General features: G+C 49.7%; 89 protein-coding genes, 3 pseudogenes and 3 riboswitches (1 of these 95 running past the window's edge). Of the genes and pseudogenes, 62 read left to right on the top strand and 30 right to left on the bottom strand.

The genetic code is table 11. The features are described 5' to 3' along the window. Both nikD and nikE read left to right on the top strand, forming a co-directional pair. Positions 1-598: the 3' portion of a nickel import ATP-binding protein NikD gene (nikD, locus tag WH37_RS16655; RefSeq protein ID WP_046231734.1), read on the top strand. The gene continues 236 nt to the left of window position 1, outside the view; the window shows 598 of its 834 coding nt (coding positions 237-834); the start codon falls outside the window, past its left edge; it ends in the stop codon at positions 596-598. Between the two features lie 3 nt (positions 599-601). After that, the gene (gene nikE / locus WH37_RS16650) at positions 602-1,414 is read left to right on the top strand and encodes a nickel import ATP-binding protein NikE (RefSeq protein ID WP_046231733.1); all 813 of its coding nucleotides are present in this window, start codon (positions 602-604) and stop codon (positions 1,412-1,414) included. 142 nt (positions 1,415-1,556) lie between these two features. Here nikE and WH37_RS16645 read toward each other — a convergent pair whose 3' ends face one another. After that, on the bottom strand, positions 1,557-2,213 hold the full coding sequence (locus WH37_RS16645; RefSeq protein WP_052737027.1) for a phosphatase PAP2 family protein: 657 nt from the start codon (positions 2,211-2,213) through the stop codon (positions 1,557-1,559). Positions 2,214-2,655: 442 nt separating this feature from the next. Here WH37_RS16645 and WH37_RS35600 point away from each other — a divergent pair, with 442 nt between their 5' ends. Further along, on the top strand, positions 2,656-2,829 hold the full coding sequence (locus tag WH37_RS35600; RefSeq protein WP_156182325.1) for a hypothetical protein: 174 nt from the start codon (positions 2,656-2,658) through the stop codon (positions 2,827-2,829). Positions 2,830-3,064: 235 nt separating this feature from the next. Then, positions 3,065-3,382, top strand: coding sequence for a hypothetical protein (locus WH37_RS16640; RefSeq protein WP_052737026.1), 318 nt, complete (start codon positions 3,065-3,067; stop codon positions 3,380-3,382). Positions 3,383-3,590: 208 nt separating this feature from the next. Here the strand turns inward: WH37_RS16640 and WH37_RS16635 are convergent, their stop codons facing one another. Continuing rightward, positions 3,591-4,268, bottom strand: a complete 678-nt coding sequence (locus WH37_RS16635; RefSeq protein ID WP_046231732.1) for a cyclase family protein — start codon at positions 4,266-4,268, stop codon at positions 3,591-3,593. Between the two features lie 320 nt (positions 4,269-4,588). On the opposite strand from WH37_RS16635, the gene WH37_RS16630 reads away from it, so the two are divergent. The 4 genes from WH37_RS16630 (at position 4,589) to WH37_RS16615 (ending at position 8,237) form a co-directional block, all read left to right on the top strand. Further along, entirely contained in the window at positions 4,589-4,789 is a 201-nt protein-coding gene (locus WH37_RS16630) for a cold-shock protein (protein ID WP_046231731.1), read from the top strand. A gap of 228 nt (positions 4,790-5,017) precedes the next feature. After that, the gene (locus WH37_RS16625) at positions 5,018-6,184 is read left to right on the top strand and encodes a Gfo/Idh/MocA family protein (RefSeq protein ID WP_046231730.1); all 1,167 of its coding nucleotides are present in this window, start codon (positions 5,018-5,020) and stop codon (positions 6,182-6,184) included. Positions 6,185-6,368: 184 nt separating this feature from the next. After that, positions 6,369-7,202, top strand: coding sequence for a methyl-accepting chemotaxis protein (locus tag WH37_RS16620; protein WP_046231729.1), 834 nt, complete (start codon positions 6,369-6,371; stop codon positions 7,200-7,202). Between the two features lie 81 nt (positions 7,203-7,283). Further along, positions 7,284-8,237 carry an aromatic acid exporter family protein gene (locus tag WH37_RS16615; protein WP_052737025.1) on the top strand — a complete coding sequence of 318 codons (954 nt, stop codon included), beginning with the start codon at positions 7,284-7,286 and terminating at the stop codon, positions 8,235-8,237. Between the two features lie 103 nt (positions 8,238-8,340). On the opposite strand, the gene WH37_RS16610 is transcribed toward WH37_RS16615, so the two are convergent. Continuing rightward, positions 8,341-8,943, bottom strand: a complete 603-nt coding sequence (locus tag WH37_RS16610) for a hypothetical protein (RefSeq protein ID WP_046231728.1) — start codon at positions 8,941-8,943, stop codon at positions 8,341-8,343. A 314-nt stretch (positions 8,944-9,257) separates the two neighbouring features. Next, positions 9,258-10,184 carry a hypothetical protein gene (locus tag WH37_RS16605; protein WP_052737024.1) on the bottom strand — a complete coding sequence of 309 codons (927 nt, stop codon included), beginning with the start codon at positions 10,182-10,184 and terminating at the stop codon, positions 9,258-9,260. A gap of 273 nt (positions 10,185-10,457) precedes the next feature. Between WH37_RS16605 and WH37_RS16600 the strand changes: the two genes are divergently transcribed. The 11 genes from WH37_RS16600 to WH37_RS16550 all read left to right on the top strand — a co-directional run bounded on the left by WH37_RS16600 (position 10,458) and on the right by WH37_RS16550 (position 31,387). Beyond that, positions 10,458-12,224, top strand: a complete 1,767-nt coding sequence (locus tag WH37_RS16600) for a vWA domain-containing protein (RefSeq protein ID WP_143088511.1) — start codon at positions 10,458-10,460, stop codon at positions 12,222-12,224. Positions 12,225-12,883: 659 nt separating this feature from the next. After that, positions 12,884-16,273: a tubulin-like doman-containing protein gene (locus tag WH37_RS16595; protein WP_046231726.1), complete on the top strand. Its 3,390-nt coding sequence runs from the start codon at positions 12,884-12,886 to the stop codon at positions 16,271-16,273. Between the two features lie 4 nt (positions 16,274-16,277). After that, positions 16,278-18,770 carry a hypothetical protein gene (locus WH37_RS16590; protein WP_046231725.1) on the top strand — a complete coding sequence of 831 codons (2,493 nt, stop codon included), beginning with the start codon at positions 16,278-16,280 and terminating at the stop codon, positions 18,768-18,770. Positions 18,771-18,817: 47 nt separating this feature from the next. Further along, positions 18,818-20,104 carry a vWA domain-containing protein gene (locus WH37_RS16585; RefSeq protein WP_046231724.1) on the top strand — a complete coding sequence of 429 codons (1,287 nt, stop codon included), beginning with the start codon at positions 18,818-18,820 and terminating at the stop codon, positions 20,102-20,104. A gap of 25 nt (positions 20,105-20,129) precedes the next feature. Continuing rightward, positions 20,130-20,771 carry a hypothetical protein gene (locus WH37_RS16580; protein WP_046231723.1) on the top strand — a complete coding sequence of 214 codons (642 nt, stop codon included), beginning with the start codon at positions 20,130-20,132 and terminating at the stop codon, positions 20,769-20,771. A gap of 22 nt (positions 20,772-20,793) precedes the next feature. Beyond that, positions 20,794-22,053 (top strand): TRAFAC clade GTPase domain-containing protein, encoded by a 1,260-nt coding sequence (locus tag WH37_RS16575; protein ID WP_046231722.1) that lies wholly within the window; start codon positions 20,794-20,796, stop codon positions 22,051-22,053. Next, positions 22,053-25,250 (top strand): GAP1-N2 domain-containing protein, encoded by a 3,198-nt coding sequence (locus WH37_RS16570; RefSeq protein ID WP_052737023.1) that lies wholly within the window; start codon positions 22,053-22,055, stop codon positions 25,248-25,250. The genes WH37_RS16575 and WH37_RS16570 overlap by 1 nt, the downstream gene beginning before the upstream one ends. A gap of 247 nt (positions 25,251-25,497) precedes the next feature. Then, entirely contained in the window at positions 25,498-27,255 is a 1,758-nt protein-coding gene (locus WH37_RS16565; protein WP_052737022.1) for a CHASE2 domain-containing protein, read from the top strand. Next, entirely contained in the window at positions 27,252-28,910 is a 1,659-nt protein-coding gene (locus WH37_RS16560) for a FecR family protein (protein ID WP_046231721.1), read from the top strand. The genes WH37_RS16565 and WH37_RS16560 overlap by 4 nt, the downstream gene beginning before the upstream one ends. Before the next feature lie 47 nt (positions 28,911-28,957). Then, entirely contained in the window at positions 28,958-30,499 is a 1,542-nt protein-coding gene (locus WH37_RS33690) for an NHL domain-containing protein (protein WP_052737021.1), read from the top strand. 108 nt (positions 30,500-30,607) lie between these two features. After that, the gene (locus WH37_RS16550; RefSeq protein ID WP_046231860.1) at positions 30,608-31,387 is read left to right on the top strand and encodes a squalene/phytoene synthase family protein; all 780 of its coding nucleotides are present in this window, start codon (positions 30,608-30,610) and stop codon (positions 31,385-31,387) included. Positions 31,388-31,477: 90 nt separating this feature from the next. Here the strand turns inward: WH37_RS16550 and WH37_RS16545 are convergent, their stop codons facing one another. Both WH37_RS16545 and WH37_RS16540 read right to left on the bottom strand, forming a co-directional pair. Further along, on the bottom strand, positions 31,478-32,644 hold the full coding sequence (locus WH37_RS16545; protein WP_046231720.1) for an MFS transporter: 1,167 nt from the start codon (positions 32,642-32,644) through the stop codon (positions 31,478-31,480). 197 nt (positions 32,645-32,841) lie between these two features. After that, positions 32,842-33,228, bottom strand: a complete 387-nt coding sequence (locus WH37_RS16540; protein ID WP_046231719.1) for a MerR family transcriptional regulator — start codon at positions 33,226-33,228, stop codon at positions 32,842-32,844. A gap of 252 nt (positions 33,229-33,480) precedes the next feature. Between WH37_RS16540 and WH37_RS16535 the strand changes: the two genes are divergently transcribed. Beyond that, complete coding sequence (locus WH37_RS16535) at positions 33,481-34,542, top strand: NAD(P)-dependent alcohol dehydrogenase (protein ID WP_046231718.1); 1,062 nt, start codon at positions 33,481-33,483, stop codon at positions 34,540-34,542. A 156-nt stretch (positions 34,543-34,698) separates the two neighbouring features. Here the strand turns inward: WH37_RS16535 and WH37_RS16530 are convergent, their stop codons facing one another. Further along, positions 34,699-35,112, bottom strand: a complete 414-nt coding sequence (locus tag WH37_RS16530) for an Lrp/AsnC family transcriptional regulator (protein ID WP_046231717.1) — start codon at positions 35,110-35,112, stop codon at positions 34,699-34,701. A 118-nt stretch (positions 35,113-35,230) separates the two neighbouring features. Between WH37_RS16530 and WH37_RS16525 the strand changes: the two genes are divergently transcribed. Further along, on the top strand, positions 35,231-35,989 hold the full coding sequence (locus WH37_RS16525; protein ID WP_046231716.1) for an MBL fold metallo-hydrolase: 759 nt from the start codon (positions 35,231-35,233) through the stop codon (positions 35,987-35,989). A 76-nt stretch (positions 35,990-36,065) separates the two neighbouring features. On the opposite strand, the gene WH37_RS16520 is transcribed toward WH37_RS16525, so the two are convergent. After that, complete coding sequence (locus WH37_RS16520; protein WP_414811849.1) at positions 36,066-36,422, bottom strand: DUF1304 domain-containing protein; 357 nt, start codon at positions 36,420-36,422, stop codon at positions 36,066-36,068. 196 nt (positions 36,423-36,618) lie between these two features. Between WH37_RS16520 and WH37_RS16515 the strand changes: the two genes are divergently transcribed. The 7 genes from WH37_RS16515 to WH37_RS16485 all read left to right on the top strand — a co-directional run bounded on the left by WH37_RS16515 (position 36,619) and on the right by WH37_RS16485 (position 46,791). Next, entirely contained in the window at positions 36,619-39,138 is a 2,520-nt protein-coding gene (locus tag WH37_RS16515) for a GH39 family glycosyl hydrolase (protein WP_046231715.1), read from the top strand. A gap of 303 nt (positions 39,139-39,441) precedes the next feature. Further along, on the top strand, positions 39,442-41,718 hold the full coding sequence (locus WH37_RS16510; protein WP_046231714.1) for a glycoside hydrolase family 3 C-terminal domain-containing protein: 2,277 nt from the start codon (positions 39,442-39,444) through the stop codon (positions 41,716-41,718). Positions 41,719-41,756: 38 nt separating this feature from the next. Further along, on the top strand, positions 41,757-43,127 hold the full coding sequence (locus tag WH37_RS16505) for an MFS transporter (protein WP_046231713.1): 1,371 nt from the start codon (positions 41,757-41,759) through the stop codon (positions 43,125-43,127). Between the two features lie 46 nt (positions 43,128-43,173). Next, positions 43,174-43,434 (top strand): HPr family phosphocarrier protein, encoded by a 261-nt coding sequence (locus tag WH37_RS16500; RefSeq protein ID WP_046231712.1) that lies wholly within the window; start codon positions 43,174-43,176, stop codon positions 43,432-43,434. Positions 43,435-43,736: 302 nt separating this feature from the next. Then, a complete protein-coding gene (locus WH37_RS16495; protein WP_046231711.1) occupies positions 43,737-44,558 on the top strand; it encodes an AraC family transcriptional regulator in 822 nt (273 codons plus the stop codon). A gap of 208 nt (positions 44,559-44,766) precedes the next feature. Beyond that, the gene (locus WH37_RS16490) at positions 44,767-45,756 is read left to right on the top strand and encodes an aldo/keto reductase (RefSeq protein ID WP_046231710.1); all 990 of its coding nucleotides are present in this window, start codon (positions 44,767-44,769) and stop codon (positions 45,754-45,756) included. A 51-nt stretch (positions 45,757-45,807) separates the two neighbouring features. Next, the gene (locus tag WH37_RS16485; protein WP_052737020.1) at positions 45,808-46,791 is read left to right on the top strand and encodes a hypothetical protein; all 984 of its coding nucleotides are present in this window, start codon (positions 45,808-45,810) and stop codon (positions 46,789-46,791) included. Positions 46,792-46,916: 125 nt separating this feature from the next. On the opposite strand, the gene WH37_RS16480 is transcribed toward WH37_RS16485, so the two are convergent. Then, positions 46,917-47,744, bottom strand: a complete 828-nt coding sequence (locus WH37_RS16480; protein WP_046231708.1) for a hypothetical protein — start codon at positions 47,742-47,744, stop codon at positions 46,917-46,919. A 285-nt stretch (positions 47,745-48,029) separates the two neighbouring features. Here WH37_RS16480 and WH37_RS37080 point away from each other — a divergent pair, with 285 nt between their 5' ends. Then, a complete protein-coding gene (locus WH37_RS37080) occupies positions 48,030-48,161 on the top strand; it encodes a hypothetical protein (protein WP_269431319.1) in 132 nt (43 codons plus the stop codon). Between the two features lie 54 nt (positions 48,162-48,215). On the opposite strand, the gene WH37_RS16475 is transcribed toward WH37_RS37080, so the two are convergent. From WH37_RS16475 to WH37_RS36470, 3 genes are all read right to left on the bottom strand, one after another. Further along, positions 48,216-49,058 (bottom strand): 1,4-dihydroxy-6-naphtoate synthase, encoded by an 843-nt coding sequence (locus WH37_RS16475; RefSeq protein ID WP_046231707.1) that lies wholly within the window; start codon positions 49,056-49,058, stop codon positions 48,216-48,218. Then, positions 49,055-49,705: a futalosine hydrolase gene (locus WH37_RS16470; protein WP_046231706.1), complete on the bottom strand. Its 651-nt coding sequence runs from the start codon at positions 49,703-49,705 to the stop codon at positions 49,055-49,057. Before WH37_RS16470 ends, WH37_RS16475 begins: the two co-directional genes overlap by 4 nt. 197 nt (positions 49,706-49,902) lie before the next feature. Next, positions 49,903-50,118: a hypothetical protein gene (locus tag WH37_RS36470; protein ID WP_046231705.1), complete on the bottom strand. Its 216-nt coding sequence runs from the start codon at positions 50,116-50,118 to the stop codon at positions 49,903-49,905. Positions 50,119-50,410: 292 nt separating this feature from the next. On the opposite strand from WH37_RS36470, the gene WH37_RS16460 reads away from it, so the two are divergent. From WH37_RS16460 to WH37_RS37655, 4 genes and pseudogenes are all read left to right on the top strand, one after another. Beyond that, positions 50,411-51,493 (top strand): lactonase family protein, encoded by a 1,083-nt coding sequence (locus tag WH37_RS16460; protein ID WP_046231704.1) that lies wholly within the window; start codon positions 50,411-50,413, stop codon positions 51,491-51,493. 66 nt (positions 51,494-51,559) lie between these two features. Further along, positions 51,560-52,534 carry an aminoglycoside phosphotransferase family protein gene (locus WH37_RS16455; RefSeq protein ID WP_046231703.1) on the top strand — a complete coding sequence of 325 codons (975 nt, stop codon included), beginning with the start codon at positions 51,560-51,562 and terminating at the stop codon, positions 52,532-52,534. Between the two features lie 63 nt (positions 52,535-52,597). Next, entirely contained in the window at positions 52,598-53,254 is a 657-nt protein-coding gene (locus tag WH37_RS16450; protein ID WP_046231702.1) for an SGNH/GDSL hydrolase family protein, read from the top strand. A gap of 377 nt (positions 53,255-53,631) precedes the next feature. Further along, positions 53,632-54,659 (top strand): annotated as a pseudogene (locus WH37_RS37655) (IS1634 family transposase); the annotation flags it as partial. Positions 54,660-54,749: 90 nt separating this feature from the next. Here WH37_RS37655 and WH37_RS16440 read toward each other — a convergent pair. The 6 genes from WH37_RS16440 to WH37_RS37430 all read right to left on the bottom strand — a co-directional run bounded on the left by WH37_RS16440 (position 54,750) and on the right by WH37_RS37430 (position 64,215). After that, on the bottom strand, positions 54,750-56,189 hold the full coding sequence (locus WH37_RS16440; protein ID WP_052737017.1) for a S8 family serine peptidase: 1,440 nt from the start codon (positions 56,187-56,189) through the stop codon (positions 54,750-54,752). Position 56,190: 1 nt separating this feature from the next. Beyond that, positions 56,191-57,417, bottom strand: a complete 1,227-nt coding sequence (locus tag WH37_RS16435) for an erythromycin esterase family protein (RefSeq protein ID WP_046231701.1) — start codon at positions 57,415-57,417, stop codon at positions 56,191-56,193. Positions 57,418-57,639: 222 nt separating this feature from the next. Then, positions 57,640-59,517: an ABC transporter ATP-binding protein gene (locus WH37_RS16430; protein ID WP_052737016.1), complete on the bottom strand. Its 1,878-nt coding sequence runs from the start codon at positions 59,515-59,517 to the stop codon at positions 57,640-57,642. Then, positions 59,490-60,812 (bottom strand): lanthionine synthetase C family protein, encoded by a 1,323-nt coding sequence (locus tag WH37_RS16425; RefSeq protein ID WP_046231700.1) that lies wholly within the window; start codon positions 60,810-60,812, stop codon positions 59,490-59,492. Before WH37_RS16425 ends, WH37_RS16430 begins: the two co-directional genes overlap by 28 nt. After that, positions 60,799-63,954, bottom strand: a complete 3,156-nt coding sequence (locus WH37_RS16420; RefSeq protein ID WP_046231699.1) for a lantibiotic dehydratase — start codon at positions 63,952-63,954, stop codon at positions 60,799-60,801. The genes WH37_RS16425 and WH37_RS16420 overlap by 14 nt, the downstream gene beginning before the upstream one ends. Before the next feature lie 93 nt (positions 63,955-64,047). Beyond that, positions 64,048-64,215: an FDLD family class I lanthipeptide gene (locus WH37_RS37430; protein WP_197091377.1), complete on the bottom strand. Its 168-nt coding sequence runs from the start codon at positions 64,213-64,215 to the stop codon at positions 64,048-64,050. A 663-nt stretch (positions 64,216-64,878) separates the two neighbouring features. Between WH37_RS37430 and WH37_RS34770 the strand changes: the two are divergent. From WH37_RS34770 to WH37_RS16395, 7 genes and pseudogenes are all read left to right on the top strand, one after another. After that, positions 64,879-65,048, top strand: a pseudogene (locus WH37_RS34770) (carbohydrate ABC transporter permease); the annotation flags it as partial. Between the two features lie 223 nt (positions 65,049-65,271). Beyond that, positions 65,272-65,645 (top strand): annotated as a pseudogene (locus WH37_RS37650) (IS1634 family transposase); the annotation flags it as partial. Between the two features lie 394 nt (positions 65,646-66,039). Then, the gene (locus WH37_RS16415; RefSeq protein ID WP_046231856.1) at positions 66,040-66,756 is read left to right on the top strand and encodes an ABC transporter ATP-binding protein; all 717 of its coding nucleotides are present in this window, start codon (positions 66,040-66,042) and stop codon (positions 66,754-66,756) included. Next, complete coding sequence (locus tag WH37_RS16410; protein WP_046231698.1) at positions 66,753-68,114, top strand: ABC transporter permease; 1,362 nt, start codon at positions 66,753-66,755, stop codon at positions 68,112-68,114. Before WH37_RS16415 ends, WH37_RS16410 begins: the two co-directional genes overlap by 4 nt. 63 nt (positions 68,115-68,177) lie before the next feature. Then, a complete protein-coding gene (locus WH37_RS16405; RefSeq protein WP_046231697.1) occupies positions 68,178-69,260 on the top strand; it encodes an efflux RND transporter periplasmic adaptor subunit in 1,083 nt (360 codons plus the stop codon). Positions 69,261-69,566: 306 nt separating this feature from the next. Then, complete coding sequence (locus tag WH37_RS16400; RefSeq protein WP_082110854.1) at positions 69,567-70,688, top strand: cation diffusion facilitator family transporter; 1,122 nt, start codon at positions 69,567-69,569, stop codon at positions 70,686-70,688. Positions 70,689-70,900: 212 nt separating this feature from the next. After that, positions 70,901-71,416 carry a C40 family peptidase gene (locus WH37_RS16395; RefSeq protein WP_082110853.1) on the top strand — a complete coding sequence of 172 codons (516 nt, stop codon included), beginning with the start codon at positions 70,901-70,903 and terminating at the stop codon, positions 71,414-71,416. A 70-nt stretch (positions 71,417-71,486) separates the two neighbouring features. Here WH37_RS16395 and WH37_RS16390 read toward each other — a convergent pair whose 3' ends face one another. The 4 genes from WH37_RS16390 to gcvT form a co-directional block, all read right to left on the bottom strand. Next, the gene (locus WH37_RS16390; RefSeq protein WP_046231696.1) at positions 71,487-72,713 is read right to left on the bottom strand and encodes an MFS transporter; all 1,227 of its coding nucleotides are present in this window, start codon (positions 72,711-72,713) and stop codon (positions 71,487-71,489) included. A 99-nt stretch (positions 72,714-72,812) separates the two neighbouring features. Next, the gene (gcvPB, locus tag WH37_RS16385; protein WP_046231695.1) at positions 72,813-74,270 is read right to left on the bottom strand and encodes an aminomethyl-transferring glycine dehydrogenase subunit GcvPB; all 1,458 of its coding nucleotides are present in this window, start codon (positions 74,268-74,270) and stop codon (positions 72,813-72,815) included. Then, positions 74,267-75,619, bottom strand: coding sequence for an aminomethyl-transferring glycine dehydrogenase subunit GcvPA (gene gcvPA / locus WH37_RS16380; RefSeq protein ID WP_046231694.1), 1,353 nt, complete (start codon positions 75,617-75,619; stop codon positions 74,267-74,269). The genes gcvPB and gcvPA overlap by 4 nt, the downstream gene beginning before the upstream one ends. 66 nt (positions 75,620-75,685) lie before the next feature. Further along, positions 75,686-76,807: a glycine cleavage system aminomethyltransferase GcvT gene (gcvT, locus tag WH37_RS16375; protein WP_046231853.1), complete on the bottom strand. Its 1,122-nt coding sequence runs from the start codon at positions 76,805-76,807 to the stop codon at positions 75,686-75,688. A gap of 132 nt (positions 76,808-76,939) precedes the next feature. After that, a riboswitch (glycine riboswitch) is annotated at positions 76,940-77,052 on the bottom strand. Between the two features lie 3 nt (positions 77,053-77,055). Further along, a riboswitch (glycine riboswitch) is annotated at positions 77,056-77,150 on the bottom strand. Positions 77,151-77,322: 172 nt separating this feature from the next. Then, positions 77,323-77,446, top strand: a riboswitch (glycine riboswitch). Between the two features lie 184 nt (positions 77,447-77,630). On the opposite strand from gcvT, the gene gcvH reads away from it, so the two are divergent. Next, entirely contained in the window at positions 77,631-78,020 is a 390-nt protein-coding gene (gcvH, locus tag WH37_RS16370) for a glycine cleavage system protein GcvH (RefSeq protein WP_046231693.1), read from the top strand. Between the two features lie 98 nt (positions 78,021-78,118). Here the strand turns inward: gcvH and WH37_RS16365 are convergent, their stop codons facing one another. Next, positions 78,119-79,717, bottom strand: a complete 1,599-nt coding sequence (locus WH37_RS16365; RefSeq protein WP_046231692.1) for a sensor domain-containing diguanylate cyclase — start codon at positions 79,715-79,717, stop codon at positions 78,119-78,121. A gap of 183 nt (positions 79,718-79,900) precedes the next feature. On the opposite strand from WH37_RS16365, the gene WH37_RS16360 reads away from it, so the two are divergent. The 5 genes from WH37_RS16360 to WH37_RS16340 all read left to right on the top strand — a co-directional run bounded on the left by WH37_RS16360 (position 79,901) and on the right by WH37_RS16340 (position 87,083). Next, positions 79,901-81,673: a sensor histidine kinase gene (locus WH37_RS16360; protein ID WP_046231852.1), complete on the top strand. Its 1,773-nt coding sequence runs from the start codon at positions 79,901-79,903 to the stop codon at positions 81,671-81,673. After that, positions 81,666-83,306: a response regulator gene (locus WH37_RS16355; RefSeq protein WP_046231691.1), complete on the top strand. Its 1,641-nt coding sequence runs from the start codon at positions 81,666-81,668 to the stop codon at positions 83,304-83,306. The genes WH37_RS16360 and WH37_RS16355 overlap by 8 nt, the downstream gene beginning before the upstream one ends. A 125-nt stretch (positions 83,307-83,431) precedes the next feature. After that, positions 83,432-85,114, top strand: coding sequence for a type 2 periplasmic-binding domain-containing protein (locus WH37_RS16350; RefSeq protein ID WP_046231690.1), 1,683 nt, complete (start codon positions 83,432-83,434; stop codon positions 85,112-85,114). Positions 85,115-85,292: 178 nt separating this feature from the next. Next, positions 85,293-86,186 carry an ABC transporter permease gene (locus WH37_RS16345; protein ID WP_046231689.1) on the top strand — a complete coding sequence of 298 codons (894 nt, stop codon included), beginning with the start codon at positions 85,293-85,295 and terminating at the stop codon, positions 86,184-86,186. Between the two features lie 18 nt (positions 86,187-86,204). After that, positions 86,205-87,083 (top strand): carbohydrate ABC transporter permease, encoded by an 879-nt coding sequence (locus WH37_RS16340; RefSeq protein ID WP_046231688.1) that lies wholly within the window; start codon positions 86,205-86,207, stop codon positions 87,081-87,083. A gap of 269 nt (positions 87,084-87,352) precedes the next feature. Here the strand turns inward: WH37_RS16340 and map are convergent, their stop codons facing one another. Then, entirely contained in the window at positions 87,353-88,099 is a 747-nt protein-coding gene (gene map, locus WH37_RS16335) for a type I methionyl aminopeptidase (RefSeq protein ID WP_046231687.1), read from the bottom strand. Between the two features lie 26 nt (positions 88,100-88,125). Then, positions 88,126-88,869, bottom strand: coding sequence for a TetR/AcrR family transcriptional regulator (locus WH37_RS16330; protein WP_046231686.1), 744 nt, complete (start codon positions 88,867-88,869; stop codon positions 88,126-88,128). A gap of 345 nt (positions 88,870-89,214) precedes the next feature. Between WH37_RS16330 and WH37_RS33675 the strand changes: the two genes are divergently transcribed. Together WH37_RS33675 and WH37_RS35595 are read left to right on the top strand one after the other, a co-directional pair. Further along, a complete protein-coding gene (locus WH37_RS33675; RefSeq protein ID WP_052737015.1) occupies positions 89,215-93,603 on the top strand; it encodes a glycosyl hydrolase 53 family protein in 4,389 nt (1,462 codons plus the stop codon). A 70-nt stretch (positions 93,604-93,673) separates the two neighbouring features. Then, on the top strand, positions 93,674-93,808 hold the full coding sequence (locus tag WH37_RS35595) for an AraC family transcriptional regulator (RefSeq protein ID WP_143088513.1): 135 nt from the start codon (positions 93,674-93,676) through the stop codon (positions 93,806-93,808). Between the two features lie 183 nt (positions 93,809-93,991). Here WH37_RS35595 and ytxJ read toward each other — a convergent pair whose 3' ends face one another. Together ytxJ and WH37_RS16315 are read right to left on the bottom strand one after the other, a co-directional pair. Then, positions 93,992-94,333 (bottom strand): bacillithiol system redox-active protein YtxJ, encoded by a 342-nt coding sequence (gene ytxJ / locus WH37_RS16320; protein ID WP_046231685.1) that lies wholly within the window; start codon positions 94,331-94,333, stop codon positions 93,992-93,994. 236 nt (positions 94,334-94,569) lie between these two features. Then, positions 94,570-95,256 (bottom strand): GntR family transcriptional regulator, encoded by a 687-nt coding sequence (locus tag WH37_RS16315; RefSeq protein WP_046231684.1) that lies wholly within the window; start codon positions 95,254-95,256, stop codon positions 94,570-94,572. A 150-nt stretch (positions 95,257-95,406) separates the two neighbouring features. Here WH37_RS16315 and dapA point away from each other — a divergent pair, with 150 nt between their 5' ends. The 3 genes from dapA to WH37_RS16300 all read left to right on the top strand — a co-directional run bounded on the left by dapA (position 95,407) and on the right by WH37_RS16300 (position 98,023). Then, positions 95,407-96,297: a 4-hydroxy-tetrahydrodipicolinate synthase gene (gene dapA, locus WH37_RS16310; protein WP_046231683.1), complete on the top strand. Its 891-nt coding sequence runs from the start codon at positions 95,407-95,409 to the stop codon at positions 96,295-96,297. Positions 96,298-96,416: 119 nt separating this feature from the next. Beyond that, positions 96,417-97,502: a sialidase family protein gene (locus WH37_RS16305; protein ID WP_046231682.1), complete on the top strand. Its 1,086-nt coding sequence runs from the start codon at positions 96,417-96,419 to the stop codon at positions 97,500-97,502. Between the two features lie 35 nt (positions 97,503-97,537). Then, the gene (locus tag WH37_RS16300; RefSeq protein ID WP_046231681.1) at positions 97,538-98,023 is read left to right on the top strand and encodes a NanQ anomerase/TabA/YiaL family protein; all 486 of its coding nucleotides are present in this window, start codon (positions 97,538-97,540) and stop codon (positions 98,021-98,023) included. 100 nt (positions 98,024-98,123) lie between these two features. Here the strand turns inward: WH37_RS16300 and WH37_RS16295 are convergent, their stop codons facing one another. Continuing rightward, positions 98,124-99,611, bottom strand: coding sequence for an MDR family MFS transporter (locus WH37_RS16295; RefSeq protein ID WP_046231680.1), 1,488 nt, complete (start codon positions 99,609-99,611; stop codon positions 98,124-98,126). Between the two features lie 205 nt (positions 99,612-99,816). Between WH37_RS16295 and WH37_RS16290 the strand changes: the two genes are divergently transcribed. Then, positions 99,817-100,728, top strand: coding sequence for a TetR/AcrR family transcriptional regulator (locus tag WH37_RS16290; protein WP_046231679.1), 912 nt, complete (start codon positions 99,817-99,819; stop codon positions 100,726-100,728). Between the two features lie 280 nt (positions 100,729-101,008). Here the strand turns inward: WH37_RS16290 and WH37_RS16285 are convergent, their stop codons facing one another. Continuing rightward, a complete protein-coding gene (locus WH37_RS16285) occupies positions 101,009-102,211 on the bottom strand; it encodes a sialidase family protein (protein WP_046231678.1) in 1,203 nt (400 codons plus the stop codon). Positions 102,212-102,644: 433 nt separating this feature from the next. Between WH37_RS16285 and WH37_RS16280 the strand changes: the two genes are divergently transcribed. From WH37_RS16280 to WH37_RS16260, 5 genes are all read left to right on the top strand, one after another. Continuing rightward, complete coding sequence (locus WH37_RS16280) at positions 102,645-104,225, top strand: extracellular solute-binding protein (RefSeq protein ID WP_046231677.1); 1,581 nt, start codon at positions 102,645-102,647, stop codon at positions 104,223-104,225. A 120-nt stretch (positions 104,226-104,345) separates the two neighbouring features. Beyond that, entirely contained in the window at positions 104,346-105,293 is a 948-nt protein-coding gene (locus WH37_RS16275) for an ABC transporter permease (RefSeq protein ID WP_052737014.1), read from the top strand. 11 nt (positions 105,294-105,304) lie between these two features. Continuing rightward, positions 105,305-106,177: a carbohydrate ABC transporter permease gene (locus WH37_RS16270; RefSeq protein ID WP_046231676.1), complete on the top strand. Its 873-nt coding sequence runs from the start codon at positions 105,305-105,307 to the stop codon at positions 106,175-106,177. Between the two features lie 21 nt (positions 106,178-106,198). Next, positions 106,199-107,545, top strand: coding sequence for a four-carbon acid sugar kinase family protein (locus tag WH37_RS16265; RefSeq protein WP_046231675.1), 1,347 nt, complete (start codon positions 106,199-106,201; stop codon positions 107,543-107,545). Positions 107,546-107,584: 39 nt separating this feature from the next. Beyond that, positions 107,585-109,381 carry a sigma-54-dependent transcriptional regulator gene (locus tag WH37_RS16260; protein ID WP_046231674.1) on the top strand — a complete coding sequence of 599 codons (1,797 nt, stop codon included), beginning with the start codon at positions 107,585-107,587 and terminating at the stop codon, positions 109,379-109,381. Positions 109,382-109,595: 214 nt separating this feature from the next. Here WH37_RS16260 and WH37_RS16255 read toward each other — a convergent pair whose 3' ends face one another. Further along, entirely contained in the window at positions 109,596-110,426 is an 831-nt protein-coding gene (locus WH37_RS16255; protein WP_046231673.1) for a sugar phosphate isomerase/epimerase family protein, read from the bottom strand. A 396-nt stretch (positions 110,427-110,822) separates the two neighbouring features. On the opposite strand from WH37_RS16255, the gene WH37_RS33670 reads away from it, so the two are divergent. The 5 genes from WH37_RS33670 (at position 110,823) to WH37_RS16230 (ending at position 115,238) form a co-directional block, all read left to right on the top strand. Next, entirely contained in the window at positions 110,823-111,878 is a 1,056-nt protein-coding gene (locus WH37_RS33670; protein WP_052737013.1) for a copper amine oxidase N-terminal domain-containing protein, read from the top strand. A 227-nt stretch (positions 111,879-112,105) separates the two neighbouring features. Continuing rightward, positions 112,106-112,630, top strand: coding sequence for a VanZ family protein (locus tag WH37_RS16245; protein WP_046231672.1), 525 nt, complete (start codon positions 112,106-112,108; stop codon positions 112,628-112,630). Positions 112,631-112,815: 185 nt separating this feature from the next. Beyond that, positions 112,816-114,258: a nicotinate phosphoribosyltransferase gene (locus WH37_RS16240; RefSeq protein ID WP_074904804.1), complete on the top strand. Its 1,443-nt coding sequence runs from the start codon at positions 112,816-112,818 to the stop codon at positions 114,256-114,258. Positions 114,259-114,343: 85 nt separating this feature from the next. After that, positions 114,344-114,832 carry a translation initiation factor IF-3 gene (gene infC / locus WH37_RS16235; RefSeq protein WP_046231671.1) on the top strand — a complete coding sequence of 163 codons (489 nt, stop codon included), beginning with the start codon at positions 114,344-114,346 and terminating at the stop codon, positions 114,830-114,832. Between the two features lie 103 nt (positions 114,833-114,935). Continuing rightward, positions 114,936-115,238: a hypothetical protein gene (locus tag WH37_RS16230; protein ID WP_046231670.1), complete on the top strand. Its 303-nt coding sequence runs from the start codon at positions 114,936-114,938 to the stop codon at positions 115,236-115,238. The last annotated feature ends 105 nt before the right edge of the window (positions 115,239-115,343 follow it).

Below are 115,343 nucleotides of genomic sequence, written 5' to 3'. Positions count from 1 at the left end.
GCTGAATGGTCTCAAGGCGGAAGACATGCGGCAAATACGCGGCAAAGAAATTTCTTTTATTATGCAAAATCCAATGAATGCTTTTACACCGGTGTATACGATCGGCGTTCCTTTCATTGAAACGATTCGTACGCATACCGCCCTTACGAAAAAACAAGCTGCAGAGCTGGCAGTCACCGCGATGGAGGCGATGAATTTGCCTGATCCCGCCAAGCTGCTGAAATTATACCCCTTCCAGCTCAGCGGCGGCATGCTTCAAAGGGTCATGATTGCGATATGCATGTGTCTGCGTCCCGCGGTCGTTATTGCCGATGAACCGACGACGGCGCTGGATGTCGTGAACCAATTGCAGGTGCTCAGAGAGCTGGACCGCCTTCGTGTGGAGCATGGCACGTCGATATTATTGATCTCCCATGATTTAGGCGTCATTTCGGAATTGGCAGACGAGGTTGCTGTGATGCAGCATGGGCGAATCGTAGAAAAAGCAGATGTGTTTCAATTGTTTGATCACCCGCAGCATCCGTATACGAAAAAGCTGTTGAACGTAAGACCGAAACTGCCTGACCATCTGAGCGGGTATTTTGAAAATAGGGGGTAACGTATGCTGCTGCAGGTAAAGGAAGTCACCCATACCTATGGTGAAACGAGGCTGCAATGGCGTTCTTCCAAGCGTGCCCCCGTGCTCTCGGGCGTTTCTCTTGCTCTGGAGGAAGGAGAATGCCTCGGTCTGCTCGGGACGAGCGGTGCGGGAAAAAGCACATTAGGAAAAGTTATTCTCGGATTGGAGAAGCCGCAAGCGGGGCAGATTGTTTTTCAGGGACATGACCTTTATCAGTCGGATAGAGCTACCCGCAGATCACTGCGTCGGGATTTGCAAGTGGTGTTTCAGGACTGTTATTCATCGGTCAATCCGCGTGCGACGGCGGAGCAGATTATTGGAGAGCCATTGGAGAACTATGAGCGTCTGTCCGTACAGGAGCAAAAACGAACGATCGGCGGGCTGCTCGAACGGGTTGGCCTGAAGCCGGACGATATGCTGAAATACCCGAATCAATTTAGCGGAGGCCAGCTGCAGCGCATTAATATCGCTAGAGCGATTGCCTTGAAGCCAAAGCTGATTGTGCTGGATGAATCGGTGAGCAGCCTCGATATGGTGAATCAAACGCATATTTTGAGTTTGCTAAGCGAGTTGAGGGCAGATTTTGGGCTTTCGTACGTGTTTATTACGCATGATATTAAAGCGGCCTACTCCATATCGGATAAGCTTGCAGTGATGGAGCATGGGCAAGTAGTTGAGATGTGCGACGATAAAGATCAAGTTTTTGCATCCACTCATCAGGCAGTGAAAAAACTGCTTGCCGCGATGCTCCCTGAGCATCCTCGGTATCGTTCACGATCCTTGGGTAGTATTTAATAGACATAATCGTAAGAAAAGAAGACTCCAGCACCACGTTTACAGTGGTTTTGGAGTCTTCTTTGTTTACTTTTGTAAGGACGGGTTCTACTCGGCGCGAATTTGGTGCGTGATTCGCAGCGGCAGTGAGCTCGCTGCTCGGTCACATCGCCTTGCTGCTGACGTATTGCTTCTTGCGCACATAGAGGCGGTTAGCCGCCATGCGAACGAGCTGATACGTGACCTCAGCGACGAGAATGCCGCCAACGACATCGAGCAGGGAATGCTGCTTAATGAATACAGTAGAGGCAATGATAAGCCACATGAGGACGCTCCAGGCGATTCGGGAAACGTTGCTAAGCTTCAGGTCGCGGTTGATCGTAATGAACAGCAAATAACTGGTGAGGCAGTGCACGCTTGGAAAACAATTAAGCGGAGCGTCATTGCTATAAATAAACTGTACCAGCGTCAGCGCCAAATTGCTCGGTTCAATGTCCGGGCGCGGCACATACGTGGCGAACATTAGAAAAATCACATTGCAGCCCATAACGGCAATATTGTAGGTAGCTAGAACGCGCCAATAAAGCTTGCGATCAACAATCGCAAAGTAGATAAACGCCAAGTACATGACAGGCATCCAGCTCACATAAGGGAAGACGAACCAGGAGAGGAAAGGTATTTTCAAGTCAATCCAATAATAGTTGTAATGGACGGTTTCAATGGCACCTGCATTTCTCCCAATCCATAAGTAAATCAATCCTTGTATATAAATGGTTGAAACACCCAATACATGCCACCATCGTAAAAAAAACGACTTCATCACTGCCTCCTTAAGCAACGCACTTACAATTTTTTAAAATATAAGCATTTATAAGTATCACACTTATAATGGGCTCATATTTCACCCTCGAAACGTTAGCTTTGCCGCCGAGGACGGCGCCAGCCGTTTACGCTAGTTATTTCTATGCCTTAACTATAGACAATTCAGCGTCTTATTTCAAATTGTATGCGATTTCCCTGATTTCTCCTGAAACACAATGACGCTTTCGTGGGCAGGCGATACAAGCTATTTGAGCCGAGTTGGTACGTTATCGGGGGAATATGGCAGGATGTTTCTGGATACCTCCCATGAGCTTGTGAGATAGTGGCTAAGCACAAATTATCGGGCCTGAGGCGGTCTGACCGGATTTTATACATTCGGCAAAGTCCGCTATACTTAAAGAAACCCAATCGCACGGGAGAACAAAATGGAGGTTACTCACTTGACTTACAAGAAGATGTTGGGACGCCGAAACGAAATTCTGAAACGACACTTGAACTCATTCATTCTTAAAAATAACCGGGAAGGCTTGAGCGGCCAAGAGCACAACTTTTACCAGAGCATGCTCAAGGAGCTGTACCAAGGCGAATCACAGCTGAATTCGATGAAAAGCTAGGCTCAGTGAAAACAAACGCGTATGCATCAAAAGATATGCAGGCAAGTGGAATATGGTTCCTATAGGCTGCTGGGAAATGCCCAGCAGTCTTTTTCTTGTCGTATTTTTAGACATTAACGCCCCTCTCCCTGCTTAAGGGTTTATGATCGTTATATGTATTTGTAAAATTAGAGAAAACGAACCATTTGCCTATCAGGGGCCAATATAGAGTGAATACCCGCTAGGAGGCGCCCCTATGAAGGATCAAGACATTCATTCGTGGCTGACGCGGATGATCCAGGTTGATTCGGAAGCATTTCGCTATGTGTATGAAGCAACAAGTGATCATGTATTCCGAACGCTGCATTTATTTTTGAATAACCAGGAGGATGCAGACGATGTGATAAATGAGGTGTACATGCAACTGTTTAAAAGCTTGCCAAGCTCAAACAATGCAGCCGTTCCGTCCTTGGCTGAATGGCCTATTAATGAAGCAGGCGAACAATTGGCGGCGCAAGCAATGGCGAAAGCCAATCCATCTGGTTCAGTCCAACGGATGAAAATCGCAGCTTGATTTTTGTAGATACGCAGCAGGATTCATCGGTGATTTATACGATCAGCAGTTTTGCAGCGGATGTGACGAAGGAGCAGTTTGTCGCTATTGGAGAGCAGTTGGATAAATGATCAGAGGATGAAACATTAACGGGAGAGAAATCCATAGCCGAGTACGAGCAGGTTAACAGGCGCTCGGCTATGGGTTTCTTTTTTTGCGTGCTAAATACTCAATAGCGTTTTTCCGCGAAAACCGTAGCGAAGCTGCTGTCGACTCCTTCAATATACAAAGGCACCGCGTAGACGACGCTCACATTGGACAAATTATGATTTAAGTTCATATCCTCGATCAGCAGGATGAACCGTCCATCCACCCGGTCTTTTCCAAGCATGGTTTGGTGGAAAGCGATGCCTTCATCCATATGCAGCGGTGAGGTAGAAGAAATGAAATCCATGCCTACGGCTCGCAAGGAATCAAATACCATTAAGTAATTAGCAGCAGAAGCTGAAAAACCCGGATTATGATTGCCGTAGCGAACAGGGTCGGAAGTGCGGATTTTCCCGAACCCTGTGCGTATGATCAGCAAGTCTGTGCCAGCGATCTGATGTGCAAAGGGCTCAAGATCTGCTTTAGTAATCAACTCGTCATCGGTTTTTGGAATATCTAAGACAGTCACATGATGAAACACAAAATAGTCTATGGGAAGTTCGCTTAGCTTTTTGCCTTGCGGATTAAAATGCCATGGGCCGTCGATGTGAGTGCCGTTATGATTAATGGTTTTTATAATAAATTGATTAAACAGATCGCCTTTTTGGATGCTGAACTGCTGCACGATCTCAGGCGGGGGATTATCTTTATAAACAGGAGTATTCACACTTAGCGGATAGGACAAGAGCAGTCGCTTCATTTTACTACTCTCCTTTTTATTTATTTTGTAGGTCTGCATATAACGCTCTCTCCACTATCTTATGATGCAGCGGCATATTCATGTTCAAAAAAGCTTGAATAACCGAATAAACCCGCTGTTTCCGCGCTTTATTTTAATCGCTTACATTTGCGCTGGTGTTTTCTAAACAGTTGTGGTATGATAAGGATAATAAAAATTAGACCTGAACTCACATATGATAGAAGGTTATGGTTTTTGAGGTTATAGCCTGCTACCATATGTGATTTTTTTATTTTTAACGAAATAAAGGGGTCATGTTTTATAAAGAAGGAGGTGCTCTTATGCAAACAGGAACAGTTAAATGGTTTAACGCTGAAAAAGGCTTTGGTTTCATCGAAGTTGAAGGCGGAAACGATGTATTCGTACATTTCAGTGCAATCACTGGCGACGGATTCAAAACTTTGGACGAAGGTCAACAAGTTGAATTCAACGTGGTTCAAGGTAACCGTGGACCGCAAGCCGAGAACGTTGTAAAGCTGTAGGCTTTAAAACGGACTAATTGCCCGAAAGGGATTAAAGACAGCTGTTTGGGATTTTTCCCGGCAGCTGTTTTTTTATGTTTTGGAAAGAATCGGTACAGACGCCCGGTTGTATGCGCGTTGACGAAAGGGTGGTCGAGCGCTACACTGAAAGGGAATCATGATTAGGATGACGAAAGCGCTTACCAGAAATAAAGCTTTTTCCATTAGACTAACGGGTTGGTGAAGAAAGTGGAGAAAATAAAAGTAGGCGTAATTGGAGCCGGTTTTATTGGCCCTGCGCATATTGAGGCCTGCCGAAGGCTTGGCTTTGTAGAAGTGGTAGCGGTTTCCGGCTCGGACCAGAGCAGAACGGAGAAAAAGGCACGGGAGCTGGGTGTGCCGCTCGCGTATGGCGATTATCGGGACATGCTGAAAAATCCCGACATTCAGGCGATTCATAATTGTACGCCGAACCATTTGCATTATCAAATTACGAAGGCAGCCATTGAAGCGGGCAAGCATGTGCTGTCGGAAAAGCCGCTTGCGATTTCAAGCGAGGAATCGGCGGAGCTGCTGCGGCTTGCGAAGGAGAAAGGTGTCGTCCACGGCATTAATTTCAATTATCGCCAGTTTCCGATCATTCAGCAGCTTGCATCCATGGTAAGGGACGGCGATTTAGGCAAAGTCAATTTGGTTCACGGCAGCTATTTGCAGGACTGGCTGCTGTACGAAACCGATTATAACTGGCGGATGTCGTCGGATATTGGCGGCAGATCTAGAGCGATAGCGGATATAGGCTCGCATTGGTGCGATTTGATTAAATATGTAACGGGCAAAAAGATTGACGCGGTGTTCGCCGATTTCTCGACCGTGCATCCGGTACGGAAGAAGTCGAAGCAGGCTTCCGAAACGTATCAGAAGCATGGGGATAATGTAGAATATGAAGATATAGCGATTGATACAGAAGACTATGCTACCGTCTTGCTCCGTTTTACCGATGGTACGAAAGGGGCTTTCTCCGTATCGCAAGTGAGCGCGGGACGCAAAAACCGGCTCAGCTTTGAGCTGAATGGCTCGGAGAAATCGACCTTCTGGAATCAGGAGGAGCCGGAAAAGCTGTGGATTGGCTACCGGGACAAGGCAAATGAGGTGCTGATGGCTGATCCGGCACTTTTTGCAATAGATGCCCGTTCCTCGATTCATCACCCGGGAGGCCATAATGAAGGCTGGCCGGATGCCATCAAGAACATGATGCAGCATTTCTATGCGTATATTCGCGACGGCAAGCAGCTAAGCGGAGAAGAGCCGCCTTTCGCAACATTTTTGGATGGGCATATTTCGATGAGCACGACCGATGCTATTTTGCAAAGCCATGCGACGGAGAAGTGGGTTAAGGTTGAGGTTTTGGAAGTATAGTGGAAATAGAGACATGGGCTTCTTCATAGGAAGCGCTATGTCTTTTTTTTTACCTTCCCCCTTTTTGAATCAGAAGCCTTTAACAAATGAGTACACAGAATTATTATGAATTAACACTCCATAAAATTAACCTTGCTGTCGATATTATAGTATAACGCTTTTGATAAAGGGGAAATGGGAAAATATGACTACCGTTCAAGCTCTGATTGAAGCTATGCCATTCATCCGACAAATGATTCGTGAAAATGTTTCACTATCCATCATTGATGAGAAAACCTTTGTGTATTTTGATGCAGAGGACCCATTCAAGCTCGGTTATAAATCTGGGGACCCTTTGCTGGAGGTTAATCAGAACTATAAGGATTTGAACAATGGCAACGAGAAGACGGTAGCCCATATTCCGAAGGAAATAGCGGGTGTACCGCTGGATTGCTTATTTTTACCTATAAAAAATGAACAGGGCGAAATGCAAGCTTGCCTGTGCGTCACCTACAAAATGGATAATCAAGAGCTGCTTGGACAGCTCATGGACAAGACGGAGCATTTTAATGGGAAATTACTCGATGGTGTTCAACATCTGGCCGCCCATTCGGAGCAGTTGAACTCGACATCCGAGGAAATTTTAATTAATACGAAGGAAGCAGTCGAAAAGTCACGCGATGTCAATAAAGTTGCAGGCTTTATCCGCGAAATCTCAGAGCAAACCAACCTGCTTGGACTCAATGCAGCAATTGAAGCAGCACGTGTAGGCGAAGCGGGAGCAGGGTTTGGCGTGGTGGCGTCGGAAATTCGCAAGCTGTCCGTGGATACGAAAGGCGCGACAACGCAAATTGAGCAGTCGCTCAAGCTGGTACAGGAGTCGATCAAGCTGATGGAAACGGAAATTGCCGAAATAACTTCATCTTCCCAGGAGCAAGCGAAGCTGGTCAGCAATCTTATGGAGGTTATTGAGCAGATAAGCGAAACGGGGCTGGAAATGCACGCCTTCATCAAAAAAGTGATATCGTATCAGCATTAAATCGATAGCAGAGGGCGATTTTACTACATTTGCGGATGTATGCTATGATTCGAGCATGCACTACAACTGGAATGAAATCGGGTGAAAGTCATTAAAATTGGTTTTCGGACGATTAAGACGGCGGTTGGTGTCAGCCTGTCGATCTTAATCGCCCATTATTTGCAATTGGAAAATTTTACAGCTGCGGGTATTTTGACGCTGCTGTGCATTCAGCGCTCCCGCCGCCAGTCGAATCAAGCGGCGGTCAGCCGCTTCCTTGCCTGCATGGCGGGCATGCTTTTCTCCATGCTCATGTTTCAATTGCTCGGCTACCACGCGTACGCCTTCTTGGTCGTTCTGGTGCTGTTCATTCCGTTTTGCGTGAAGCTGCGCATTCATGAAGGCATAGCCAGCAGTGCGGTTATTATGATGCATGTATTTGTCCATGGCAAGGTGGAGGTTTCTTTTCTGCTCAATGAGCTGTTCGTCGTCGTGATCGGCCTTGGCGTCGCGCTTCTTGTAAACAGCTACATGCCGAGTATCGATAAGGAAATGACCCGCTACAAGCAGGAGACGGAGCGTTATATAGCAGCCATTCTCAAGGAATATGCCTTGTATTTGAAGAAGGGGTATACGCTGTGGGATGGCAATGAGCTGCTGCAGCTGGAAGCGGTGCTGCGGAAGGCGAGCCAGATCGCCCAGCTTGATGCGGAAAACTACCGGTCGTTGAAGAAAGGGCCGAGCTACCGTCAATATTTTGAGCAGAAGCGCAAGCAATATGATTTGCTGGAGCGACTGCTGCCGCTTGTTTCACAAATTACGGCACAGCTGGAGCAAGGCGAGCGAATCGGCGAATGTATGGAGCAGCTCAGCGCCTACGTTGGCGAGGCGGAGTCTTCGCGAGAAGACCGTTACGATTATTTTTATGAAATGCTGCGCGGCGTGCGCGAATATCATAAGCTGCTGCCTTTGCCGCAGACGAGGGATGAATTTGAAAACCGCGCCAGCCTGTTTGCGGTGGCCAATGAGCTGGAGCGTTTCGTCAATACGCTGTAGTTCCTGAGCCAAACCACACAAAAATGAAAGCCAAGCTATTCTCTTCCTGCACAATGGGAGAGGGGGGCTTGGCTTTTTTATGGTTTGGGGACAAGTCTCGCTTTCAGAAGAAAGAGAAGGGCAGGCGGAAGAGCGTTTTTTTCTTATGCGGCTTGCGCTCCATGCAGGCTGCGGCAGGCTGCACGGCAACAAGCGACGACAGCTGCTTATTTCGCTCCTGCATGCTCGACAGGGAGGCCGCCAATTGATTGAGCGTCTGACGAATTTCCTCCAGCTCCTCGCGGTGATGAAGCAGCTGTACGCCTATGACCTCATCAGCTTTGCGCGACAGCGTTCCTTCTATGCGCTCCAGGCGCTCTGCCAGCTCTTCCTGCGGGTTTTTGAAATCCCAAGCGGATTCGATTTTGCTCTTAGCTTCATCTAGGTTGAAAGTGGGGAAGTGAGCGGCAGCACCGGCAGCAGCTTGCTGTAGTCCAGTGGGATCAACCGTTTGCGCTAGCTCAGGCAATGTCATCTCATGCAATAGCTCTCCTGCCTCAAGCTTGGTCTTTATGCTTTGCAGCTTCTCTAAAGCGGGCTCATCAAAAATATAATGACCGAACATATCCTTGCTAAAGGAGGCAGGGAATAGGGCAACCCAGCGTCTGATCGTCGTTTCGCTCACAGCTAGCTGTCTGGCAGCATCTTTCGTTTTTAACAGATTCATTAGCGAGCACCTCGTTTCATTCGTCTTTGCTGTAAAGTATTCGTTGTGGATAAGGTACTCCCTGCTAGGGTGACAAAGGTAGTGTCGAATCGCTAAAACTAGTGTGAAACTGCCGAAAAATGCCCCTGTCGCGCGAGCAAGCGCGCTTTCTCCCGTAATTGGGCAAGTCCTAAACAATCAGGGCGTCCAAACGTACGAGGAGGGCTGTTTTTCGACAGCAAAAGCTGGGTTTACGCTATTCTTTTTACCTAAAAATAGGTAGTATAGAGAAAAGGAAGTTTTTCCAGCTTTAGGCCAGCTGCCATGTGGCCGTTCTATTGAAACTGAGTGTCCCATTTGTACTTTTCATTATAGATTTCGGAAACCTCTGCGCCAAGCGCTCCCCAGTTATGCTGCGGGTTATTGCGAATGACATTATAGAGCCTCAGGAAGCGGTCCTTCGGCAGCTTGCGCGCATAGCGCATAACCAGATGCGGGTATAAAATGACGTAGCGCTTCAAGCGGACGGCTGCTCCGGCAATGCCTATGAGAATGTGCTCCCCGTCCTTCATGCGCAAAATTTGCGCTTCATGAATAAGGGCGTAGCGGAACGCCTTCTCCTTCAGCAAACCCCGTTTCAGCTTGGATAGCTCGCCCATGTATTGGACGAGATCCGGATTGAAATGGTCGAGCAGCAGCGGCTCCAGCATCAGATCCATATCTTTGCGCAGCACGAACGATTGCAGCAGCAAAATTTGCTCCACCTTAATCTGGTCGGTGCGGACGAGCGTGCCAATCTCGCGCAGCATTTCATAGGCTTGCTGCTTCTCATCGTTGTGGAACACCTCGATCGCGGCTTCGCGGTCGAGCCGCAGCCCGTCAACCAGCTTGAACGATTCTCGCTGCAGCAGCTTCCCTAACTGGTAGCTTTGCCGTTCCGTGCGGGTGTTTCGGCGCAGCATCCATAGGAGGATGAGAGACGTTACGCCGCCAGCGGCGCAAAGACTTGTCTGCAAAGTCGACTCCGAAAAGAATATTCCAGCGGCGACAAGGGCAAGGATGAGAATAGTTTCCTTAACGATGCCTCTCCGTTGCAGCGATAGCGCCTTTTTCTCCAGTTTAATGAGGGAAGATTTTCCGCAGGAGGGGCATATTTTCTCGCCAAGTATGGTGAAGCGGCCGCAGCTGTGGCAAATTTTAAGCTTTTCATAAGCTTGTCGTGTTTTAATGTAGGGATTCAGCTGCACGGGTATCTTTTTCATCAGGAGTTCCCCCGATCGCTGTTCTTAAAGATGGCAAAGGCAAGCTGATCGAGCTGCTCGGGCGTGGGTGCTTTTTTACGCTGATTGTAGTAGTGAATACCCCGGAGCAAGACGAAAAGAAACAATATTCCTAGACATACGTATGTAACCATAAGCGCGAGTCCTCTCTTATGCTTGAAGTGATTTAAGCCATTCTATCAGGTATACTGACAGTATATCATTATTGAGACAACAAGGACCAATATGCTTAATTTGTGGAGAAGGAGCCAAAAGATGATTCAAATATATCGTTACCTCACCATGTTATTACTTATTACGCTGCTTCCAATCGCTGGATTTGCTCCTGCACATGCAGCCGCGCAAAGCTCGCAAATCGACGCCGTTCTGGTACTGGATGTCAGCCAGTCGATGAGCACGAGCGATCCGGGAGGCATCGGCAACGAGGCGATGAAGATGTTCATCGACATGCTGTCCGAGACGGGCGATCAGGTGGGCATCGTATCTTATACCGATCAAATTCAGCGGGAGAAGGCGCTGCTCGAAATTAGCTCGGCTGCCGATAAAACGAACCTCAAGCAATTCATTGACCAGCTCAAAAGAGGGGCATATACCGACATCGCCGTCGGCGTGAAAGAGGCGGTGCAAATTTTGAATGACGGCGCCGACCCGGATCATGAGCCGCTGATCATCGTGCTGGCGGACGGGAACAACGATTTTAACTCGAAGTCAGGCCGCACGCAGGCCGATTCGGATGCAGATATGGCTGCGGCGCTTAAGGAAGCGACCAGCAAGGGGTATCCGGTCTATACGATTGGCCTGAATGCGAATGGCAAGCTGAATAAAGCGGCGCTGGAGAGCGTGTCGCAGCAAACGGGCGGCAAGTCGTTCTCCACGAATACAGCGGCGGATCTGCCGCAAATTCTGAGCGAAATTTTCGCCAGCCACTTGCAGCTGAATGTAGTGCCTGTCGATTCTTTTACAGCAGATGGCAATTATCAGGATGTAAAAATCTCGGTGCCAAACAGCAACGTGCTCGAAGCGAATATATCCATTACGTCCTCCAATCAAGTGGAGGCGAGGCTCATTGATCCGTCCGGCAACAAAATAGCTATTCCGAGCGATCAGGTGCTGCTTTCGACGTCCAAAACGTATTCCCTGATGAAGCTGCTGGGGCCGGAAGAGGGCGATTGGACGCTTCAAGTGAAGGGCGCTGATCGCGACAAAATCGACATCAATCTTATTTTCAACTACGATCTGGCGCTGGAGATGGATAAGCTGAAAAGCTCATCATACAGTAAAGGTGACAGCATCCCGATTAACGCTTATCTGGTAAGCGGCGGGAATAAGCTAAGCGATCAGGAGCAATACCGCAACATGAAGGCGGTTCTGTTCGTCAATGATTTGGATACTGGGCAAACAGAGGAAGTTCAGCTGAACCATGCAGGCGATCATTTTGAAGGCACCTATAAGGTGGCAGACAAACATGATTATGAGCTGAAGGTTCGTGCGGAGGAGGCAAGCTTCTACCGTGAAACAGCTGTCGTGAAAATTAGTGCAAAAGGCGGCGCTTCGGCGAGCACAGGCACTGGAGCAGCGGCGGAGAGCGATAAGCCATTCCCGCTCATTCCCGTCATTATTGGAGCGCTTGGACTAATTGCGCTGCTGGTTGCTGCCTATTTCATTATGCGCTACCTGAAACAGGCGCGGCGCGGCTTTGTCGGCCAGATGGTCATCGAGATTCGCGATGAAAATACGGGCGACAAAACATTCCCGCAGTATAAGAAGCTGAACGCCTTCCGAGGCAAATTCTCGTTGCATCAGCTGCTGCAGCTGGCACCGGAGCTGAAGGAGACGGAGAAGCTCATATTCGTGCCTGGCAACAGCGACCGACTAGTCCTTCGTAATGGCTCGCCGTGTACGGTGGAGAAATCCGGGCGTGCTGTTGATGCCAGCGGCGGTCTTGAGGTCAAGAGCGGAGAGCGGTTGACGATTCCTTTGCAGCAGATCGATAAGACGATTTTTATCGAATATATTGTATAGATGGTTTTGGGTTTCATAAAACCTTTGTGGGTGGTGAAGAGTTGAGCTGCGCTGCGTGAAAGGTTTGGCTTACGATCGCTGTTGCCCTTGGAATTGTTGGAATAAACCGCTCAGCGGTGCAATTCCAAGGGCAAAGGCGAACGCTCCGCTTCTCCAGCTCAAACCTTTCACTTCGCTCCGCTCCCCTTTCACCGCAAGGGTTTTAAAGAATGCTAAAACCATGGGGGGGTCCGGCGGGGAAGAACACCTCGCGTAAACCTAAAGATGAAAGATGAAAGATGGAAGATGGAAGATTAAAGAAGAACTAAGATAATGAGCAAAAAAAGAATAATAAAAGAGTAAAAAAGAACAAAAACAAAGAGCAAAAAATATTAGGGGATTTGCAGGGGGTAAGGGCCTTGCGGTCGTCTATTGTAGATAGACTTTTGCGGCAATATGGGGTTAGAAGTATGGTGAGAAAAGCGGAATGGAATGAAAAGATTGGACTGTAGAAGCGTTAGCGTTCGTTTTTACCCTTGAATTTCCCCCTTGGGGATTAATTCATAGAAATTCAAGGGTAATGGCGATCGGAAGCCAATCTTTTCATGCAATGCAGCTTCTTTCTCGCCATCCTTCTAACAAGTATAAGCAATGATTCATACCATTTGGAGGTAGAACGAATGAAGCCGATTGTTAGAGAACATATCCAGCAGCTAGACGTTTCATTAGGCGGAGGAATCGTCAGTGAGAAAATCCGCGTCGATACGATCGATAATCCGATTCTCATTATTGGACTCGGCGGCACCGGCATCGATGCGCTGCTGCGCCTGAAATATCAAATCAACCGCCGCTTCAAGCTGCCTGAAGATCCCTTGTCCAAACGCAAGCTGGAAAAGCCGAACAATGTCGAGTTTCTAGCTTTTGAGACCAATGAACAGGACCGCAACAAAAAATATAAAGGCATCGGCCTCGATCCGATCAATGAGTTCGTGCTGCTCTCAAATGCAGAAGTCGGCGGGCTGCTGCAAAATCGCAGCATTTTGGAGCCTTATATTACCGACTGGCTGTCGCCAGAGCTGAGCATTACCGATGGCATGAACGGCGCGGCAGGCGTACGCCAAGCTGGGCGGCTGCTGCTTTTTACGAAGATCAATCAGGTTGTCCAAAGCATCGATAAAAAAATCAAGACGCTTTCCGTCGGCACGAGCAAAAAGCTAATGGTATTCCTGCTTACCGGTCTATCCGGTGGTACGGGCAGCGGCTGCTTTCTTGATATTTCGTATATCGTGCGCGGTATTATTGAGCGCGATCATGGCTCGGCGGGCGTTGACCGCGTCAACACGCTGGGGTACCTTTTTACGCCGGATATTAACCTTGCGAACAAAAGCTTAAGCGAGCATACCCGCGAATATATTAAGAAAAATGGCTACGCCGCGCTCAAAGAGCTCGACTACTGGATGAATGTGGACGCTCGCGGCGAGCGCTTCAAGCAGCAATACGGCAGCATTCTCAGCGTCAATTCGCCGCTTCCGCCGTTTAACCTTTGTCATCTGATTTCGGCGACGAATACGGAGGGCAAGCTGCTGGAGAACGCTTATGACTACTGCATGAACGTGACAGCGGAAAATATTACGAACTTTATGGCGAGCGAGGATAAGCAATCCGGCGAGGAATTTGCCATTCATGACTACATCAGCAACATCCGCACGAATATTGCGCAAATGAACAAGCAGTATCCGGCGAACTACGATTACAACATTATTGGCGCTTCGTCGGCGGTACTGCCGATTGAGGAAATGACGACCTTTTTGGCGTATCGCCTGTTTAGCAAAATGGACAAAATGTTCCACAAAGCGCCGACGCAGGACGATGTGGAAAAATTCGCCCGCAAGCTCGGCATTGATCTCGATACGATGATCAAGACGTTTGAGTCGCGCGTGCCTGAGCCGCTTCCGGGTTTTGAGAACAGTGAGCGCATGAGCTACAGCAACGTCGTGAAGATGCAGGTGGTCAACATGGATACCGAGCTGGAGCAGACGTTCCTGACGCGTGCCCGCGAGGAATATGTGAAGGCGAAGAAGCAGCTGCCAGGGGAAATCGTCGGTCAATTTACCGACCAAATCCGCCGCACCTTCCTGCATCCGGAGCAGGGGCCGTTTTACGTATCCCGCCTGCTGCACACCGAGAAAGGCTTCTGCCTGCTGAAAATGCTGCTTTCCTACATTGAAGTGCTGCGCGAAACGCTGCTGCGCCTGCCGCGCGACATTGAGTCGGCAAGCATTCAAGCGGAAGAGCGGATGGGCGATGCCAAGAGCGCCTTCGTGTCCAAGGACAAGAAGAAAAACAACTACATCGAAGCTAAAATCAATGAATATTGGCTGCGCGCCGATGTAGAGCGTACCGAACAGATGATCGAGTTCTACGAGGATCTGTATCAGCTGCTGAATAACGAGAATAATCGCTTCTACAGCGTATTTACCGAAGTGCTGAACGTGCTGAACGGCATTTTTGCGAAAAATGGCGATATTCTGATCAATGGCGACGAGCAAGCCGATCACAAGGGCAATAAAACCTACTATTGGAATTTGGTCGGCGTGCCGGACATTTCCGATGTGATCGCCCGCATTATGGAAAAGAAGGATGTGGATGATCTCATTCGCGACTTCTCGCAGGGGCTGCTTGACCATTCCGACCAGTGGGTGAAGGAGAAGGATATTGATATCGTCAATTCCATTTCCGACTTCCTCACCGATAAATTCGGCGATTTGATCACAAGATCGATGGAAGATTTCCTCGTAATGAAATATGGCAATGACGAGTCGATTGAGAAGTTCGTCGAGCGCTTTATTGCGACTAAGCTGGATGAAGAGGCAGTTGCCGTGTTCAATCTAAGCAACAGCTCAGGCAATCTGCATTTCCCTTCATGGGGCTTCGTATCGGTGCCGCAGCATGCGCCAAGCATACTCAAGGGCATTCGCAATTACCAGAGCAATGCGGTAGGCAAGTCGCATTTCACCATTAAAGAGAGTGAAGTGAAAAACCGGATTTTCTGGCTCAATACAAAAAATGGTGTGCCGCTGTTCGTCTATACGCCGCTTAAGGTATATGAAGAAAGCTATGAACGGACGATTCTCGATAAGGAAGGCATCGGCCGCCATCTCGTGATGACGGAGAAGGTCAACTGGACGAATCTGCCTTCGCCAATTCCTGAGAAATCATGGGGCGATACGTACAGCAACGCGAGGGTGAAAGGCTACAATGCCCGCGTTCGTGCCGAATTCCAGCGTGCGCTTGGCTACCGGATTATTAGCGAGAAGGGTGTCGACAACAGCATGAGCAGCCGTTATGCGGTGCAGTTCACCCAGCCATTCCAGCTGCAAACGCTGCTCAGCTCGTACAATATGGAGGCCGCTGCTGCGAAGCCGAATCTTGGTGAAGTGAAGCGCGCTGTCATTGAGCTTCGCCGCCTGCTGGCTGAAGGCTTGGCGCCAGATGGAGCGAAGGATATTTTTGGCAGCCTTAATGAAGATTTGGCGCAGGAAAATCTCATTCGTTCCCCAGAGCTGCTGGCGCGTGTGCGCGAGGAGCTGGCGAAATATGATGCGATTAGCGACAAGGCCCTTGAGCTTGAGAAGCTGCTGAGCCTGCATCAGGATGAGGAGAAGTGGCTGGATCAATTTATTGAGGCGCTCTATACGGATACGATTGTGAAGAAGGGCGCGCTTTACGTCTATGACCGTGATCCGGAGGAAGAGGCTTGGGCGCCATTCGCCAATCTGATGAAGAGCAGCAGCTTTGTGGAGCACGAAGTGTTTGAGAGCTTCCGGGCGCTGGATGAGAAAAACCGTGCCGCTCTGCTTCGCAAGGCATCGCGCCGTGTGACGGATTTGACGGCAACGGAGGATACGAAGCTGCTCGTTCATAAGCTGGATGAGCTGTTCAGCGCATTCCTCGACGCCCGCGACCGCTTGGAGTACGAGCGGATTGAGCTGGCAAACGGTGAAGATTTGTACCAGTTCTACAAGCAAATGACGAGCAAACTAAACGACATACGCAGAAAGTTGAAGTAGGCCTATGAGAGAGCTTCTGGAGCGGTATGCAGCTGATTATGCGGCTGCCGAGCAAATGCTCAGCGGTCATGGTGACGACCAGAGCATCATTCATTATCCGACCGTATTTTTGTATATTGGCGACGAGGCAGGGCAAGCGATTGAGCCCATGATCCAGATGAATGCGGCCAAATGGGAAAATAGCGCTGGCGTGATTTATTTTCACGCCGCGTCCACTCCAAGGGGCGGCGGCTCAGCTAGCGGGAGTGGCGGGCAAGCGTCAGCCGCGGGCGCAGCAGGAGCTTCTGCCGGAAGCTACGCGGGCAGCAATGCAGGATATGCCGGCGGAAACGGACGGCAGGCGGCGAGCGCCGCCAATGCCGCCAAGGTGACAGAGGTCGTGCTGGACGGCTTGTCGTCGTTTGGCAGCGACCATAGGACGGGGCGCAAGGAGCTATGGGAAGCTTTCCGCGGCAATGCCGGCTATTTGGCTGACCTGAACCGCGCGCTGCGGGGAGTCAGCGATACGATTGCCGATTATGGCAGGCTGTATGCCTCCTTTGATCGGCTGCATTTGGCGGTTATTACGCGTGCCGATGACCCGATGAATGCGCTGGTGCCGGATATTTCCCTGCTGGCACAGGCGATTTTTCAGCAATCGTTCAAATCCGTGCAGATGGATCTTTATACGCTTATCAGCGAGCGTGAGCAAATGGATACCTTCGCTCACGCCAGTGCTATTGGCGTGAGTTTTCTGCGCGAGCTGGAAGGGATGCAGCAGCCGGATTATACGTTCTCGGCGCTGCTTGAGGTGACGGGCGACGGACTGGCGATTCCGGTCATCCACCCGCCGTCCCCGCTGTTCGATCTCGTCTACGTGCTGTCGGACCGCAATGAGAAGGGCATGACCGCCGTTAACGGCATTCGTGACAATTACGATATTATTTGCCATATTCAGCTGCTCAAAAACCGCAAGCGCAAGGACGCGCAGGTGGACGTTGCCTACGGCGGCTATAATAACTCGACGTTCAAGAACAGCCTGCGTACGGAATCAGGCAGGCAGGGCTTCGTCTCTGCGGGGCTGTCCAAGGTGAAGCGCCCGAATTATTCGATTGCGCTGACGGTGCTGTATCATCTGCACATGCAGCTTTCGCAGCTGCTGGCGAAGGAGCCTGAGCTCAGCATGCGGGAGAAGCTCGCCTGCTTCGGACTCGATCCGGCCTCGGTCGATGCGATGCTGACACAGCTGCTGCCAAGTGAGGAGCAGCTTGCCGACATGACGGGACTGCTGACCTCCGGCGTCCGTTATGAGCAGCTGAAGCCGTTATCGCTGCATGGCGCCGAGGAGGAGCTGTTCGGGGAGGGGGCCTCTGTCTTTTTCCATAATCATTTCACCCGCACGGCGCAGCAGCGGCTGTCCGAATTTGGCGCAGCGCCAGAAATGCGGCGTGCAATCGCCAAGTTCGTACGGGAGCGTACGGACATTAGCTTTTACCAGCTGTGTGCTTGGACAGAGCCAAGCGGCGAGGATGGCAGTGTGCTCGCAGGCGTCCGCAGCCGTATCAAGGAGCTTGTGATCGCGGTGGAGCAAGCGCGCGAGGAGCTGGAGCGCACCCAGTCGGGACGCGCGGAGGATGTCCGCATTCAGCGGCTGCCTTTTATGGATAAGCAAAATTTGCGTTCGTTTATCCGTGCTTTTTTTGGGCTGGTGTATGGCCAGAAATGGGAGCTGCTCCGTTTGGAGCTGGAGCTTTCGCTGTATCGCCGCTTGGCGGATGAGCTGGAGCAGCTTCATGAGCTGTATCGCCTGCGCGTTAAGCAGATGACGGATATGGCGGATGTCATGAAGACGACGGCGCTGCAAAGCATCAAGACCGCTGACGATTACATCGGACAAAATATTTTTGAATATTACGCCCGGGTAACGGGGGATATTGTGCTGAATGTGCAGGATAAGCGGGGAGCGGGCATCTGGTTTGATGAGCGCTATCTCGGTTCGGCGGCGGAGCTGCTGGAGCAGGGCAATGAGGCTTATGTGAATAAGCTCTCCGAGCTATGCTTGAAGCATGTGCTGACGGCGGAGCCATTCGCCCAGACGTTTGAGGAGGAGCTGCTTCGCAGGGCGAATGTGACGATTGACTACAGCAACCGCCAGGCGCTGGCGAAAGAGGATTTGTTCAAGCGCCTCTACCGGACGCTGGAGGAGAACGCGTCGATCAACGTTCGGCTGCTGGATTACACGCATGAGCATCGCTACGAGGAAAAATATATGTTCGGCGATGCGGACAGCGAGTTTGTGCAGTATGCGCTTGGCGTCGACGAAACGTCGCGGATTTACAAGTTCGGCTGCATTCACGAGAAGCGCAGCAGCGGTGTGGAGAAGCTGAACCTGATGGGCGGCTTCCATCTTGAAGACCTGCTGTATTATCGCAATGGCAAGGTGTATTACGAGACCTATAGAGAGAACGGCTACGCGTTCCACGGCGTGGACCCGGCGGGCTTGCCGGAGCTGCGTTAGAGTCGTGTTGAAAAAGCCGAATGAATGTAAGAGAGGATGCTATACACATGCAGCGAAAAATAAACCTGCTACTATTGTTGTTTAGCTTAATAGGGGGATTCATCGGCTACGCCATCGGAGAACTGATGCTGGCGCAGTGGACGGGCGATATGCCGCGTTCGGTTCTCATGGGCTTGTATTTTGGCGTACTCGCATTATTTATCGGGCTAGGCTGCTTTGTTGCGGAGCTGGTTAATCCGCATTTGAACGGTTCATCCTGGCGGCAGCGCTACACAGGGCTTTCGTGGAAGCTGTTCGTGCCGGCGACGCTTGTGCTGCTTTTTGCAGCTGGCTGGGGGCTGCAGTTTTTTTACGGCCTTAATATTGGCGGCTTAAAGCAGGTGAAGGACATTGTCCTCGTCATCGACAACTCCGGCAGCATGGCGGAGACGGACCCGGACAATCAGCGTTATGTGGCGGCGAAGCAGCTTATTGACCAAATGGAGAAGGACAAACGCGTATCGATTGTGGGCTTCAGCAATTTGGCGGAGCAGGTGCTGCCGTTTACAAGCGTAGACTCGGCCGCTAACAAGGCGGCGATTAACGCAGCGATCGATTCGCTTGTACCGACGGATGGCGGCACGGATTTCAGCCTGGCGCTGGAGGAATCGCTGAAGATGATCGACGCGAAGGCGGATGCCAAACGCGGTACGATGGTGATTTTGCTGTCGGATGGCTTCAGTGAATCTGATGTGGCCCCGCAGCTTGCGCTCTACAAGGAGCAGCAGATTGCGATTAATTCCGTCGGCCTCAGTCTCGTAGACTCGAGAGGGGCGGACCTGCTGCGCAGCATCGCCGAGTCAACAGGCGGGGCTTATTACGATGTGCAGAAGGCGACAGAGGTATCCACTGCCTTCCAGACGATCTACGATACGATTGACGAACGCACGCTCGTCACGGAGCGCACGGGACCGATGGCGGATGCAACGTTTTATAAAATCGTTCGCGTCATCTCCATGCTGCTGATTGGCGGAGTGCTGGGCGTGGCGATCGGGCTGTTCTTCGACAATCGTTATTTAGCGCGCAGCTTTGGCATTGGCGGCGCAGTTGGCGGCTTGCTGGCTGGCCTCGTGCTGGAAGCGTGGCTGACGGGCCAGTTTCTCGGTGATTCGTTCACCCGCTTTATGGCGATTGCGCTGCTTGCAATTATGATCTCCTTATTCACCTTGATCGTGCCGATCAGGGAAAACAGCCGGCCGGTGAACGACAGGCGCCGTGGAGCACCCGTTCCAAGAGAGCGCGGAGCATCCGGCGGCGAGGGAAAATCGAAAGACAGCCGAAACCATGGATTTTAGAAGTCAGCTAGGGGGCGATTGACAGATGCGATTTGTGGAGGCAGAGGGCGATTCGCCGCGCATTAACGGCTTGACCCATACGCTGAATGGCGATCGCTGCACGCTGCAATGGCTATGGCCGAGCGGCGTCGAGGCGGTTTATATCGGCAAGGCGGAGGCTGAGCAGGCGGCATTCAGAGGAACGCCGGAGCTTGCATCATTAAAGCTTTACACAAGGGCCGAATACAAGGCGAACAACGGCTATCATATGCGGCTGGAAGGCATTGGGCGCTACCGCTTCACCGTCTACATTTATGAAGAGGGAGCGGAGGATGGCAAAGTCATCTGGCTGCAGCGCGATGGTGGCAACGAGCTGGATGTGAGCGCCGGGAGAGCGAAAATCCGCTATTCCGTCAAGCAGAAAACCGGATTTCTTCAGCGCTATAAGACGGTTTCTATTCAGGTGACGGCGGAGGTGCCGATTGCCAAGGATGTATTATGTTATGTGAAAAAAGCGGGGGGCTATCCAGCGAGCAAGGACGATGGCATGATGTATCCATTTGCCGCTGCTTTCGCCTCCGGGCGGAATGTGCTTCCGCCAATCGAGGTCGGCAAGCAGGACTTCGTCCGTGTATTTTTCACCGATGGCCCGCGTTTCGCACAGCTGTACGAACTGGTGCCGGAATGACAGCAGGAAGGGGAGATAAGGCATGGGCTTTTTTGATTTTTTGAAAAGAAAACCGCAAGCAGAGCTGCTTCAAGGCTCTTATGATATTGTATGCCCATTTTGCTTCAGCAAGTTTTCGCCGGAAGATGTCGTATTTCGTGCCACGCACAGCCGCGAGGACGATGAGGATTACGCGCTGGGCGAGGACGAGCAGCTGAATCGGTATAGAGAGCGCTTTGGCCTCGATTCCGTGCACGATATTGAGGCGGTTATTCATCCCGAGGATGTGCCGGAGGAGAAGCATCTTTATGCAGGCGAGGTACTGATTGGCTTGAACGACCGCTACGGCGAGCTTACGCGCAGAAGGCTGTGTCCGAAATGCCATAACGAGCTGCCAGTGACGTCAGGCAAGGTGCCGAGTAATATTATTTCGATTATTGGTGCTTCCCAGGTCGGCAAATCGGTGTATATGACAGCGCTCATACATACGCTGCAAAATACGACCGCCGATCATTTTAACGCGGCGTGCATGCCGCTTACGGCGGAGATCAGCCGCAAGTTCCGCACGAACTATGAGGAGCCGCTGTTTGGGCGCGGCGACCTGCTGGCTTCCACGCAGAAGGAAAAAATGCAGGAGCCGTTTATTTTTCAATTCGTCTTCCGTGACGAGTCCAAGCCGCCGCTGACGCTTGTGTTTTTCGATGTGGCGGGCGAGGGCATGGTCGAGGAGGATTATTTGGGGCTGCATGGGCAGCACATTAAAAACTCCGCTGGCATTTTGTTCATGGTCGATCCGCTGCAAATCCGCTCCATTCGCGAGAAGCTGCGTATTAACCACGGCGACAAGCCGGGCGAGTGGGCTCCACAATATGATGAGCCGAGGGATGTCGTGCTGACGATGTTCAAGGATTTTATCGCGTACCAGGACAACAGCAAGACGGATATTCCAACCGCCGTCGTCTTGACGAAAAGCGATATGCTGCATGCGCTCAAGGATGAGGAAGGCGAATATATTAAGTCGAACAGCAATATTTTCCACAATATGGTGCATCGCAATTATTTCAATTTAACCGAGTTTGAGAACATGGATGGCGAAATGCGGCGCTTTATCGAAAAGGTTGACCGTCCGTTTAAAGGGACGATGGACGTTTACTTTAAAGATACGGCGTATTATGCCGTATCGGCGCTTGGCAGCAATCCGGTCAATCAGAAGATGGAGACGGTCGTCAGCCCGATCCGCGTCGATGAGCCGTTTATTTGGCTGCTGTACAAGCTGGGTTATATAGAGGGGAGAAAAGAATAGTGAAGCATTCTACCTCTACCATTGGCCAGCAGATGTATACACGGGAGCGGCGAGGCATTTTCCGCTCGACAGAAGGTTATGACACGGTAGCCAAGTCCGAAGGGCTGGACCAGCAGTTTGTGAAAAAGCAGCTGCATCCGCTTTGCGTCTATGACGCCCCAGCGGAGCTGGCAGCGAGCGGCGAGAAGGATGGCGCCGCTTATCCAGAAACGGCGTATGTGCTGCGGCTTGAGGGCGGCGAGGCGGTTGTCGGCCGCAGCGTCTATCAAGCCGTGGACTTCACTGGGCTGCGCAGCGCTTTCTTCACGCACAACTACGTCATTCCATCCGCGATTGCGGATGCCGACCCGGAAAGCTATAAAGCTTACCTCGGTGCTGCCTTCGTGGACAGCTACGATATCGAGCAAGGCATGGAGCTGCCCGATTTGGCGGCGCTGCCGCAAGCGGCGGGCGGCGCATGGACGGCCCGCGATGCTGGAGCCGCAGGATCTGCTGCGGGCGGTGCCGGGCAAGCGGGCTCAGGCGGACAACGGGCGGCGCTCGCTGCGCTGAATATGAGCGAGCAGCGCTTCAAGCAGCTGCTGTTTGCCGTTATGGCATCGGTTGGCGGACGCAAGAAGGTGTATGTGGCGCTGGATGTGCCTGCCCGGCAGCTGCCGGAACAAGCGAAGGCGCTGCTGGCGCTGCTGTATGCGAGCTTGCCTTATGCATTCCGCAAGCAGCTTGGTTTCATGACGTTTGCCAAGGAGCCGCAAAGCCGAAAAGGGATTCATCTCACCTTCGTCGAGAAGGGCAGCCTGCGGGCGGGCGACCGCAATGCGGATAAGGACTACACCTTTGATTTTGTTAATGATCGTTTCCTAAATGTGGATTTGGATAAGGGAGAGCATCCTTATTTGGATTTTGCCTGGAACGTCTTGGACGAGCCGGACCGCGCCGAGCGTTTTTATCAGTTCGCTGAGGAAATGCTCAGGGGCATGGGGCAGGAGCGGCTAATGGCGCCCCACTCTTACCATGAGCTAAGCGTCCTGTTCCAAGTCGAGGAAGGCAGCGATGAGCTGTATGAAACGCATAAAAGTGCAGTGCTGCGCGGAATGCTGGAGTATTTGCGGCCGGCAGAAGCGCTTACGCAGCGCATACGGATGAATGATTTATTTTTGTCCCGCTTCGATTATGAGTTTGATGCCGTTCGTGACGGGCGTGTGCCTGAGCCTTTCATTGCGGAGTGCTTCAAGGATTATTACCATATTGACAGCAAATATAACGGCGGCAAAATCGTCGATTTCTTCATCCGCTCCTTGCTCGCTGCACAACAGCAGGGCCAAGCTGAAGCGATGGCTGCCTACTATGCAGCATTGGAAGCCGAGCCGCTTCTGTTGAAGGATTTTGTCAGCAAAATGCTCGCGAACGGACCCTTGCTTGAACGGCTGCTGCTCCCGTATTTGGATGGCAAGCTGCGGGATACAAGGTCGGCGAAGGATATCATTATTTTCATGGGCAAATGGGGAAAAGAGTTTCCGGCCATTCTCGATAATGATGTCGTTCACAAGCTCGTCAGGCAGCAGCTTAAGGATAAGCTGATGGATGAGGCGCAGCCTGTACAGGTGTTCCAGCAAGTGCATGAGCAGCTGGACAAGCTGAGCGCTTCCGCTTTCGACAGCGACGAGGGCCGCGTGAAGACGAACCATTTGACGGCGGGAATTGGCGTCAGGCTGTTTGAGCTGGAGCTTGTCGCCTACCGGACGCTGCTGACGGAGCTTGATTTGGATCGGCTGTCGCAGCGCGAGCTGCTGAAAGGCAGCTTTCTGGAGAAGGCGGATCGGGTGGAGCAGTGGAACGCTCAATTGACTGATCCAAGGCAAAAGTCGACGGCGCTTATTATTAAAGCGGCGTATGATTGGTTTTTCAAGCCGCTGCCGAAGGCGAGCCTGTTCGCAAAGCTGTCTCCGGTCGAAATCGACCGCGCCCAGCAGCTTGGCCGGCGGTGGATGCTGACGGTCGATTCGGAAATGAAAGCCGAGCGGTTCGAGCAGCTTGTGCTTGCCTTCTATCGCAGCTCGGATATGGAGACGATTGATTATGCGGGGCTGCTGGATACACTGCGCAAGAGCGCAGGGGAAAAAGAGCTCGTTTATCAATTTTTCGCATGGTCGGAGCGCCATGAGGATTTTATGCGGCCGCGAGGCTTCGTGCCTGCGTATGCAACTGCAATTACGAATTATTTCAAGCAGCATGACCGCGATGCGTTTAAGAGCCGAGCGAATCGGAACCAGTATTTTTCCAAAGCGGGTCCGAGGCTGGAAGCTGTCTACAAGCAGGTAAGAGGGGAGCTTTCTTCGCCTCTGTCGAAGCTGTTTCGGCAAAATCGCAAACCGTTCCTCTTCTCCTTAGTTATTGCTTTTGCCATTCTAATGGTAGGCATTGGCGGCTTGCTTGCGCTTGGTGGAGGAGACAAGCCTGAGGAAGGGGCCAATCTTCCAGGCGCTACGGATGGTCCTGGCCTGACTACTCCAGGAGCAGCAATTCCGAATACACTCGTGTATGCAGCGAAGCAGGACGGCGTTGACGGCAAACAAACGACGACGCTCGTATTCCGGTTCACGGACGCTGCGATATGCAGCGCTTTTTTACCAGAGACGGTGGCTGTTGTCGCAGCAGATAGAGAAACAAAGGAATACAGCGGCTTAACCTTCATTCCTAGCTGTACGGCGGCTCCTACGGGAACTCCCGGAACAGGCACAGATGAAAGCGGAGCTTCCGCCAGCCCGGGCGATAGCGCATCGCCTACTCCTACAGCAACGAGCGATGCAGCGGCAGGCAACACGGGCAATGTAGAAAATGCAGCGGCTGGTACGGCAGATGCAGCATCTGCAAGTCCGGGCAGCGTTTCCCCATCGCCAGACGCCAGTGCCGGCACGAATGACGATGCGGCCACTGGCGGTGGAAGCAGCGCAAGCCCAAGTGGAGCAGGCACCAGCGAGCCAGGTTCTGCTGGCAGCGCAGCGCAGCCAAATCCGAGCGATTATCCGAACCGCGTCGTTGTGGATTTAGGCGAGGACGTGGAGCTGCTTCCGGCGAGCAAATTGAAGGTAGGAAGCGTTGAATATACGCTGTCCGAGCCTTTGGCGGATGCAGGCCTGACAGATGATGCAACTAGCACGAGCAATCCAACAGAATCAACGAATACAACGAATTAAGCACGCAGGAAGCAGCCCTCTGTCGGTTTTATTGGCAGGGGGCTGCTTCCTGTGCAGCTGAAAGCAATATTTTTTCCTAAAGTTCACGTCAGATCATGCCCAAGCGGCGCATTCTGAATTATAATGAAAGACAGGATAATTTTACATAAAAGCTAGAGATATAAAAGTATAATTTAGACAGAGATAGAGGCGGCTGCTGTTGATCGTGTAGTCAGTCATTCGGCCAGCTTTGAGAGGGGAAATACAATTGAAGATCAAGCTCAAGCATGTCATGGCCGTACTGACGGCGCTTGCTTTGCTGTGCCTATATCGGGGGACGTTCTCACAGGCTGAGTTTTTTTTCCAGGACCATGTGATGCAGCGGGAAAGCCCGGTTGATACGCAAATCGTCATCGTCGCTGTCGATGATCAAAGCTTGGAGGATCTCGGCACCTGGCCGTGGAGCCGCAGCGCACATGCTCAACTGGTTGATACGCTGAGCGAGGGCAAGCCGGAGGTCATTGCGTTTGATGTAACCTTTGCGACGAGCTCGGATGAGGAGTCGGACAGCGAGTTTGTCGATGCGGTTGCGAGAGCAGGCAATGTCGTGCTGCCCGTCTACGGGACCTTCTCCGAGTCTGCGCGTTTAGGCGCGATTGAAGCGGAGGAGCTTTCCGAGCCGTTCGATGGCTTGAAGGAAGCGGCCGCAGCGACTGGCCATATCAACACGATTACCGATTCTGATCGGGTTGTGCGCAAGGCGCTGTATTCATTTAATAAAGATGGCGTGCAGGTCAACAGCTTTACATGGGAAATTTACAAGCTGTACATGCAGCGTTTAGGCAAGCAGGCCGATGCGTCCAAGCTGCCGCTCGACGGCTTTCAACGATTCCCTATCGCCTATACGAGCAGCCCCAATCAGTATGAGGCAATTTCTTATTCGGCCGTGCTGAGCGGCGACGTTCCGGCGGACTATTTTACAAATAAAATTGTCTTGATCGGTCCTTACGCTGTCGGCTTTAACGACGATTATTTGACGCCAATGAACGATAAGCAAGCGATGAACGGCGTGGAAATTCATGCGAATATCCTCCAGCAGCTCATGGAGCAGGATTTCAAGCGGGAGCTGGATTGGAAATGGAATGCGCTCGTTCTGCTCGCGTCCGTGGTGCTGGCGTATTATTTGTTCCGCAAGCTGAATATGCTGCTGTCCTTTCTGTCGGTTGCGGCGCTTATCGCCGTATTTATCGGAGGTGGACGTTATTTATATGGGCAAGGCATTTTGCTGTCGCTTGGTTATGCTGTGCCGCTGCTGGCTGTCAGCTGTCTAGCCGTCGTCATTTTCAACTATGTAAGCGAGCTGGTGGAGCGGCGGCGTGTGACGGATATTTTTGGCCGGTATGTGGCGCCGCAGGTCGTCAGCCAGATTTTGAAAAATGGCGAGGACGGCTTGAAGCTGGGCGGGAGCAGGCGCGTCCTGACGGTGCTGTTCGTCGATATTCGCGGCTTTACGCCGCTGTCGGAGAAGGCGGAGCCGGAAGAGATCGTCGAAATTTTGAATGAGTATTTGGATTTGACCGCCAGCTGCATTTTCGAGCAGGAGGGTACGCTGGACAAGTTTATTGGCGATGCGACGATGGCGATTTTCAACGCGCCGCTGCTGCTGGAGGATCATCCAATGAAAGCGGTGCGAGCCGCATGGGCGATGAAGCAGGGCTCAGTGGAGCTGGAGAAGAAGCTCACCGAGCGCTTTGGCTTTGGCGTGAAATTCGGGATCGGCATCCATACGGGGCCTGCGGTTTTCGGCAACATCGGCTCCAAAACGCGGATGGACTACACGGCAATTGGCGATACGGTCAATACGGCTGCCAGGCTGGAGAGCAATGCAAAGCCGGGGCAAATTGTGCTTAGCGAATCGACGTATGAGGCGGTCAAGGATCGCATTTTGGCAGAGTCGCTTGGAGAAATAAAGGTCAAGGGCAAGGAACAAGGCATTCACATTTATGAATTGGAGGGATTAAAATGAGAAACTTCAAATGGCTGCTTGTGTTATTAGTCGTGTGTTATGTGGCGCTGCCTACGGCTGCATGGGCGAAGGATACCGATAAAGTCGGCAAGCTGACGTCTATTACGGGCAAAGCTGAGGTGAAGAAGGGCGGCGGCACAAAAAGCTTCAAGGCGTTCAAGGGCATGGCCATTACGCAGGGGGATACGATTAAGACGGGAAGCAGCGGCAAAGTCAGCATGGACCTCGACAGCGATAAGGAAGTGACGATTGGAGCGAACACGACGCTGCTCATTAGCCAGCTCGTCAAAAGCGCAAGCGCGCTTGGCGGCAAGACGAAGCTGACGCTCCAGAACGGTTCAGTCATTATTCAGGTGAAAAAGAAGCTCACCGGCGATTCGCGATTCGAAATCGAGACGCCGACAGCGACGATGGGCGTTATGGGCACTAAATTCGCTGTTTCGTACGGGCAAGAAAACAGCTATGTCGGTGTGCTCGAAGGCGTTGTGAGCGTCACTGGCGAGGACGGCCAGCGGATCGCGGCATTGCAGGCGGATGAGCAAATCGGGCTGAATCAAGCAGGCGAAGGAGCGAAAGAGCCGCTCGTTCTGAGCGATCTGCCGCTTGTCGCGCTGGAGAAGCTGCTGGAGGAGCTGGATCAGGCCGCTGACACGGAAGCAAATGCGGCGCTCAAGCAGCAAATAAGCGAGCTGGTGAAGCAAAAGCAGGCGGAGCAAGGCGAGGCGGCAGAAGCTGAAGGTAAGCCTTTCAGCAAGCCAATCATCGTGTATGACCAGCTCGCTTCTAGTGCGCCAGCGAACAGTGGAGGAAGCAGCGGCTCAGGTTCGGGCGGCAGCACGCCAGTGCCGACAGCTACTGTGACACCAACACCGGCGCCTACTGCGACTCCGACTCCGACACCGGATGTAACGCCAACGCCAGTACCGACGGAAACACCGACGCCGGTCGTGTACGAAGGGGCGCCTGAGGCGGATACGGCCGCTTTTTACGGAAATCCATATGCTTATTTTCTGAACAGCACGACGATTATCGTTCCGTTCACGACGCTGCTGGCTTTCAATGCGCAGGAGGAGGAGCCAGAGCAGACGCTGGCGGATGGGGTTATTTTTGCGATGAACGACCTTGAATTTTTCCTGGAAATGGCGAGCGTTACGATTGACGGTAAAAATCTTGTCATCCAATTAGCCGAAGAGATGCCGCTTAATGCTGTTCTGTATATTTCCGTACGCGGCAATGTGCTGAAAAACGCGGAAACTGATGAAGTGCAGGCAGATTTCACGGAGCTTGGCAGAGACGGCAACGATATTATTTTCAAGCCTGCGCTTAGCCAATCGGCTATTCATTACGTACAGCATTTGACCGACAAGCCAACAATGGAAGAAATAGCCGTGTATTATCTCGGATACAGCGATATGGATATGTCGCTAACGGTGTCGAACGCGTATGGTCCGGTTTCCTTTGAATCAGAGGCAGAGTATTACAGCCAAATGGGCGGCGAAAACTTTTTTGCCTTCACCCTTAATTCTGATTGGCTCGAAAGCTTGAATGCGGAAGCAGGACCTTACACGCTTACGGTTAAGCTGGAGCAAGGGGGAGAAGAGTTTGCTGAACTGACGATGAGTATAACAGTGGAGGATTCGCGTGGGCCGCTGTAACAAAACGGCTATTTACAAAAATCGGATACCGCAGGGAGAGACGATAGATGAAAAAAAGGGGAATGCTGCTCGCAGCTGGAGCGCTGCTAGTCACATCACTGCTGCCGCTAGGCGGAGCAGCTGTCGCTGCCGAGACAGCCGCGGGCGCGACAGCTGGAGCTGGATCAACTATGGAATGGTCCGTAGCGGGAGGTACTACCACAGTCACTGGTTCATCAGCGGAAACGGCGGCCGCTACGGCTGTAACCTATGAGCTGCAAGGCTTGAAGCAGCCGTGGGGCTTGACGGCAGCAGCGAGCAGGGACGAGCTACTTGTAGTGAGTGCGGGGAGCAACACCATCGGCCGTTGGAACGGTGCTGAAGGCAAGCTGAGCATTGCCGCAGGCAGCGGAGCAGCGGGGTATATTGACGGGGAAGCGGCGGCAGCAGCCTTCCGTATGCCTTCTTTTGCTGCTACGGATGCGAAAGGGAATGTATACATTAGCGATACTGATAACCATGTTATTCGCAAATTTGCGGGCGGCAAGCTGACGACGCTGGCGGGCAACGGCGAAGCTGGCTATTCCGATGGGAAGCAGGGTGAAGCGCGTTTCAGCTCGCCTACGGGTATTGCGGTTGATGCCGAGGGCAACGTCTACGTGGCCGATACGCTGAATCATGTTATTCGCCGGATTACGCCGGAGGGTGCCGTATCGACATTTGCTGGACAAGCGCCGTCAGGAGAGACGGGCGATTATGTAGATGGGGCGGCAGCGCAGGCGCGGTTTAATGAACCTACAGGGCTTGCTTTTGACGAAACGGGACGACTTTTTGTCGCGGATAGTGGAAATCATATAATTAGGGTAATAGATAAAGGAGAGGTCACGACGCTTGCAGGCCAAAAGACAGCGGTCGATCCTTTGACCGGCTATCGGACGGGAGGCTATCAAAACGGAGCTGCTGCTGATGCACGCTTTAACCGCCCGCGAGGGCTTGCTTATGCAGATGGCGTCCTGTTCGTGGCAGATAGCCTCAATCACCGGATTCGCGCCGTGACGGCGAACGGCCGGGTTGTAACGCTGGCTGGGAAAAATGCTGCTGGCGACCAGATCGGTACAGTCGAGCAGGCACAATTTAACCAGCCTTCGGGGGTGTTTTATCGCTCAGGAAAGCTGTATATTTCTGATCCGCCGAATGGCAATGTGAAGGCGCTAGCGGTTAACCCAGCTCAATTGCAGCCTGTGCGCAATGCGGAGGATTTATTGTCTGGCGTAGATTTGAAGCCTGCCGGAGCAAGTGTACAGCTTTGGCTTGACGGCAAGCAGCTAGCGAGCGGCCCTGCACCCTACATGAGCGGGAATAAGGTGTATATCCCGGTGCGAAGCGTATTTGCAGCATGGGGCGCTGAGCTGATCTGGCATGCCGCAACGAAAACCGCTGAGCTGCGTAAAGGCGATTGGTCGCTGAGCATTAAGCCGGATTCCGAGGGCAAAGTTGTCATAACGCGAGGCGTGCTTTATATCGAGGCCAGCCACTTGGAGAGCTTAACTTCATTCCTTGCCGTCTATGACACCGAATATCGCGCTGCTGTACTAGATAGCGGGCAATAATAGGACGCTTTTTATTTGGGAAGTTAAGCGTCGTATGATATGATTATAAGAAATGTGAAGCTACTTTTGGAGGGAACACTCATTACTAACGTCGTCCTTAATGATGCTATGACCATGCTGCAGCAAACAAGCCGGACTTTCTATATTCCTATTAGCCGTCTGGAGCCCTGCTTGAAGGAAGCTGTAGCAGCTGCATATCTGTGTATGCGGGCTATTGATGAAATAGAGGATCATAACGACATCTCAGACCAATTGAAAGTAAAGCTGCTCGTCGGAATGGAAGAGGCGTTCCAGTCTCCTGACGTAACAGCTGCCACACAGAAGCTTTTGTCCCCTTATGAAGATGTTCTGCCGGCTGTATCTATGCGGGTAAATGAATGGGCGGAACTATGTCCGTCGACTGTTGCGCGCACAATCTATCGCTATATTGCGATGATGTCGAAGCAAATGGCAGAATGGGTGGAGAAAGGCTGGCATATCCATACGGAGGAGGATCTCGACCGTTATACATACAGCGTAGCTGGGATGGTAGGCGAGATGCTGTCGGAAATCTGGTTATGGTTTGATGGAACGAAGTCGGATACGGTGAAGGCTGTAGCTTTCGGCCGCGGGCTGCAAGCCGTCAATATTCTTCGCAACCGCGATGAGGATTTGGAACGGGGCGTGGACTTCTACCCGGATGGCTGGGGAGCGAAGGAAATGCTGGCGTATACGCGCCGCAATTTGAAGGTGGCCGATGCGTATATTTCCGAGCTGAAGAAAGGCCCAGCGCTCAGCTTTTGCAAAATCCCGCTCACGCTGGCTCATGCTACTGTGAACCTCATTGCTGCTGGCGGCAACAAGCTGACGCGAGATGCGGTGCTCAAGCTGGTTAACCGATTGAACTAACCGTCGCCTGTCAGGAAAAAATAGCCCGCAAGGAGAATGACTTTTTTGAAAAGTCTTCTTCTTGCGGGCTGTTTTTATATTAATTCTTTATTAGGAAAGTTGTTTTGTGGGACTATACATGTATGTTCTCATTAAAATAAATACTACACTCAATATCAAGAATAGGAATCCACCTAATACCACGTATTGTGTACCCATTCCTGAAATAAATAATCCACCTACAGATGTCCCAGCTGTTACCCCTAAGTTGGCAGATGCTAAAAACAATCCATTTGAGAATTCAGGAGCTTCTGGTGCTGCAGACGTAATCCAATATTGACTAATATTATTTCCTAAAGCCACTACTATTCCAAAAACAAAAAGAATTAAAGCCATAGGTACAGTAAATTGTCCCATCAAAAATAATATGATATAAACGGTTGCTAATACGAATGGAAAAGAGGCTACAGATTTTAATGCATTTCTAGTAAGCAACTTCCCTGCGACGATGTTTCCTATTATACTTGCCCCACCAAATAGGAATAACATTAAACTAATCGATTTGCCAGGTGCATTCGTAATGGTTTCAAGATACTCAGCAAGGAAACTACTAACTCCATACATCGCTGCATTTATAAAAATAACACCAACAATGGATAGCCAAATAATTGATTTTTTTAATATACTTAATTGAGATCCATAAGAGAGTCTTTCCTTAACGGGAATAGATGGTACAAATAGAAATATAGCAATAAACGCTATAGCATTTACGATTGTATAAAACAACATCGCCATTTCGAGTGAAGTTGTACTAGCAATAAAACTGGACACTGGTGCACCAAGTACGAGTCCCCCCGTTACTCCCATAAATACTTTGGAAGTAGCTTTTGGAGCGTCTTCCTTGCTAACGGAAGCAGCAGCTGCTGTCAAAGCTATTGTGACATAAACGGGATGTAAAAAGGCTGGAATCACACGAGCAAGTAATAAAATGGTGAAATTTGATGCAAAGATGGAAACAATGTTACCCAAAACGAAAACACCTAGTACAAGTAACATTGCCTTTTTTCGATTTATGCCCGAAAACAATAACGGCAAAGTGGGTCCAGATATTGCAACAGCAAGTGCAAAGAGACTCACTAGCAACCCTGCTTTGGATACACTGATATGAAAGTGATCAGCAATTAAAGGTAATATCCCTACGATACCCATTTCCGTATTTAAGATGCCGAAAACACCTATGGTTAAAATAAATATAAAGAAACGATTTCTTTTATCCATCAAAATCTATCTCCCGCCTTTGTTCTTTATTTACTAATACAAGGCCATAATAACGTTTAAAGTCGACTTTAAGTCAAGATCAGACTAGGCTACTAAACATAAACCAACTTTATATAGAAAAAAGCCGTTTCCCAAGATCATTGGGAAAACGGCTTTTTTACAACCAAAATCTTATTAAGGTAGTTCTCAATTAAGCTTTAAAATGACAGGTTTTCTTTGTGGTACTTCTTTTCGATTTCATCGTAGAACCCTATTTTCTCTTTGATTTTTATAAAAGCGTTATCCAAGTCTCTTTGTTTCTCCATCATTTTCTCTTTATGTTTTTCCAATATCTGTTTGCGTTTCGCAGCTGTGCTGTCACCTTCTTTTGTTAATTCCACGATCGCACGCAATTCTGCAAGAGGTATATCCGTTTTTCGTAAACATACAATGAGCTCTAACCATAATAAATCGTTTTCGTCAAAAATACGATTTCCATTTTCATCTCTTTTTATAAAAGGTAAAAGACCCTCTTGTTCATAATATCGGAGTGTATGTGTAGGCAAGTTTACCTTTTCAGCTGCTTCTTTTATATAAAATGCCATTGTATCCTCCATTATTTTTTACTAATAGTTGTGATCTATTTCTTTCGTTTTATTATAGACCTTAAAGTACACTTTAATGCAACTCGTTATCATACAGTGAAAAATAATTTTCGGAAAAACCCTTGCCTTAAAGTCGACTTTAAGGATTAAGCTAGTCTTGTGAATTTTAAATGGATTAAAAATAAGTTGCTGTGATGTTACTTCTTAAGTGGGCTTATTATTTTTACAAAGGAAAGGATTGTGTGATCGCTTATGTGCAATAATCATGAAAATATGACGAAGACACTTGTTCTAAGTGTCCCAAGTGCAAAAGCACCATTTGAAAAGACCACTATTGAGCGAAGAGAATTACGGCCACATGATATCTTAATAGATATTAAGTTTAGTGGCATTTGCCACTCTGATATTCATAGTGCATTCGGTGAATGGGGCGGTGGAATCTTCCCAATGGTTCCTGGTCACGAAATTGCCGGAGTCGTAGAAGCAGTAGGAACAGAAGTGACCAAATATGTCGTTGGTGACCGCGTTGGCGTTGGCTGCTTTGTTGACTCCTGCGGAGAATGCGAATATTGCCTCAGTGGTGAGGAGCAATATTGTACGAAAGGTGTTATCAATACCTATAATGGTCTAGACTACGATGGTAATCCAACATACGGTGGATATAGTCAGAAAATCGTTGTAACGGAAGGGTTCGTTGTCCGTATCCCAAACGTTCTGGATATGGATGTGGCAAGCCCACTCTTATGTGCTGGCATTACCACATTTTCTCCCTTGAAACACTGGAACGCTGGCCCAGGTAAGAAGGTTGCCATTGTGGGTATGGGAGGACTTGGTCACGTGGCGATCCAATTTGCTCATGCTATGGGTGCTCAAGTCACGGTATTGAGCCGCTCTAATAATAAGGAAGAGGAAGCATTGGAATTTGGCGCAGATCATTACTTCGCGACAAGTGATCCCGCTACATTTACCCAATTAGCAGGTCGCTTTGATCTGATCTTAAACACCGTGTCGGCAAATCTGGATGTTGATGCTTATTTATCCCTGCTTCGCATTGATGGGACACTTGTAAACGTTGGTGCACCAGCTGAACCAGATAAGTATCAAGTTTTTTCATTAATTATGGGTCGTCGCAGCATTGCAGGTTCACTCGTTGGTGGAATTCGCGAAACACAGGAGATGCTCGATTTTGCAGCTGAACACGGCATTGCCCCTATGATTGAAGTGATCCGTGCAGACCAAGTCGATGAAGCGTATGAACGTGTCCTCAAAAGTGATGTGCGTTATCGATTCGTTATTGACGTCTCTACTTTATAGCTCGTAAAGAAAAGTCCCTTATTTTGAACAAAGTTTGTTCAAAATAAGGGCTTTTTGCTAGTTTTCTAAGTTAATGCATTGTATTTGACTACACGGGTATGCGGTTGGGCTCCGAACTAACATTACCTATGCGTATATAGCTATTACGCCCGACGCTTAAAGCGTCTGATTAATAACGATCGACAGCCTGTAATTGGCATGCTCGTTCAGGTCAGTGAGGAACTGGTCGAGCGCAGCATTGGAGGGGAAGCGGCATTCCATCATGTAGCAGGTTTCCCCGCTCGTTTTGTAATGGTGAAGGATGGCCGTCTGCCGCTGCACAAACGCCAAATAAGGCCCGTGGTACAGCCCGCGTATATAAATGTGGATGAAAGCATGGACTGCAAGTCCAGCCTTCTCCTGATTGAAACGAATTGTATATCCCTCGATGAATCCCTCTTCCTCCAGCCGGCTGACACGATTCGCAGCAGCCTGCCCAGTCAAATGAACGAGCTGGCCAAGCTCCTTCATCGAGATGCGGCCATTTTTCGACAGCTCGTCAATGATGCGTTTATCCGTATGATCCAGCATAAGCGACAACCTCTTTCAAAAATCAAGTATTTGGTGCAATTTAAGTGATTGCTTCTATGTTCATGCCGTTCCTTAGATAGTAACCTATTAAAGAACAACAATAAAGGAGGAACAGCACATGCAAATTACCCAAATCCGCAATGCGACTTTGAAAATAAACTATGGTGGCCTCACCTTTTTGGTCGACCCTTTTTTGGCGCCAAAGGGCATCTATCCGCCTATCCCCAATACAGCTAACCAAGAGCAGTTTAATCCGACGGTCGAGCTGCCCTTTCCAGCGGAGCAGCTGCTCCCTGTAGATGCGGTCATTGTCACGCACTTGCATATTGATCATTTTGATCAGGCGGCAGTTGAGCTGCTGCCAAAGGACATGCTGATTTTTGCCCAAAACGAGCAAGATGCTTCAGCCATTCGTGAAAAGGGCTTTGAGCAGGTGCAGCTGTTTACGCCATCGGCACAGCTTGGGGAAGTGAGCCTCAGCAGAACCTATGGCAGGCACGGCACAGGAGAAATCGGCGAGCAGATGGGCGAGGTGTCGGGTATTGTGTTTCAGCATGCGCAGGAGCAGACGCTTTATGTGGCGGGCGATACGATTTGGTGCGAGGAGACGCAAGCGGCGATCGATAGCTACGAGCCGACGGTCATCGTCGTAAATGGAGGCGCGGCCCGCTTTTTGCAAGGTGATCCAATCCTTATGACGAAGGAGGATATTTATGCCACACATCTCGCTGCGCCGCAGGCGGTTATCATCTCCTCCCATATGGAGGCGGTCAATCATTGCTCTCTGTCCAGACCGGAGCTGCGCAAATATGCAGCAGGCAAAGGGCTCAGCAGCATAATCCTTGTGCCAGAGGACGGAGAAACGATTATTGCATAATCGTGTTGTCCGTGGTCAAAAAAATCTCCAGCCTGTCGCTGTTAAAGCGAAGCTGGAGATTTTTTTAATTGTTTTTCTAGGTAAACAGTACAAGCAGCAGCGCAATTAGCGCGGGCAGCCCCTGCATAACCAGAATGGAGCGCTTGGCGGTTAGACCGCCGAACAAAGCAGCAACGAGCACGCAAATGAGGAAAAACAGCTGGATTTGATAGCCGAAATCGGCATTCGGATGCACAAGGCCCCAAATCAGGCCGGCGGCCAGAAATCCGTTATATAATCCTTGATTGGCGGCAAGCGACTTGGTTTGCTGGGCAAACTCAGGCGTTGTGTTGAATGTTTTGCGCGTCCGAGGTTTCGTCCACAAAAACATTTCCATAACCAATATGTACAAATGCTCAGCAGCCACAAGGCCAACGAATATTGCAGCTAACATAATGATACCCTCCTGAATAAATTCAAATATTGGAAAAAACATCCCTACCCATCTTACTCCTAACCTCCCCTACAATCAAGCGCAGACTACGATTTTACGCTATCTTCGCATGACTGGATTTGACAGTCCTGTGAGCAGGTGATACGTTGGGTATACGATAGCATAAGGTCAGATGGACGAGGCAGGTAGGACACAGATGGATCATACTTATGAAATCATTCAGACGGATCATGAGCTGCCGCTGCATATTTTTTTTCATAACGTCAGATATGTTCCAAATCATTGGCATGACAGCATGGAGCTGCTGTTCGTGCTTAAGGGCAAGGCAATCATTGCTGTACAAGGCAAGCCTTTCGTGCTTAATGAAGAGGATATTATCCTTATTAATAGCAATGACATTCATACGATACAATCGGATGAGGAAAATCTGCTGCTGGCGCTGCAAATTCCGGATTCATTCCTGCGTGAGCAGGGGGTGGACACGGAGCAGACCGCCTTTGAGTGCAATTCCTGCTGGCATGCTCAAGGCGATCAGCAGAAGTTTATTGAAGTACGTACGCTGCTGTCCACCATTATGTGGAATTATAATAAAGCCGGATATGGCTATGAAATTAAAGTCCGCTCCCTGCTGCTGGAGCTGATTTATTTGCTGCTGCGCAAATTCAGAAGCACGCAGGAAACGCGGGAGTACCCGATCAACCGCCGAACGATGGCGCGGCTCCTCCATCTGAATGAATACATTCAGGAGCATTACAATCGTCCGCTGACGCTGAATGAGCTGGCCGAGCGTGAAAATTTCTCAGTCTCGTATTTATCCAGCTTTTTTCAAAAAAGCATGGGTGTGACGTTCCGTACTTATATTACACGTATTCGGCTGGAGCATGCGGTCAAAGCGATGCTGACGACACAGGAGCCGATTATCAAAATCGCGCTGGACAGCGGTTTTCCCAATTTGAAAGCTTTTCACAAGGCGTTCAAAGCGGTCTACCAGATGACGCCGACGGAATATCGCGGCCATCGTGGGCAGCATTCGCCTGAGACGGAATTGCCCGTGCCTTCCAGCGATAATTACTTGGCTTTTGACCGGGAAAATGCATATATCAGCTTGTTTAAATATTTGCCAACGGAAGCGAGTGCTGGAACGATCGCGGCTGCTGATCAAGGCTCCATCTGCCGCTCCATACAAATCCGCGCCTCTGGCAGCGGGCGTACGCTGAAGCATACTTGGCGCAACTTATGTACGATTGGCAAGGCGAAGGAAGCCTTGTTTGCTCCAGTCCAGCAGCATTTGCGGATGGTGCAGCAGTCTATTGGCTTTCAATATATTCGCTTCCACGGCATCTTCGATGACGAAATGATGGTGGCACGGTTGGGGCCAGACGGCAAGCCGCTGTTCAGCTTCGGCTATGTCGATCAGGTGGTCGATTTTTTCAGGAGCATCGGGCTGCGTCCCTTCTTCGAGCTGGGCTTTATGCCGGGCGATTTTGCAGATCAGTCGAAGTTTTTCTTCCATAAAAAAAGCTATATGAGCATGCCTAATGAAATGGCACATTGGACTGAGATGCTGGAAGCCTTCATCCAGCATCTCCTTACTCGTTATGGCAGTGCCGAGGTAAGCAGCTGGCGCTTTGAATTTTGGAATGAGCCGGATGGCGGGCTGTTCTGGCCAGACTCTTTTGAACAATACCTGAAATTGTATGAAGCGAGCTTTAAGGCGGTCAAGCGCGTGTACCCGCAGGCGCAAATTGGCGGGCCATGCATGCAGGGAGACACCGTCGTGGATCGCAGCCATTGGATGGAAAAATATTTGGCTTATTGCACCGAGCATGCGTGCCTGCCTGATTTTATCACCATTCATATGTACCCGATTGAATATGCGGTAACGGAGTCTGAGCATGATCAAGTGCCTCAAATCAGCGATTTCCGCTATGCGGGCGAGGACTATATTCCTAAAATGCTAGGCAGGGTGAAGCGCAAGCTGCTGGAGCTTGGCTGGACAGGCACTGAGCTGCATGTGACGGAATGGAATGCCACGCCCCATCATCGGGAGCTGACGAATGATACTTGCTTTAAAGCCGCATACATTGCCAAAAACATCGTGGAAACGCTCGATGAGATGAGCAGTCTAGGCTACTGGACGGTCACGGATTTATTGGAGGAGCTGCCGCTGCCGCAGGAGACATTCCATGGCGGACTCGGCATGATTACAAATAATGGGCTCAAAAAAGCGGCCTTCTATGCCTACGAGCTCCTTGCCAAGCTGGGCAGCAAGCTGCTAGACCGCGGCGATGGTTATTGCCTGACGATGTCGAAGGATGGCACATATCAGCTGCTGCTGTTCCATTACGCTCATTTTGACCAGATGTATCTCAAAAATGATATTTCAGGCATTCAGCCGCATAATCGCTATGCGGTGTTTAATCATAACGACCAGCTGGAGCTGACTATACAGCTAGAAGGGCTGGAGCCGGGGGCTTACCGCATTCACCGGCATACGATTAACCGGGAATCAGGCAGCTCTTATGATGAATGGCTGCGGATGGGAGCGCCTGCCGGGCTGATGCAGTCGGATATTGACTATTTGAACCAGTGCAGCTTGCCGAAGCAGCATAGGCGTACCGAGATAGCTGGGGATGTTTTGACGCTGAAAGGCCTGCTAGCGCCTCATGAGGTTCAACTATTGGAGATTAAACGGGAATGGCTCAATAAAATTTAAAATTCTGAAGACCTTCGTCCGATTATACAATCGGTGAAGGTCTTTTTTTGTAGCGGGCAGCGGCTATATGGCCTTTTTTATTTTCTTTTTGAAGGAGTAAGAAAGACGAGGAAGGATAATCATAAAAAGTGACATTGTTTTCAATGAAAAGAGGGAAGGAAAGCGCTAAACAAACGCACTATACTTAAATTAGTTGATAAAGAAATGGGGATAGGAGAAGCTTGCGCTTCTTAGTCTTCCATTTTTTTCTGTGGGGTAGAACAGGGACTCATCATCACCTATATCGAATTGGAGGTTTTTACATTGACGAGAAATATTCAGGAAATCGTAGCACAAATGACGCTGGAGGAAAAAGCCGGACTTTGCTCAGGTCTTGATTTCTGGCATTTGAAAGGTGTTGAACGTCTAGGCGTACCTTCTATTATGGTAACGGATGGACCACACGGCTTGCGCAAGCAGCAAACAGGTGCGGATCATCTGGGGATTTTCGACAGCGTTCCAGCAACTTGCTTCCCTTCTGCAGCGGGACTTGCCTGCTCATGGGATGAAGAGCTAATTGGCAAAGTCGGCGTTGCGCTTGGTGAAGAATGCCAGGCAGAAGATGTTGCCGTCCTGCTTGGGCCGGGCGTAAACATTAAACGCTCCCCGCTTTGCGGACGCAACTTTGAATATTTTTCTGAAGATCCTTATTTGTCCTCCGAGATGGCGGCAGGCCATATCAACGGCGTACAAAGCCAAGGCGTCGGAACGTCGCTGAAGCATTTCGCGGTAAACAATCAGGAGCATCGCCGGATGTCGACGGATGCGGTTGTCGATGAGCGCACGCTTCGCGAAATTTATTTGGCAAGCTTCGAGGGCGCAGTGAAAAAAGCGCAGCCCTGGACGGTTATGTGCTCGTACAACCAAGTGAACGGCGCCTTTGCTTCCGAGAATGTAAAGCTGCTTACGGATATTTTGAAGGATGAATGGGGCCATGAAGGTTTTGTCGTTTCCGACTGGGGCGCGGTTAATGAGCGTGACCTGTCGCTTGCGGCAGGCATGGAGCTGGAAATGCCGGCAAGCAACGGCGTGGGCGAGAAAAAAGTTCTTGATGCGATCAGCAATGGAACTTTGACTGAGGAAGCACTGGATCGTGCCGTAACTCGTCTGCTTCGCATTATTTTCAAATCGGTGGATGAGAAAGTCAAGGATGCTACGTATGACAAAAACGCGCATCACCAGCTGGCTAGAACTGTTGCAAGCGAGAGCATGGTATTGCTGAAAAATAAAGGCGGCTTGCTTCCACTTGCGAAAAACAGCCGTATAGCCATTATCGGCGCTTTTGCCGAGAAGCCAAGATTCCAAGGTGGCGGCAGCTCGCATATCGTGCCGACAAAGCTGGATCAGCCAGTGGATGAAATCAAGTCGCTCGTTAGCGATGCTTCGGCTGTTGTTTATGCGCAAGGCTACCACGCAGGTGATGATGCAATCGATGAAGCGTTGATCGAAGAAGCGAAGCGTGCTGCAAGCGAGGCGGAGGTTGCTGTCATTTTCGCAGGCCTGCCTGACCGTTATGAATCAGAAGGGTATGATCGTGAGCATCTTAACCTGCCTGAAAATCAAAACAAGCTGATCGAAGCCGTTGCCAGCGTTCAAAGCCGCGTCGTCGTTGTACTGCTCAATGGATCAGCGGTGCTGCTGCCATGGCTGGATCAAGTAGATGCTGTGCTTGAAGGTTATTTGGGCGGACAAGCCGTTGGCGGAGCAGTGGCAGATTTGCTGTTCGGAGAAGTAAATCCTTCCGGCAAGCTCGCAGAGACGTTCCCGCTGAAGCTTAGCGATAATCCTTCATTCCTGAACTTCCCGGGTGAAGGCGACCGCGTTGAATACAAAGAGGGTATTTTCGTAGGCTACCGTTATTATGACAAGAAGGAAATAGATGTTCTGTTCCCGTTTGGATATGGTCTGAGCTACACGACGTTTGCTTACAGCGACTTAAAGCTGAGCGCAGCAAGCATTAAGGATACAGACGAGGTTGAAGTAACGGTTAACGTGACCAATACAGGCAGCGTAGCAGGCAAAGAGGTTGTACAGCTTTATGTGAAGGATGTCGCAAGCACAGTTATTCGTCCAGAGAAAGAGCTGAAAGGCTTTAAGAAGGTTGCACTGGCGCCGGGCGAGACGAAAACGGTAAGCTTCGTGCTGAATAAACGTTCTTTCGCTTACTACAATGTGGATATTAAGGATTGGCATGTGGAAAGCGGCGAATTCGCTATTTTGGTTGGACATTCCTCGCAGGAAATCGTTCTTGAAGCGACACTTGCAGTTGAATCTACCGTTAAATTGAAAAAGCATTATTCGCAAAATACGACGCTTGGCGATTTGTATAACAATGAAGAAGCAACGGCTATTCTTCAGCCATATATGAAAAAATTCCAGGAGAACAGCCCGCTCGGCGGCGTAGATGAAGATGATGCCCATGCCGAAATGATGGTCAAAATGATGCAATACATGCCGCTTCGCAACCTGATGGCATTCGGCGGCGATGGCTTCACCAAAGACATGCTCGACCAATTAATTAAAGAGCTGAACAGCTTATAAATTAGCTTTTAAAGCTAGGTACAAGAGGAGAATATGCGATGAGTGCGAATCAGACAGCAAGTAGCGTTCAAGACGACGCGTACCATAAAGTAAGATGGTCGGAACGAATTGGTTATGGCTTTGGCGATGCAGCCAGCAACCTTATTTTCACAGGAGCGGCTACGTTTCTAACGTATTATTATACAGACGTAATGGGACTGGCTGCAGGTGCAATCGGAACGATGATGCTGATTGCCCGTATATTGGATGCCTTTCTTGACGTCGGTGTAGGGGCATTGGTAGACAAAACGAAAAACAAGCATGGTAAAGCACGTCCATGGCTGCTATGGATGATGATCCCATTCGCAGCTTCAGGCGTATTGCTCTTTACATTCCCTGATGTGGGACCAGGTGGAGCTCTTGTATACGCGTATGTCACTTATTTATTAATGAACTTTATTTACTCGTTCATTAATATTCCATATGGAGTGTTGAACTCTCTTGTTACGCAAGACGGCTATCAGCGTTCGGTACTCAATATCGTTCGTATGCTTGGCGCGCTTGCAGGGGCAATCGGCGTCAGCTTCGCGACGCAGCCGCTTGTTAAAGTATTTGGCGGCGGAGAAAAAGGCTGGATTTTGACCTTCGCGATATATGGCGTTCTATCTCTCATTATGTTCTTCATCACCTTTAAATCGACGCGTGAGCGCGTAAAACCTTCCGTGTCGCAAAAAGAAATTCCTTTCAAGCAAGGCTTGGGAGCGCTATTCCGCAATAAATATTGGGCGATTATGCTGCTATTCGCTGTCACTGTTTACACAAACTATGGCATGAATGGTTTGAATATTTATTACGCACAGTACATGCTGAATGATGCCGAACTGCTGGGCCTTCTCAGCTTTGCCGGATTGATTCCTATCGCGGTCGGTTTGTTCTTGATTGCTCCACTTATCAAGAAGTATGGCAAACGGAACGTGGCGTTTTTCGGAAGTTTTATTATGATAGTGGGCTCGCTAGTTATATTGATTGATCCAACGAATGTCACATTTGTTATTGTTGGCTTGGTGATCAAGGCGCTTGGCATGACGCCAATTCTGGGTACGATTTTTGCCATGCTGGCCGATACCGTAGAATATGGCGAATGGAAAACAGGTGTGCGTACAGAAGGACTCGTATACAGCGCAGGAAGCTTTGGTACGAAAGCGGGCAGCGGTCTGGGCGCAGCTATTATTGGCTGGGGTCTGGCGATTGGCGGTTATATCGGAGGGCAAGAGACAATCAGCTCTTCCGCAAGCAGCGCGATTCACTTCATGTTTATTTACTTGCCGATTATTTTAGGGATTTTGCAGATGGTCATTTTGTATTTCCACAAGCTGGATAAATTGTATCCGCAAATTGTAGCTGAATTGAAGGCTGTTAAAAAAGGTTAATAAGAGGCAGCAAACAATTATCCAGAATGAAAGGTGCTGAAAAAAGATGAAATCACATGACACGTTAACGAAACATAATGGCTTTAATGTGTTGTTTGCGAAAGAATTCACGACGCTTGCATCTTCTTTCGAATCCGAGATTCGCGTCATTTGGCAAGCGAAAAACATTATTTCCGATGGCAAAAGCATTTTGGGCTTAATGGCGCTCGATATTATGAAGGGCACTCCGATCAAGCTCACTGCTGAAGGTCCAGACGAGGATCAGGCGATTGAGAAATTGGCTGCTATATTCGAAAGCCATGAATAAGAGGTGCTCTAGGGCAGCGTAGTAGGGTGAAAATAAGCATAAAAGCAGGGAGAGGAAATCCTCACCCTGCTTTTTTACTTAGAAGTTACGGCTGAAAAGGGCATTTTTATTAAGAAATTTCATCTGTTTAAATGTGTCAGATGTTTGAAAACTGTGCTATTATTATCGGAAAGCATCCAAAAGCAGCGCCCCCACTATAGGGGCTGTTTTTATATAGAGAAATCATGAGTGGTATTGCCTTGTTGCAGCAGTCGTTCGCCACATCACGATGCAAGATAGCGTAGAGAGGGTTGAAGGTCATCATGGCAGTGTTTCAGTATAATCCGGAGCGTCCCTTTCGTGATGGCCCGGATATGTATTTGCTTTATTGGGGCAAAGAGGCGTGTAAGCCTTGCCATCTAATAGGGCCAATCGTAAGGGAAAACTTTAAACTGCATTTCATTCATAAAGGAAAAGGGACTGTGAAGGTAGCGGGCAAAACCTACACGCTGACAGCCGGACAAGCATTCCTCATTTATCCGCAGGTGCTGATTTCCTATGAATCGGACGAGAAGGACCCGTGGACGTACTCCTGGATTGGTTTTTTTGGAGAGCAGGCCGCCCAAATCATCGCCCGAACATCGATTACACCAGAAAACCCCGTATTTCCTATGGATATGAAGCTGATGCCAACGTTATATGACCAGTTGACGGAAGCTGTCTCCCACCAAGCCAGCAGTGATTTGCGCCTTCAGGCTATTTTGTATGAGTTTTTATCGCTGCTTGTCGAGTTCGTTCCTTTAACGGACAGCAATAGCAGCAATGCTGCGCGCAAGCAGGAAGCCTACATTCACCGGAGCATGGAGTTTTTACACGCCCATTACAGTGAACGAATTACGATGGAGCAGCTTGCTGCCGTACTCGGCCTGGATCGCAAATATTTGTCTTTTCTGTTTAAAGAGGCTGTGGGCATGCCGCCACAGCAGTATTTGCTCAACTATCGGATGAATAAAGCCTGTGAGCTGTTGGGGAAGGGAATATACAGCATCAGCGAGGTGGCGCGTTCCGTAGGGTACCAGGATGCGCTGCTTTTTTCTAAAATGTTCAAAAAGGTAAAAGGAACACCGCCGCGCAATTTTGAATAGCTCATTTTACAAGCGTAAACGGCTGAAGCCGTCCTCTGGCGGCAAAGCTGCTGTTTCGCGTAGAAATATAGAGAATGGATCGAAAAATCATATACTTTCCTATATTAAAAAAAGACATTATTCCATAAATATCATCCTTGCTGACATAGGATTCATAGTGGTTTCCCGCTACAATAGGTTTATATTGAACCTGAGGAGGAACAGAATAATGAGCTATTTGGCAAGTCATAATCGATATGACACTATGACATATAATCGCAGTGGGCGAAGCGGATTGAAGCTGCCCGCAATTTCGTTAGGGCTGTGGCATAATTTTGGCGGTATTGATTCCGTTGAGAAAGGCAGAGAAATGGTTAGACGGGCATTCGACCTTGGTATAACGCATTTCGATCTGGCGAATAACTATGGACCTCCACCGGGCTCGGCTGAGCTATCGTTCGGCAGCATTTTGAAAGCGGACTTTGAAGCTTACCGCGATGAATTGATCATTTCGACCAAAGCCGGTTACGGCATGTGGGAAGGGCCTTATGGCGATTTTGGCTCCAAAAAATATTTGGTGTCTAGCCTTGACCAAAGCTTGAAGCGTATGGGACTCGATTATGTCGATATATTCTATCATCACCGTCCAGATCCAAATACGCCGCTGGAAGAAACGATGGCTGCGCTTGACCTGATTGTGCGCCAAGGCAAGGCGCTGTATGTCGGCCTGTCCAACTATAAGCCAGAGCAGACGCGTGAGGCATCGCGCATTTTGAAGCAGCTGGGCACGCCTTGTCTGATTCACCAGCCGAGCTACTCGATGATCAATCGCCACGTAGAGGATGGTTTGCTGGACGTGCTGGACGAAGAGGGTATTGGCTCCATCGTCTTTTCCCCGCTTGCGAAGGGCATGCTCAGCGATCGCTATTTGAATGGCATTGCGCCGGATTCGCGCGCCGCTGGCCCAAGCGTATTTTTGCGACCAGAGGAAATTACCGATGAGCTTATTGTTAAATTGCGCAAGTTGAACGAAATGGCGGCTGGCCGCGGCCAGAAGCTGTCGCAAATGGCACTGGCATGGGTACTGCGAGGCGGACGAGTAACTTCCGCGCTTATTGGCGCAAGCAAAGTCAGCCAGATTGAGGATGCAGTTCAGGCACTTGCTGTTGCTCATTTTACCGATGAAGAGCTGACGCTGATCGATCAGATTTTGCAATAGGCACAGGGGGATGAGGCAATAGCTATAAAGGCGCAACCATTCGTCAATCGGGTGCTGCTGACGCTTGATGCTCACCTCGTTGAGGATGCGAAGGGGATATTCTACGAACGGTTCCTTCGTGCGGACAAGCAGGCAGGCCGGACCGATGTTTATGGAACGGCCGATGCCGCCAATCTGTTATACACGGTGAACGGGCTGCCGGAAGGAGAAACGGCAAAATCCGCATGGACGCAGGCGCTGCAAAGCTTTCAGGAGCAAGGCAGCGGAATGTTCCGCGGGCTTTATCATAATGAGCTGCATAGCGCGGCGTTCGCAATATCAGCTCTGGAGCTTTTGGATGGAAAGCCACTATATCCGCTTCAGCAGTTTGCAGCCTATAGAAGCAAAGAAGGGCTTTACGAATTGCTGGAGCAGCTGGATTGGGTACAGCAGCCTTGGGGAGAATCACAGAAGGGTTCTGGCGTCTTCGCAAGTCTGGTGCTCGCACAGGAAGTAGACTCCGCGTGGGAAGCCTGGTACTTCGACTGGTTGAAGGAGCAGGCAGATCCGGCAACGGGCCTATGGCGCAAAGGCTGCATTGTCGATGAATATGGCGAGCTACGCGGTGCGCCGCTGTTCCATCACTTAGCTGGCAGCTTTCATTACCTGTTTAATCTGGCTTATCGCAATCAGCCCATTCCTTATGTGGAGGAGCTGGTCGATACTTGTATCGCCTTGTTCCGCAGCGAGCAGTGGGAGCAGCCGAAGGAGCAGCTTTCGTTTTTCGAAATCGATTGGGTATACGTGCTGGGCTGCTGCTTGAAGCAAACGTCCCATCGCCGCGAGGAAGTGCTGGCCGTTATCCGAGAATCAGCAGCGCCTTTCCTTGCTTATATCGAGAAACTGGGCGAACAATCGCCGGCAGAGCCGTTTGAGGATTTGCATTCGCTATGCGGCGCCGTAAGCGGCCTTGCAGTCATTCAGCAGCTGGCACCAGAGCTTGTCCTTACTGATCGTCCGCTTAAGCTTGTATTGGATCGCAGGCCGTTCATTTAAGAGCCTCATTAAAAAATAAATACGATGGAATCCACCCCTTAGAATAAACATGGGATAACCGGTTGGTTAATCCGATGACGTTCTAAGGGGTGTTTGTTAGGGTTGAAAATAGTTGGACGGGTGCCTTATGAAGCGAGCAGCGTATTCGCCTTCGTAATAATGGCGGCGATTTGTTCCTCGCTGCTGTAGATCGTCTGTTTCTTATCTAAAATACTTTGCTGCAGCGTCAGCAATTTAGCGAAGGATCGCGAAGCTGCTGCGGCATCGCCTTTCTTCACAGACTGGGTCAATAGCTTGCCTTCGGCCGTTATAAGCTTGCGGGTGCTGGATATGCTGCTTTTGGCGGAACGGATTTTGATGCGCTGCGAGGAAGCCGTCTCTAGTATGGCGCGCGTTTGCTTCACTTTCAGCACAGTGGCAGCTTTAAGCTTGCTGTAGGCATCGGTTTTATTTTTAATATCCAGCTTGGCGAGCTGGACGGCTCGTTTCGTTTGCTCCAGCTGTGCCTTGAGCACGGTATTCAGCTCCTTGCTTTGCAGCAGCTTGGCGGCTTCCTGCTGCTTTCGCAGCGAAGCGTACAGGTCAAAAAGCGGCTGATAACGCTCCTTCGTTTGCTTAACGTCAGCTGCCAGCTTGGCAAGCTGCTCCTGATTCAACTGCTTGATGCGCTGTCGAATGGCAACAAGCGCTTCTTCATTGCGATAATGAAGGGCGGTAATTTTGCCATCCCAAGTATCTTCCTGCTGCTGGGCGGACAGCAGGCTGTCGTATTGCTTCTTGAGCTGGGAGGCTGATGCGGAGTCGGCATCCGCGGTCAGCTTGTCAAAGGCCGTCTGAACGGTGGGCGAAAAGGGCAAGATCGACGTGGCGGCGGTAGAGATAGATGGCAGGGTCAAAAATAAGGATAATGCGATAAGGCTGGTAAACAGATGCAGCGGCTTGAAAATAAACATAGTGGAGCCCTCCTTTAAAATGGTGGAAATGAAGTGGAAAAGAAAGACGTTGAAGGGCAGCGATAGAGGGCATAGTCCCGAATGCACGCAAAAAAGCACCCGCAAGAAGGACGCCTGAGGCGTCTTCTCTTACGGGTGCTTCCATCGTAAGCCGCTGCTATTCAAATAATTATTTCCAAATATACTAAAAGGAAGGCCATTCGTCAAGCTCTTTCCGAGGGCTGTTCCCCCCGCCGATTCTCCTGTATGATAGTAGGAAAAGAGACGAAAGGGAGGAAGCAGCGAATGAATGTACCTATAGGCGTTTGGATTTTTTCAGGCTTAATCGTTATTTTGCTGACATGGATGACACTTTGGGTTACGAAAAAAGCGTATTCGAAAAAATGGGACGATTCCGATCAGGATATCGAGACGTAAATCCACGAGCCCACACTTTTACACGCAATGTGCGTCACAATAGCTCGTCCTGAGCTAAGGCTGAAATTTCAGCAGCTCAGGATCGATGGCTGGAACGAGCCCTTCCTGCGCAGCGCGGTTCAGCAGTGTCGTAATAGCCTCGTATCCGCTATCGCCGAGATTCGCGGTAAAGTCATTCACGTATAGATCAATGTGCGCCTTTGCAACGGCAGCGTCCATCTCTTGGGCATGCTGCATGACGTATTCGCGAGGCGCCTCCGGATTAGCCCATGCATAAGCGACTGAAGCCTGAATCCACTTCGTAATGGCGGGCAAATCGAGCGAGCGGCGGGCGATGATGGCACCGAGCGGTATAGGCAATCCCGTGTCGGATTCCCACCAGCTGCCAAGATCCGTCATCATGGATAGCCCAAAGCTTGGATATGTGAAACGCGCTTCATGAATGACAAGGCCAGCATCGATATGTCCGTCGCGCACGGCGGGCATAATTTCATGGAATGGCATGATGACGATATCGCCGACCCCGCCGGGAACGTGCTTTGCCGCCCAAAGCCTGAACAGCAAGTAAGCGGTGGAACGGTCGCTTGGCACTGCTACGCGTTTGCCTGATAATGCTGCCGCATCTGTGCGGGTTCCAGCTGTCAGGACGAGCGGGCCGCAACCTCTGCCCAGCGCACCGCCGCATGGGAGCAGCGCATAATCTTCCAGCACCCAAGGGAGGGCGGCGTAGGAAACTTTCAGCACATCAAGCGGGCTGTCGCCGCTGGCTGCCAGACGATTGGTAATGTCGATATCGGCATACGTAATTTCCAGCTCCGGTGCATTCGGGATAAGGCCGTGCGCCCAAGCGTGAAAGACGAAAGTATCGTTCGGACATGGAGAAAAAGCGATTTTCATACAAGCACCTCCAATAGTGTGGGGCCCGCAGCTTCCAAAGCCTGCAAAGCTTCGCCAATTCGCCATGCACTCCGGTCCCTTGGGCCGATAGCATTCGAAATGGCGCGAATTTCAAGAACGGGAATGCCAAAGCTTTGTGCAGCTGTCGCGACGCCAAAGCCTTCCATCGCTTCAGCGGCAGCGCGAGGAAAGCGCTCGCTCAGCGCCTGGGCGGTGGCGGCAGTTCCGGTGACGGTCGACAACGTTAAAATGGGGGCCAGCGCTGCTGCAAGGCCAGCCTGAGCGAGTGCTGTGGCTAAAGCGGAGGCTTGTCCGCTGGCCTCGATTGTGGAAGAACCGAAGCCCAGTGTGTCCAGACTGCTGAAGCCGTCCGGTGTCTCTGCCCCGAGATCGGCGGCAACGATAGCATCGGCAACGACGAGCGAGCCGACAGCTGCGCGTCCGGGAAAGCCTCCGGCGATTCCCATGCAAATGACGAGATCGAAGCTTCCCCGTGTGAGTGCAAGTGTCGTACGGACAGCGGCTTCCGCTGGGCCGACTCCTGCTTCTGTCACATGAAAGCGCGGGTTGTTTTGCAAGCCTCGACAAACCGCATCCATCTCGGCTGTGACGGGGGTCATAATTAAAATGTTTGGGCCAGCGTCCATCAGGTACAATCTCCTTTAACGGCAAAATTTCGCACCATCATGCGGGAGCAGATTGCATCTACGGCCGCATAATGCTGCGAAAAGCTAGGGTTGTTGCCATTTCCGAGCTTATTACTTAATTATAGTACGGTTGCAGACGTAAGGAAAGGCGAGCGCTTTCCTTGCTGCAAGCGATTAACGAGCCGCATAAAAAGCGGCTATTTGCGTTTCATTTCAAAAAATTCGCATTGCTCCCGGGAAAAATAAGTAATATCGCTGACGCTCGTTTGAATGACGACCTGCGTATCGTCGAAACGGACGATGTTCCCGCCAGAGCACACAATAAAATCATCTTCAAAGACGCGCAGCCGAAGCTCCCGCTGGAGTGCCTCCTCGAAATCCGCATCCGTTATCAATTTACGGTTTATCGCCATCATCAGACTCCTTTGCTGGGTAAAATTGCACCTTATAAAGGCGGCATGCCCTAGCGCTATGATAGACCAGCTAGCGGCCTGTTGCAACAATGTGCGTTATAGCAGCCGTTTATTCAAACGGGATAAAAACCGTCAGAACAGCACTTGGTTTGTGCGCAGACTGCTAGTACAATAGGAGGGAAAGCTTTAATGCGGGAAAGCTGGCAAGGCAAGCGGCAAGCTCCGCTGCCATAACGCCAGCCCTTACACGCAGCGGGGAAGGTCCCGCTAATTTGAAGGAGGAGTATGAATCGTGTCTGTACATAATGAACGAGTTGTCGTATTTGTCGGGTCCTATGCAGAGGCTGCGGCAAGCGGCGTATATGCGTATGCTTTTGATGAAAAGGAAGGCAAGCTGTCGCTGCTGGATGAAGTATCCGGCCTCAAAAATCCAACGTTTCTGAATGTCGATATTCCAAGCAAACGGCTGTATGCCATTGCAGAAGGGGTATCCGCAGCAGGCGCCAAAATTGGCGACGCTGTAGCTTTTGCCATCGACACGGACAAAACAGCATTGACCGAGCTTAACCGCAGCGAAGCGATTACGGCTCCGGCTTGCCATATTCAACGCGATCCATCCAATCGCTATTTGCTGCTGTCGAGCTACCATGGCGGCAGAATCAGCCTTGTTGCGCTGACGGACAATGGCGAGGTAGGAGAACTGCTCGATATTGCCCAGCATACGGGAGTCGGCCAGCACCCGGAGCGGCAAAATCAGCCGCATCCCCACAGCATACAATTCAGTCCGGACGGCCGTTTCCTGTTCTCGCCGGATCTGGGCATTGATCGCATTATGGCTTATCGCATTGATGATCAAGCGCAAAAGCTGGTTTTCCATGGCGAGACGGTGCTTCATGCGGGCGCTGGCCCGAGGCATATGGCTTTTCACCCGAATGGGAAATTTGCTTATGTCATTAATGAGGTAGATTCGACGATTACCGCGTTCCGTTACGATGCTGAGGTAGGCACGCTTGCGACGCTTGCAACCGTTCCAACTCTGCCTTCTGATTTTGACGGTGAAAATACATGCGCCGAAATTGCCGTTTCCGAGGATGGCAAATATGTATACGGCTCGAATCGCGGGCACGACAGCTTCGTAGTGTACGCAATTAATGAAACGGACGGCAAGCTTACACTTGCTGGGCATGTGCCAATTGAGGGCGAACACCCACGCCATTTTGCTTTTGTGCCTGGCGGTCGATACGTGATCGCGGCTAATCGCGACACGAATAATTTGGCTGTATTCCGCGTAGATGCGTCAACGGGGCTGCCTGTGTATACCGGACATTCCGTTACGGTATCTGGGCCTGTTTATGTACAGCCTGTATTGGTGTAGCAGCAGGAAATAGTTGAGGCGAAAGCGCCTTGAATGCGGCGAGAAGTGGAAGGGAGGTCAGCGGAGATGAAATGGCCATCAGCATGGGTACAGACTGTCATAAGCGTACATGGAGAACGCGGCGAGAAGTGGCTGGCTGAGCTGGATTCGCTGCTGGCAAGCTGCGCGGAGCGGTGGGAGCTGCAGCTCATGGATCGGACGCCGTATGAGCTGACCTTTAATCTGGTGCTTCCAGCGCTCCGTAAGGATGGAAGCGAGGCTGTGCTGAAGCTCGGCGTGCCGTCCAGGGAAAGTCGGACGGAGCTGGCAGCGCTTCAGCTTTATGCTGGGCGCGGAGCGGTTCGCCTGCTGGCTTCGGATGCGGAGCGCGGCGTTATGCTGCTGGAACGGCTGAGGCCGGGACAGCTGCTCTCGGAAGTGGCAGACGATGCGGCGGCTGTCCGCATCGCTGCGGAGGTGATGCGTAAGCTGGCTGTGCCAGCAGCGGACGCAGTGGCTGTGGGGAAAGCGGCTGGAGGTGCAGGCTTCCCTACAGCTCGTCAATGGGCGAGCGGGCTGGAGCGGCTGCGCCAGCGCTTTGATGGCGGTACGGGACCGCTGCCAGAGCCGCTCGTCCGGCAGGCGCAGCTGACCTTCGGCCAGCTACTCGCAACGGGCGTAAGCGAACCGCAGCAGCTGCTGCACGGCGATCTGCATCAGGGCAATATTTTGTCCGCGGTGCGAGAGGGAGAAGCGTCAGCCAGCTGGCTGGCGATTGATCCTAAAGGAGTTATTGGCGAAGCAGCTTATGGCGTCATTCCGCTGCTGATGAATCAGCTGCCCAAGTCACGGGTAGAGCGAATCAGCCTGCTGCGCAATCGCGTCCATATCCTCAGCGAGGCCCTTTGCCTCAAACGAGAACGAGTTCTTGCCTATGGCTTCAGCCACATGATATTATCTACAGCATGGTGTGTGGAGGATGGCGTTGGCGATAGCCATGCTGCACTTGAGACGGCGGCTTGCTTTGCGGAGCTGCAGCGTGAGGAGCCTGCTCTTGAATAGGCCAAATAGCAAATCAGCCGAACATTCATCATCATTTATCCATTATTAAGGAGCTGGGACGAGATGAGCGAGCAGCAATTGACCGTTTTATTTCAAGGGGATTCCATTACAGATGGTTCGCGAGGGCGCAATGATGATTTAAATCATATTTTAGGCCATAGCTATCCGTATTTAATTGCCTCACGCCTTGGCTATGAATTGGCGGAGAAAGCTCCCCATTTCATTAATAAGGGTATTAGCGGCAATCGTGTCTCTGATTTGTACGCCAGATGGAACGAGGATGCCCTCAGCTTGAAGCCGGATGTGCTCAGTATTTTGATTGGCGTCAATGATGCGTGGCGCACGATGTCTGGAGAAGCGAGCGGCGCAACGGATCGTTTCGAGCGTGCTTACCGGCATTTGCTGGAGGAAACAGCCGAGGTGCTGCCGCAGACGGGGTTCGTTCTTGTCGAGCCTTTTATCCTGAAAACAGGCGCGACGGTGGAGCGTTGGGACGAGTGGCAGCAAATCATTAAGGGATATCAGGAAAAAACAGCTGCTCTAGCAGCAGAGTATGATGCCGTTCTTGTACGCGTGCAGCATGTATTCGACAAAGCGAGCGAAGTGACCGGCGCGGCCTACTGGCTGTGGGATGGCGTTCATCCGACAGCGGCCGGGCATGAGCTGCTCGCCCGCGAGTGGTTATCTACGGTGCAAAAAAGCAGCTTAGCGATTAAATAGTAAAAAATGATATTTTTAAACCCGCCCGCTTTTTACTGCGTATAGTTTTGTAGAAATCGGAGCAGTTGGCAGCTTAATATATAGATGCAGCTACGAATAAGCATTCCTATTTCGCTGGAAATTGGGGGTGCTTCTCTTTTATTTTAGAAGAAGAGCGTTTGCAGGCATGTCTAAAATAGCAATTTTAAGGTGAAATGCTTCATTTCGAGAGCCGAAGTAACTCATTTGTAACTATTTTTCATGCGGATAGAAATGAGATTTATGTAGATTTTGTAAAAACCCTATATTACCGTGAAATTATAAAAAAAATGCGAAAAAACCTTGTAATGTCGCGATTTTTTAATATTTATAATTATAACGTGGAATGGGAAGGTTATATGCCGCTCATCTATCTGAAAAGTAAGAAAAATGGGATTACATACGTTTATGAGCCCGAAAACTTCTGGGACAAAACGAAACAGCAATCACGCAGCCGGCGAATTTGCATCGATAAACTGGATCCGCTAACTGGCGAATTGATTCCGTCAAAGCGGTTAGCTACACCAGAGCACCCCTTGAAGCGCGGTCCAGTTCCCGTGGTAGAAACGAAGCGCTTATACGTCGGCGCGGCCTATTTGCTCAGCGCCATCGGCGAGAAGCTGGGCATCACAGCAGACTTGAAGCAATGTTTTCCTAGTCAGTACAAGCAACTTCTATCGATCGCCTTTTTTCTGATTCTGGAAGATCATAATCCGTTGCTGCGTTTTTCGAAGTACGCTCTGACACATCAGCTTCCTTACGGCAAGGGTATTCCTTCCCAGCTCAGCAACGATTTTTTTTGCTTCGATTACAGAAGAAGCACGGAGACAATTTTTTTCGGCTACAACAAGGCAGGCGGCGGGCGGAAAAGAGTACTGGGCTTACGATGCGACCACCCTATCGAGTACCCGGAATGCTTGAAGCAAGTCAAATACGGAAAGAACAAGGAACAGATCCGCTACCGCAAATGAATCTGGCGCTATTGTTTGGTGAGCAATCGAATTTGCCATTTTACTAGCGCAAGGTTACTGGGAATATTTAGGTTGTGAAAACCACAAAAAATCTGCTTGCTGACATGGACTTCTTCGCCTACAAGAAGATCAAGCTGGTCATGGATCGCGGTAATTACAGTGAAGCGAACATCAATGCCATGTGTCAGCACCATCTGAAGTTTCTCATCGGAGTGAAAGTAACGCTCAAATATGTACAATCGGAATTGGAGGCCGCTAAACCTCAGCTTCAAAAATGGGAGAACTTTCATCCGGACTACAATTAATATGCGCAATCGACTGTCATCACTTGGAAATATACACAAATATGGTCCTATATAGGCGATGTGATAGAAGGCGAGCGCCGAGTGTACTTGCACCTATATTTCAACAAAGATTTGTTTAAATCCACTTAAATGTTTCTTCTTGAATTTGCCGTGCGTTCCTACCTCTATAAAAAGGATAGGAACGTTTTCCAGATGCTATTTTCATTTAAGAGGCATGCTTTCATTCTCAACATACTGCAGCGCCTTAAAAGCATTCACCATTCCGACCGTTCTGCCTGCGGGATCATTTACAGATAGTTGAGTTGCCATTTCCCTAAGCATGCTAGATATTTCTTCAGGCGCCTTGTTCAGCTTATTCTCTTTAAGTTTATGAATAACCAAGGCATATGTAGCTGAAACAGCGGGAGTTGCCAAACTTGTACCAATATCCAGATCATACCCTTTCGGCAAGCTGATCAATTGTGCAATAGTTGACTGCTCCAAATAAGTTGGATATGTGGTTAATAGAAGAAAACTGAAATCAAATTCATCTTCATGCGCAATCGGACCGTAACTTCCTCCTGGTGCGTAGAAATCAACTTTTTCGCCATAATTCGAATAAGGAGCTGGCATTCGTTCTAATGTTGAAGCACCTACAGTTATTACTTTTGAAAAAACAGAAGGCAACCGAATAACGCCTCCTCCATCTTCTCCTGTTGGAATAATTTGGTCAATATCAACTCCTTCGTTACCGGCTGAGTTTACGATTACACTACCTTTATTATTCGTATAGTCAATCGCTCGCTGGAAAGCTTCCACAACGGCGCCTCCTGATTTTTCGCTGTAAGTCTGATAGATCCCCGAACTAATATTAAGCACCTCATGTCCGTCGTTTGCTGCTTTCACCATCGCTTGGATCATCCAAAAGGCTCTTCCGCCCTCGCGGCTAAATACTTTATAGGGTACAATTCCAATTTCAGGGCCAATACCTGTTAGATTTCCATTCGCAGCTATAATGCCAGCCACCTTAGTTCCATGACCGTTGTAATCCATAGCAGTCAGTTCTCCTGGTACAAATGATTGTCCAGGTGAAATAATATTGTCTGCCAGATCCGGATGGTTCAAATCTATTCCGCTATCCAAAATTGCTACGCTAACATCATGGCTGCCTTTAGTTATAGAATAGCTTTTCTTATTTTCTGTAACATAATTAACGCCCCACTGCCAGTAAGAATATACGTTAGGATCATTTTGGAAATTAGGCATTCCGTTTGATTCAGCATTAGTCGCAAATTGAGCAGCTAGCACTGCATCTAAATCGAGTGGGTTTATAACTTCCGATTCTTGAACGATAAATCGTTTAAATTTTTTATGAATATACTTGCTTGCATTTTCTAAGACTTCTTCTTGAGGATGTTCAATTTGAATGACTCCTATTTCTTTTATGTAATCGAGCTTCAAATCCGGATATTTATTGGATATAAATTTGATTAATAAATTCACAAAGGACTTATCCTTAACAACAATGAGTTCATGGGACGTTACCGGCTGCCCAGTCGTATCAGTACCATTCGCCGATAAAAGATTGTTGTTCGTGAGCGTTAATAACAATATTGCTGTAATAATAAGAGATTTTAATAGTCTGGACGTTATTTGTTTCATTTTATTTCTCCTTCGAATTATATAAATAATTTGGAGGTGAAACATTCTTAATAAAGAAGATCCCATCCAACTGCTTATTTGGCACAATTAAACGTTCAAAGCTTCCTGACTCTAATATGATCGTTCTTCGGCTGATCCACTTGTTCTCAGGCTTTACTTCAACCTGGCTAAAATCTATTAAACCGACTTCCGCCTCTTGATGGTTCATATAATCTTCCAAGCTCTTCTTGCGTGGCTTGATAAGTGTATAATCGCTCCCATGATTCAAAGCTGCCGTCCCTTGGTACATAAATAACCCTACATAATAAGAGTCTTCGACTATTCGTTTTGAAACCAGCGATCCCATAGGCCTGTATCCTGTGAATGATTTAAAATTTTTGAAAATATGAGCGTTATGCGCCCACACAATCACTTTTTCACAAGGATATAGGACAGTAAGAAGCCATTCCAGATTGTCAGCCATCATTTGATCCCTGCGTTTTGCATACTCTCTAGAACTAAGCGCAATACTATTTAAGAATACTGCTGTATTTTCAAGGTAACGATCCAACACCAACAATACCTGGTTTCTCGGACGAGATAACAATTCGCTTCTTAACTGTTTAATGGTTCTCAATTTCTCGGTTTTACTGTCTTCATATTCTGCAAGAATCTCTTTCGGTATTCTTTTTCGTTTTGCTCGAAACTCCCCAATTCGGGCGTACCATTGAACAGAATATTCAGCCAGTAGATTCAATTCCTCTATAGTTGCTTTTTCTAATTCTCCTTGCGTTTGCAGCATTTCTCTTAATGGATTGACTTTTGAAGAAGGTTGAAAATCAATCCCCGTCAAGCTTAAATCTGTCGACTTGATCAACTCGAATAATGGCAACGTCTCTTTCGTTCTCCATAGCGAAAAAATAGATTGCTGCATGATTTCCTCAGAGCTAAGCTGATTCTTCATACCATTGACACTGTAACACTCACTTAAACCGCTCTCAAAGGCAATTACTTTAAAATTCATCTCAGTGTAAAGAAATGAAATAAGTTTCGATTTCAATGTATTAGTCTGAGATATGCCATGGCTGTTCTCTCCAAGCCATACGATTCGCTTATCGCCGATATACTGACGGATAGGCTCAAAATCGGAGTCCGTGCATCCTTCAGGTTCAGGAAGTCGAACGGTATTTCTTCTAACCCAGCTGCCCTCATCTAAATATTTCTTATTGGAGCGCTCAAATAATCCCATATTTTTGTACCTCCTTAGTGCTGCAGCAAATAACATATGATTTCAACTTAAGAAGATATTAGTTTACTCCTCGCTTTTCTTTTTTTTTTTTAAAATCATCGTTATTCCCGTGATTACGCCTAAAAGCACTAAGATTAGGAGCGACAATCTGATCGAGCCAATTCTAATAAGACTTTCTAACAGTTCTCTCAATAGCGCTAACATTTTCTTCCTCCATATCCCTTATGTATTTACAGCTGCCGGTTCTTGAAAAGATTCAATTTGCAGATTATATAGATATCGATATTCATTACATACATGCATTAATTCTTGATGGGTCCCAATCGCGTTTAGTTCACCATCTTCCATATAAATAATGCGATCGGCAAATCTGGTGGATGTATAACGATGTGTAATAAAGATCCCAATCTTGTCATCGATCAGTTTGGTGAACTTTTCAAAAACTTCCTTTTCGGATTCGGGATCAAGCGCAGCGCTCGGCTCGTCTAACACAAAGATACTCCCATCCTTAAAGAATGCTCTAGCGATAGCTATTCTCTGCCATTGGCCGCCAGAGAGCTGAATCCCGTCAGGAAACCACTTCCCTAGCTGCGTATTGATTTGAGCGGGCAATGCTTTAACTAAATCCGATATTCCCGATTTAAATGCAGATTCATATATTTTGTCATCATTATCCATGTTTTGATAATCGCTGATACCGATATTTTCTCGTACCGGCATTTCGTATTGCATAAAATCTTGAAAGACTACGCCGATGTTGCTTCGAATGGACTCCGTCGTATAATCATGGATATTAATATCGTTAATTAAAATTTCACCCTCATAGTCCTTATACAATTGAGCAATAAGCTTTATCAGGGTTGATTTTCCGGAACCATTTTTACCGACTATCGCAATGGCATCGCCTCTCTTCAAAAACAAATTAATACCCTTCAATGCATATCTGTCTGTGCCAGGGTAGGTGAATGAAACGTTTTTAAATTCTATTGACTCGATTTTAATAAGTTCGATTCCTTTTCCTTCATGGGAATTTGGTTGTGGTTGTGCTGCTTGCATATTTAAAAAATGAAAGAGTTGTTCGATATAGAGGTTGTGCTGACATAATCCGACTAGGCTCTGAGCCAAATGCTGCGAGTTCGATTGCGTAAGCGTAATCGCCTGAATGTAACTAATAAAACTGCCCACTAAGAGCTGTTTCAGCATTGTAGCTTTAGCTACCATAAAGATTGCGAAACCCATTAAGATTAAGTTCAGCGTTCTAAATACTAACGTGAGCTGGAGTCTCTTCTTAGCCAAATTTTTGTCTTCCTTATAGAAGCCTTCCACAATCCCTTCAAACTTGTGTAAGAGATAGTCGGCAACCCCAAACAGCTTTACTTCTTTAAAGGCTTTGTCGTGAGTCAATAGATGCGTATAGTACCAACTCATCCTGTTCCTTGGCGCACGCTGCCAATGGAGTACAAATTCAGAGTTACTTAGTTTCATATAGGATGGGATTGAAATAAATGGTGTTAGAAGCAAAAGCAAACTCATCCACCAATTCCACTGAAATAAGAAAATAACGGAAGAAATTAACGTAGTGATGCTAGTTATAAAAGCTAATATTTGTTGGAAAATTTGGTAAGGACGAAAGCTGGTTTCTTGTTGAGCGCGTTTAAGCTGATCCTGTACTTCGACGTTCTCGAAATCCTCTTGCTCCAACGTGCTGGCCTTTGTCAACACAAGCATATTCATATGATTGGACAATAACGTCTGAAAAAGCCCCTCTATATATTCGCGGATAAGCCCCAGTATATCCCGTACGACAACAAATCCGACGAAAAATAAAAATACGATTAAAACCCCTTCAATGCTGCTGTCTTTCGTTGTTACAATCGTATTCACGAATAATTGAGTCAGATATAGCGAAATGACCGGGCTAACACCCTGTAGCAAAGTGAGAATAATTATTCCAATGAAGTAAATCTTATTCGTTTTATAATATAGAATTAATAATTTGGGCCAATAAGAAAACGTATGCAGTATCGTCTTATAATTAATATTTCCGTCCAATTTTTCACCTTCTTTAACCGTTATGAAATAAGGAATATATAGTCCCATTCATAATCCTGATGTTTCAATATGCTTATCAGCGCGAGTACAATTCCTGCTGTCCCGACAAGAAGCCCTGGATTCTGAATCTTCCCATGATCATAATCGTGAAATCCAAAAGCTAACTCTGGATCGTACTCACTCAGTATAGCTTCCAACGTGTCATAGAGCGGTTTCCTGTCCCAATCCGCTCTATGCTTAAGATGAAACTTATGCAACAGATATAATAACCCAGCAAATCCATGACAGAACGTTGGCGATTTAATAGACCAAATGTCAATTGGCCGCTTCATCATTTCATTACAAGCACGGATGCCCAAAGTCTCGCAAGAGACATCGTTGAGCGCGTTTGCTGCCAAAGATAAAGCGTGACTAATCCCGGGAATGCCGTAGCACCAGGATTCGTTATTAACTGTTACCCCGCTCTTAGTACCCGCAGTGTACTCTTCCAACGATACTCGATCAGGCCATACAATTCCATAATCGTCGTGCTGTACCCACCGTTTAAAAAAGGCAACTATATTTTCAATAGCCTCAAGCTGTCCCTCGACTCTAATCCCTTTTGTATAGGCAGAGCTTAGCAACGAAAGCGGTCCTGCAATCCCATGGGAAATGCCCAAGTTGAAGTTCCCTTGTTCATACTTTACCTTCTCCGCTTCTAGAAATTGATTGGATTGGGGGATATACCAGCTTGGAACAAATTCTCCGTGCCTATCGAATTCACTGCTCAATGCAACTAGATAGTCTAAGATAGCCTTCGTACTGGAAACACTCTCTTCATCGTCAAACTGAAGCAAGTATCGCCCAATTCCTGCTAGACCCTCCATGCAGTCGTAGTCCAGCATTTCTACGTTGCCGTGTAAATTTTCGGTTGCCCGTTCAATCTCTTGCGGCAGATTGAATAAAATAAAACTGTGCAAAGCTTCCTTCATCTTCAAATATTTTTTATTTGTACATGCCAACAATTCTGTGCTTACAGCGATGCCTGTAAGTCCCGACCATAATGATAAAGAATAAACATTGCCATCGTTAATCAATGTTTGCAGCCTGCGCACATATTCGTGCCCGACTTCCTGCCAGTTCTCTTCAGGAAACAGCTTGCCTAGCTCCACCGTTAATATAATTAACCCCGGCAGTCCGACAGCAAGTGAGCAAAGATCCGCTTGACTAAATCTTTGCTCCTCATAAAAGTCCATAACCTTGTCAACGTTTCCATATGTTTGCTTTAAATGGTTAATAATTGTTTGGATTTTGTCGATTTGGTTTATATTCATCTGCAAATTGGCCTCTTTAAATTTCAACATGAATTTTTAAGCCCTTCTCTTTCTTGACATAGCTTAGATTATGTAGAGTATGGCAGGCAAAAGTCATGATTTTTTCCTCCAAGCTCTGGTTAATACCTATCAATCTATTCAAGCTAAGGTGAATGAAACTGGACAGTATTTGATCTGGCTTATTATATAATGTCTTAGCCCTTCTCATTTCCTCTATATAAGCTTTCATCTCTATAGAACGATGCTGGATCTGCTCATACAAAAATTCGCCTTCATTTAGGGTGCGCAGGTTACGCCAATTGTCCGAGTCGTTGCCCATTTTCATATAAAAGGAGCGCTGTTCCCTGAACTCTTTCGTATACTTCTTAATTGAAGTCATACGATTCAGCCAGTTCAATTGATCTTCAAAATGGGGATAGAATGCAGCAACATAACTGATTACATTAATGACTCCGATATTCTCAATAGATAGAATGGTATCTTTTTTCTGAGCGTGATTGATGCAATTGGCAACAAACCGGCTATCTGCAGAAAACAGTTCTTCAGCTCTGCTGACAAGAAATGGTCCGCCGTATCTTTCGATCTCAGGCTCATAGCTATCCAAAGAATATTTAGTTGCTATCCCCCTGGAGCGCAAGTTTTCTATCCAGTCGTGAAAGGCTGGAAATAATTTATTTATTAGAAGCTCCTGTTTTCCTTTGAATCGAAGACGTACATGAGTGCGTGGATCTGCATATCGCATAAAGAAGAATGAGTCAAAGGCTATTCCCTGCATTTCATCAATAAATTTCAGCAACTCAGTCCCTACCCACTCATCCGCTCTGCTTTTCATGCCGTAAATTTTGAAGTACATCCACTCGCTGCCGGGCGGGTATACTCTTATTGTATCCGTTACGGTTGAATAAGCCTCTAGGGCTTCCTTTTCATTTTGAATATACTTGTCTTGAGCATTTATGTGGATTTTCCTACTTAAAGGGAATACTGCTTCCATATAATAGGGTCTTTCATCTTCGGACTTAGTAATAAAGTTACTAAATTGAGATTCGATTTCCGTCAAGACAAGGTAACCGTTTTCAGGCAGTTTACTCACTTCGCTAACCAATTGCTTTAAATGGAATTCGCTGGATAAGTCATACATAATTCGATTGTCTGCTTCTGTTAAGTATATAAACTGTGGTACTTGATATTGCTCTCTCCACTGTCTAAGCATGGTCACTTTATCCTGCTCTGTATGATTGGAAGCAAAAGCTATGATCTTACGATCAACATTCCAAGTCGCAGGAGAAAATACGATTTTTCCGTATCTTACCCTCGGCAAATAAGGCTGTCGGGATAACATGCCCCAATAGAAGCCGCGCCAATTTTTATACTGCGATATTCCCAGCTCACATAAAAACCTGTATAGGTTAGGAGTACCGCTGGTGAAGTTAAGCATATGATTCGTTACAGGAACGATCTCTTTGTTCAATTTCCTTGATTTAAGATAGAACCTGTATCCGTAACTGCCTACGACCAGATCGTCTAACGAAATTTCCTCAAATCGATTATTGCTGCTAGTTCCGATGACAATTTGATGTTTGGTTAGATTCCTTGTCATGACCACATTAATTGCCTTAGAATGCCTAGGCAAATATACAACCTCTGCAAATATTTTATTGGGATGCTCTTTTACACTTTTTTTAAGCTGGTCCGTTACAGCAGGGTCTATCATATCCAGAAACCTTCCAAAGCTTTTACCTGCTCCGGCGGAACCAGGGTTCGGACCCATTATAAGCTCATAATCCGAAGCATCTTGTTCTGGGCTGATTATGGAGAAATATAATTCCATTGAATCCGGAGGCGATAGAAAATCATCCTCGTAACTAACTTTGAGGTCATCTACAATAGCATCCGTTAATTGAAGCTCTTCTCTCTTCAAGATTGCTTCCTGCGCATAATTCATCAGCTTCCTAGAGTAAACGATTTCCTCTTCATAGTTATTATGCAGTACATAGTCGCTTTTCGGATTTTCATAAGTTGGAGGTGCCCCCAAACCGATATCCTCATCCAACAGTTCGCACAAAGGTACCTCTCTGGCTACACCATAAGCTTCTATAAACTCCTCGTGATATTTGCTAAGATGCTTATACCATGACGTTTGGGGCGAAAGCTTAAGCAAAATATCCGCTGCCTGAGATAACTCACCCTTTATACTTTCATTTAACATATTATGATTGAGGGATGATTTCAGATCGATTTGCAAAGGCGTTTTCACTTCAGCCAATTGATTCATCAAGGTAACCGTCGTCTCGTAGATTGACAAACCCTCTCCAATTTTTTGCTGATTGTATGTATGAATGGAGTGTCTTATAACTAGTAACCTTTCGTATAAGAAATGAAGCTCTTTTATGCGTCTAATTTTCTCGATCAAATAGTCAAAGGCATTCTCATCCGTTAACGGCGGCCGAAGCGTGCTTAACAGAAACTCGTTCTTAAATAAACCGAATGTGAAATTTTCGACTGTCTTTCTGTCCACTTGGTTATAACGATTATGAATAATTTGATTCAATTCCGTCATATTAATAGGCTCATATGTCTGCTTCGAGACAAAATCCACAATTTCATTCCAATTAACGGAGGCATATGTGAAATCTTTATTGCTATCTGTATAATCTCCATATGAAGTGATAAAAGGGATTTTAATTCGATCGCCAATTTTATAGGCCGTTTGGTTGAATCTGACGTCCAGCTCCTTGACAATATTATGATCTTCTTCTATATTTTTAATAATTCTTAATAGCCACTGCATATCCGGTCTAGCTCGTTTAGCATGTTGTTCAACATTACCTACTTGAATAGTATTCTCGCTTCCAAAAACTCCAATGTCTACTCCAGAGAATAGCCCGAATGGAGTCGCTCTGGTAGACATGCGATTCATATATTTGAATAAGCTTCCTATCATTTGTTGTTGTTGCCTGTCATTCTTATCCGGTTTCAATAAACTTTTGTATAGCGAAGGGCTTGCGATGGCAATAGCCTCAAGAATTTCAGGACAGTTCAAGATTTCCTCAAGGTTCTGAGCAATGTCTTGTTCACTATTAAAGTAGGCTTTAATATGATCTACTGGAAAAAGCGGAGTTCTAATCATAAACAAATCTAAAGGTACGTATTTGTCTCTTGAATCTTTTTGCATTTGTCTCTATCCTCCAATTGAAATGGCTACATGGCTTTTTTAGACATATCACGGCGTTTTATTACTTACGAACTGGTAACTGTGTTACTGATATTAGAATGGGCAACCTGGGGTGCAATATTGTGTAAAGCCACATCCGCATGATGCCTTACACGTTACTTTTGTCACCCAGCATAAAGCAGTTCTAATCGTATCCGGGTCTACAACATCGCTATTAAAGCTTTGTACTTTAAAATCCAGTTCAAACAGTTGATTTTGCATGAATGATCGCTCCTTATAAGTTGGGAATATTAGATCGCCGCCGTGATATGCCTAAAAAAGCCATGTAACTGTTTGTGATTTTCATGATTCCGCAAACGACCCATAATGGTTCGCAGCTTCTTCCATACTCGTTATCAGATTTGTGCGAAAAAAACAAGGCATTCAACGAATCACAATTGATTTGGCGAAAGTGCTAGTTTGTGCTTCTTCGGGCTACTCCCAAACCGAAAATTTACCAAGGTTGACTCCGAATAGAATATGTCATGTTCATGTTCTATTTTATTTAATTTCGGCTGTATTTTTAAAATCCGCTAGTTATACTTATACTCGTTTGCACTGCTTGGTGGAGGAGCTTGAAAATAAACAGTGCTTGCGTACCGCAGAAATTCCCAAGAATGAACTCAAACCACAAAAAATAGAAGCAACCTTCATTGCCATTTAATCTTCCGATATTTCCAAAAAACACATTTAATTTTATTTAAATTACATTGCAATTATAATTTACCATGGAAAATATTTCAATAGTAGGTTAGTCCTATGGATACATGCCTGAATCTGTAGTAGGTGTTCTATGAAGATCGAGACCCGATTATAGACTTTCACCTGAGAAGTACTGAATATGTTGATTCATTTTATCCAATCTAGCATCAGATAATCACGGATTCAGGTAAGACGCTGACTCTTGCCGTGTAAATTTTCGTCGGACAATATACGTCCGATGGCAATACGCGGTGACCGCCATGGTGATGGGCGTGCTGCTGTCGATCGTCGTGTTCATCTTCTTGCAGAAGTACATCGTCAAAGGCGTTGTCACCGGCGCGGTGAATGGTTGAAAATAAGCTGCTCCTTCGGTTTTTCGACCGGGGAGCAGCTTTTTCGATTGCAAATATATATGAAAAAAGCATACATATTTTCCTTATTATAATTAATTCTGCATTCATGCGAAATTATAACGAGGATCGTATAAAATCCTTGTAACGGTGCGGTTTTTTGTTTATATACCTTGGCAACTCCCCCATTCCGCGTTATAACTATAACGTGGAATGGGGAGATCATATGCCGCTCATTTATTTGAAAAACAAGAAGAATGGGATTACATACGTTTACGAACTATTGGGACAAAACGAAAGAAAATCGCGCAGCCGTCGAATTTACGTCGGGAAACTGGATCCACTAATCGGTGGATTGATTCCATCGAAGCAATTGGCCCACTTGATCGCCCCGTGAAGCGCGGTCCGGTTCCCGTATCAGATACGAAGCGCTATTATACGCCCGTGCTACCTATTGACTGAACGCTATTGGCGAGAAACTGAATCGCGGCGGACTTAAAGCAATGCTTTCCCGAGCACTATAAGTAACTTTTGTCGATCGCCTTTTTTCGGATTGTGGAAGACCACAATCCGTTGGTACGATTTTCGAAGTGGGTAGTTCTGCCTAGTAACATCTCGGATGTACAAAGAATTTGCTTACCGACATGGACTTCTTCGCGTACAAAAAGATCAAACTGTTGAAATCTGAAGTTTCTCATTTGGCACGATTTGCAATTCGGTGAGATCACCAAGCGCCAGAGTGGACTTTATGAAGCGCTGGAAAACCCTCCACCGACCTCGTTGTAATTTGATCGGGAATTTAGGGAAAACAGGAAGCAACGGCAGTTGCATTGTTCTTTTGCAGAGGTTATAGTACGATTAAAAAAGCAAGGATAATTATGGAATACAGAACAGTTAAAGCGATAACCGCTTTGGCTGTATTTTGTGCAGCAATAGTTGCCGTCGACAGCCGTTTAGGATTAGTAGAGTTAGAGAGACAAGGGGAGTGGAGCAATTGCTTCGTGTAGAGGGCTTGTCCCATGCATTTAAGAACGGCAATGAGACGACGCTGGTTCTTCAACAGATCGATTTTCGCGTGAACAAAGGGGATATGGTTGCATTGCTGGGCAGCTCGGGCTCAGGAAAGTCGACGCTGCTCAATCTGATGGCGGGGCTGATGAAGCCGACGGAGGGCAGTATTTACATTGCCGACCACAACATCGTAAAAATGAACGAAAACAAGCTGGCGGAGTTCCGCCGCGAGCATATCGGGTTTATTTTTCAGGCTTATGAGCTCATACCGAACTTGACGGTTCGTGAAAATATCGAGCTGCCGCTCGTGTTCCAATCGACGCGCCCTTCGATTCGCAAGCAGAAGGCGCTGAAGCTGCTGGAGCAGGTCGGCATACCGGATAAAGGGGAAATGTTCCCTTCCCAGCTGTCGGGCGGACAGCAGCAGCGTGTCAGTATTGCGCGCTCGCTCATTACAGAGCCATCGGTTATTTTCGCCGATGAGCCTACGGGGAACTTGGATACGAAGACGGAAGAGGAGATTTTGGCCATTCTCAAGCATTTGAACAAGACGATGAATACGACCTTTATTATCGTCACGCATGAGCGTGAGGTTGCGCAGCAGACCCAGCATATCATTACGCTTCGCGACGGGCTGCTGGAAAAATCGCAGCCTGCTGTCGAGATGGACAAGCTTCCGGTAGAGGAGGCTGTCCATTGAGAGTAAGCGATCTTACGAGGCTGTCATGGGATCAGGTCAGACGGCGCAAAGTAGTTACTATGCTATGTGCCGCCGGCTTGTCGATTGGTTGTGCCGCTATTATTTTGGCGATGAGCATTGGGGAATCTACACAGAAAATTGTTGAAACCCAGCTCACGAGCTATTTGAAAATGGATGAGATTACGGTTATGCCGGATAATGGCGCATCCGCTGGTCCCGGAAGCCAAAGCACGGCAAGCGATGAAGTGAAAAATCGGGGCAAGCTGTCTGATCAAAAGGTCGAAATTATGCGCAATATTAAGCATGTCAAGGCCGTAGCGGCTATGCAGCAGCTGAGCTACATGCAAATGACGACTTCGGATGATAAACAGGCGTATGCCGAAGTTATTGGAACGGATCTAAACAGTCTGGAAGCCTTCGGCAATACGTATTGGCAGGGCTCGGCGTCGGACGCTCCTAACTCTGTTGTAATAAGCTACGGTACGACGCTTGGACTAATAAATGAAGAAGAGCAAAATAAGCTGTTTGACGCCATGAATCTAAATCCGGGCGATCCAGCACTGCAAGAGCAATATATGACGATGATGACCACACCATCTGCCTTGTATCAGAAGCAGATTCAGCTTATGAACAATGATCAGGATAACAAGAGAAAGACCAGTGAGGCCCTTAGAGTTGTAGGGGTATTGAAGAAGCCTAAAGGTGTATCCGATATGCAAATTGCCAATGACCGCAAAATTTACGTATCAATTGAAACGGCGAACAGGCTGCGAGAGCAGCTAATGCAAAGCAGCGGTGAGGAGACGGCTAACGACACCTACAATCAAGTAACGGTAAAGGTGGATGCTGAGGAAAATGTGAAGCAGGTGGAAGAGCAAATTAAGAAGCTCACCTTGAACACCCAATCCAATCTTTTGCAAAAAGAGAGCCTTGAAGAGCAATTCGCTGTGTTCAAAAGCATCGCGGTAGGCGCAGGCGTATTCATTCTCATTATCGCCTCGATTTCCATTATTGTAGCGATGACGATGTCCACGTACCAACGGCGCCGCCAAATCGGCATTATGAAGGTGCTCGGTGCCAACCTGTCGCAAATCCGAAATATGTTTATTGTAGAAGCAGCCTTGCTTGGACTGCTCGGCGGTCTGCTCGGCGTTTTATTTTCATACTGGATCGTATGGGGAATTAATGCACTTATTTTATCGATGTCTACCGGCGAGGAAAATATGTCCATCTTTATTCCGTTGACCGCTATTCCGGTCGGGCTGGCATTTGCCGTGATGACGGGCATTATATCGGGGATTTATCCGGCAGTCAGCGCTTCGCGTACCGATGCATTGACCGCAATCAAGAGGGATTAGAGGCGTCCTGCGCTATTGTCAGAGCATGCCTGAGCCAGCGAGGAACCAGGGGGAGAAGAAGAGATGAAGAAAAAGATAAAATGGATCATCATCGGGATTGTATTAATCGGGATAAGCTTGGTGCTGTACTCGATGTCGAAACCGCCGGCGATAGTCGATATGTCGGGCGATTCACAGGCTATTACGTTTCAGGTGACCAAGGAGACGCTCGTCAATACGATTCAGGTTAAGGGCAAGTCGCTATATGAGCAGGAAACGTCAGTCTATGCGCCTTTCAGCTCCAAGGTGACGCAGTGGAAGGTTAAGGACGGACAGCAGGTCAAAAAGGGCGAGGTGTTGTTCACGCTTGACCAGACCGAGCTGCAAAATCAAATTACGCAGGAGGAAGCTGAGCTGCATAAGGCTGATCTGGAGGCCCAGCTGCAAGCTTTTGTAACGAATACGGAAGATGAGCTAGGGATGCTTGAGGCGACGGAGGTTGAGCGCAAAAAGGCGCTGGCTGCCAAGGAAATTGCCCGCTTGACGCAGGAGCTGAACGATGTGAAGGACTCGATTCAACGAAAAGCGCTGACGCAAAAGCGGCTGAAGCTGAATGACTCCCAATACCGTTCACCAGGCGATGGTATTTTTCTGTTTGATCAAGCTGCTAAGCAGCTGCAAGCTGTTGGTGACAACCAGCTGATTGGCAAAATCGTGGATCTGAACAAGCTGCAATTCATTGCTCTTGTCGGGGAGCAGGATGTTTTCCGCATCAAAACGGATATGTTGGTCAAAGTGAAGATGACAGCGATGAAGGATGTTCTACTTGACGGCAAAGTGCTGCGGGTATCCAAATTCGCCAAAACCGGCACGGATCAAAACAGCCTCAATCAAGCTGCGCAATTCGAGGTTGTTATTTCGCTTGAGCCAAGCGAATATTTGATCGCAGGACTATCGCTTACTGGTGACATTGAAACAAAGAGTAAGGAAAATGTACTGGCACTGCCGTCCATTGCTATTATGAGCGATAAGGATTCATCTTATGTGATGCTGGAAAAAGGCGCAGGCCAATATGAGCGTCAGGACATCAAGGTCGGGATGTCAGCGGGAGATAAGGTGGAAGTGCTGGAAGGCTTGAAGGAAGGCGACGTTGTCACCTTACAATAAATAGGATGACCAGCGCTGTAAATGAACCGAGTTCGTCCCGAGTGCAGCAGCTTGTCGAATAATAGAAAGCCCGAGTGTGCGCGTCTAAGCTTGAAAAAGCTGGGCTGCACGAGCTCGGGCTTTTTTGATTGGAAGCATGGTGCCCAAGTAAAGGAATGCTTTTTGGAAGAGTGGAGAAAAATAAGGAAGCACACTGGTTGACAAAAGTGTCCAGCTGGTTCATTATATAATATATGAATACATGCTCATATGTTATTTTTTATTGAAGAAGCGAATCGCTTTTAACAGCAGCAGGAGGTAGAGGATATGGACACAAAGAAAGAGCATCAGCAGACGGCTGGGCGGCAGGACAGTCAAAAATACGATCATGGGCACAGTCATAAACACAGTCATGACCAGGATGATCACCATGATCATAACGACCATCAAGATCATCAAGATCATCATGGGCACAGCCACAGCGAAGGTGATCAACATGATCATACTCATGGCCCTGGTCACGCCCATGGCCACGGGCACGACCATTCACATGGACCGGGTGGCCACCATCATTTTGATATCAATGGCAACAAGGTTGGCTTGATTATTGCGCTGTCGATTACAGTCGGAATTATGTTTCTTGAATTTTTCGGCGGCTTGTTGACGGGTAGCCTCGCGCTGCTTGCTGATTCTGGCCATATGCTGAGCGATGTGAGCGCGCTAATTCTTAGCCTGGTTGCAGTCTGGTTCGCCAGCAAGCCCGCTTCCAAAACGAAAACCTACGGCTTTTACCGCTTTGAAATTTTGGCCGCGCTGTTCAACGGCATTGCCTTGTTCGTCATAGCCGGATTTATTGTATGGGAGGCCTACCATCGTTTGTTCGATCCTCCTGCTGTTGCCAGCGGCTCAATGATGCTCATTGCGCTTGTTGGTCTGCTGGCGAATTTGGCCAGTGCATGGGCTTTAATGCGCAAAGGCGATGTTCATAACAACTTGAATGTACGCAGCGCCTATTTGCATGTTCTGAGCGATGCGCTTGGCTCAGTCGGGGCTGTACTCGCTGGGCTGCTCATCTACTTGTTCGATTGGAATATTGCCGATCCAATTATATCGGTGCTCGTGTCGGTGCTTATTTTGCGGAGCGCTTGGAGCATTATCAAGCAAACTCTCCATATTCTCATGGAAGGCACGCCGCCGTCGATTGATCAGGTGAAGGTGAAGCGGGTGCTCGCGGGGATCGAAGGCGTCATCGATGTGCATGATTTGCATATTTGGACGATCACGTCGGGGCTTGATTCGCTGAGCTGCCATTTGCTGGTGGAGGATGGCCGTGACAGCCAGCAAATTTTGCAGCAGGCGCTTGCGAGAATCGAGCAGCAGTTTGGAATTTCACATACGACAATTCAGGTAGAAACGTCGCGGATTCAGCATTCTGAAATGAAGGTTTAGCAGGGTGGGCGCGGGTTGACTGGTAGATCTGGCCTCTAAAATGAATGTCAAGTAAGAGTGTTTTCATAATTAAAATGGATTTTTAATGAAAATGATTAGGTCTAGGCGCATGTAGGGGTTGTCCTCTCATTGGTAATTGGTGGGGTAAATAGCTGTGGTATGGTGTTAGCAGGAATTATACCGCATCTGTTCTTACCAAAGGAGGATACATCATGAATAGCACAAAGAAAACCATTATGGGCAAAACCCTGCTAGGCAAAACGTTACTTAGTGTCACGCTAAGCCTATCCATCGCTTTGACTGGCAGCTTGGCTGTACCAGCAGCAAAGGTAGAGGCTGCATCGTCTTCATCCACTGCCAGCAGCGTCATTGCAATGGGACAGAAATTTCTGGGCGTTGATTATAAATTTGGGGCAAAAACGGGCAACACCAGCTCGTTCGACTGCTCATCCCTCACACAATATATTTACAAGAAGAACGGGATTACGCTGCCACGCTCCTCGCTGAGCCAATCCAAGGTCGGCAAATATGTATCCAGAAGCAATTTGAAAGCTGGCGATCTGATTTTCTCCGATACGAACAGAGATGGCGTCATTAACCATGTTTCTATTTACATGGGCAACGGCAAACTGCTTCATACGTATCGTAAAGGAATCGGCGTAACGATCTCGACTTTTGCCGGAAGTACATGGAGCAAAACGTATGTAACCGCACGTCGGGTCATCTAATCATCTAGCAAAAAAGCCCCGCCCCTACTGATCGAAGGCATAGCCTGATCAGAGGGAGCGGGGCTTTTGGTTATGGACGAGCAGGCTGCTTGCCTGTGTCTGCTGCTACAGTCTGAACCGAGCCGCCGAGCGCGTGAGTTTTCAGAAACAGGGCGGCCGCGATCAGCATAAGCCCGTTGATGATGAACACCCAGCGAATCGGGATGATGCCGCCGAGCACACCGCCAATAACGGGAGCGAGCATCGTCGCGAACATGGTGCCCGACTGGTTGAGGCTGAAGGCTCGTCCTCTGAAGCTGCTGTCCGTCACCTTGACGATCAAGGCATTAATAGCAGGGTAGACGCTGGCGAAAAACAGTCCATAGATGAATCGCAGTGCACCGAATTCTACGTAATCGCTGACGAAAAATTGCAGGCAATTGCCGATCCCGCCGCCGAGAAGTCCAATAAACAACACCTTGGAAAAACCGATCCTTGAGCCGATTTTGCCCCACTGCGGTGCGGCAATGAGCGTGGCGATTCCAACGGCGGAGAAGACGATGCCTGACTGCAGGGCGGCTTCACTGCCGCTGACACCAAGCTGCATAACATAGACGGTGAGCAGCGGCTCCAGAATCATAACCGAGAACGTTGCCAGAGCCGCCAAAATCAGCAGCGTGGTGAAGGAGCGGTTGGACAGCGCAAGCTTTAAGTCCTCTTTGATGGAGGAGCGGGCGCCCGAGCGGTTGAAGTTCTTTTCCCGCACGAAGAAGACGGCAATAAGCGCGGCAATGAGAACGATGCCTCCCGAGAAAAGGAAAGCCTCGCGATTGCCGATGTAATGACTGACGACCCCGCCAATGACGGGGCCTATAATACCGCCTGTCGCGCCGGCTGTCGCCATAATGCCGAGAGCATAGCCTGTTTTCTGCTCCGGTGTGTTGGTGGCGACTAGTGCAATCGCGGCTGGAACAAAGCCAGCAAGCAGGCCTTGGAAAATACGAAGCACGACGAACAAATACGGGTCATAAATAAAATAGGTCACCATGTAAAGGACAGCTAGGCTAAACCCTGAGCGAATGAGCATCGGCCTGCGGCCATATTTGTCGGCGAGCGAGCCCCAGTAAGGTGCAATAAGCGCGCTTGCCAGAAAGGTAATGCCGAAAGAAATGCCAGACCAAGCCTCCAAATGCTGGTCAATACCGAGCTCGCTTGAGAGAAACAGCGGAATAAATGGAATGGAGGTGGTGAAAGCCGTACTCGTAAAAAACACGCCAATCCACAATACATATAAGTTTCTTTTCCAAGAAAAATCCATGTGCGATCACATCCTGTAGGTTCCATCGTTATTTCCATTGTAAACCTATTTTCAATGGAACACTACACCATTCCAGTTATTTCCTCAAAGCTGCAGCGGCTATCCGCAGGTACAATTCAGAACCGGCTTGCGCGCCGCTGTCGTCTCATCGAGACGATTGACGACTGTCGTATAAGGGGCATTAAGGACGAGCTCAGGCGTCTGCTCTGCCTCTTGGGCAATTTGAATCATCGTGTCGATAAAGCCGTCCAGCGTTTCCTTGCTTTCCGTTTCGGTTGGCTCGATCATCATGCATTCCTCTACATTAAGCGGAAAATAAATCGTTGGCGGATGATAGCCAAAGTCCAGCAGCCGCTTGGCGACGTCCAGCGTGCGCACGCCATAAGCTTTCAATCTTTTGCCCGACAGCACGAATTCATGCTTGCACAGCCCTGGATAGGCGACCTCATAATACGGTGCGAGGCGGTGCATCATATAGTTGGCATTCAATACCGCAAGCTCAGATACACGGCGCAGCCCCTCCGGTCCGTAGGTGCGGATATAGGTATAGGCTCTCACCAAAATGCCGAAGTTGCCGTAAAAGGCTTTGACGCGGCCAATCGATTCCGGCCGGTCTGTATCCCAGTAGAAGGTGCCGTCCTCCCGTTTGCTGACGACGGGCTTAGGCAGAAACGGCACAAGCAGGCTTTTGACGCCTACTGGGCCAGCACCGGGACCGCCGCCGCCATGTGGCGTGCTCATCGTCTTGTGCAAATTCAAATGGACGACATCGAAGCCCATATCGCCCGGACAGGCAATCCCCATAATGGCGTTCGAATTGGCGCCATCGTAATAGAGCAGTCCTCCTGCCGCATGGACGATGGCGGCAATCTCGACAATTTGCTCCTCGAACAAGCCAAGCGTGCTCGGGTTCGTCAGCATAAGCGCGGCGGTGTCCTCAGAGACGGCAGCTCTTAGCGCGTCCAAATCGACCATGCCGCGCGCATCCGACTTGATCGTCACCGTATCGAATCCGGCAACGGTGGCGCTCGCCGGGTTCGTGCCATGCGAGGAATCCGGCACGATCACCTTGGTGCGAGCTTCGCCGCGGCTCTCATGATAGGCGCGGATGAGCATAAGGCCGGTCCATTCGCCGTGCGCCCCTGCTGCGGGCTGAAGCGTTACTTGATCCATGCCGGTTAAAGCGGCGAGGTCATTTTGCAGCGTGTAAAGCAGCTCAAGAGCGCCTTGGATGCTTTCCTCCGGCTGGTACGGATGGATTTTGGCGAAGCCGGGAAAGCGGGCGGTATCCTCATTGATTTTTGGATTATATTTCATCGTGCAGGAGCCGAGCGGATAAAAACCGTTGTCGACACCAAAATTTCGGCGTGACAGCTCGGTGTAATGGCGAATCACATCGACCTCAAACACCTCGGGCAGCTCAGCGGGCTGCTTGCGCAGCAGCTCCGCAGGCAGCAGCTCTTCGGCTGCGAGTGCAGGAACGTCACACTCAGGCAAGGAATAGGCGATGCGCCCCGGCTTGCTGAGCTCAAAAATTAACGCTTTCTCGGGTTTCATACACATGCCTCCAATTCACGGATGAATGCATTGATTTCTTCCTTGGTGCGGCGTTCGGTTACGGCGATGAGCATATGATTTTTCAGCTCAGGATAGGCGTCTCCTAGATTGTAGCCGCCAATATAGCCCGCTTGCAGCAGCTTGGCGCTTACGGCAGCAAGGTCGGCCGAATCCGGCAGCTTGAGGACAAATTCATTGAAAAAGGGGGCCGAGAAAGCGAGCGACAGCGGCCCGTTTGCCGCCACGCTAGCGGTATAGTGGGCTTTGCGCGCATTGAGCAGCCCTACCTCCTGCATGCCTGCTTTGCCGAGCACCGACATATAGATCGAGGCGCATAATGCGAGCAGCGCCTGATTGGAGCAAATATTCGACGTCGCTTTCTCGCGGCGAATATGCTGCTCGCGGGCCTGGAGCGTCAGTACGAAGCCGCGTTTGCCGTCCTTGTCTACGGTTTGCCCGACGATGCGTCCAGGAATGCGGCGCATGAGCGGCTCTGACACCGCAAAGAAGCCGCAGGTCGGCCCGCCAAGCGATGCGGGAATGCCGAGCGGCTGCGCATCGCCGACGACGATGTCGGCGCCAAGCGCGCCCGGCGATTCCAGCAAGCCGAGCGTGATCGGATTGGCGCTGACGACGAGCAGCGCTTTACTGGCGTGAACGAGCGGCTCAATAGCGCGAATGTTTTCGATGCAGCCGAAGAAATTCGGAGATTGAAGGAGAACAGCAGCTGTATTTTCTGTTATGGCCGCTTGAAGGGCATCTACATCAGTGACGCCATTTTGATAGCCAATTTCCACGACTTCTAAATTCAGCCCGCGTGCGGACGTCAGCAAAATCTCCCTCGCCTCCGGATGGACGGCGCGAGATACAATAATTTGCTTGCGCTTAGTCGCCCCGCTGGCAAGCGCTGCTGCTTCGGCAAGCGCCGTTGCCCCGTCATACATGCTGGCATTGGCGACCTTCATGCCGGTTAACTCGCAAATATACGATTGGAACTCAAAAATCGCCTGCAGCTCCCCTTGGCTGATTTCCGGCTGATACGGTGTATAGGCGGTGTAAAATTCCGAGCGGGACAGCATATGGTTGATGACGACTGGAATGTGATGGTCGTACAACCCTGCGCCGAGGAAGCTCGTATAGCGGTCGAAGTCGGCGTTTTTATCAGAGAGCTCGCGCATATGACGCAGCAAGGCAGGCTCATCGAGCTGCCCGGACATGGGCAAAATGCCGTCATAACGCACGGCGGCAGGAATATCGGCGAATAGCTCTTCAATCGAGCTGGCGTTAACGGCGGCGAGCATTTCGGCCTGATCCTGCTCGGTCATCGGCAAATAGCGGTGCTTATACATGGCGGTTGCTCCTTTTTTTTGCAAGCCCCTGATGGGTGCGTAGTAGTTAGCGAACGTGCAGGCTTTTCAGGATTGGGCGGGAATGACCTTGGGCTGTTTATAAAATGGCGATTTGACGACGACGGCTTTCAGCCGCTTGCCGCGAACCTCGAGCCATAGCTCCGTGCCGATGGCTGCATAGGCGCTTTGCACAAGGGCGAGGCCCAAATTGCGCTTCAGCGTAGGCGATTGTGTTCCCGTCGTTACTTCACCAATTTGCTCCCCTTCGGCGTTATGGACGGTGTAATGCGGGCGCGGAATGCCGCGCTCCAGCAGCTCCAAGCCAATGAGCTTGCGGAGGACACCTTCTGCCTTCTGGCGCTGCAGCTCCTCACGGCCGATGAACGGGCCTTTATCCAGCTTAACGAAGTAGCCAAGTCCAGCCTCCAGCGGAGAAATATCTGCCGACAGCTCTTGTCCGTAAAGCGGCAGCTTGGCTTCAAAGCGCAGTGTATCGCGGGCGCCAAGCCCGGCGGGCATGAGTCCATAAGCTTCTCCGGCTGCAAGCAGCCCGCGCCAGATCGAGGCGGCATGGCTGCTGCTGCAATAAATTTCAAAGCCATCCTCGCCCGTATAGCCAGTGCGGGACACCAAGGCGGTATGTCCGTATACAGATGCTTGATTAATAAAATGAAACGCAGGAAGCGCTGCGATAGGCGCATCCGTCACCTTCGACAAAATATCCAAGGCTTTCGGGCCTTGCAGTGCCAGCAGCGCGGTGCTATCGGACTGATTGCGAAGCGAGACGTCCCCTTCGGCATTTTCCTCCAGCCACTGCCAATCCTTATCGATATTCGAAGCGTTGACAACGAGCATGTACTGCTGCTCCCCGAGCTTGTAAACGAGCAGATCGTCGACTACGCCGCCATCCGGGTAGCACATCATCGTATATTGCGCCTGTCCGGGCTGCAGCTGCGACACATCATTTGTCGTCATTTGCTGGAGAAAGGTTTCGGCGTTGCTTCCTGTGACGATAAACTCTCCCATATGGGAGACGTCGAACAGTCCAGCCTGCTCGCGGACGGCGGCGTGCTCCTGCTGAATGCCCGAAAATTGGACGGGAAGCTCCCAGCCTCCAAAATCAATGCAGCGGGCACTCTTAAAATCCGCATACAGCGGAAAAAGCGGCGTACGTTTAAGGCTGCTCAATAAAATCACCTCTTTAGCTCGAATTTGGCTGGAATGTAGCTCGAAATTTTCAATAAGCATGAGAAAAAGGACAGGCGAAAGGGAAAAAGGGGGCGCTGCGAAGCATGCTTCGCCCATCCATCTTTCCTTTCGCTCTGTCCGTTGTACCTGAGAGTTGCCCCACGCCTTGAAAAATATGACGAAACACGTCATATATGCGTAAGTTTCCCCTTGGGTGATTCGCTCGTGGCGAATTCTCTCCAGAGGTGCGTCCGACAAAGGTCCTTTTGCCTGAGAGATTCACCTAAAAGGCTTACTCCTTCGGCGTTACCTGTACATCAGTAATCTCTCCCGCTGCCATCATCCGCGTATTTAATTAGGTCCTTGCTTATATGCCTTTGCCCTCATTATACGCATCAGCTGGATACGGATGTCAATCTTTTTTTGTGGGTTTTCGACTTATTTGTTAGGAATGTTGACATGCATTTAATGAATAAGCTATGCTTGTGGGGAATCAAGGCAACTGAATATGCGGATGATGATGAACGGGAGAGACTGCCTGAGGCTATTTGGATAGCTGACTGGGCGGCACCGAAGGAGCAAGCCGTTATCCTTGCCGGATAACGAATAATCTCTCAGGTAAACGTACCGGCATTTGACGCAGCTCTGGAGAGTGCGAACAGCCACCAAAGGGGTAAAGAGTGCCGCCATGCTTCATCAGCGGCCGCTCTCAAACTCTCAGGTACCGAGGACAGAGAATGGGCAATTACGCCTGTTCTCTGTCTTTTTTTAGCTGAATTTAAACAAAGAATTTGAACTTGAGTGGGAAAGCGAGGCGCTGGGAATGAGCGAAATTAGAGAGCAGCTGCGGTATAGCGATGAGCATGAATGGGTGCTGCAAACGGAGGGAAGCAAGGTGCTGGTCGGCATTACCGATCATGCGCAATGCCAATTGGGTGATATTGTATTCGTAGAGTATCCAGAGGTAGGCGCGGCGGTTTCGGCTGGCGACAGCATCGGCACGATTGAGTCGGTTAAGACGGTATCGGAGCTGTATAGTCCAGTATCTGGCCGAATTACAAAGGTAAACAGCACGCTCATTGACCAGCCCGAGCTGATTAACAGCGAGCCTTATGATGGCGGCTGGATCGTGGAGGTCGAGCTGGAGGAAGGCTTGGAGGAGGCGCTCGGCAAGCTGCTGGCTGCGGAAGCCTATGCTGAGCTGATTAAGTAGGCGAGCGGCCCTGCCCCGCCGCTTCATTTTTGCCGACAATATGAAAAAGCACCGCTGCCACGGCTGTATAAGCCAAGTGACAGCGGTGCTGTTAGCTATCAGGCCGACTGTTCTGAAAGCTGACTATGCAAAATCGTCTGATTGCGTCCATTATGCTTGGCAGCATACAGCGCATCATCGGCCTGCTTGAACAAATCGTCTATTTCGCTCAGCTGATTCGAGTGGGAGGCGATGCCGAGCGACAGCGTGACCTGCCTGCCAATTGGCGTATCCGCCTGTCCCATTTGTTTTCGCAGCTGTTCCGCTACGCCAAATGCATCCTCCTCTGACGTGTATGGCAGCACGATTGTGAATTCCTCGCCCCCGTAACGGAAGCAGAAATCTCCCTCGCGCTTATGCTCCAGCATCATGGCTGCAAGCAGGCGCAGCACCTCATCGCCCTTCGGATGTCCAAACTCGTCATTGACCGATTTGAAATGATCCAAATCTAGCATAATGACGGAGAACGGAATTTGTCTGCGGTCCAAATCCTCGGTAACCAGCTTAAGCGTCCGGCGGTTCGGAAGACCGGTGAGGGCGTCCGTTTGCGATTCCTGAAACAGCTCATCATTTTTCCGTTTCATCTCATGAAAAGCAAGCGCAACTGTAGCGTTCAACTGGTTTGCCTCATAGTTCCAGTGAACCTGTGAGGGGAGCGTATCGGGCATTTGATCCATCATGGTAAGCTGCGCAGCATAATTCGCCAGCCGATTGAGCGGAGAGGCAAGCATGCGCGAGAGCCACAGCGTCAGGAAAAGGAGCAGCAGCACGAACGGCGCGGAAACCTTCAGCATGTCTGTAATGAGCTCCCAGCTTTGCTGCTCTATGTAGCTGACAGGCGTCTGGGATACGATCCCCCACTGCGTTTCAGGGACGACGGAATAACCTGCTAGAAAGTCGACGCCTTGACTGTTGGTTACTTGCTGCTGTCCGCTTTTTCCTTGCATGAGCTGCTGCACGGCGGCATTCATGCTGACATTTTTCGGATGATCCTCCATATGCGGGTGATAAATCATATTGCCTTCCTCGTCCACGACGTAGAAATAAGATCCGCTGTTATTCTCATTTTGCACGCCAAGAATTTCTCGAAAAATATTTTCATGCTGCAAATAAATCGTTCCGGCCACATATCCCCGATAGGCGCCTTCACGGCTGAAAACCGGCTGGCTTACAAACACGATCATCCGATTCGACGGAGAAATATAAGGCTTCGAAATATGCGGCTTCTGCAATTTAAGCGCTTGCGTTGCTTCCTCGGTTGACACCTTGCGGCCAATAACACCCAAATTGTTGGGAGAGGTGGAGACGATGACGCCCTTGGCATTCACGACGGCAATCGAATTGAAATAATGATTGGTTCCCATAAAAAAATCAAGCTGCGCCAGCACGGCGCTGCTTTCCAGGTCGGCATCGGATAAATAAGTCGCTGTAATTTCAAGGCTGCGCTTCATTGAAATAACGAGCGATTGTGTTGTTTTGCTGAGATCGCCAGCTGTAATTCGATTTAGTTCCAATGTATTGTTATAAAGGGATTCCCTCTGGGACTTGAAAGCGATAATTACATTGATGACGATGGTAATGAGGACGGAAAAAAGCACGATGCAGGAGATAATGGATGCCAGGGTAAAGCCTTTTTTGCGTTTTAATACGCTGTACATGCTAGACCTCTTCTCGTTGAAATTCTATTAAATAGTTTATCATTTTTGCACGAGATTTTCGACATATAATGACAGACCAGCCGTATATTCTCTTTGCTTCGATCTGGTCAGGCATTGCTCCAATGCGAGAGGGACATTATACTGAATGCAGCATTTTGATTTAGAAGAAAGCCAGGTGTGCGGATGCCTAAAGTAAATTTGTTTTCCAAAATCGTTGGATTGTTCATTATTATGCTGCTGCCGATCATAGGACTGTACTCCTATTCCAATCATATTAGTACAGAAGTTCTAGATTCTGAGCTTAACCGCTCGAATACAAATCAGCTCGTTTTTTTTCAAAATCAGGTCAATTCCTCGATTGATCTGCTAGGGCTATGGCCGAATTTGCTCATTCAGGACCCGGACATTGCGAATTTGCGCGACTATTATGTCGAGCTCGACAATCTCGATCTACCCGCGATTACGATGGTCAAGCGCATTCAGACCAAGCTGAGCATTCAGGAAAGCTCCTCCAATTGGAAAAGCAATTTGGCGATTTATTCGCCTACGCTGGCCCGCGTCATCACGGTGAACGATGCTGTTCCCTATAATAAAGAGACGCTGGCCGCCCGTCTGAAACGCGGCTGGCAGGTGAAGCCGCTCGGCGGTGATGGCTTCCGTTTCTCGCTGATGACGGCGCTGCCTTACAATAATTTGTCCCAGGCTACGGATACGGGACTGCTCATCGAGGTCAGCTTTGACAGCTCGAATATTCAGGGCATGCTCGACCAATTCAAGCGCGATGGCCGGCGCGACCCCTTCTACTACAACGAGGAATGGGGTACGATATACAATCGTACCGCCGATCAGCAGCTGGGCAATCGGCTTATTGCCCAATTGGATGAGAGCGGCTTGCTGGTTGGTGGCAGCCATACCGTTCAGGTGAACGGGGAGCGCTATTTGGTCAATATTGTCCGTTCGGAAACGATAGGCTGGGATTTGATTGATTATATCCCGTTATCGGATGTGCTCCAGCCGATCAACCAAACGAACCGTTTATTTTATTATTCGGTTGGTTTGCTGCTATTGATGAGCTGTTTAATCGCTTATATGCTGTATGCACAGGTGCAGGTTCCAATAAAGCAGCTCGTTATCAGCTTCCAGAAGCTGAAAAATGGCGATTACGGCGTCCGGCTTACGCCGAAAGGGCGCGGCAACAATGAATTCAAGTTCGTTTTTATCCGTTTTAATCTGATGGTGCAGCAAATTCAAGAGCTGTTCGAGAATGTTTATTTGGAAAAAATCCATGTGCGCGAGGCGAAGCTCAAGCAGCTGCAATCGCAAATCAACCCGCATTTTTTCTATAATTGTTTTTCCTTTATATCGAGCATGGCGAAGCTGGAAAACTATCAGTCAGTCATTGCGATGAGCCAGAACCTGTCGAACTACTACCGCTATACGACCCGGCAGGAGCGAGATTTGGTCGATGCGCGGGAGGAAATTGATTTTGTCCGCAACTACTTGGATATTCAGCAGATGCGAATGAGTAGGCTGTCTTATGAGTTGGACATTCCGGAGCATTTGCTGCGTTTTCAAATTCCGCCGCTCGTCATTCAGCCGTTGGTGGAAAATGCGGTCATCCATGGCATTGAGCAATCGCCGGATGCTGCCCGTATACGCATATCGGGTGAATACGATGGCGAGTTCGCCGCCATTACCGTCGAGGATAATGGCGTAGGGCTTGATCCAGAGCGGCTCTTTTCCTTGCAGTACCAATTGACGCGGCCCATGGAACAGGAGATGGGCTGCGGCCTTTGGAACGTCCATCAGCGCTTGCATCTGCGTTTTGGAGCAAGCTCAGGCATTGTGCTGTCGCCTTCGCCGCTAGGCGGCTTGAAGGTGCAAATTCGCTGGAATGTGACCCGCGAGAAACAGATCGAACAGACACCGACAGGGAAGGGGCATCACAATGATTGAACTGCTGCTTGTAGATGATGAGGCCTATGTGACGCTGAGCTTAGAGAAGACCATACCGTGGGATGAGCTTGGCGTCAGCAAGGTGTACCGGGCCGAGTCCGCTGCCGAGGCGCTCGCTATTATGGAGGCGGGCGACATTGATATTTTGGTCACCGATATTCGGATGCCGGGGATGGACGGCCTGCAGCTGATTGAACAGGCGAAGAAGCTCTGGCCGGATTTGCGCTGCATTTTAATGACCGGCTACTCGGATTTCCAATATGCGAAAAAAGCGCTCCAATTACAGGCTTCGGATTATATTTTGAAGCCGGTGGACGATAAGGAATTTGTGCGCAGCCTGATGAATACGATCGAGGAGCTGAAGGTGGAGTGGGAGCAAGCGGAGCAATACCATCAGCTCGTCTACAATATGAAGTCGGAATATGGGCTGCTGCGCCGCAATCTGCTGCATGATCTGCTGCTCGGCCGCCAGCTTTCGGATACGACGATTGGCGCCAAGCTGGCGCAATATGAAATTCCGCTGCGGCTTGATGCTCCTTCCGTCATTTTGCTGATTCAATACAGCAACCCTTATGATGAAAGCAACCGCAGCAGCATGGAGCTGATGGAATATGCGGTCGGCAATATTGGCGAGGAAGTGTTCGCTGAGCATATGAACGTATGGTATGGCAAAGCGCCGCATAATTGCCTCATCTTCGTCGCGCAGCCGAATGAGGAGCAGCAGCGGCAGCTGGAATTTTCGCCAGATTACAAAGGACAGCGGCGGGAGATGCTGGAGCAGGCGGTGGACGTCTTTAGACGGCAAATTTCCCATTTTCTCCGCTCGGAAGTATCGCTCATTATTTCCGACTGGTTCTCCTTTCCGAGCGGCATGGCAAATGCGTACCGGACGGGAATGAGCGTATATTTGTCGAGCGCCATTCATGAATCGGGCATTGCCGTCTATTTGGAAAATCATCAGGCGGAGCCGGAGACGCGAGTCAATCTGATGGAGGCGTTGTATAAGCCGCCCACGCTTATTCATTTGCTGGAGTCCAAGCAGTGGGACACGGCGCTGCTTAAAATCGATGAGGTGTTCGGCAATTTGGAGCAGGTGAAGTTTTCGCGGGAGCATCTTTATGAGGTGTTTCTCTCGATTACGAATGCCTTTATGTATACCGCCCATAAACAGGGACAATTTATTTATGAAATCGATCACGCGGGCTTTGATATGCTGCTCGACCACACCGTTATTCATTCGCTGGACAAGCTGCGGAACTGGTCGACAGATATGCTGGAGCGGCTGCGCACGGAGCTATCGAGTACGGAGGAATATGCCAAGAGCAGTCTGGTTAAGCAGGTGCAGGAGCTTGTGTCCGCAAGTCTTGGTCATGATACATCGGTTAAGACGATTGCTGACAAGGTGTTTTTGCATCCCGTCTATTTGTCCAAAATTTACAAAGCCCAGACGGGCGAAAGCATCAGTGACTATATCACCCGGATGCGAATGGAGCGGGCGCATTATTTGCTGAAGCAGACCAATAAGAAAATTTATGAGATTACTTCGGAGCTCGGTTATCAGAACCCGCAATATTTTAGCAAAATTTTCCGAAAGCATTATGGCATGACGCCACAGGAGTTCCGCGATCAATAGCGAAAGGCGAACAGGTTGCCAAAGGTGCAGAAATGTTCGGTTATTGTCATATGACTCCCCCAGCAATGCTCCTATAATAAAGTCATAAACAATTGCACCATACAGATGGAGGGGGAAAAACAAAAATGATTAGCGCTTACAAAAAGCAGCTGCTGCTCGTACTAAGCCTCATTCTCGTTGTCGGCCTGCTCGCAGCATGCGGCAAGGATAACACAGGGACGGGCGAAGGAACGAATGCGGGAGCTTCTACGGAAAATGAATATAAAGAGAAATATGATCCGCCTGTTACATTGACGACCGTATGGGGTGTAGCTCCTGAGGTGAAATATAAGAATGGTGAAACGATTGAGAACAACGTAGCGACAAAATGGGCCAAGGAGCAATTCGGCATCGAGATTAAATCGCTGTGGTCGGTAACGGATACAAACAATGCTTTAGCTACAAAGCTGCGCCTGGCCATGTCCTCGGGACAGGATATGCCTGACGTGCTTGTTGTCGGCAATAATGATCCGCAGCTGGTAGCCGATCTGGTCGATTCCGGCTATTTCCGTGAAGCTGGCGACCTGTTTGACCAATATGCAAATGACACTTGGAAAAAAGCGATGGAGCTTGACCCTAACGTATGGAATCCATATATTCGCGACGGCAAAAAAATGGGTATTCCCGTACTGGATTATGCTTATAACAACGACTACTTGCTGTGGATCCGCCAGGATTGGCTGGACAAGCTGAATATGAAGGCTCCGACAACGATTGCCGAGCTGGAAACTGTGATGGAAGCTTTCAAAAACAACAATCCGGACGGATTGGCTCCGGATAAAGTAACGCCGCTTAGCATTGGCTTCAAAACGAAGCTGAGCAGTTGGATGGGCGACCCATCATGGATTTTTGGTGCTTATGGCGCTATGCCAGAGCAATGGAATGTTGGAACTGACGGAAATCTGGAATATGGTTCTATTAATACAGGCATGAAGCAGGGCCTCGAGAAGCTTTCGGAATGGAGCAAAAAAGGCTTTATTCCTAAGGAAGCGGCACTATGGGATGAGAACAAGACGGCTGAGCCAGCAGTTGCAGGAACAGCGGGTATTATTCCTGGACCTTACTGGATGAGCGGCTGGCCGCTTGTTGATACAGCGAAAAACGTGCCAACAGCAAAATGGACGCCGATCGCACTGCCAAAAGGTCCTGACGGCAAAGCGACAAGCCATGGCACGCCATTTTCCAGCGCTGTTATTTTGATCAACAAAGATATTAAGCATCCTGAGGCTTTGTTCACTTATGAGAACTGGATGTTTGACAACTTCGCAAACCCTGCGAAGGGCAGCCCGCTGGAGGTTGGTATGTTCAAAGGTTATGACTATGATGTTGATGCCAATGGCAACACGCTTTATCAAGATGATATCCCTGGAGGCTATATCAACATTGTTCGTTATTTCCTCGTTCGCGATGGCGCCCGTATTCCAGACGCGCAAATGACAGCTCTGCTGGAGTTGGCAGATGGCAAGGAGCCAGAGACGAAGCTGGAAAAAGATATTGCAAACAGCTTTGGCAAACAAACGCCAGAAGCGGCGAAGGTGCTCATGTCCCAGAAGGATGTTGCGCTTATGAACATGTTTACTGGTCCTACAACGCCGACGATGAAGTCCAAAATGGATTATCTGAAAAAAATCGAGCTTCAAACGTTTAACGAAATTATTTACGGAACGAAGCCGATTGACGCCTTCGATACATTCGTTGCCAACTGGAACAAATCCGGCGGCGAGCAAATTACGAAGGAAGTAAATGAATGGTATGCATCTGTAAAATAGTGCAAGTCAGCAAAGCAGTCTGCCCCCGGCAGGCTGCTTTTGTTTTTTTTTGCGAGGCTCCTGTGAAAAGTAGTTGCAATAGTGCCATCAATGTTGGTTCCGTCATGTGTTCAGGCGGTTTGGGGCGTTGCTATAATTGAGGTAATTCATACAATTGCGTTCAGGAGGATACTACAATATGAGGCAGCTAAAGCGCCACTGGCCGTTCCATCTCATGATTTTGCCATCTCTTGTTTTTCTGATTTTGTTCAGCTATTTGCCAATGGCGGGCATTGTCATGGCCTTCCAAGACTTTAAGCCCCGGTTGGGCATTACAGGCTCGGAATGGATCGGTCTCGATAATTTTCGCTATATGTTTGAGCGGGAGGACAGCTTGGAGGTTATTTGGAACACGCTGGTCATTGCGGTTTTAAAAATTATTTTTAACCTCGCAGCTCCATTCACCTTTGCTCTTTTCTTAAATGAGGTGCGCAAAGAGCTTTTCAAGCGTTATGTGCAAACGATGGTTTATTTGCCCCACTTCCTGTCATGGGTCATACTGGGTGGTATTTTGATCGACATCCTGTCTAGCGATGGCGGTTTTGTAAACCGGATTCTGGGCATGGTCGGGATCGGGCCGATCTTCTTCCTTGGAGAAGGCAACTGGTTCCGCTTTACGGTTATTATTTCCGAGGTGTGGAAAGAGTTCGGTTACGGAACGATTGTCTTTCTGGCAGCTCTATCGAACATCAACCCCTCGCTGTACGAGGCAGCCGAAGTGGACGGCGCAAGCCGCTGGAAGCAGACGCTTCACATTACGATGCCTTCGATGGTACCGATGGCGATTGTCGTAGGTACGCTGGCACTCGGCAACATTTTGAATGCGGGCTTTGACCAAATTTTCAACCTGTATAATCCGCTTGTCTACGATAAAGGCGACATTATTGATACGTTCGTTTATCGCACAGCGATTATAAGCGGGGAAATGGGCTTTGGAACAGCGGTCGGATTATTCAAATCCATTATCAGCATGATCTTGATTTTCGTCTCATACCGCATGGCCTATAAATGGGCAAACTATCGAATTTTCTAAGAATGGAGCGAGCCTAGAATGTACCATAAAACACTGTCATACCGCATATTTTCTATACTCAATAATACAGGGCTGCTGTTTATCTCGCTCCTGTGCATTATCCCGCTTGTTCATGTACTGGCGATTTCATTCAGCGCGAAGTCGGCGGCCGATGCCAATATCGTTAATTTGTGGCCAGTAGATTTCACTTTGGAGGCTTATCGCAAAACGATCGACAACCCGATCTTTTTAAACTCGATTTGGATATCTATAATGCGGACCTCCATTGGCACGGCGCTTACACTGCTGCTGGCGTTTATGGCAGCCTACCCACTTTCCAGAGAAAGCACGAGCTTCAAGGCACGTTCATACTACTCATGGATTTTCGTATTTGCGATGGTCTTCAATGGCGGGCTTGTTCCCTTCTATATGATGATCCAGAATTTGAACCTGATGGGCTCCTTCTGGGCACTGGTGCTTCCCGGAGCGGTTAATATTTATTTAACGATCTTGATGATGAACTTCTTCCGGGGCATTCCGAAGGAGCTGGAGGAGGCGGCGATGATCGATGGAGCAGGGCACTTCCGGGTGTTGTTCACGATCTTCCTGCCTGTATCGAAGCCAGCGATTGCAACGCTCAGCTTGTTCAGCATCGTGTTCCACTGGAATTCATGGTTCGACGGCCTGCTCTACACAGAGGGTGTTCACCAATATCCACTGGCGACCTTTCTGCAAACGGTCATTATTTCGCGTGACATGAGCTCGATGAGCCTTGATCCGGTATCGCTTGCCTTGATCTCGCAGAAGACAGTTAGTGCGGCGCAAATATTTATCGGTGCCCTTCCTGTCCTGATTATTTATCCGTTTCTGCAAAAGTTTTTCGTTAAGGGCCTCGTCGTAGGCTCGGTTAAAGAATAGCGTGACAAAGGTGATCGTGTGTGTTTTAGAAGATGTACAGGAGGCTGTTTTCCGGAAACGGAGAGCAGCCTTTTTTTGCGGCAGCCTCTATGGCTAGTAGATTGATCCAAAAGTAAAGGTTACAAAATTGCTACCAAAGTCATAATGAAAAACCTCATAACAACAAGGTTTTTCGTCGTTTCGGAATACGAACCTTCGCCAGGCCAAGCAGGACGGACTAGCGACTTATTTCCTAAAATGACGTATTCCCGTCCGCTTGCTTCTATTTTTTACTGGGCCGTTAAAATCAGCGGTCCGTCCGGCGTAACTGCGATCGTATGCTCATATTGCGCTGACAACTTGCCGTCGGCCGTTCTCGCCGTCCACCGATCATCATCGATCGTGATACGGAACGTACCTTCGTTGATCATCGGTTCAATCGTAAACACCATGCCTTCCTTTAACCGAATGCCTTTACCGGCTACGCCGATATGCTCGTAGCTCGGCTCCTCGTGCAGGCTCCGCCCGATCCCGTGCGCCAGCAGATCGCGTACGACCGAAAACCCGTTTGCTTCCGCATGCTGTTGAATCGCCGACGTTATGTCGCCGAGCCTTCCCCCAGGGAGCGCCCGGGCTATCCCCAGGTCCAAACATTCCTTTGCGACCTTCATTATTTTTTGCGCCTCCGGCCGGATATTGCCCACCGCATAGCACCAGCACGAATCGCCGAACCATCCGCCGTATTCCACGACGATGTCGAGCTTCAGCAAGTCGCCGTCCATAAGCACCTGGTTCGAAGGAATACCGTGGGCCACCACATCGTTGACCGAAATGCAGGTTTCGGCGGGGAAACCGTTGTACCCTTTCGTAAACTGCTTGCCGCCCAGCTTGGTGATGTGTCTGGCAACAAAGTCATTGATTTCCCGGGTGGTGATCCCAGGCTCAATCAGTTTGGCCACCTCGCGGTAGCAGTCTGCAACGATTTGGCTCGCCGGCTTCATTTCTTCGATTTCCCTAGGTGATTTTAAAATGATCATCTTTGTTTATTCGCTCCTTATCCATTCTATAATTTTAAAAACCGGGCGATATCCCTGGCCTCCTCGTGCAGCTTTCCGCGGCGAAGCGAAAGCGAGGCACAGCCGACCAAGGCGGCCAGCAGCATTTCCGCGTGCTGTAGCCGATACGGCGGCTCCGCCGCGTTTCCGCCGGAAGCGGCAGCCCCGTCCGCCGCACGCCCGGTTTCCAGCAGCGCGGCAAGCGGCGCGAGCACCTCCCGGCGAAAGGCAGCCGAGAGCGTGGCCGAGCGCGCTTCAGGCAGCGAGGCAAAGCCCTCACCGGCCAGCTTATACAGCAGGTAAAGGGCGTGGTCCTCCGCCCAAAGCTGCAGCAGCCGGACGCCGGCGGCGACAGGGCCAAGCTCTGCGGAAGCGGCCGTTTCGCGGCTTCCGCTTCGGGAATCCGCGGCAGCCGAATTCCCGGTGTCCGCCGCAGCAGCCAAGCCGAAATGCCCGTCCGCCTGCGCCTCCCCCAAAGCCGAAGCGCGGGGGACCTCCAGCGGAGCCTCTAGAGGCGTCTCCAACCATCCCCCGGCCCGCTCCAATGCGTCCCATAGCAGATCCTGGAGCAAATCGCCCTTATTGCTGTAATAATGGTATACCGTGCCATAGCCGAGTCCCGCCTGCGCGGCCACATCGCGGATTTCCAGTAAAGGCCCTTTATTCAAAAACACATCGGCAGCGGCTTTCCGGATTTGCGCCAGACGCCGCAGTCGGATCTCATCGTTTTGTTCCTTCGTGCGTGGAGTCATCTCGTCCGATCACCTCTTTTATTTTTGACCTGCTATTATGTCAATATAAAACATCAGCTTGCGAATAACAAGAGATTAGCTGGAATTCTTGTTAATCCCCGCGATGGGGCTTAAGCACGTTATTTCAGGATCTTTCTACTAGTTAGTTTTTGAAGCATCTGTTTGCGCAGGTTTTGCTTATGAAAACCCTATGAATGATAGCGTTACCAATATTCGGAATGCGGGGCGTCAAACAGGTTGCATAAAATGCTGGAATGTTGCTTTTGGTATGTATATCGCTTTTCATAAAATCGCTTACAATTAGTAGAAGCATGGAGAAACAATATAACCAAGGGAGAGGTTTACATGAAAAAGGGGAAAGGGTACATCAGCCTCGTGCTGGTCGTAGCGCTGTTTATGACGCAAATGGCCTGGCCGCAAGCCGCCGTAAAGGCAGCAGCAGCAAATTTGGCGCTTGGCAAAATCGTTACAGCAAGCGAAGAATATATAGATCCGCAGTGGGGCCAGCCGAAGGAATACGCGGTCGATGGCAATCCGGATACTGCATGGAGCGCAGCAAGCGCTGTTAATCCGACACACTGGCTCAAGGTGGATTTGGGCAGCGAATATGATCTTTCTGGCGTGGAAATCACCTGGAAGGATGATGAAATCGTCAATTATATCGTAGAGGTATCGCCGGACGATGTGAACTGGACGGTCGCTGCCGATAAATCGGCTAACGCGGTAAAGCAGCAGACGGCAAGCCTTGCTTTCGAGGCGGACAGCATGCGTTATGTGCGCGTCACGATTTCCTTTTATGCGGGAAGCGGCTGGTGGCCGGGCATTAAAGAACTAAAGGTAGGAGAGAAGGAAATCGTAAAAAATCCAGCGGACATTACCGGCTATGACGCGGTAATTTTAGAAACCTACAGCGGTACGGCTCCGAGCCTCCCGGCACAGGTAAATGCCGCCTATGCGGACGGCAGCTTTGGGCTGGTTGATGTGGCATGGGACGCTGTTGACCCGCAGAGCTATACGGGCGCAGGCAGCTTTGAAGTAGCAGGAACGGTAACGGGCGCAACCGTGCAGCCGAAAGCGTCAGTAACGGTGCTTGGCTACCGCGATGATTTTATTCGCGGGGTTGATATTTCGACGCTGACTGCAATTGAGGATAACGGTGGCAAATATTATGACAGCAATGGCGTGGAGCGCGATTTGCTGGACATTCTTAAGGATCGGGGCGTCAACTACGTTCGGCTGCGGGTGTGGAATGATCCGCAAAACTCAGGCGGCTACAATGATAAGGACGATGTGCTGAGACTCGCCAAGCGAGTAAAGGCGAAGGGGCTTAAGCTGCTCGTCGATTTCCACTACTCGGATGACTGGGCGCATCCGGGCCAGCAGGTTCGCCCTGCGGCGTGGAAAAACCTGACGATGCCTGAGCTGGGCCAGGCGGTATATGACTATACGTATGAGGTCATTTCTGAATTGCGGGCGGAAAATGCGATGCCTGACATGGTGCAGATCGGCAATGAAATTAACAGCGGTGTGCTCACGGGCAAAGGCGGTTCGGTTAATTTTGACGATCAGGCGCTGCTGCTGAACAGTGGTTCGTCCGCTGTCCGCGCCATACCTGGCGGCGATGATGTGCAAATTATGATTCATCTTGCTGAAGGCGGAAAAAATGCGACCTTCCGTTATTTCTTCGACGGGATCAACGGCAGAGTCGATTACGATATTATCGGATTATCGTATTATCCGTTCTGGCACGGTACGCTGGAAGCAGTGAAAAGCAATATGGACGATATGGCATTGCGTTACGGCAAAGAAGTGGTTATTGCCGAAACCTCATATCCGTTCTCTTATAAAAATGGCGATGCCCATGAAAATATTATCAACTCCGACCAGAAGCTGAAAACGGGAGGCGCAACATGGGACGCAACCGTTCAAGGCCAATATGACGCGATTCAAACGATTATGGATTTGATCTCCAATGTGGAGAATAACAAGGGAGCTGGATTTTTCTATTGGGAGCCGGCATGGATTCCATCGAATGTAGGCTGGATTGCGTCTGAGGGCGACGCATGGGAAAATCATGCGATGTTTGATTATGACGAATATCCAGCTAACGGCGGATATGCTTACAAGGGCTATGCACTGGATTCCTTGAACGTGTATAAGCACGGCTTGACGGCAGTTCCAGCAGATCGCCAGCATTTGGCGGCAGCAATTGCTGAAGCTAAGTCGCTCGTCGAGGCAGATTTTACGCCGCAGAGCTGGCCGCAGCTTGCACCAGCTATCAATCAGGCGCAGTTCGTTCATGATCAGGCGTATACGGCTCAAGGCGTAACGCAAGCTGACGTGGACGCAGCTGAGGCGCAGCTGGCTTCCGTTGTCGCTGGGCTTGAAGTAGTGCCAGCTGACAAGGCGGCGCTGACGCAGCTCATTGCCGATGCCGAAGCGAAGCAAGAGGCGGACTGGTCGGCAAAAAGCTGGCAGGCGCTGCAAAGTGCGCTTGCTATTGCACGGACGGCTTCTGGTGATGCAAGAGCTACGCAAACGGTCGTCAATCAGGCGGTTACTGGATTGCAGGCAGCGCTTAATGGTTTGTCGAACGTGGACAAAGGCACGCTGGTCACTACCATCGTATCGGCTGAACAGCTCGACGGTTCGGAATATTATGCGGCCGGATGGGCTTTGCTGCAAGCTGCATTAGGGAATGCGAAGGCGGTCAACAATGATGACCAAGCCGTTCAAACAGCGGTTGTGGCTGCGACTGAAGCACTTGTCTCAGCGATTCAAGCGCTTAAGCCTTTGCAGGATATCGCAGCGTTCAAAGCAGCAACCTCTTCCAGCAACGCGGGCAGTGGCGGCGGCAAGAGCAACGCTCCAGAAGGTGCTGTCGATCAAAATGAAGGCACTTCGTGGGGTACAGATAAAGGAGTGGACAGCTGGTGGATGGTCGATCTGGGCCAATCCTCGCTGGTGAAGAAAGTAGTGCTGAACAAATGGGCGGGAGTCGTCCATTACAAGGTGGAAATTTCCGATGATGGTGTAACGTTCCGCACCGCAGCGGATACGAAAACGCTCGCGATGCCTTCGGACAGCCACAAGCTGACGGACAACAACACGGGCCGTTATCTCAAGGTGACGATTACCGAAGGCCAAGGCTGGGTCGGCATGATGGACTTCAAGGCATTCGGGCTGGCTCTGGCCGATAAGGCCGAGCTGAATGCTGCTGTCGCTGAAGCGGCTGGCTTGACGCAAAGCGAGTACACGTCGGCAAGCTGGTCTGTGCTTGCTGAAGCGCTGGCTGCTGCGCAGCGGGTAAGCGCTGATCAGGAAGCCGATCAGGCGCAGGTAGCTGCAACCGCAGCAGCAGTGACAGCTGCGGTTGCAGGGCTGAAAGTGGCGACGGAACCAGAGACGCCGACGCCAACACCAGGGGAGCCGACGCCGACAGTATCTCCGGTAACGCCAACACCATCGACGCCGGCGCCAACGGCATCTCCGGCGACGCCAGCGCCGGGCACATCGACGCCCGCTACTCCGACGGCGAGCCCGCAGCCAACAGCAGCGCCATCGGCTGCTGTCATTACCATCGCGAACGGCTTGCCGGATGCTTCCGGCAAGCTGGTCGCGACAGTCGCCGCCAGCGAGCTGAGCAAGGCGGCGACGCAGGCGAACGGGAACGACGTCACGATTCGCGTCGTTCCAGCAGCTGCAGCACAGCAGGCAGTTGTACAGCTGCCCGCGGCTGCTATTAAAGAGCTGACCGATCACAACGTTCCGGTGCTGCATGTATGGCTGGACGGCGTACGCATCAGCGTTGCCGTCGAAGCCCTTGCTGGAGCAGCGGCGCAGAACACCGCCGCGATGCTGGCTTTCACAGCCGAGAAAGTAGACTCGGCTGCCCTTACAGCAGAGGAGCGCGCGAAGGTTGGCGCGAATCAGGTTTACGATTTGACGCTCGCTTATGATGGCAAGCAGATAACCTGGAGCGAAGGGCAAGTGGAAGTAGCCTTGCCGTACACATTGAAAGCAGGCGAGCAGCCGCATCAGGCAGTCGTTTATTATTTGAACAGCAATGGCAGTGTAGAAGCCGTCCATAGCGGTGTATATCGCGAGACGGATCAAGTGATCGTATTCAGAGCGGAGCATTTTAGCCGTTATGCAGCCGCTTATGCAGATGTTTCGTTTGACGATATCGCGCAGTATCCATGGGCGAAGGTTGCAATTGAAGGCCTTGCGGCCAAAGGCATCGTTCAAGGCACAGCTGCGGGCAAGTTCCAGCCTGCAGGCAGCGTAACCCGTACGCAGTTTGTGCATATGCTCGTTCAGGCGTTCGGTCTTAAGAGCACAGACGGCGCTACAACGAAGCTGAGCGACATCAAGGCTGGAAGCTGGTATGAGCAGTCTGTCCTTGCCGCAGAGCAGAATGGCATTATTCAGGGCAGAGCGGATGGCTCCTTCGGCATCCATGCTTCCATTACACGTGAAGAAATGGCGGTTATGCTGCACCGCGCTGCGAAGCAAAGCGGATTCGCAGCAGGGGCGGCGCAGCCTACAGGTGCAGCAGCCACCTTCACGGATGCCGAGCAAATCTCGGATTATGCACAGGAAGCAGTGGCTGCCATCAAGCAGCTTGGGCTGATTTCCGGCATGGGCAATGGCGCTTTCGCGCCTCAGGCAACAGCAACTCGGGCACAATCCGCAGTCGTCATTGCCAAAGTGCTTTCTGTATTATATGAATAGCCACAAAGCCTACTAGAGCAAATAAAGACGGTGTTCCAGGTCGATAGCGACCGGGACACCGTCTTTTTGCATGTGCCCGAGTCTATCGCTCGACAAAACCGCCGGCTGTATTGGCTTCGACAATCGCCGCACCTTCTATAAAGTGTTCCGCAAATTTGTCGGCCAGAAGCCAGGCGAATATGGCAGCAGCTCGGAGCGGAGCTGACAGAGGTGAATGTGATGTAAAGCGGTGAAGCGTGTAAAGCGGGAGTAAGCTGCAAATGTGTGTGCTGCTGGGCACAAAAGCCTCGCTCTTGACGCACGCCAAAAAAACCGAGCAGCTTGCGGAAACAAGCTGCTCGGTTTTTAAGCTTTTGCAAGTGAAATCTGTTTTGCAGATGAAATCAGATTAGTCAAGAACCGCCGTAATATGCTCGGACGTAATCGCCCAATGCGTAGCGCTCCAAACCTTCTCTTGATTTTGGATGAAAATAATTTGCGGCGACTCGTGCTTAACCGACGTATCTTCAGCGATTTTGTTCGATACAAGGCGGGATTCGATGACCTTTACGAGGACATAATCGGTATCCTGGCGCGGGTTAGCGTCCAGGTAGGCTGTGAATTCGCGGTGCGCGTTCGCGCTTACCGGACAAGTTGTACTATGCTTGAAAACAACCAGGGCACGATCTTTTGAGCCTTCCAAAGCGGCATCCCATTGCTCTGCTGAATCTATTTCACGATATTGTGTCATTTGTAACACTCCTTTTGTCTGTTAATCAATAATAGATATTAGCTTACTTCCCTTTATTGTACTCTTCTCCGAGTAAAAAGTCATCTTGCCTTTTATTTAGGCAGACGGCAAAGAGAAGGATTGACGAGGCTGAGGGGTTAAGCTATATTATAAGCATCAAATGATGTATACAACATTTATCATTAGAAGCGCCAAAGAACAAAACGACAAAACGAATAACCGCTTGCCAATATGGGCTAAATAGAGCCGCCATTTGCGGTGATTTTGGCGATGAGGCGATTTTTGGAGTCCTCCAAATGCTCACGAATCACCTCGCGCATTTGCGCAGCATCGCCGAGCTTAAGGACGGCAATTATGTTTTGATGCTGCTTAATGGCGGCAGTTACCATTTCTTTGCTGATCAGCGAGCTGCTTGCAGCGATGAAGCGATAGTTCATTAGGCTTTTATAGATCGCTACGTTATGACTGTTGCCGCCCAGCTGCATGAATTCCAAATGGAACAGCAGATTGTAGTCCTTCTGCAAATATTGATCGAGCGTAAGGGCATCAAGCTCGCGCAGCGACAGCTCGACGATGCTTTCCAGCCTTCTAATTTCTTCATGAAGCTGTTGCTTCGTGCAGGAGCTGAGCTTGTCCACAACCCAAAATTCGAGCATCATCCGTGTGTCTGTTGCATTCATCACATCCTGTACATCAATCGCATTGACGAAGGTGCCGACTTTGGAAACCGTCTTCACGAGGCCATCCATTTCCAGACGGTTCAAGGCGTCGCGAATTGGCGTTCGGCTAACGCCAAGCTGGGCGGCCAGCTCAGGAATAAGCAGCTTCTGATTGCCAAGAAATTCGCGGCGGATTATTTTTTCCTTTAATATATTGTAGGTTTTGTCCCACAGGTTAGAATTATCAATTTTCGGCAAATCCATTTTGCGGCACCACACTTTCAACGGTTTCATCTTAAATCTTATATACATCATATTTGGTGGGCTGTCTAGCGGTCATCGGTGTGCAGGCGAGCAAGCAGCATATGGCGCGAAGTAAAATGTAAGGGCTTACTTAAAAAAGGAGGACTAGCGATGGAATTGGCGAAAGGTATTATTCCGGCAATGGTTACCCCGTTTGATGAGCAGGAGGAGCTGAACGAGCAGGCGCTTTGTTTGATGGTGGAGCGGTTCACTGAAGCTGGGGTGCATGGTTTGTTTTGCCTCGGGACGAATGGCGAGTTTTTCTCGCTTTCCTTCGAGGAGAAGGTGCGAATAGCAGAAACAATTGTCCGAGAATCGAAGGGACGCGTTCCGGTCTATGCCGGAGCAGGCTGCGCGAGCACGCTGGAAACGGTTCGATTGGCTAAGCGGTTGCAGGAAGCAGGCGTCGATGCGCTCTCGGTCATTACCCCTTATTTCCTTGCGTTTACACAGCAGGAGCTGATCTATCATTTTGAGCAGGTAGCGGCAGCGGTTACGATTCCCGTCGTGCTGTACAACATTCCCGCTCGCACAGGGAATGCGTTGCAGCCTAAAACGGTAGCTGAGCTTGCGAAAATCCCGAATATTATCGGCATTAAGGACAGCAGCGGCAGTTTTGATACGATTTTGCAATATATCGACCAGACGCCTGATTCATTCTCGGTTATGGCAGGAACGGACTCGCTCATTTTGCCAACGCTTATGGCGGGCGGAAGCGGGGCGATTGCGGCGACAGCCAATGTTTTTCCGGCACAGGTGGCGGCGATCTATGAGCATTTTCAGGCGGAGCGTTATTGGGAAGCAGAGGAAGCGCAGCGGGTGCTGCGGGATTTGCGAAGCGCCTTTGCGCTTGGCACGCTGCCATCGGTGTTGAAAGCGGTGCTGAATGAAATCGGCGTGCCTGCCGGTCCATCCCGTCGTCCGGTAGCGCCGCTGACTCCCGCCGCGTTTAGCGAGGTTAAGCAAATGATCGAGAAATACAGGCAGCAGGGGCTTTTATGAAAAAATAAACCTTACTCCGCAGCACGCTTGCAGGCCGCTTTACGTTCACCGCGAAACGGGCTTTTGCCGCCGCTTCACAGCAGATAGCGCGTTTACGCCAGCTCAAGGGGGATGACGAGATGAGTCGATACACGAAGCCAATGAAACCGCAGCATCTTCAGCATATTGAAATTTACCGCAAAGACAATGAGTTTTGCTCTTGGCCGTTTAATGGTGGTTTGTGGAGAATAAGCGAAGGGAATATTTTGCTCGCTTTTATGAACATTGACTGTGACTATCAGATTCCCGGAAACCTGAACCACGACCGGGTGGAAACCTTCGGGCGCATCGCTGCTGTCCGCACGCTCGATGGTGGCCGCAGCTGGCAGGAGGCTGCGCAAATCGCCGACAATTACAAGCTGCTGGATCAGCTTCCGTATGGCAAGGCGCATACGTTCGAGGAGGGCTTCGATTTCTCCGACCCGAATACGCTGCTCGAATGCTGGTGTACGCCGAACTCCGCGGTTGATCACGCCCAGGCTTGGGTGAAAATGTCGCGTGACGCAGGCGCGAGCTGGAGCGAGCCAGTGATGCTTCCTGACTGTGGCATTCCTCGCTATCAGGGCAGGCCATCGTATATTGTGCGGCCCGACGGCGTTGTGCTGCTGTTTCTGACGGCAAGGCTGCGGAATAATCCACATGATCGCCCCGTCGTCTTCGCTTCCTTTGATGACGGCTGCAATTGGTCGCTTGTGTCGTTAATGCCCCGCAGCGAGGAGTATCGGATGATTTGTCCATCCCCCGTGCTGATGAAGGATGGCGTCATTATGGTTGCGGTCAGATGCAAGCCAGCGATGGTAGCGGCATGGTGCGAGCTCTACGCCTCGGACGATGGCGGGTTGACCTGGCGCTTCGTCTCGCGCATCAACGACCATGGCGATACGGTGCATTTGACGCTGATGGAGGATGGCAGGCTGTTTGCCGTATACGGATTCAGAAGGCCGCCCTTTGGCATTCGGGCAAGGGTAAGCGAGGATAACGGGCTAAGCTGGGGGCCGGAGCTGATTTTGCGTGACGATGGCGGCAGCAATGATCTTGGTTATCCGCGTGCAGTTGAAACGACTACCGGAGAAATATTAGCGACTTATTATTTTAATGATGCAATGGATACGATTCAGCAAAGAGGCGGCGTACGCTATATTGGCGGCACGATACTCAGGCCCTGACCGTTAATTATCCATTTATGAAGGAGCGGACTACGATGATCATTAGCGATTTGCGAAGCTGGGAGCAGGAACCAGGCTGGCTGCCGCCATTTCGGCAGGCACTGGCTTGGCTGGAGCGGGAAGTAACGGAGGATACGCCGGCTGGAAAATATGATATCGACGGCGAGCGCCTATTTGTGCTCGTCCAGCATGTGGCGACCCGTCCAGCGGAAGAGCAGCTGGCGGAGTCTCACAAGCAATATATCGACATTCAGCTGCTGCTGAAAGGTCGGGAGCTCATTCGCGTCGCCCGCGACAATGGGGAAGCTGTCGTTACAGCAGACGAGTTGGACAGCCGCGACCGCTTGTCATATAAGGAAGTAAGCGATGAATCGGACGTTGTGCTGACGCCCGGCATGTTTGCCGTCTTTTTCCCGCATGATATCCACCGTCCATGCTGCAGCGTTGAAGCGGAAATGACAATACGCAAGGCGGTCGTGAAGCTGCATGTTTCGCTGCTCGAGGACGCAGCGGCTTCTTAATAAAGGAGTGAGTATGTTGCATGTAAATAAAAAGGCTGACTCCTGCAGTATGCAGGAATCAGCCTTTTTTTGTTGCCTAAAATAGGAATACCCGTGGGAGTTAATGACCCATCATCATCGCAGGGTCCGGTGCATCTTCCTCTTGTTCATGATCATCCCCCAGCTTCGGCTTGCGCAGGATGATGCTTAATAAAACTCCTGCTACAGCAATGCCTGCTGATAGGAAGAAGGTATCGCCGAAAGCGAGCGACATATTTTCTAGCATATTGCTGCTAGCGCCTGTCTCGGTCATATGAGCCGTGATCTGAGACGAGAAATAACCCGTCAGGCCAGCAATGGCAAAGGATGTAACGACCTGTTGGCTGGCAGATGTCAACGGAGTTACCCGGCTCACGAGCCTTCTTGGCGCGGAGTTCAGCACATGGGTATTCAGCGGCATCATGGATAAGCCCATTCCCGCTCCCATCATGCCAATCGGGATCATAACGAGACCGATCGGGGTATCCGCCCCAATCTGGGACAGGGAGAACAAAGCGATCGTAATGATGGATAATCCCGTTAAAGCTAATGGACGTGCGCCCAATTTGTCGAACAGCTTACCGCTAATCGGCATAAAGATCATCGAGCAGATGGCCATCGGCAAGGTAGTCAGTCCGCTTTCAAGCGCAGAGAACCCGCGAACATTTTGCAGGTACAATGGAATCATCAGCATCGATCCGAACAAGGCAATTTGTGAAATCCATGATAAAATAATACTGCGAGTAAAATCGGAGGAGCGGAACACGCGCAGCTCCAGCAGTGGTTGCTTCTGTAATAGCTCGACGATAATAAACAGAATGAGAGCCGATCCACCTACGATTAATCCGGTTAAGGTTCGAGTGGAGCCCCAGTCTGTTCCGCCCTCGCTCACACCGAATGCCAGCATAGCGAAGGCAATAGGAGCGAGAATCATCCCCAAAATATCGAGTGCAGGCGCTTTTTGACGTTCGAGATTCGGCAAAAATTTATTGCCGACAATCAACGCGGCAATACCGATAGGGAGATTGATTAGAAAAATCCAGTGCCAGGAAGCAAAGCCAATCAACCAGCCGGATAAAATCGGGCCAATGGCCGGGGCGAGCAGCATCGGAATGCCGAGCATGCCCATAACAGCTCCGCGTTTGTTGGATGGCGCCATCTTAAAGATCATGGCCATACCGATAGGGGAGACCATGCCGCCGCCAACGCCTTGAATGATGCGAAACAAAACAAGCTGCTCAGGCGTTTGTGCCAATGCGCATAGGATGGAGCCCAGTGTAAACAGCGCGATTGTAATGAGAAATATTCGCTTAGCCCCGAATTTATCTGTCATCCATCCGGCAAGCGGAATAACGGCTGATAAAGCCAGCGTATAGCCCGTGATCGTCCACTGGATCGTTTTGAGCGAGCTGTCGAAGTACTCTTGCAGGTTAGGAACGGCAACATTGACGACGGTACTGTCCAGAATGACCATCATCATGCCAATAATGACGGCAAGAAGCGGCGCCAATATCGATTTGATGGAGAATTCCGGCTCTGAGGCTAACTGTGAAGCATTTGGTGTAGACATGTGTAGGCTCCTCGCCCTCTCTTGGTATTTGTATGCCGATCTGAGCACAAAGAAATATGCAGCCTAGCCAGCCGCTCCTTGACGAAGAAGGAGTAGATTTTGTAAAATTGACTTATAGTTTCTTTGTAAAACTGGTCGGTCACGCTAGATTTTATTTTATCGATATTTTGCTGAAAGTCAAATGATTTTGAGAGAAGGGATTTTATTGAGCCTGATTAGAGACCGAATTATTGAGTCGGCCGTCCGCCATTTTATAGAGAAGGGCTATGCGGCGACATCGATTCAGGATATTTCCGATGATTGCGGAATCGCCAAAGGTTCCTTATATAAATATTTTTCGTCTAAAGAAGAACTATTCAAGGAAATTCATAAAAGCCGGCAGCAGCTGCTAGATGATCAGCTCGAAGGCATTCTTACGGAAGTGGGACTTACGCCTCGTGAAGTTTTTGTGCGGGAAACGGAAGTGACGCTGGAGTTTTTTTTGACCAATAAGTTCATTATGCAGGAAATCAAGGAGCTGATTAAAACGAAAAAGGAGATGGCGCCCTTTTTCCTGCAAATGCGGATGAGGTTGCTCGACCATCATAGAAAAAGTCTGATTCGCCTGCTTGGTGAACAAATAACGCCTCACATTTGGGATATCGTGACCGTGTATGGCGGGATAATCAAGGAGTTTAACTTCCTGATGATTTTTGAAAATAAACCGCTCCGCATCAGGGATATCGCCCTCTTTACTGTAGGAAGGCTGGAGGAAATGGCTGCGGGCATTTTGGCGAAGCAGGAGACTCCGATTTTAACTGACGCGTTGATGTGCGATATGGTGGACAATGGATTGGAAGGCAAACGGGTGTCAGTGGAAGAGCAGCGGAGTCAATTGCTGGATGCCTTGCTGGCTATTATTAAGGAGCTGGCCATTACGGGCTCCAGACGAGCCCAACTCGTCGATGCGGCCCTGGCGCTTGCCGAGGAATTTGCACGTGACCAGCCTAAAGTGGTCATTATCCAGGCGCTGCTTAGTTTGCTCCAGCAGGAGCATGAGCTTAGCAGCCTCACCCTCCAGCTGGAGAAATATGTGAGGAAGCTCAAGAACGATAGAGAATGTTCTGCGCCATGCTAATTCTGTTGTTACAATAAGCGCTCGTCGCGTTCCATATGCTGAAAGGTTTGATGATGGGAGAAAGGGGGACAACTCATGCAGCTAAGAGAAATTGAGGAGCGGGACAATGCACAGGTGGAGTCATGGAACCGAGCATTTTGCTTGCGATGCTTGGTATATGAAAGCTCTGTAATCCTTTGACAGCACGGCAGCTCGTTCGTGCGTGAAGAAGCCCACTCCTCAAAGTGGGCTTCTTCACGTTATTAGTAAACCTAATGCTGCTTATATAAAAGGGGGGGCTTTATTCCATCGGAAAGTTGTCCCATGGCCATTTATTTTTGTGGACGCCCCGTACCCAGTCCTCGGAGAAGCTGACATATTTAATATGCGTCCGGTTCCCGTATGCAAAGCAGGCATGGATCATGCCGTCCTTTGACTGAATGAGAGACGGGTATTCATAACGCCGATTGTATTTGCTGTTCAGTTCACCGCAATAATGATCGCCCGTTTCGATATGCCGCATATAAGGCCAGGTCGCGCCTTCATCCTCAGAAATTGCAATTGTGACAGGAACGCGCTCGTAAGGCCAGACGACGACATCCGGAGCTTCATTAGCACGACAATGGTTAAAAATAATGGCAATGCCGCCGCTTTGCAGCCGTATCGCACGAATCGAAGCATTGTTGTTAGGCAGGACGGTACGCTCTGGCACGGACCAGCTTTCCCCGCTATCTTCGGAGCGGCTCATATAGATGTAATCAGCATTGCGGCTGCGGAAAAAAACGACAAGCCTGCCCTCTTCCAAATCTACGATGGAGGGGTGAACGCGTCCTTTGCTGCCGGGAATTTCCACCTCTCGCCAGCTTTCTCCTTGATCATCCGATAGATGCACAGAACTGTAGTCATAGCCGAACTGCCTCGTCCCATCCAGGCTGCTGTACCAGACAGGATACAGCCAGCGGCCGCTCGCGAGCACCGTAACAGGATGACGGCTGAATGTACCTGGCTTCTCGAATAAGGGAGCGCTCTCTCCCCAAGTATAACCGCTATCAAAGGAAATTCGGCGCTGTACCTTAGACGTATGCTGCATGGCAAAGGGCCCAGATACTTCCCCGCTCCTAAGCTTGGCCTGCCACTCCTCAAGCGTACAGCCGCGCGTATCCATCGACGTATGAATGGCCCACAATCCCCCATTCGGCGCTTGGAACAGCGACGGGTTCTGATCAGATTTGTTGAAATCATCCGATAGTCGCAGCGGTACGCTCCACTTCGACTCCTTCGCATTCAGGCGGGAGAGGAACACTTTAATATCGCCGGCCCCTTCATCCGAGCCCCCAAACCAAATGCACAATAAATCGCCATTAGCCAGCTCGATTAAAGCGGGAGCATGATTGGAAGGCTGATCAGTGGGCAGCATCGCCTCAATCATGTCCGATTCATGATCCAAATAACATTGTCCCTCAGCCAGCATTTTTTTGAGGTTAACGATCTGTGTGTGGTCCATCCTAAAAACCTTCTTTCGTTCATAATGGCAATACTGTTGCTAAATGAAACGAAACGATAGGGAAACTAAATGAAATAAATAAGTAAGCGCTTTAATTTCATGCTACAGCCTTTATTTTTCAAAGTCAATGCTCTATTTCCATTAGAAAATGAGGCATCTAAAGCTATGAAGCTTCAACTAAAGGAGGAGGAATCGCTACTGAATGTTGCAAATACCAAAAGGAAAACTTCCCCATAAGTCGTTATGTAGAAAAAACTATTGCATTTTGCTCTATTTTGCGATAATTTAAATACAAGAAAGCGATTACATCTTACGGGAGGCCAATCAATTTAAAGAAAAGTGTTGTAATAAGCAACATTCAAGTATGTGGAGATGTTCAAATTGTTAGCGCTTACTTTTGCAAGCCAAATGACAATTGGGGGAGAATGCTCAAATGAACAACAAATTGAATTGGAAATCCGTTACAACGATGTCGATGGTACTGCTTCTTGCACTGACTGCTTGCTCTAATGGCGGGAATAAGGCAGCTCCTTCGGCTTCAACGGGTACGGACCAAGGATCGGCCGAGGGAACGACAACCTTTTCCTATATGATGGCGGGAAAATATACGAATTGGCTTCAGGATTTGAATTGGTACCCGGTACTGGAGGAAAAGACGAATACGAAGGTTGAGCTGATTAATGGTGGCGAAGATGATGATGCTTATAAGAAAAATCTGGAGCTCAAAATCGGGTCCGGCCAGTTCCCGGATTCCGGCATCGTCTCGCTGGCACAATCTGAGGTGTACGGTGGCCAGGGGCTGTTCATTGATCTAAAGCCTTATATTGATAAATTTGCGCCGAACATTAAAGCTTATCTGGATGCGAATCCGGATTACGCCAAGCTGATGACGACGAAGGATGGCGAAATTTTTGGCTTGGCGCAGGAATATCCGACGATATCCAATGTAACCTTTTATCGGGCGGATATGTTTGAGAAGGCGGGCATTACGGCGAACCCGACGACGGTTCAAGAGTTTACGGATGTGCTGAAAAAGCTGAAAGAAACGTACAAGGACAAAGCGAATTTTTACCCGTTCACAGGGCGCGACGGCTACTTGAAGTTCCAGGAAGCTTTTGCGGCTAATGACAATATCGTCGATGGCAAAGTGCATGGCATTTATGAGAACGGCAAAGGTTCAGACATTTATTCGCCGGGCTTTAAATCGCTCATCGAGTGGTATGCGCAAATGTACCAAGATAAGCTCATTGATCCAGAATGGGTAGCTGGTACCGCGACAGAGGAATCGTGGCAGACGAAAATGCTGACGGGCCAAGGCGCAATCAGCAGCGACTTCTTCACACGCCCATCGTGGTTCATGAACAACGGCGGACCAGACAATGATCCGAAATACAGCATTAAAGTGATGGATCCGTTCAAAGATGCCAATGGCAATCAGACGATGCTGCCTCCAGCAGAGGAAAAATACAGAATGGACCGGGTATTTGTCATTAATGAGAAAGCGGAAGACAAAGCGGAAGGTATTATCAAATTCATGGATTACATGTTCTCGGATGAAGGCAGAACGCTGATGGATTACGGCGTAGAAGGGAAGTCCTACAAGGAGGAAGGCGGCAAGAAGGCATTTACCGTCAAATTCGAGGAGCAGGGCAACAAGCCGATTGGCACGCCGGTATGGAACTTCCTTCAGGATCGCCTGACGTTCCCGGTGCCCGTCAATAATGAAGCCTATTACCAATGGATGGACGATTTGACGAAATCGTTTGCGACAACGTTTTTCGACAAATACACGTCGAAGGAATTTAGCTCGTTGAAATATTCAACGGATCAATTGAAAGAAAGAACGACGCTTCTTGCTAATGTGAAGCAGGAGTTGAACGCGGCACTCGTGAAATTCATCAGCGGCCAGCGCAGTCTGTCGGAGTGGGAAACATTCCTTGGCGAAATGGAGCAAGCAGGCTACAAAAAGCTGACCGAAATCGACCAGGCCGCATACGACGCTATTTCTAAATAAAAAAGCATGGTGAAAAAGGCTAGCGCAGCTTCTTTTTCACCAAGCTTTAGGCGGCTCCTCTCGCTCTGGCGTGCGGGGAGGGAGGGGCGCCTTTCATTTTGAATCCAGAGGTGGGCTGAGATGAGCTCGATCGTAAAACCGACAACATCGAAAAACAGCGGACTGCTTAAGCGGATGTGGGACGCCAAAATATTATATTTGATTTTGCTGCCGGGCTTGATTCATTTAATTCTTTTCAAGCTGCTGCCGCTGTTCGGGCTGGTCATTGCGTTTCAGGATTACAGCATTTTTAAAGGCATACTGGACAGCAAATGGATTGGCATCGAGCATTTCAGCAAATTCATGAGCGACCCTTATTTCTGGAAGCTGGTCAGAAATACATTGCTGCTCGCTTTTTTCAATCTGCTGTTTGTGTTTCCGATCCCGATCATTTTCGCCTTGTTCGTCAATGAGGTGCGGTTGTCGGCGGTGAAGCGTTTCGTGCAGACGCTCAGCTTTTTTCCTTATTTTATTTCGTCTGCGGTTATCGTTTCGATCCTGTATAAAGTGCTGTCGCCGCAGGGTGGACTGGTGAACCAAATGCTGAATTTGGCAGGTTTTGAAAGCGTATTCTTTATGGCTGATCCCGGATGGTTCCGCCCGCTGTATGTCATGCTCAATGTGTGGCAGCTGTTCGGCTACAGCGCCATTATTTATATGGCGGCGATGACGAGCATCGACCCGCATCTGTATGAGGCGGCGGACATTGATGGCGCGAACCGGTTCAAGAAAATTATTAATGTGACGCTGCCGTCGATTTCCAGCACGATTGTCGTCATGTTCATTTTGGCTATCGGCCAAATTTTGACCGTCGATCTGGATAAAATCCTGCTCATGTACAATCCAAGCATTTACGATACGGCGGATGTCATTCAAAGCTACGTGTATCGCCAAGCATTTGCGAGCGACGGTTTCCCGAATTACAGCTTCGGCGCTGCCGTTGGCCTGATGCAGTCTGTCATTGCTTTCGTGCTGGTCATGATGGCGAATAAAGTATCGAAAAAATATTCCGAGTCCCGGTTGTTCTAGGAGGCGGCAAGATGAAGAAGTTTAGCTGGTTCGATCTGATCAACAACACTTTGCTTGTCCTTGTCGCCTTGCTGTGCGTATACCCGTTCGTACTCATTATGGCTACTTCCTTAAGCGACGGCAAAGCAGTCGTGGCAGGCTCGGTGTATTTGCTGCCCAAGGGCCTCAATCTCGAAGCGTACAAATATATTTTGGGCAATGAACGGCTTGGCGTAACGGCGGGGCTGCTGAATTCTTTATTTTATACGGTCGTTGGCGGCTTTGTAGCGGTGTTGGTAACGTTTATGACGGCCTATCCGCTGTCGCGCAAAAGGCTGATTGGACGCTATACCATCATGCTTCTGTTTCTGTTCACATGGGTGTTCGAGGCGGGCATTATTCCGAACTATATCGTCTATAACGGGCTGGGGCTGGTCAATTCCTGGCTGGTCATGATTTTGCCGATGGCAGTCAACACCTTCCTGCTCATTATTACAAAATCCTTCCTTGACGAGCTGCCGTATGAGCTGGAGGAGGCGGCGGTTATCGATGGCGCGAACGATTGGCAAATTATGTGGCGGGTGTTTTTCCCGCTCAGCAAGCCGATTATTGCAACGATCAGCGTATTTAATGCGGTCTACATTTGGAACCAGTTCCTCATTCCGATGATTTATTTGCAGGATCGCAGCATGCAGCCGATTACGGTCATTCTCTACAATATGATTATTAATTCCAGCAAGGGCGGTACTTCGCTTGAAAATATTACAGTAAACGGCGTACAGCTGCTGCCGCAAAATCTGCAAGCGGCCTCGATTTTTCTCGCGGTTGTGCCGATTTTGCTCATCTATCCGTTTACGCAAAGGTTTTTCACGAAAGGGATGCTGCTTGGTTCGGTCAAAGGCTGATCTTGGACGCGGGGTGATGACTTGAAAATTGCAATAATCGCAGATGATTTTACAGGTGCTAACGACTCTGGCGTTCAGTTCGCAAGAAGCGGCCTCAAGGCTTCGGTGCTGCTTAAATTTGCGGAAGATGATGCCGCAGCCCTTGATGACGACGTTGTAATTGTTGATACGGACAGCCGTTCGCTTGGTGCCCAGGAGGCGTATGATCGCGTACGGACGGCGGCTGAATTTGTGAAGGCAAAGCCATTTGATGTGATTTTCAAAAAGGTGGATTCGACGCTCAGAGGCAACTTTGGTGCAGAATTCGATGCGTTGCAGGACGTGTTTCAGCCGGATTTTATCGTCTGTACACCTGCATATCCGGAATACAACCGTATGGTGCGGGACGGTTCCTTATATTTAAACGGACAATTGCTGCATGAGACGGAATTTGCGCTTGATCCAAAGACGCCAATTACCGTCTCCAGCATTCCTGAGCTGATCCGCAGGCAATCTAAGCGTGCAGCAGCCTTGATTACGAGCGCTGATATGGTGCTTGGTCAAGCGCATTTGGAGCACAGGCTTGCTGAGCTTGCTGCTGAAGGCTGCCATTATCTCGTATTTGATGCGCAAAGCGAGCAGGAGCTGCGTGGAATTGTCCGGCTATTCGAGGGGCTTGATTATCGCGTCATTTGGGCAGGCTCAGCTGGCTTGGCAGGGTGTTTAACAACTGTTGCCGGTACTGCTCATGAAACGGTGTTGGAGCTAGCAAGGAGTGCTGCCCCAGTGCTGGCTGTTATCGGGAGCGTCAACTTCAAGACGCGCCAGCAGCTGGCTTTGCTGCTAGCTGAGCCGCAGGTTGCCGGCATCCGGATGGAGGCGCATGTGACCGTTGCACCTGATGCGGCTTGCAACGCGGAGCTAAAGCGCATATACGAAGCAGCGGCACTTGCCTTGCAGCAGGGAAAGCCGGTCGTGCTTTATTCCTCCGGCGAACAAGAAGAAATCAGGCTTGCAATGGAAGCCGGAAGCAAGCTGGGCATGGGACAGACGGAAGTTAGCGACCGAATTGCGGAAGCGCTCGGCCGCACGGCGGCAACTTTGGTGGAGGCGTATGGATTGAACCGGCTTATCTTGACAGGAGGCGATACGGCGAAGCAATTTTGCCGCTTCGCCGGAATGGAGAAGTTCCGCCTGCAGGGCGAAGTGGAGACGGGCGTGCCGATTGGGTTATTTTCAGGAGCAAATGAAGTGTATGGGGTAACGAAGGCAGGCGGCTTCGGCTCCGAGGATGTGTTCGTCCGCACGCTGCACATGCTGCAAGGAGGAGGGGGCGTGGGCACGCCTTACCCTGCCGGGCACAATACTGTTCATTCGGATCGCGTTTAGCTATAATGAGTGTATTAAACTGCAACGGTGATGATGAGGATGAAAATAAAAATAGTAGTAGTAGCCCCTTACCCGGGGCTCGTGGAACTGACAACAAGCTTGCGGGAAGAGCTTAAGGAATTCGAAATCAAGGTGCTGCAGGGCGATTTGTCCGAAGTGCTGCCGCTCATGAACCGCATCCATCTGGACGGTTACGATGTCATTATTAGCCGGGGCGGAACGGCCCGCCTGCTGCGCAAATATTCGTATTTGCCCGTCATTGACATTCAGGTGTCCGGCTTTGATATTATGCGGATTTTAATGGTTGTGAAGGGCTATCAGGCGAAGATCAAAATGATCGGCTTTCCTAATATTATAGAGGGTTTTATTTCCGTATCCGGTTTAATGGAGGTCGATATTCCTTATGCCTCGGTTCAGCAGGAGAGCGAGGTGGACGAGGCGCTGCAGCTTGCGAAGGCTGAGGGCGTGAAAGTCATTGTAGGCGATAACATTACGGTGCGCAAAGCGAATGAGCATGGCATGCAGGGGGTGCTGATAACATCTGGGCGCGAGTCAGTGCTTGAAGCGTTCGCTCAAGCGAAGCAAATTTATAAAGTGTCGGAAAGCTACAAGCAGAAGAAGCTGGCCTTCGAGCGGCTGCTGGACACGATGGATACCGGCTATGCTATTGTGAATGACAAAGGCATTATTCAATTTTCTAATGAGGCATTTAATACGTGGTTCCACTTGCCTGAAAATCAAACCGGGCTGTACGCCGATTATCCCGTATTCAGCCGCTATATGGCTGATTTGGAGAAGGGCGTTGCTTTGGAGCTGCTCGTGCAGCTGGATGGACAGCGCCAGGTGGCGGTATCTGGCGGCAAGATGAATGATGCTGCTGGTGACGGCATGTTTTATTTGAAGGTTCGTCCTGTAGATCAGCCGGGCTCTGGCATTACGATGATGTATACAAGCAAGCAGGATGACGCCTTCCCGCCGCTCGTGATGACCGATCATGAATTTGCCGTGCAGTCGCCTGCCGAGCGTGCTTATCCGCTCGCTGTGTTTGGCGAGACGGGTGCAGGCAAGCGGCTGTTTGCGATTAAGCGCTGGAGCTCCATGCCGCAAAGCGGCAGTGAAATGATTGAGCTGTCAATCACGAAGCGTTATGATGCAGCGGCGCTTGCTGCGTTAAGGAAGCTGCTGTCAACGGACAATGAGGAGCTTATCATTTATATTCGCGGCGTCGACCAGCTGTCGCTGGCCGATCAGCGTGAGCTGGCGCCTGTGCTTGCTGCAGCGCCGGGCAAAATCATTTTATCGTTTGACCGCAGCCCGCTGGAGCTGAAAGGCAGCAATGTGCTTGATGGCAAGCTCTGCGATACGTTTGCCGGGCGGGTTGTCGGCATGCCTCCGCTGCGGGAGCGGCTGGATGATCTGGACGAGTACATTCGTACGTTTCTCATTATGTATAACGAGCGTTATGGCAAGCAAATTGTCGGCCTGCGTCCGGAAGTGATGGAGGCGCTGCGCGCACATGAGTGGCGCGGCAATCTGTTCGAGCTGCGCAATGTCATTGACCAGTTCGTAAGAAGCTCTGATGGCGAATATGTGGAAGCGGAGCGAGTAGAGCTGCTGAAGCAGGCGGGCTCCGGCTTAGGTGCCGGGCCCCATGATGCCTCCGAGCGTCCTTCCGCTGCAGGGGGGCTTGATCTGAGCAAGACGCTTGACGAGATCGAATATGATATCATACGCACGGTGCTGGAGCAGGAAGAGATGAACCAATCCGCTGCTGCCAAGCGTCTCGGTATTAACCGCTCGACTCTGTGGCGCAAAATGAAGCCTTCCGGCTCTTAAGCAGCTGAAGCCCGCGGCTCTGTGTGCGCATCATTGATAGGGCATTTGAGCAAAAATAAGCCTTTCCCTGCCGTCTGAACGACGGTTGGGAAAGGCTTATTCTATGTGCGAGCAACAAACTATGTATGCTATAAATACGTCATTGCGTATTTAAGTCGTCAGACAGTCTAGTAGGCAGCCCTTCTCCTGTTCGCTAACTCTCCCCGCGAATGAACTAAGCGATATAAGGCTTTACAACAGCCTTCACCCGCTCCAGCCCCTCCCACATATCTCCCGGCCCATCGTAGACGAGCACGTAAGCGCCGTCAAATCCGGAAGCTTGTACCTGATTCAAGCAGCGGCTAAGCTCGGCCTCATCGGGATGTCCCTGTTCATTATTCATCGCTTTCACATGGATCGATACGCTGCGCAGAGCTGTGCGGCCAATATCCTCATATTTGGCTGGTCCGCTGAAATTTCCGAAATCGGTAATCAGATCAAGCGATTCCCCTGCATGCTCCAGCAGCTCCATACAGCTGTCGCCCACACTCGTTAGCAATTTAAAGTTTTCGGTTACGATCTTCACTCCGCGCGCAGCGCCATAGTCCGCCAGCTTGGCCAAGGCTTGGGCAGACTGGCGAATGGCCGCGTGATCAGTTGGCTCCGCTTCGCCGGCGATAATGCGGACCTGCTTGGCACCGCAAGCTGCCGCCACGTCGATCCATTGCTGCATGAGCTGATAGTCTGCCTCTCGGCGTACTGCGTCGGGAGATGTGAGATCGCCATAATCGACGAGCAGTGTGTCAAAGGATAGACATGCAGCCGAAAAAGAATCTCTTAGCTGCTGTAAATAAGCCGCATCCGTAGATGGAAAATGGAAATGGCACACCTCTATGGCTTGATAGCCTTTGGCTGCTGCAACAGCCGGCAGCTCCAGCAATGTCAGCTCCAAAGGCTGCTCATGATCCGTCGTTTGATGGGTTTGCGTCTCAGCATCCCAGGACGTCCAATGAAGCGGGCCAAGCAGTCTGTGCAAGCTCCAGCTGTTCAGCGATAAATATGACATACAACATCCCGCCTTATCTTTTCATGTGGATTAGGAGCTGCGAGGAAATTAGCGGTACTTTATTTCGTCGCAGTCTCTTACATAATAAGGTTATTGTACCACGCGCAAAATTTGCCGCAAGAGACTTTCCTTTTTTCACAAAGCCTTGCTGTGGGCCGAGAGGAACCAGGACAATGGGGGCCAAATGCATTAGGGTACGAGAATAATGTCGAATTCAATCGAATGAGGACCGAATGCAGACAAAACCCGATTTTGAATATAAGAGTCGAGGCCCTTGCCGCTGCTTCTGATTTAAGCGATGATTTTAAGAAAAGCACGGTTTCACTTTCGCTTGCTGCTGGCTAAGCCATTTTCAAGCAAGGAAATCGGGTGAGGAATGGAGTGAACGACTACACAATGAAAACATTTAAATTCGCTATGCTTCTCGGCCTTATGCTTTGCCTGCTGCTGCCTTATACGGCCTCAGCGCAGGGCGGTTCCAGTTCCAATAAAGCGATTGTTGCAAAGCCTCTTCCAGTTAGTCTGGCCTTTGACGGACAGAAGCTGGAGCTGCCAAGCGGGCAGTATGTATTCGAACATCAGAGCCGGACTTATGTTCCGGTTAGATTCGTCTCTTATGCGCTTCAAAAGGCTGTGAAATGGAATAGCGAGACAGCGTCGGTAACGGTAGCTGAGCCAACGGCGGAAGAAGCGGCAGCATTGAAAGAGCAGCTCGCTGGCGTGATTGCCGCTGTTGAGGATGATGCTGCGGCGACTGCTTCACCGGCATCGATTCGGCTTACAGCGGTGCAGGCTTCCTTCGTGTTTGAAGGGAAGGAACAGGCTTTGCCTGAGAATCAGTCCGCTTATTATTATAAAGGATCGATCTATGTGCCGCTCCGCTTTATGGCGGAAGCATCCGGCGCAACGATTAAATGGGATAGCAAGACAGGTGCCGTAACGGGTGAAACGGCCGCTTATCAGCAGGAGCAGGCCGAAGCTGGCGGGAGTGAAGGAAGCGGTGAAGGCTCGGCGGGCAGTGGCGGCACGCAGCCTGGAACCGGAGAAGGCAGCCAGCCAGGTACAGGAGGAAGCAGTCAGCCAGGTACAGGAGGAAGCGGCCAGCCTGGAACAGGCGGCGGAGTGGTCGATAATACGCCGAAGCTGGCGTATGAGGTAATTACAAGCGAGGCGGAGGCCAAGCTTGATTCGCTCAAAACCGAAGCCACCTCGACGCTGACGAATTTGTATATGTCGTTTGTAGCAGCGCGAGATGAAGCGACGAAGGAGCAAGTGAAGCTGCAGGCTCAAACTGAGGTTGCCCGGATTAAAAGCGATTTTGAAGCGATATTAGCGGATACGGCGGCCAAACTGACGGCTAACGGCCACAGCACAGCTGTAATTGCGGAGTACCGCTCCGCATTTGAGAAGGATTTGGCGACCGTGCTTTCCTATGCTGAATCGTTGGCGTAATGCCTGTATGCAATAAAAAGCTCCTTCTAAAGCGGGCAGGTCGCTACTGACCGATTTATAGCCAGTCGATGAAAGGTCCCCGGGTCCACTGTCGGGGGCTTTTCGTTTATTTTTAACGGTATCGCATTCGCAAGTTGTAGGTCGGAAGGAAAATTTGATACAATTAGGATCAATGATGAAACAATTTGTTTCAAAAGAGCGGAATGTAGGGATAGGAGCTGATCAAGGTGGAAACTAGGAGCAACCGTTATATAATAGGGATATGGCTTGTTATTTTGGCAGCCTGGATTTTGTTTGTGTTTCATCTATCCTCGCAGTCCTTCGACCAGCAGACGATTAGGCCGAAGCTGCAAGCGTGGATTGGGCAGGAGCAGCTGATCCGGATTTTGCCTGATTTGTCGATCACGTATTTAGGCAAGACGATTGAGGCCAAAGCTAACCCGTATCATTTTGTCGAATTTATTTTTCGCAAGAGCGCCCATCTATTCGTTTATGCTATGCTAGGAGCAATCTGGTTTATGCTGCTGCGCGTCGTCATGAAGGGCCGCTTGCTTGCGCCGGCGATGCTGTCGCTTCTAGCAGCGGTGAGCCTGGCGGCGCTTGATGAGCGCAACCAACTAACCAGTTTGAACCGGACTGGCAACCGTATGGATGTGGTCGTTGATTTTACAGGAGCGTGCATCGGAATTGCGGTGTGCCTGCTTCTGCTGGCAATGGTAAAGCTGTTTTACAGAAAAGGAAGGTCGCGTTAATTTGAAATATAGGAAAGGATATGATCTTCCCATCCTTTCACTATATTTCTCGGACTGAAACGCGCTGCTCCGCCAAAGGACGGCGACTGCCGTTTCACCTTGGAAGCGCTACTGTTCATCAGGCATGGACAATCCTTCTTCGCAGCTCCTGTCAGACATCATTTAGAACGGAGTGACTTGTGTCTGTGAATAGCGCAAACTTAACGCTGCATACGGATAAATACCAGATCAATATGATGTATGCGCATTGGAAAAATGGAACGGCAGATACGCCAGCCGTATTCGAGGCGTATTTCCGCAAGCTGCCTTTTGGCAATGGATATGCTGTATTTGCGGGACTTGAACGCATTGTAAAATATATGGAAGAGCTGTGCTTCGGGGAAGAGGAGCTTGCGTTTTTGGCTGAGCAGGAGGAGCGGTACGAGCCGGCTTTTCTCGAACGGCTGCGGCAGTTCCGCTTCAACGGCAGCATGTACGCGATGGAGGAAGGCACGGTCGTCTTTGCGGGTGTGCCGCTGATTCGCGTGGAGGGCACGATATTTGAATCGCAGCTTATTGAGACGGCGCTGCTTAACTTCATGAATTACCAGACGCTGATTGCGACGAAAGCGTCGCGTATTGTGCAGGTCGCGGACGGCGATACGCTGCTGGAGTTTGGGACTAGACGGGCGCAGGAGGCGGATGCTGCCGTATGGGGCGCGCGTGCCGCTTATATCGCCGGCTTCCACGCGACGTCCAATATGCGCGCTGGGATACTGTTCGGCATCCCGGCTAAAGGGACGCATGCCCACTCCTGGGTGCAGGGGCATGATACCGAGGAAGAGGCTTTCATGAAATATGCCGAGGCGCTGCCGGATCAGGTGACGCTGCTCGTGGATACGTACGATACGCTGGAAAGCGGCGTGCCGAATGCGATTAAGACGGCCCGCTGGCTGGAGAGCCAGGGCAAGCAGCTCAGCGCGATTCGCCTCGACAGCGGCGACCTAGCGCTATTGTCTAAGGAGGCGCGCAAGCAGCTGGATGCTGCGGGGCTGCCGCATGTGAAGATCGTCGCATCGAATGATCTAGATGAGACGCTGATCTTTAATCTCAAGGCGCAAGGTGCGCGCATTGATACGTGGGGCGTGGGCACGCAGCTGATTACCGCTGCGGACCAGCCTTCGCTGGGCGGCGTGTACAAGCTGACCGCACGCTGGAAGGACGGGCGTTACGTGCCCGTCATTAAGCTGTCCGCGAATCCCGAGAAGGTGACGACGCCGGGTCGCAAAGATGTGTTCCGTATCCGCAACCTGAATACGGGACTGGCGCGGGCTGATTATATTGCGTTATGCGGCGAGGAAGAGAAGCCGGACGGCAGCAGGCTTAAGCTATTTGATCCGCTGCACCCGTATATATACAAGTACGTGAACAACTACGAAGCTGTACCGCTGCTGAAATGTATTTTCGATAAGGGCAGACTGGTTTATGAGTTGCCGTCCCTTTCCCAGATTAGGCAGTTCCATCAGGAGCAGCTAAACAGCTTTCTGCCAGAAGTGAAGCGCAAGCTGAATCCGGAATTTTATCCGATTCATCTAAGCGAGAAAACGTGGCAGATGAAGATGGACCTGATTCAGCAGCATCAAGAGTAGCTGCGCGATTAGCTACATAATGAGCTGTGATTAGCTGGACTGGTCGATTAGAATAGAACTGAGCAGCAGAAAGAAGGTAATTACGATGCTGATGAATGAAAAAATCAAAGCCTCTGAGGTGGAGCTGACGGGCTTGAATGGCGAGCAGCTTGGCGTTGTTTCTCGCGCAGAGGCGCTCGCGCTCGCAAAGCAGTACAAGGCAGACCTCGTATGCCTGTCCATTATGAGCAGCCCGCCGCCCTGCAGGCTGATGGGGCGCGGTACAGCGAAGCAGGAGGCCAGTCAGGCCAAGCGGCAGGAGAAGGCGCAAGGCCAGCCGGCGAAGGTGAAGGAGCTGCGCCTGGGCATTGATATTGAACAGCATGATTATGACACAAAGCAGCGTCAGGCTGCGAAGCTGCTGGAGTCGGGCCATGCGGTGCAGCTCGTCGTGCGCGTTCAAGGAGGCAAGCAGGGGGCAGCTGGCAAGACGCTGCTGGAGCGTCTGCTCTCCGATCTGAAAGAGCAAGGCAAGCCGCAGACGGGAATTCAAGTAAGCGGCAAGCAGGTAATGGTACAAGTTAATCCGTCATGAAAAAGCGCATAATCGCCGATTTAGCATATTTTGGGATGCCCTGAGCATAAAAATCGGTTATAGTAAGCATACAGAGGTAAATACTAACGCTGAGGTGATTCTAATGCCATTAAAAATACGCATTCAAGAGCTTAAAGCTCAACTTCCGAAGGAACATCAGGAATTATCCCATTATGTAGAGCATGCCCTGCAGGCGTTGGAAAGCTTTGAATCGGAGCATCGTCGTTTCGCTGCCACACAGGCAGTAGCCGGAGTAAGAATTTCAGGCGCGGAGGAAGTTGTCTTTTACGACACGATTGCCAAAATCAAGGAAGAGCTTGTGAACACCTTGCAGAAGACAGTGGAGGACTACGTTCACAAAGGCGATAAAAATTGGAACAAAAACTTTAAAGACGGCATCGACTAGGACGCCAAGCTAACTTACACGACTATAAAAAAAATCGGCTCTTCGCTCTACTGGATGGGTACCACAGACTAGAATGGCTTCATAGATACGTTCCACTTCAAGAGA

Origin of the sequence: Paenibacillus algorifonticola (genome assembly GCF_000971975.1) — a bacterium.
GTDB classification, from domain to species: Bacteria; Bacillota; Bacilli; order Paenibacillales; family Paenibacillaceae; genus Pristimantibacillus; species Pristimantibacillus algorifonticola.
The sequence above is the reverse complement of the archived record's forward strand: the minus strand, read 5'-3'. Positions and strand labels throughout refer to the sequence as shown.

Excerpts from the sequence above, each read along its gene's own strand:
- WH37_RS16600 (WP_143088511.1), top strand. The coding sequence starts at position 10,458 with ATGATTCAAATATATCGTTACCTCACCATGTTATTACTTATTACGCTG.
- WH37_RS16490 (WP_046231710.1), top strand. The coding sequence starts at position 44,767 with ATGAGCTATTTGGCAAGTCATAATCGATATGACACTATGACATATAAT.
- WH37_RS16390 (WP_046231696.1), bottom strand. The coding sequence starts at position 72,713 with ATGGATTTTTCTTGGAAAAGAAACTTATATGTATTGTGGATTGGCGTG.
- gcvPA (WP_046231694.1), bottom strand. The coding sequence starts at position 75,619 with ATGTATAAGCACCGCTATTTGCCGATGACCGAGCAGGATCAGGCCGAA.
- WH37_RS16580 (WP_046231723.1), top strand. The coding sequence starts at position 20,130 with ATGCGATTTGTGGAGGCAGAGGGCGATTCGCCGCGCATTAACGGCTTG.
- WH37_RS37080 (WP_269431319.1), top strand. The coding sequence starts at position 48,030 with ATGAATGTACCTATAGGCGTTTGGATTTTTTCAGGCTTAATCGTTATT.
- WH37_RS16440 (WP_052737017.1), bottom strand. The coding sequence starts at position 56,189 with ATGAAACAAATAACGTCCAGACTATTAAAATCTCTTATTATTACAGCA.
- WH37_RS16640 (WP_052737026.1), top strand. The coding sequence starts at position 3,065 with ATGAAGGATCAAGACATTCATTCGTGGCTGACGCGGATGATCCAGGTT.
- WH37_RS16275 (WP_052737014.1), top strand. The coding sequence starts at position 104,346 with ATGAGCTCGATCGTAAAACCGACAACATCGAAAAACAGCGGACTGCTT.
- WH37_RS16645 (WP_052737027.1), bottom strand. The coding sequence starts at position 2,213 with ATGAAGTCGTTTTTTTTACGATGGTGGCATGTATTGGGTGTTTCAACC.
- WH37_RS16585 (WP_046231724.1), top strand. The coding sequence starts at position 18,818 with ATGCAGCGAAAAATAAACCTGCTACTATTGTTGTTTAGCTTAATAGGG.
- ytxJ (WP_046231685.1), bottom strand. The coding sequence starts at position 94,333 with ATGACACAATATCGTGAAATAGATTCAGCAGAGCAATGGGATGCCGCT.
- WH37_RS16450 (WP_046231702.1), top strand. The coding sequence starts at position 52,598 with ATGAGCGAGCAGCAATTGACCGTTTTATTTCAAGGGGATTCCATTACA.
- WH37_RS16535 (WP_046231718.1), top strand. The coding sequence starts at position 33,481 with ATGTGCAATAATCATGAAAATATGACGAAGACACTTGTTCTAAGTGTC.
- WH37_RS33690 (WP_052737021.1), top strand. The coding sequence starts at position 28,958 with ATGAAAAAAAGGGGAATGCTGCTCGCAGCTGGAGCGCTGCTAGTCACA.
- WH37_RS16605 (WP_052737024.1), bottom strand. The coding sequence starts at position 10,184 with ATGAAAAAGATACCCGTGCAGCTGAATCCCTACATTAAAACACGACAA.
- WH37_RS16530 (WP_046231717.1), bottom strand. The coding sequence starts at position 35,112 with ATGCTGGATCATACGGATAAACGCATCATTGACGAGCTGTCGAAAAAT.
- map (WP_046231687.1), bottom strand. The coding sequence starts at position 88,099 with ATGATCATTTTAAAATCACCTAGGGAAATCGAAGAAATGAAGCCGGCG.
- WH37_RS16435 (WP_046231701.1), bottom strand. The coding sequence starts at position 57,417 with ATGGGATTATTTGAGCGCTCCAATAAGAAATATTTAGATGAGGGCAGC.
- WH37_RS16495 (WP_046231711.1), top strand. The coding sequence starts at position 43,737 with ATGGCAGTGTTTCAGTATAATCCGGAGCGTCCCTTTCGTGATGGCCCG.
- WH37_RS37430 (WP_197091377.1), bottom strand. The coding sequence starts at position 64,215 with ATGCAAAATCAACTGTTTGAACTGGATTTTAAAGTACAAAGCTTTAAT.
- WH37_RS16455 (WP_046231703.1), top strand. The coding sequence starts at position 51,560 with ATGAAATGGCCATCAGCATGGGTACAGACTGTCATAAGCGTACATGGA.
- WH37_RS16270 (WP_046231676.1), top strand. The coding sequence starts at position 105,305 with ATGAAGAAGTTTAGCTGGTTCGATCTGATCAACAACACTTTGCTTGTC.
- WH37_RS16500 (WP_046231712.1), top strand. The coding sequence starts at position 43,174 with ATGAAATCACATGACACGTTAACGAAACATAATGGCTTTAATGTGTTG.
- WH37_RS16515 (WP_046231715.1), top strand. The coding sequence starts at position 36,619 with ATGGATCATACTTATGAAATCATTCAGACGGATCATGAGCTGCCGCTG.
- WH37_RS16330 (WP_046231686.1), bottom strand. The coding sequence starts at position 88,869 with ATGACTCCACGCACGAAGGAACAAAACGATGAGATCCGACTGCGGCGT.
- WH37_RS16505 (WP_046231713.1), top strand. The coding sequence starts at position 41,757 with ATGAGTGCGAATCAGACAGCAAGTAGCGTTCAAGACGACGCGTACCAT.
- WH37_RS16470 (WP_046231706.1), bottom strand. The coding sequence starts at position 49,705 with ATGGACGCTGGCCCAAACATTTTAATTATGACCCCCGTCACAGCCGAG.
- WH37_RS16365 (WP_046231692.1), bottom strand. The coding sequence starts at position 79,717 with ATGTACAGCGTATTAAAACGCAAAAAAGGCTTTACCCTGGCATCCATT.
- WH37_RS36470 (WP_046231705.1), bottom strand. The coding sequence starts at position 50,118 with ATGGCGATAAACCGTAAATTGATAACGGATGCGGATTTCGAGGAGGCA.
- WH37_RS16425 (WP_046231700.1), bottom strand. The coding sequence starts at position 60,812 with ATGTTGAAATTTAAAGAGGCCAATTTGCAGATGAATATAAACCAAATC.
- WH37_RS16295 (WP_046231680.1), bottom strand. The coding sequence starts at position 99,611 with ATGTCTACACCAAATGCTTCACAGTTAGCCTCAGAGCCGGAATTCTCC.
- infC (WP_046231671.1), top strand. The coding sequence starts at position 114,344 with ATGCTGATGAATGAAAAAATCAAAGCCTCTGAGGTGGAGCTGACGGGC.
- WH37_RS16305 (WP_046231682.1), top strand. The coding sequence starts at position 96,417 with ATGAGTCGATACACGAAGCCAATGAAACCGCAGCATCTTCAGCATATT.
- WH37_RS33670 (WP_052737013.1), top strand. The coding sequence starts at position 110,823 with ATGAAAACATTTAAATTCGCTATGCTTCTCGGCCTTATGCTTTGCCTG.
- WH37_RS16405 (WP_046231697.1), top strand. The coding sequence starts at position 68,178 with ATGAAGAAAAAGATAAAATGGATCATCATCGGGATTGTATTAATCGGG.
- dapA (WP_046231683.1), top strand. The coding sequence starts at position 95,407 with ATGGAATTGGCGAAAGGTATTATTCCGGCAATGGTTACCCCGTTTGAT.
- WH37_RS16475 (WP_046231707.1), bottom strand. The coding sequence starts at position 49,058 with ATGAAAATCGCTTTTTCTCCATGTCCGAACGATACTTTCGTCTTTCAC.
- WH37_RS16395 (WP_082110853.1), top strand. The coding sequence starts at position 70,901 with ATGAATAGCACAAAGAAAACCATTATGGGCAAAACCCTGCTAGGCAAA.
- nikE (WP_046231733.1), top strand. The coding sequence starts at position 602 with ATGCTGCTGCAGGTAAAGGAAGTCACCCATACCTATGGTGAAACGAGG.
- WH37_RS16285 (WP_046231678.1), bottom strand. The coding sequence starts at position 102,211 with ATGGACCACACACAGATCGTTAACCTCAAAAAAATGCTGGCTGAGGGA.
- WH37_RS16575 (WP_046231722.1), top strand. The coding sequence starts at position 20,794 with ATGGGCTTTTTTGATTTTTTGAAAAGAAAACCGCAAGCAGAGCTGCTT.
- WH37_RS33675 (WP_052737015.1), top strand. The coding sequence starts at position 89,215 with ATGAAAAAGGGGAAAGGGTACATCAGCCTCGTGCTGGTCGTAGCGCTG.
- WH37_RS16340 (WP_046231688.1), top strand. The coding sequence starts at position 86,205 with ATGTACCATAAAACACTGTCATACCGCATATTTTCTATACTCAATAAT.
- WH37_RS16630 (WP_046231731.1), top strand. The coding sequence starts at position 4,589 with ATGCAAACAGGAACAGTTAAATGGTTTAACGCTGAAAAAGGCTTTGGT.
- WH37_RS16520 (WP_414811849.1), bottom strand. The coding sequence starts at position 36,422 with ATGTTAGCTGCAATATTCGTTGGCCTTGTGGCTGCTGAGCATTTGTAC.
- WH37_RS16560 (WP_046231721.1), top strand. The coding sequence starts at position 27,252 with ATGAGAAACTTCAAATGGCTGCTTGTGTTATTAGTCGTGTGTTATGTG.
- WH37_RS16525 (WP_046231716.1), top strand. The coding sequence starts at position 35,231 with ATGCAAATTACCCAAATCCGCAATGCGACTTTGAAAATAAACTATGGT.
- gcvH (WP_046231693.1), top strand. The coding sequence starts at position 77,631 with ATGAGCGAAATTAGAGAGCAGCTGCGGTATAGCGATGAGCATGAATGG.
- WH37_RS16255 (WP_046231673.1), bottom strand. The coding sequence starts at position 110,426 with ATGTCATATTTATCGCTGAACAGCTGGAGCTTGCACAGACTGCTTGGC.
- WH37_RS16315 (WP_046231684.1), bottom strand. The coding sequence starts at position 95,256 with ATGGATTTGCCGAAAATTGATAATTCTAACCTGTGGGACAAAACCTAC.
- WH37_RS16345 (WP_046231689.1), top strand. The coding sequence starts at position 85,293 with ATGAGGCAGCTAAAGCGCCACTGGCCGTTCCATCTCATGATTTTGCCA.
- WH37_RS16400 (WP_082110854.1), top strand. The coding sequence starts at position 69,567 with ATGGACACAAAGAAAGAGCATCAGCAGACGGCTGGGCGGCAGGACAGT.
- WH37_RS16550 (WP_046231860.1), top strand. The coding sequence starts at position 30,608 with ATGACCATGCTGCAGCAAACAAGCCGGACTTTCTATATTCCTATTAGC.
- WH37_RS16430 (WP_052737016.1), bottom strand. The coding sequence starts at position 59,517 with ATGGGACTATATATTCCTTATTTCATAACGGTTAAAGAAGGTGAAAAA.
- WH37_RS16595 (WP_046231726.1), top strand. The coding sequence starts at position 12,884 with ATGAAGCCGATTGTTAGAGAACATATCCAGCAGCTAGACGTTTCATTA.
- WH37_RS16360 (WP_046231852.1), top strand. The coding sequence starts at position 79,901 with ATGCCTAAAGTAAATTTGTTTTCCAAAATCGTTGGATTGTTCATTATT.
- WH37_RS16635 (WP_046231732.1), bottom strand. The coding sequence starts at position 4,268 with ATGAAGCGACTGCTCTTGTCCTATCCGCTAAGTGTGAATACTCCTGTT.
- WH37_RS16420 (WP_046231699.1), bottom strand. The coding sequence starts at position 63,954 with ATGCAAAAAGATTCAAGAGACAAATACGTACCTTTAGATTTGTTTATG.
- WH37_RS16355 (WP_046231691.1), top strand. The coding sequence starts at position 81,666 with ATGATTGAACTGCTGCTTGTAGATGATGAGGCCTATGTGACGCTGAGC.
- WH37_RS16480 (WP_046231708.1), bottom strand. The coding sequence starts at position 47,744 with ATGTTTATTTTCAAGCCGCTGCATCTGTTTACCAGCCTTATCGCATTA.
- WH37_RS35595 (WP_143088513.1), top strand. The coding sequence starts at position 93,674 with ATGTGCCCGAGTCTATCGCTCGACAAAACCGCCGGCTGTATTGGCTTC.
- WH37_RS16540 (WP_046231719.1), bottom strand. The coding sequence starts at position 33,228 with ATGGCATTTTATATAAAAGAAGCAGCTGAAAAGGTAAACTTGCCTACA.
- WH37_RS16590 (WP_046231725.1), top strand. The coding sequence starts at position 16,278 with ATGAGAGAGCTTCTGGAGCGGTATGCAGCTGATTATGCGGCTGCCGAG.
- WH37_RS16545 (WP_046231720.1), bottom strand. The coding sequence starts at position 32,644 with ATGGATAAAAGAAATCGTTTCTTTATATTTATTTTAACCATAGGTGTT.
- WH37_RS16620 (WP_046231729.1), top strand. The coding sequence starts at position 6,369 with ATGACTACCGTTCAAGCTCTGATTGAAGCTATGCCATTCATCCGACAA.
- WH37_RS16280 (WP_046231677.1), top strand. The coding sequence starts at position 102,645 with ATGAACAACAAATTGAATTGGAAATCCGTTACAACGATGTCGATGGTA.
- WH37_RS16300 (WP_046231681.1), top strand. The coding sequence starts at position 97,538 with ATGATCATTAGCGATTTGCGAAGCTGGGAGCAGGAACCAGGCTGGCTG.
- gcvPB (WP_046231695.1), bottom strand. The coding sequence starts at position 74,270 with ATGAAACCCGAGAAAGCGTTAATTTTTGAGCTCAGCAAGCCGGGGCGC.
- WH37_RS16610 (WP_046231728.1), bottom strand. The coding sequence starts at position 8,943 with ATGAATCTGTTAAAAACGAAAGATGCTGCCAGACAGCTAGCTGTGAGC.
- WH37_RS16230 (WP_046231670.1), top strand. The coding sequence starts at position 114,936 with ATGCCATTAAAAATACGCATTCAAGAGCTTAAAGCTCAACTTCCGAAG.
- WH37_RS16350 (WP_046231690.1), top strand. The coding sequence starts at position 83,432 with ATGATTAGCGCTTACAAAAAGCAGCTGCTGCTCGTACTAAGCCTCATT.
- WH37_RS16260 (WP_046231674.1), top strand. The coding sequence starts at position 107,585 with ATGAAAATAAAAATAGTAGTAGTAGCCCCTTACCCGGGGCTCGTGGAA.